This window comes from Desulfocastanea catecholica, from assembly GCF_054657295.1.
The window spans coordinates 1-115,343 of record NZ_BAAHYZ010000008.1 but is presented as its reverse complement, the minus strand read 5'-3'; the positions used below and the strand labels follow the sequence as shown (position 1 = coordinate 115,343).

At 50.9% G+C, this 115,343-nt stretch carries 104 protein-coding genes, 1 tRNA gene, 2 other RNA genes, 2 pseudogenes and 1 riboswitch (1 of these 110 running past the window's edge); of the genes and pseudogenes, 52 read left to right on the top strand and 57 right to left on the bottom strand.

Features of this window, described 5'->3' with window-relative positions; translation table 11 throughout:
- Nucleotides 1-191 carry the beginning of a PEP-CTERM/exosortase system-associated acyltransferase gene (locus ACYQ8U_RS09515; protein WP_459945302.1) on the bottom strand. Its footprint begins 463 nt before the window's first position, so only the first 191 of its 654 coding nucleotides appear in the window; its start codon is at nt 189-191; its stop codon lies off the left edge, out of view.
- 302 nt (nt 192-493) lie between these two features.
- Between ACYQ8U_RS09515 and ACYQ8U_RS09510 the strand changes: the two are divergent.
- The 3 genes and pseudogenes from ACYQ8U_RS09510 to ACYQ8U_RS09500 form a co-directional block, all read left to right on the top strand.
- A pseudogene (locus ACYQ8U_RS09510) lies at nt 494-672 on the top strand (IS630 family transposase); the annotation flags it as partial.
- Between the two features lie 581 nt (nt 673-1,253).
- Nucleotides 1,254-2,366: an alanine dehydrogenase gene (ald, locus tag ACYQ8U_RS09505; protein ID WP_459945301.1), complete on the top strand. Its 1,113-nt coding sequence runs from the start codon at nt 1,254-1,256 to the stop codon at nt 2,364-2,366.
- A gap of 80 nt (nt 2,367-2,446) precedes the next feature.
- A complete protein-coding gene (locus ACYQ8U_RS09500) occupies nt 2,447-3,799 on the top strand; it encodes an alanine/glycine:cation symporter family protein (RefSeq protein WP_459945300.1) in 1,353 nt (450 codons plus the stop codon).
- A 192-nt stretch (nt 3,800-3,991) separates the two neighbouring features.
- Here the strand turns inward: ACYQ8U_RS09500 and ACYQ8U_RS09495 are convergent, their stop codons facing one another.
- The 16 genes from ACYQ8U_RS09495 to ACYQ8U_RS09420 all read right to left on the bottom strand — a co-directional run bounded on the left by ACYQ8U_RS09495 (nt 3,992) and on the right by ACYQ8U_RS09420 (nt 21,022).
- On the bottom strand, nt 3,992-4,432 hold the full coding sequence (locus tag ACYQ8U_RS09495; protein WP_459945299.1) for a CBS domain-containing protein: 441 nt from the start codon (nt 4,430-4,432) through the stop codon (nt 3,992-3,994).
- Nucleotides 4,433-4,543: 111 nt separating this feature from the next.
- Complete coding sequence (locus tag ACYQ8U_RS09490) at nt 4,544-5,953, bottom strand: NADH-quinone oxidoreductase subunit N (RefSeq protein ID WP_459945298.1); 1,410 nt, start codon at nt 5,951-5,953, stop codon at nt 4,544-4,546.
- Nucleotides 5,954-5,968: 15 nt separating this feature from the next.
- Nucleotides 5,969-7,492 carry a complex I subunit 4 family protein gene (locus tag ACYQ8U_RS09485; protein WP_459945297.1) on the bottom strand — a complete coding sequence of 508 codons (1,524 nt, stop codon included), beginning with the start codon at nt 7,490-7,492 and terminating at the stop codon, nt 5,969-5,971.
- 13 nt (nt 7,493-7,505) lie between these two features.
- A complete protein-coding gene (nuoL, locus tag ACYQ8U_RS09480; RefSeq protein ID WP_459945296.1) occupies nt 7,506-9,419 on the bottom strand; it encodes an NADH-quinone oxidoreductase subunit L in 1,914 nt (637 codons plus the stop codon).
- Between the two features lie 4 nt (nt 9,420-9,423).
- Nucleotides 9,424-9,720 carry an NADH-quinone oxidoreductase subunit NuoK gene (gene nuoK, locus ACYQ8U_RS09475; protein WP_459945295.1) on the bottom strand — a complete coding sequence of 99 codons (297 nt, stop codon included), beginning with the start codon at nt 9,718-9,720 and terminating at the stop codon, nt 9,424-9,426.
- Complete coding sequence (locus ACYQ8U_RS09470; RefSeq protein ID WP_459945294.1) at nt 9,717-10,226, bottom strand: NADH-quinone oxidoreductase subunit J family protein; 510 nt, start codon at nt 10,224-10,226, stop codon at nt 9,717-9,719. Before ACYQ8U_RS09470 ends, nuoK begins: the two co-directional genes overlap by 4 nt.
- 4 nt (nt 10,227-10,230) lie before the next feature.
- Entirely contained in the window at nt 10,231-10,755 is a 525-nt protein-coding gene (locus ACYQ8U_RS09465; protein WP_459945293.1) for a NuoI/complex I 23 kDa subunit family protein, read from the bottom strand.
- Between the two features lie 82 nt (nt 10,756-10,837).
- On the bottom strand, nt 10,838-12,127 hold the full coding sequence (locus tag ACYQ8U_RS09460) for a complex I subunit 1/NuoH family protein (protein WP_459945292.1): 1,290 nt from the start codon (nt 12,125-12,127) through the stop codon (nt 10,838-10,840).
- Nucleotides 12,114-13,676: an NADH-quinone oxidoreductase subunit G gene (locus ACYQ8U_RS09455; protein WP_459945291.1), complete on the bottom strand. Its 1,563-nt coding sequence runs from the start codon at nt 13,674-13,676 to the stop codon at nt 12,114-12,116. Before ACYQ8U_RS09455 ends, ACYQ8U_RS09460 begins: the two co-directional genes overlap by 14 nt.
- Before the next feature lie 14 nt (nt 13,677-13,690).
- Complete coding sequence (gene nuoF / locus ACYQ8U_RS09450; protein ID WP_459945290.1) at nt 13,691-14,965, bottom strand: NADH-quinone oxidoreductase subunit NuoF; 1,275 nt, start codon at nt 14,963-14,965, stop codon at nt 13,691-13,693.
- A gap of 14 nt (nt 14,966-14,979) precedes the next feature.
- Nucleotides 14,980-15,486 carry an NADH-quinone oxidoreductase subunit NuoE gene (gene nuoE, locus ACYQ8U_RS09445; RefSeq protein WP_459945289.1) on the bottom strand — a complete coding sequence of 169 codons (507 nt, stop codon included), beginning with the start codon at nt 15,484-15,486 and terminating at the stop codon, nt 14,980-14,982.
- Nucleotides 15,483-17,198 carry an NADH-quinone oxidoreductase subunit D gene (locus ACYQ8U_RS09440; RefSeq protein WP_459945288.1) on the bottom strand — a complete coding sequence of 572 codons (1,716 nt, stop codon included), beginning with the start codon at nt 17,196-17,198 and terminating at the stop codon, nt 15,483-15,485. Before ACYQ8U_RS09440 ends, nuoE begins: the two co-directional genes overlap by 4 nt.
- Before the next feature lies 1 nt (nt 17,199).
- A complete protein-coding gene (locus tag ACYQ8U_RS09435; RefSeq protein WP_459945287.1) occupies nt 17,200-17,712 on the bottom strand; it encodes an NADH-quinone oxidoreductase subunit B in 513 nt (170 codons plus the stop codon).
- Nucleotides 17,703-18,062 carry an NADH-quinone oxidoreductase subunit A gene (gene ndhC, locus ACYQ8U_RS09430; RefSeq protein ID WP_459945286.1) on the bottom strand — a complete coding sequence of 120 codons (360 nt, stop codon included), beginning with the start codon at nt 18,060-18,062 and terminating at the stop codon, nt 17,703-17,705. The genes ACYQ8U_RS09435 and ndhC overlap by 10 nt, the downstream gene beginning before the upstream one ends.
- Before the next feature lie 621 nt (nt 18,063-18,683).
- Nucleotides 18,684-20,096, bottom strand: a complete 1,413-nt coding sequence (gene gltA, locus ACYQ8U_RS09425) for an NADPH-dependent glutamate synthase (protein ID WP_459945285.1) — start codon at nt 20,094-20,096, stop codon at nt 18,684-18,686.
- An 89-nt stretch (nt 20,097-20,185) separates the two neighbouring features.
- A complete protein-coding gene (locus ACYQ8U_RS09420; protein WP_459945284.1) occupies nt 20,186-21,022 on the bottom strand; it encodes a sulfide/dihydroorotate dehydrogenase-like FAD/NAD-binding protein in 837 nt (278 codons plus the stop codon).
- Nucleotides 21,023-21,514: 492 nt separating this feature from the next.
- Here ACYQ8U_RS09420 and ACYQ8U_RS09415 point away from each other — a divergent pair, with 492 nt between their 5' ends.
- The 24 genes from ACYQ8U_RS09415 (at nt 21,515) to ACYQ8U_RS09300 (ending at nt 49,189) form a co-directional block, all read left to right on the top strand.
- On the top strand, nt 21,515-21,715 hold the full coding sequence (locus ACYQ8U_RS09415) for a cold-shock protein (RefSeq protein WP_136813437.1): 201 nt from the start codon (nt 21,515-21,517) through the stop codon (nt 21,713-21,715).
- Between the two features lie 54 nt (nt 21,716-21,769).
- Entirely contained in the window at nt 21,770-22,669 is a 900-nt protein-coding gene (locus ACYQ8U_RS09410; protein WP_459945283.1) for a class I SAM-dependent methyltransferase, read from the top strand.
- A 52-nt stretch (nt 22,670-22,721) separates the two neighbouring features.
- Nucleotides 22,722-24,299 carry an MBL fold metallo-hydrolase RNA specificity domain-containing protein gene (locus ACYQ8U_RS09405; protein WP_459945282.1) on the top strand — a complete coding sequence of 526 codons (1,578 nt, stop codon included), beginning with the start codon at nt 22,722-22,724 and terminating at the stop codon, nt 24,297-24,299.
- 229 nt (nt 24,300-24,528) lie between these two features.
- On the top strand, nt 24,529-24,726 hold the full coding sequence (locus tag ACYQ8U_RS09400; RefSeq protein WP_459945281.1) for a ferredoxin: 198 nt from the start codon (nt 24,529-24,531) through the stop codon (nt 24,724-24,726).
- Nucleotides 24,727-24,743: 17 nt separating this feature from the next.
- A complete protein-coding gene (locus ACYQ8U_RS09395) occupies nt 24,744-25,310 on the top strand; it encodes a DOMON-like domain-containing protein (RefSeq protein WP_459945280.1) in 567 nt (188 codons plus the stop codon).
- Between the two features lie 48 nt (nt 25,311-25,358).
- On the top strand, nt 25,359-27,209 hold the full coding sequence (locus tag ACYQ8U_RS09390; protein WP_459945279.1) for a U32 family peptidase: 1,851 nt from the start codon (nt 25,359-25,361) through the stop codon (nt 27,207-27,209).
- Nucleotides 27,210-27,466: 257 nt separating this feature from the next.
- Nucleotides 27,467-29,449 (top strand): polysaccharide biosynthesis protein, encoded by a 1,983-nt coding sequence (locus ACYQ8U_RS09385; RefSeq protein WP_459945278.1) that lies wholly within the window; start codon nt 27,467-27,469, stop codon nt 29,447-29,449.
- A gap of 320 nt (nt 29,450-29,769) precedes the next feature.
- The gene (locus ACYQ8U_RS09380) at nt 29,770-30,828 is read left to right on the top strand and encodes a Gfo/Idh/MocA family protein (protein WP_459945277.1); all 1,059 of its coding nucleotides are present in this window, start codon (nt 29,770-29,772) and stop codon (nt 30,826-30,828) included.
- Between the two features lie 48 nt (nt 30,829-30,876).
- Nucleotides 30,877-31,458, top strand: coding sequence for an acyltransferase (locus ACYQ8U_RS09375; RefSeq protein WP_459945276.1), 582 nt, complete (start codon nt 30,877-30,879; stop codon nt 31,456-31,458).
- A 132-nt stretch (nt 31,459-31,590) separates the two neighbouring features.
- Complete coding sequence (locus tag ACYQ8U_RS09370; RefSeq protein WP_459945275.1) at nt 31,591-32,736, top strand: DegT/DnrJ/EryC1/StrS family aminotransferase; 1,146 nt, start codon at nt 31,591-31,593, stop codon at nt 32,734-32,736.
- A 204-nt stretch (nt 32,737-32,940) separates the two neighbouring features.
- Nucleotides 32,941-34,818, top strand: coding sequence for an acyltransferase family protein (locus tag ACYQ8U_RS09365; protein WP_459945274.1), 1,878 nt, complete (start codon nt 32,941-32,943; stop codon nt 34,816-34,818).
- A gap of 251 nt (nt 34,819-35,069) precedes the next feature.
- On the top strand, nt 35,070-36,842 hold the full coding sequence (locus tag ACYQ8U_RS09360; RefSeq protein WP_459945273.1) for a D-glucuronyl C5-epimerase family protein: 1,773 nt from the start codon (nt 35,070-35,072) through the stop codon (nt 36,840-36,842).
- Nucleotides 36,843-36,929: 87 nt separating this feature from the next.
- Nucleotides 36,930-38,219: an oligosaccharide flippase family protein gene (locus ACYQ8U_RS09355; RefSeq protein WP_459945272.1), complete on the top strand. Its 1,290-nt coding sequence runs from the start codon at nt 36,930-36,932 to the stop codon at nt 38,217-38,219.
- Nucleotides 38,216-39,328, top strand: a complete 1,113-nt coding sequence (gene wecB / locus ACYQ8U_RS09350) for a non-hydrolyzing UDP-N-acetylglucosamine 2-epimerase (protein ID WP_459945271.1) — start codon at nt 38,216-38,218, stop codon at nt 39,326-39,328. Before ACYQ8U_RS09355 ends, wecB begins: the two co-directional genes overlap by 4 nt.
- A gap of 83 nt (nt 39,329-39,411) precedes the next feature.
- Entirely contained in the window at nt 39,412-40,734 is a 1,323-nt protein-coding gene (locus ACYQ8U_RS09345) for a hypothetical protein (RefSeq protein ID WP_459945270.1), read from the top strand.
- Entirely contained in the window at nt 40,727-41,848 is a 1,122-nt protein-coding gene (locus tag ACYQ8U_RS09340; RefSeq protein ID WP_459945269.1) for a glycosyltransferase family 4 protein, read from the top strand. The genes ACYQ8U_RS09345 and ACYQ8U_RS09340 overlap by 8 nt, the downstream gene beginning before the upstream one ends.
- Before the next feature lie 2 nt (nt 41,849-41,850).
- A complete protein-coding gene (locus ACYQ8U_RS09335) occupies nt 41,851-42,327 on the top strand; it encodes an acyltransferase (RefSeq protein ID WP_459945268.1) in 477 nt (158 codons plus the stop codon).
- Nucleotides 42,317-42,730: a sugar 3,4-ketoisomerase gene (locus tag ACYQ8U_RS09330; RefSeq protein WP_459945267.1), complete on the top strand. Its 414-nt coding sequence runs from the start codon at nt 42,317-42,319 to the stop codon at nt 42,728-42,730. Before ACYQ8U_RS09335 ends, ACYQ8U_RS09330 begins: the two co-directional genes overlap by 11 nt.
- The gene (locus tag ACYQ8U_RS09325; protein ID WP_459945266.1) at nt 42,727-43,836 is read left to right on the top strand and encodes a DegT/DnrJ/EryC1/StrS family aminotransferase; all 1,110 of its coding nucleotides are present in this window, start codon (nt 42,727-42,729) and stop codon (nt 43,834-43,836) included. The genes ACYQ8U_RS09330 and ACYQ8U_RS09325 overlap by 4 nt, the downstream gene beginning before the upstream one ends.
- Before the next feature lie 285 nt (nt 43,837-44,121).
- Nucleotides 44,122-45,363, top strand: a complete 1,242-nt coding sequence (locus tag ACYQ8U_RS09320; RefSeq protein ID WP_459945265.1) for a glycosyltransferase family 4 protein — start codon at nt 44,122-44,124, stop codon at nt 45,361-45,363.
- A 91-nt stretch (nt 45,364-45,454) separates the two neighbouring features.
- Entirely contained in the window at nt 45,455-46,060 is a 606-nt protein-coding gene (locus ACYQ8U_RS09315; RefSeq protein WP_459945264.1) for a GNAT family N-acetyltransferase, read from the top strand.
- Nucleotides 46,053-47,204 (top strand): DegT/DnrJ/EryC1/StrS family aminotransferase, encoded by a 1,152-nt coding sequence (locus ACYQ8U_RS09310; protein WP_459945263.1) that lies wholly within the window; start codon nt 46,053-46,055, stop codon nt 47,202-47,204. The genes ACYQ8U_RS09315 and ACYQ8U_RS09310 overlap by 8 nt, the downstream gene beginning before the upstream one ends.
- A gap of 10 nt (nt 47,205-47,214) precedes the next feature.
- The gene (locus ACYQ8U_RS09305) at nt 47,215-47,814 is read left to right on the top strand and encodes a sugar transferase (RefSeq protein WP_459945262.1); all 600 of its coding nucleotides are present in this window, start codon (nt 47,215-47,217) and stop codon (nt 47,812-47,814) included.
- 316 nt (nt 47,815-48,130) lie between these two features.
- Nucleotides 48,131-49,189 (top strand): LPS O-antigen chain length determinant protein WzzB, encoded by a 1,059-nt coding sequence (locus ACYQ8U_RS09300; RefSeq protein ID WP_459945261.1) that lies wholly within the window; start codon nt 48,131-48,133, stop codon nt 49,187-49,189.
- A 63-nt stretch (nt 49,190-49,252) separates the two neighbouring features.
- Here the strand turns inward: ACYQ8U_RS09300 and ACYQ8U_RS09295 are convergent, their stop codons facing one another.
- Nucleotides 49,253-49,708, bottom strand: a complete 456-nt coding sequence (locus ACYQ8U_RS09295) for a hypothetical protein (protein ID WP_459945260.1) — start codon at nt 49,706-49,708, stop codon at nt 49,253-49,255.
- Nucleotides 49,709-50,590: 882 nt separating this feature from the next.
- On the opposite strand from ACYQ8U_RS09295, the pseudogene ACYQ8U_RS09290 reads away from it, so the two are divergent.
- Together ACYQ8U_RS09290 and ACYQ8U_RS09285 are read left to right on the top strand one after the other, a co-directional pair.
- Nucleotides 50,591-50,878, top strand: a pseudogene (locus ACYQ8U_RS09290) (IS3 family transposase); the annotation flags it as partial.
- A gap of 564 nt (nt 50,879-51,442) precedes the next feature.
- Nucleotides 51,443-52,264, top strand: a complete 822-nt coding sequence (locus ACYQ8U_RS09285) for an STN domain-containing protein (protein ID WP_459945259.1) — start codon at nt 51,443-51,445, stop codon at nt 52,262-52,264.
- 30 nt (nt 52,265-52,294) lie between these two features.
- Here the strand turns inward: ACYQ8U_RS09285 and ACYQ8U_RS09280 are convergent, their stop codons facing one another.
- On the bottom strand, nt 52,295-52,606 hold the full coding sequence (locus tag ACYQ8U_RS09280; RefSeq protein WP_459945258.1) for a hypothetical protein: 312 nt from the start codon (nt 52,604-52,606) through the stop codon (nt 52,295-52,297).
- Between the two features lie 267 nt (nt 52,607-52,873).
- Here ACYQ8U_RS09280 and ACYQ8U_RS09275 point away from each other — a divergent pair, with 267 nt between their 5' ends.
- The 3 genes from ACYQ8U_RS09275 to ACYQ8U_RS09265 all read left to right on the top strand — a co-directional run bounded on the left by ACYQ8U_RS09275 (nt 52,874) and on the right by ACYQ8U_RS09265 (nt 55,727).
- The gene (locus tag ACYQ8U_RS09275; RefSeq protein WP_459945257.1) at nt 52,874-53,950 is read left to right on the top strand and encodes a hypothetical protein; all 1,077 of its coding nucleotides are present in this window, start codon (nt 52,874-52,876) and stop codon (nt 53,948-53,950) included.
- A 173-nt stretch (nt 53,951-54,123) separates the two neighbouring features.
- Nucleotides 54,124-54,753: a hypothetical protein gene (locus ACYQ8U_RS09270; protein WP_459945256.1), complete on the top strand. Its 630-nt coding sequence runs from the start codon at nt 54,124-54,126 to the stop codon at nt 54,751-54,753.
- Nucleotides 54,750-55,727 carry a matrixin family metalloprotease gene (locus ACYQ8U_RS09265; RefSeq protein ID WP_459945255.1) on the top strand — a complete coding sequence of 326 codons (978 nt, stop codon included), beginning with the start codon at nt 54,750-54,752 and terminating at the stop codon, nt 55,725-55,727. Before ACYQ8U_RS09270 ends, ACYQ8U_RS09265 begins: the two co-directional genes overlap by 4 nt.
- Nucleotides 55,728-56,201: 474 nt before the next feature.
- Here the strand turns inward: ACYQ8U_RS09265 and ACYQ8U_RS09260 are convergent, their stop codons facing one another.
- From ACYQ8U_RS09260 to ACYQ8U_RS09235, 6 genes are all read right to left on the bottom strand, one after another.
- Nucleotides 56,202-56,759 (bottom strand): DUF2062 domain-containing protein, encoded by a 558-nt coding sequence (locus tag ACYQ8U_RS09260; protein ID WP_459945254.1) that lies wholly within the window; start codon nt 56,757-56,759, stop codon nt 56,202-56,204.
- Nucleotides 56,760-56,793: 34 nt separating this feature from the next.
- The gene (locus tag ACYQ8U_RS09255; protein ID WP_459945253.1) at nt 56,794-58,215 is read right to left on the bottom strand and encodes a transferase; all 1,422 of its coding nucleotides are present in this window, start codon (nt 58,213-58,215) and stop codon (nt 56,794-56,796) included.
- A gap of 38 nt (nt 58,216-58,253) precedes the next feature.
- On the bottom strand, nt 58,254-58,829 hold the full coding sequence (locus ACYQ8U_RS09250; protein ID WP_459945252.1) for a CBS domain-containing protein: 576 nt from the start codon (nt 58,827-58,829) through the stop codon (nt 58,254-58,256).
- Nucleotides 58,830-58,976: 147 nt separating this feature from the next.
- Nucleotides 58,977-60,470 carry an ArnT family glycosyltransferase gene (locus tag ACYQ8U_RS09245; protein WP_459945251.1) on the bottom strand — a complete coding sequence of 498 codons (1,494 nt, stop codon included), beginning with the start codon at nt 60,468-60,470 and terminating at the stop codon, nt 58,977-58,979.
- A complete protein-coding gene (locus tag ACYQ8U_RS09240; protein WP_459945250.1) occupies nt 60,467-61,111 on the bottom strand; it encodes a lipid-A-disaccharide synthase N-terminal domain-containing protein in 645 nt (214 codons plus the stop codon). The genes ACYQ8U_RS09245 and ACYQ8U_RS09240 overlap by 4 nt, the downstream gene beginning before the upstream one ends.
- Nucleotides 61,108-61,824 carry a glycosyltransferase family 2 protein gene (locus ACYQ8U_RS09235; protein ID WP_459945249.1) on the bottom strand — a complete coding sequence of 239 codons (717 nt, stop codon included), beginning with the start codon at nt 61,822-61,824 and terminating at the stop codon, nt 61,108-61,110. The genes ACYQ8U_RS09240 and ACYQ8U_RS09235 overlap by 4 nt, the downstream gene beginning before the upstream one ends.
- Nucleotides 61,825-62,086: 262 nt before the next feature.
- Here ACYQ8U_RS09235 and ACYQ8U_RS09230 point away from each other — a divergent pair, with 262 nt between their 5' ends.
- Entirely contained in the window at nt 62,087-63,682 is a 1,596-nt protein-coding gene (locus ACYQ8U_RS09230) for an AAA family ATPase (RefSeq protein ID WP_459945248.1), read from the top strand.
- 7 nt (nt 63,683-63,689) lie between these two features.
- Here the strand turns inward: ACYQ8U_RS09230 and ACYQ8U_RS09225 are convergent, their stop codons facing one another.
- Nucleotides 63,690-64,922, bottom strand: coding sequence for a glycosyltransferase family 4 protein (locus ACYQ8U_RS09225; protein WP_459945247.1), 1,233 nt, complete (start codon nt 64,920-64,922; stop codon nt 63,690-63,692).
- A 38-nt stretch (nt 64,923-64,960) separates the two neighbouring features.
- Here ACYQ8U_RS09225 and ACYQ8U_RS09220 point away from each other — a divergent pair, with 38 nt between their 5' ends.
- From ACYQ8U_RS09220 to cydB, 6 genes are all read left to right on the top strand, one after another.
- Entirely contained in the window at nt 64,961-66,136 is a 1,176-nt protein-coding gene (locus tag ACYQ8U_RS09220; RefSeq protein ID WP_459945246.1) for a hypothetical protein, read from the top strand.
- A gap of 451 nt (nt 66,137-66,587) precedes the next feature.
- Nucleotides 66,588-67,847 (top strand): ammonium transporter, encoded by a 1,260-nt coding sequence (locus tag ACYQ8U_RS09215; protein ID WP_459945364.1) that lies wholly within the window; start codon nt 66,588-66,590, stop codon nt 67,845-67,847.
- A 15-nt stretch (nt 67,848-67,862) separates the two neighbouring features.
- Nucleotides 67,863-68,201 (top strand): P-II family nitrogen regulator, encoded by a 339-nt coding sequence (locus ACYQ8U_RS09210; protein ID WP_459945245.1) that lies wholly within the window; start codon nt 67,863-67,865, stop codon nt 68,199-68,201.
- Between the two features lie 347 nt (nt 68,202-68,548).
- Complete coding sequence (locus tag ACYQ8U_RS09205) at nt 68,549-68,776, top strand: DUF4492 domain-containing protein (RefSeq protein ID WP_459945244.1); 228 nt, start codon at nt 68,549-68,551, stop codon at nt 68,774-68,776.
- Between the two features lie 17 nt (nt 68,777-68,793).
- Nucleotides 68,794-70,326 (top strand): cytochrome ubiquinol oxidase subunit I, encoded by a 1,533-nt coding sequence (locus tag ACYQ8U_RS09200; RefSeq protein ID WP_459945243.1) that lies wholly within the window; start codon nt 68,794-68,796, stop codon nt 70,324-70,326.
- 1 nt (nt 70,327) lies between these two features.
- Nucleotides 70,328-71,461, top strand: coding sequence for a cytochrome d ubiquinol oxidase subunit II (gene cydB, locus ACYQ8U_RS09195; RefSeq protein ID WP_459945242.1), 1,134 nt, complete (start codon nt 70,328-70,330; stop codon nt 71,459-71,461).
- A 186-nt stretch (nt 71,462-71,647) separates the two neighbouring features.
- Here cydB and ACYQ8U_RS09190 read toward each other — a convergent pair whose 3' ends face one another.
- The 4 genes from ACYQ8U_RS09190 to def are packed head-to-tail and all read right to left on the bottom strand — an operon-like array spanning nt 71,648 to nt 74,784.
- The gene (locus ACYQ8U_RS09190) at nt 71,648-72,103 is read right to left on the bottom strand and encodes a phosphatidylglycerophosphatase A family protein (protein WP_459945241.1); all 456 of its coding nucleotides are present in this window, start codon (nt 72,101-72,103) and stop codon (nt 71,648-71,650) included.
- A complete protein-coding gene (gene larC / locus ACYQ8U_RS09185) occupies nt 72,100-73,287 on the bottom strand; it encodes a nickel pincer cofactor biosynthesis protein LarC (protein WP_459945240.1) in 1,188 nt (395 codons plus the stop codon). The genes ACYQ8U_RS09190 and larC overlap by 4 nt, the downstream gene beginning before the upstream one ends.
- Nucleotides 73,288-73,303: 16 nt before the next feature.
- On the bottom strand, nt 73,304-74,257 hold the full coding sequence (gene fmt / locus ACYQ8U_RS09180) for a methionyl-tRNA formyltransferase (protein ID WP_459945239.1): 954 nt from the start codon (nt 74,255-74,257) through the stop codon (nt 73,304-73,306).
- Nucleotides 74,258-74,277: 20 nt separating this feature from the next.
- The gene (def, locus tag ACYQ8U_RS09175; protein ID WP_459945238.1) at nt 74,278-74,784 is read right to left on the bottom strand and encodes a peptide deformylase; all 507 of its coding nucleotides are present in this window, start codon (nt 74,782-74,784) and stop codon (nt 74,278-74,280) included.
- A 464-nt stretch (nt 74,785-75,248) separates the two neighbouring features.
- Here def and ACYQ8U_RS09170 point away from each other — a divergent pair, with 464 nt between their 5' ends.
- From ACYQ8U_RS09170 to ACYQ8U_RS09155, 4 genes are all read left to right on the top strand, one after another.
- Nucleotides 75,249-77,825: a TRAP transporter permease gene (locus ACYQ8U_RS09170; protein WP_459945237.1), complete on the top strand. Its 2,577-nt coding sequence runs from the start codon at nt 75,249-75,251 to the stop codon at nt 77,823-77,825.
- A 79-nt stretch (nt 77,826-77,904) separates the two neighbouring features.
- Nucleotides 77,905-78,408 carry a universal stress protein gene (locus tag ACYQ8U_RS09165; protein ID WP_459945236.1) on the top strand — a complete coding sequence of 168 codons (504 nt, stop codon included), beginning with the start codon at nt 77,905-77,907 and terminating at the stop codon, nt 78,406-78,408.
- Nucleotides 78,408-79,031: a glycerol-3-phosphate 1-O-acyltransferase PlsY gene (gene plsY, locus ACYQ8U_RS09160; protein WP_459945235.1), complete on the top strand. Its 624-nt coding sequence runs from the start codon at nt 78,408-78,410 to the stop codon at nt 79,029-79,031. Before ACYQ8U_RS09165 ends, plsY begins: the two co-directional genes overlap by 1 nt.
- Nucleotides 79,012-79,971, top strand: a complete 960-nt coding sequence (locus ACYQ8U_RS09155) for an NADPH:quinone reductase (protein WP_459945234.1) — start codon at nt 79,012-79,014, stop codon at nt 79,969-79,971. The genes plsY and ACYQ8U_RS09155 overlap by 20 nt, the downstream gene beginning before the upstream one ends.
- A gap of 29 nt (nt 79,972-80,000) precedes the next feature.
- Here the strand turns inward: ACYQ8U_RS09155 and ACYQ8U_RS09150 are convergent, their stop codons facing one another.
- From ACYQ8U_RS09150 to ACYQ8U_RS09090, 13 genes are all read right to left on the bottom strand, one after another.
- Nucleotides 80,001-80,714 carry an energy transducer TonB gene (locus tag ACYQ8U_RS09150; protein ID WP_459945233.1) on the bottom strand — a complete coding sequence of 238 codons (714 nt, stop codon included), beginning with the start codon at nt 80,712-80,714 and terminating at the stop codon, nt 80,001-80,003.
- Nucleotides 80,715-80,720: 6 nt separating this feature from the next.
- Nucleotides 80,721-81,176: an ExbD/TolR family protein gene (locus tag ACYQ8U_RS09145; RefSeq protein WP_459945232.1), complete on the bottom strand. Its 456-nt coding sequence runs from the start codon at nt 81,174-81,176 to the stop codon at nt 80,721-80,723.
- Nucleotides 81,177-81,812 (bottom strand): MotA/TolQ/ExbB proton channel family protein, encoded by a 636-nt coding sequence (locus tag ACYQ8U_RS09140; RefSeq protein WP_459945231.1) that lies wholly within the window; start codon nt 81,810-81,812, stop codon nt 81,177-81,179.
- On the bottom strand, nt 81,809-84,613 hold the full coding sequence (locus ACYQ8U_RS09135) for a helical backbone metal receptor (RefSeq protein ID WP_459945230.1): 2,805 nt from the start codon (nt 84,611-84,613) through the stop codon (nt 81,809-81,811). The genes ACYQ8U_RS09140 and ACYQ8U_RS09135 overlap by 4 nt, the downstream gene beginning before the upstream one ends.
- A 151-nt stretch (nt 84,614-84,764) precedes the next feature.
- Nucleotides 84,765-86,744: a TonB-dependent receptor plug domain-containing protein gene (locus tag ACYQ8U_RS09130; RefSeq protein ID WP_459945229.1), complete on the bottom strand. Its 1,980-nt coding sequence runs from the start codon at nt 86,742-86,744 to the stop codon at nt 84,765-84,767.
- A 164-nt stretch (nt 86,745-86,908) separates the two neighbouring features.
- Nucleotides 86,909-87,097, bottom strand: a riboswitch (cobalamin riboswitch).
- 105 nt (nt 87,098-87,202) lie between these two features.
- Nucleotides 87,203-87,460, bottom strand: a complete 258-nt coding sequence (locus tag ACYQ8U_RS09125) for a type II toxin-antitoxin system RelE family toxin (RefSeq protein WP_459945228.1) — start codon at nt 87,458-87,460, stop codon at nt 87,203-87,205.
- The gene (locus tag ACYQ8U_RS09120; RefSeq protein ID WP_459945227.1) at nt 87,447-87,680 is read right to left on the bottom strand and encodes a CopG family transcriptional regulator; all 234 of its coding nucleotides are present in this window, start codon (nt 87,678-87,680) and stop codon (nt 87,447-87,449) included. The genes ACYQ8U_RS09125 and ACYQ8U_RS09120 overlap by 14 nt, the downstream gene beginning before the upstream one ends.
- Before the next feature lie 69 nt (nt 87,681-87,749).
- Entirely contained in the window at nt 87,750-89,054 is a 1,305-nt protein-coding gene (locus ACYQ8U_RS09115) for a TRAP transporter large permease (protein WP_459945226.1), read from the bottom strand.
- Nucleotides 89,051-89,566: a TRAP transporter small permease gene (locus tag ACYQ8U_RS09110; protein ID WP_459945225.1), complete on the bottom strand. Its 516-nt coding sequence runs from the start codon at nt 89,564-89,566 to the stop codon at nt 89,051-89,053. The genes ACYQ8U_RS09115 and ACYQ8U_RS09110 overlap by 4 nt, the downstream gene beginning before the upstream one ends.
- Nucleotides 89,563-90,537: a DctP family TRAP transporter solute-binding subunit gene (locus ACYQ8U_RS09105; RefSeq protein ID WP_459945224.1), complete on the bottom strand. Its 975-nt coding sequence runs from the start codon at nt 90,535-90,537 to the stop codon at nt 89,563-89,565. Before ACYQ8U_RS09105 ends, ACYQ8U_RS09110 begins: the two co-directional genes overlap by 4 nt.
- Nucleotides 90,538-90,564: 27 nt before the next feature.
- Complete coding sequence (locus tag ACYQ8U_RS09100; RefSeq protein WP_459945223.1) at nt 90,565-91,893, bottom strand: pyridoxal phosphate-dependent aminotransferase; 1,329 nt, start codon at nt 91,891-91,893, stop codon at nt 90,565-90,567.
- A gap of 266 nt (nt 91,894-92,159) precedes the next feature.
- Nucleotides 92,160-93,323 (bottom strand): hypothetical protein, encoded by a 1,164-nt coding sequence (locus ACYQ8U_RS09095; RefSeq protein WP_459945222.1) that lies wholly within the window; start codon nt 93,321-93,323, stop codon nt 92,160-92,162.
- A gap of 15 nt (nt 93,324-93,338) precedes the next feature.
- Complete coding sequence (locus tag ACYQ8U_RS09090; protein WP_459945221.1) at nt 93,339-94,391, bottom strand: GNAT family N-acetyltransferase; 1,053 nt, start codon at nt 94,389-94,391, stop codon at nt 93,339-93,341.
- 242 nt (nt 94,392-94,633) lie between these two features.
- Between ACYQ8U_RS09090 and ACYQ8U_RS09085 the strand changes: the two genes are divergently transcribed.
- The gene (locus ACYQ8U_RS09085) at nt 94,634-95,509 is read left to right on the top strand and encodes a protein phosphatase 2C domain-containing protein (RefSeq protein ID WP_459945220.1); all 876 of its coding nucleotides are present in this window, start codon (nt 94,634-94,636) and stop codon (nt 95,507-95,509) included.
- Nucleotides 95,510-95,518: 9 nt separating this feature from the next.
- Here ACYQ8U_RS09085 and ACYQ8U_RS09080 read toward each other — a convergent pair whose 3' ends face one another.
- The 6 genes from ACYQ8U_RS09080 to ACYQ8U_RS09055 are packed head-to-tail and all read right to left on the bottom strand — an operon-like array spanning nt 95,519 to nt 100,381.
- Nucleotides 95,519-96,274, bottom strand: a complete 756-nt coding sequence (locus ACYQ8U_RS09080) for an energy-coupling factor transporter transmembrane component T family protein (protein ID WP_459945219.1) — start codon at nt 96,272-96,274, stop codon at nt 95,519-95,521.
- Nucleotides 96,262-97,011, bottom strand: coding sequence for an energy-coupling factor ABC transporter ATP-binding protein (locus ACYQ8U_RS09075; RefSeq protein WP_459945218.1), 750 nt, complete (start codon nt 97,009-97,011; stop codon nt 96,262-96,264). Before ACYQ8U_RS09075 ends, ACYQ8U_RS09080 begins: the two co-directional genes overlap by 13 nt.
- Nucleotides 97,012-97,026: 15 nt before the next feature.
- Nucleotides 97,027-97,602 carry a biotin transporter BioY gene (locus ACYQ8U_RS09070; protein WP_459945217.1) on the bottom strand — a complete coding sequence of 192 codons (576 nt, stop codon included), beginning with the start codon at nt 97,600-97,602 and terminating at the stop codon, nt 97,027-97,029.
- Between the two features lie 45 nt (nt 97,603-97,647).
- Nucleotides 97,648-98,571: a biotin--[acetyl-CoA-carboxylase] ligase gene (locus ACYQ8U_RS09065; protein WP_459945216.1), complete on the bottom strand. Its 924-nt coding sequence runs from the start codon at nt 98,569-98,571 to the stop codon at nt 97,648-97,650.
- 46 nt (nt 98,572-98,617) lie between these two features.
- Nucleotides 98,618-99,850: a glycosyltransferase family 4 protein gene (locus ACYQ8U_RS09060; RefSeq protein ID WP_459945215.1), complete on the bottom strand. Its 1,233-nt coding sequence runs from the start codon at nt 99,848-99,850 to the stop codon at nt 98,618-98,620.
- Between the two features lie 12 nt (nt 99,851-99,862).
- Entirely contained in the window at nt 99,863-100,381 is a 519-nt protein-coding gene (locus tag ACYQ8U_RS09055) for a hypothetical protein (protein ID WP_459945214.1), read from the bottom strand.
- A gap of 299 nt (nt 100,382-100,680) precedes the next feature.
- Here ACYQ8U_RS09055 and ACYQ8U_RS09050 point away from each other — a divergent pair, with 299 nt between their 5' ends.
- Both ACYQ8U_RS09050 and ACYQ8U_RS09045 read left to right on the top strand, forming a co-directional pair.
- On the top strand, nt 100,681-100,917 hold the full coding sequence (locus ACYQ8U_RS09050; protein ID WP_459945213.1) for a hypothetical protein: 237 nt from the start codon (nt 100,681-100,683) through the stop codon (nt 100,915-100,917).
- 36 nt (nt 100,918-100,953) lie between these two features.
- Complete coding sequence (locus ACYQ8U_RS09045; RefSeq protein WP_459945212.1) at nt 100,954-101,157, top strand: hypothetical protein; 204 nt, start codon at nt 100,954-100,956, stop codon at nt 101,155-101,157.
- Here ACYQ8U_RS09045 and ACYQ8U_RS09040 read toward each other — a convergent pair.
- Complete coding sequence (locus ACYQ8U_RS09040) at nt 101,150-102,046, bottom strand: hypothetical protein (RefSeq protein WP_459945211.1); 897 nt, start codon at nt 102,044-102,046, stop codon at nt 101,150-101,152. The two genes, ACYQ8U_RS09045 and ACYQ8U_RS09040, sit on opposite strands and share 8 nt — an antisense overlap.
- Before the next feature lie 232 nt (nt 102,047-102,278).
- On the opposite strand from ACYQ8U_RS09040, the gene ACYQ8U_RS09035 reads away from it, so the two are divergent.
- The gene (locus ACYQ8U_RS09035; protein WP_459945210.1) at nt 102,279-103,202 is read left to right on the top strand and encodes a GGDEF domain-containing protein; all 924 of its coding nucleotides are present in this window, start codon (nt 102,279-102,281) and stop codon (nt 103,200-103,202) included.
- A gap of 53 nt (nt 103,203-103,255) precedes the next feature.
- Here ACYQ8U_RS09035 and purF read toward each other — a convergent pair whose 3' ends face one another.
- The 7 genes from purF to ACYQ8U_RS09000 form a co-directional block, all read right to left on the bottom strand.
- A complete protein-coding gene (purF, locus tag ACYQ8U_RS09030) occupies nt 103,256-104,692 on the bottom strand; it encodes an amidophosphoribosyltransferase (RefSeq protein ID WP_459945209.1) in 1,437 nt (478 codons plus the stop codon).
- 12 nt (nt 104,693-104,704) lie between these two features.
- A complete protein-coding gene (locus ACYQ8U_RS09025; protein ID WP_459945208.1) occupies nt 104,705-105,850 on the bottom strand; it encodes a M20/M25/M40 family metallo-hydrolase in 1,146 nt (381 codons plus the stop codon).
- Complete coding sequence (gene ispD / locus ACYQ8U_RS09020) at nt 105,850-107,001, bottom strand: 2-C-methyl-D-erythritol 4-phosphate cytidylyltransferase (RefSeq protein ID WP_459945207.1); 1,152 nt, start codon at nt 106,999-107,001, stop codon at nt 105,850-105,852. Before ispD ends, ACYQ8U_RS09025 begins: the two co-directional genes overlap by 1 nt.
- 59 nt (nt 107,002-107,060) lie before the next feature.
- An RNA gene (rnpB, locus tag ACYQ8U_RS09015) (RNase P RNA component class A) lies at nt 107,061-107,416 on the bottom strand.
- A gap of 50 nt (nt 107,417-107,466) precedes the next feature.
- A complete protein-coding gene (locus ACYQ8U_RS09010) occupies nt 107,467-108,201 on the bottom strand; it encodes a zinc ribbon domain-containing protein (protein WP_459945206.1) in 735 nt (244 codons plus the stop codon).
- A gap of 28 nt (nt 108,202-108,229) precedes the next feature.
- Entirely contained in the window at nt 108,230-109,057 is an 828-nt protein-coding gene (locus ACYQ8U_RS09005) for a Nif3-like dinuclear metal center hexameric protein (RefSeq protein WP_459945205.1), read from the bottom strand.
- Nucleotides 109,058-109,260: 203 nt separating this feature from the next.
- Nucleotides 109,261-109,336, bottom strand: a tRNA-Ile gene (locus ACYQ8U_RS09000).
- A 233-nt stretch (nt 109,337-109,569) separates the two neighbouring features.
- Between ACYQ8U_RS09000 and ACYQ8U_RS08995 the strand changes: the two genes are divergently transcribed.
- From ACYQ8U_RS08995 to ssrA, 5 genes are all read left to right on the top strand, one after another.
- Complete coding sequence (locus ACYQ8U_RS08995; protein WP_459945204.1) at nt 109,570-111,447, top strand: M48 family metallopeptidase; 1,878 nt, start codon at nt 109,570-109,572, stop codon at nt 111,445-111,447.
- A complete protein-coding gene (locus ACYQ8U_RS08990; RefSeq protein WP_459945203.1) occupies nt 111,448-112,335 on the top strand; it encodes a deoxyribonuclease IV in 888 nt (295 codons plus the stop codon). It begins immediately after the preceding gene.
- An 87-nt stretch (nt 112,336-112,422) separates the two neighbouring features.
- Nucleotides 112,423-114,225 carry a GspE/PulE family protein gene (locus tag ACYQ8U_RS08985; RefSeq protein ID WP_459945202.1) on the top strand — a complete coding sequence of 601 codons (1,803 nt, stop codon included), beginning with the start codon at nt 112,423-112,425 and terminating at the stop codon, nt 114,223-114,225.
- Nucleotides 114,226-114,264: 39 nt separating this feature from the next.
- The gene (gene smpB, locus ACYQ8U_RS08980; protein ID WP_459945201.1) at nt 114,265-114,723 is read left to right on the top strand and encodes an SsrA-binding protein SmpB; all 459 of its coding nucleotides are present in this window, start codon (nt 114,265-114,267) and stop codon (nt 114,721-114,723) included.
- 37 nt (nt 114,724-114,760) lie between these two features.
- Nucleotides 114,761-115,126: a transfer-messenger RNA gene (gene ssrA / locus ACYQ8U_RS08975) on the top strand.
- Nucleotides 115,127-115,343 lie beyond the last annotated feature (217 nt).

The window sequence follows — 115,343 nt, the reverse complement described above, 5'->3', positions numbered from 1 at the left end:
GACCACTTGACAAGACGTACCGTTCCAACAACATCATCATTATTATTCGGGTCTTTGGCAAGAAAATGTTCTGAGACGGTGTCAAACTCATCATATTCCAGACCGTCAGAATAGTTTTCCGGGTCCAGAAAACATGCTTCATGACAGTAGACCTGATAACGCAGACTATATAACGATTCGAGTTCACTCACATCATCTTCCTCATTAAGTAGAGTTTTGAAGGTAGTTCACCGTTTTTTCCGGCGAAACGGACATTCCAGTTTTGAACCGTTGATTCGATCCAACTGGAAGGGCGGACAATAACGTAACCTCCAAGCCATCGCAAGAAACACGCCACTGTGCATCAAGAAATAATTAATGCAATTACAGCATGATAAAAATAATTAAAATTCTTCATCGGGCATACAATATTTTAATAAGTGTAAAAAATGCGCTCCTGAGGGCAAAGATTTCACGCTCGATGCGCTGTGTTTCGTCAATAAAGAAATGTCGTTTAGGATTACCGGCCGATAAGAGAGTTAAACTTGAATATATAGACAGCATTTCCCATGAGGCTATTCGCCGGATTTTAAGAAAAAAAACTCAAGCCTTGGCAACAAAAAGGGTGGTTGATTCCAGCCGATCGACAATGGCAGTTTTGTCGCGAACATGGAAAAAGTGCTCGATGTTTACAACCCTCTGTGTCAATGTGAGTGAAATAGAGTTGAATGTTCTTGTCTATGTTTACCTAGAAGATTAAGTAAAAGAATAGACAGCATTAAAAAGTCAGAAAAGAAACACGTGCATGGCAAGAAAACAGAAATAACAAAGCTGCAAAAGTAAATTGCCAGTTTACCGACAGACAATGCACGGATAAAACCGCTCCGCCTTTATTTGACATTTGATGATTGACGAGACACTAATGAATCTTTCCTGTGGAACACCTATACCATGTCGACGGATCGTGAAGCTTAAAGAAGTAGTGCGATAACGGCGCATTCAAAGAAAGCTACATATTGTTATTGCAACAATTTATTATTTTTATTCACAAAGGTGGATTAGCGGCAAAACATATGACCTTTATTCCGGATTTTAAAAGATATTATCTCTCACAAGAGATGGCAGTACTCATAATACTTACCAGTGAAAATGACCGGTAGATTGCAATAGGATGGGTAGCGGAACCTGCAGTCTTTGTCGGAATGCATGCGGGTACTTTTCTTCATATCCCCGTGGGTTGGGGAAAATTGCACCTTAACCAGGAGGGTGGGAAAATGAAAGTCGGAATTTTAAAAGAGATTAAAGTAGCGGAAAATCGAGTTGCCATGACGCCGACCGGCGTTGAGATTATGGTGGCCAATGGCCATGAGCTCATGGTAGAGGAGTCGGCTGGTGTAGGCAGTGGTTTTACCGATGACGCCTATCGTACCGCCGGTGCAAAAATTATCACCACCCCGGCGCAAATCTATTCCCATTGCGACATGGTCATGCATGTCAAGGAACCGCAGCCTTCGGAATATGATCTGATCCGCGAAGGTCAGATTGTTTTCACCTATTTTCATTTTGCCCCCGATGAGCAGCTGACCCGTGCCTTCATCAATAATAAATCCATTGCCATTGCCTATGAGACGGTGGAAGGTGCCAAAGGTGATCTGCCTCTGCTGACGCCGATGAGTGAAGTAGCCGGACGAATGTCCATGCAGGAAGGTGCGAAATATCTTGAGCGCTTCTACGGTGGACGAGGAATATTGTTGGGAGGAGTGACCGGTGTCGCTCCTGCGAGTGTTCTGGTCATCGGCGGCGGTGTCGTCGGCACCAATGCAGCCCAGATGGCCTGTGGTCTTGGGGCGAAGGTGTATCTGCTCGATACGAATCTTGACCGGCTGCGATATCTCTCCGAGGTTATGCCGAAAAACTGTTTCCCGATGATGAGCAATCCGACCATTCTTCGCGAACTGGTCCTGGAAGCGGATGTTGTTATCGGTGCAGTTCTGGTTGCCGGCACCAAGGCGCCTAAACTTGTCACGCGCGAGATGCTCAAGTTGATGAAAAAAGGGGCGGTCATCGTCGATGTGGCCATTGATCAAGGTGGATGTTTTGAAACCTCAAAACCAACCACGCATCAGGATCCGGTCTATGTGATTGATGGAGTTATTCATTACTGTGTTGCCAATATGCCCGGAGCGGTTCCGGTCACCTCAACCATGGCGTTGACCAATGCAACTCTTCCTTATGCCGTGCAGATTGCCAATAAAGGCTGGAAAAAGGCGGCTCAGGATAACCATGGGGTAAAGACCGGTCTGAATATAGTCGAGGGGAAGGTTACCTATAAAGGTGTCGCCGATGCCTTTGGCCTCGATTATACGCCGGTAACAGAGGTGTTGTGAAAAAGTGGAAGATGGACAAGTGATCCGATTAGCGACAGGATCTATCTCAATTATGCTGTACAGACGAAAGGAGAGAAGTGATGGATTTTATGAGTACCCTGGATATGGTCGTTGGAAAAATAGGCGCTTTTGCCTGGGGACCGCCGATGCTGATACTGTTGGTTGGAACCGGCTTCTGGCTGACTTTTGCCCTGCGTGGCCTCCAGTTCAGAAAACTTGGCTACGCTCTCTATCTGGCCTTGGTGAAAAGGAAAGAGGACACTGATGAGCCGGGAGATATTACCCATTTTCAGGCGTTGATGACAGCTCTGTCGGCAACCGTTGGTACCGGTAATATTGCCGGGGTAGCAACCGCCATTGCCGTCGGTGGACCGGGGGCCTTATTCTGGATGTGGATTACCGGACTTGTCGGTATGGCCACCAAATATGCCGAAGCGGTTCTGGCGGTGAAATACCGGGTTGTCGATGAGTACGGCGAGATGAGTGGTGGTCCGATGTATTATATCTCGCAAGGTTTGAAAATGCCCTGGCTTGGGACGCTTTTTGCCGTTTTCGCCTCTTTTGCCGCCTTTGGTATCGGCAACATGGTGCAATCCAATTCAGTTGCCGATGCAGTCGCCACAACCTACCATATTCCCCATATGGCCAGCGGCATAGTCCTTATGGTCTGCACGGCGCTCGTGGTGCTTGGCGGTATAAAAAAAATCGGCATGGTCACCGGTGCGCTGGTGCCGATCATGATAGTTTTTTATATATCGGGTTCCATGTATATCATTCTTGCCAACATAAGCGAAGTTCCGGCCGCCCTGGTCTTTATCGTCAAGCAGGCCTTTAATCCCACTGCTGCCGTTGGTGGTTTTGCCGGGGCAAGCATCATGATGGCCATCAGGATGGGCGTTGCCCGCGGCGTGTTCTCCAACGAGTCCGGTCTCGGTAGTGCCCCTATTGCTGCAGCGGCAGCCCAGACGAAAAGCCCGATCACCCAGGCCCTGGTTTCCATGACCCAGACTTTTATCGATACCATCATCGTCTGTACCATGACCGGACTGGTGCTCATACTCAGTGGTCTCTGGTCCAGTGGTGAAACCGGTGCGGCATTGACGACCATGGCCTTTGCCGCCGAAATGCCCGGAGGCGCGCATGTGGTGACGATCGGCATTATTCTCTTTGCCTACTCAACCATTCTCGGCTGGTGTTATTATGGTGAAAAGTCGATTGAATATCTTTTCGGGGTGAAGGCGGTAATGCCCTACCGTATTGTTTTTGTCCTCTTTGTCGGCGTTGGGGCGATGGCTAAACTCAGTCTGGTGTGGAATATTTCCGATACCATGAACGGCTTGATGGCCATTCCGAACCTTATCGGTCTGCTATTCCTGACCCCGGTTGTTGTTTCGGAAACGAAAAAGTATTTTGATAATAAAAATAATAGGTAAAGCGATGATGCATTGGCATGACCTGAACAGGTCATGCCAATGCATCATCGGCCGGATGTCAGTATCTGGAGGTTTGTCGGCTGCAAACAAAAAAGCTTTCTTGCCCTAAACGGGTAAGAAAGCTTTTTTTTGACGATCAAATCCGAGCAATGTTCAGGGAAAAATTTGCTTGGTGTTGCTCAATAGTGCTGCTCAACCGGGATATTTGTCGGCAATATAATCTTTCAAGTACTTATTCTCCACCTTGGTTTCCTTCAGCTGCGCCTTGACCACATCGCCAATGGAAACAAGTCCTTTCAAGTCCTTGCCCTCAAAAATCGGTACGTGGCGTATCCTGTTTTCCGTCATGACGGAGAGAATATAATCCAACTTATCATCCGGGTTTCCGACGATAAGGTTGGTGCTCATGATCTTCTCAACGGTGAGTGTTTTAATCTCCTCGAGATGATTAATGACCGCCATCAGGACATCACGGGCACCAATAATACCGAGGATATTGACGTCATTGTCGACGACCAGCAGTGAACCAACCCGGTTTGCGGAAAAAATCGACATTGCATCGAGGACGGCCGTACTCTTTTCAACGGTGACGACCCGACTTCCTTTTACCGCCAGAATATCTTTTACTTTCATATCTCAGACTCCACGTTTAGATCAGTCAGCACACAAGTCATTTTGCCGTACTGAAGAGTTTGACAGTTTTCACTCCGAATCGTTTTTCACTCACCTGGAAACGCTACTTACTTATATAACAATAGGGTAGAGACCGATAGCGAACACACAGACTGCCAGCGCTAAGGTACCTGCACCGGCAAGAGGCGAACCAATAATCTCAAAGCTGTCCTCAGCGTCATGAAAATACATATTAATTATGAGGCGCAGATAATACCACATGGAAAAGGCACTGCTGATGACAAGAAGGACGGCCAGCGCGGTTTGTCCAGCCGAAATGGCGCTGGTGATTATATAAAATTTCCCCATGAACCCCGCGGTTGGCGGGATACCGGCCATCGAGAGAAGAAAGACCGTAATCGCCGCGGCGGAATAAGGACGAACCTTGGCCAACCCTTTGAAATCATCGAATGTGGCCCGTTTTTCATCCTTCCCGCCCAGGTAGGAAAGGGCGGCAAAGATACCCAGGGTAGAGACGGCATATGCAGCAAGATAATAACCGATAGCACTGCCGGTAAAATGGTCGGCGCTGATGGCCACAAGCGCAATGAGCAGGTAGCCGGAATGCACGATACCTGAGGCTGCGAGCATTCTTTTCAGACTGCTCTGGCCAATGGCGACGAGATTACCACCGAACATGGTCAGAACGGAGACCCAGAAGAGAAAGGTTATCCAGCCGCTGTGCAGGTCAGCACTGAGTGCAAGAAAGTTGGCAAAGACGGCAAAGACTGCAGTTTTCAGAGCAGTTGCCATAAAACCGGTCACCGGTGCGGAAGCACCATCGTAAACATCGATGACCCATGCATGAAAGGGGAAGGCGGCCGCTTTGAAAAGAAAAGCGACAAAGATAAAAAACGCCCCGGCAAGAAGCAGTGGCTGTGACGAAGATCCTGCACTGATAGCGGTGCTGATTTCAACAAATTTTGTCGTACCTGTTCCGCCATAAATAAGCGCTGTGCCCATGGTAAAGAAGGCTCCGGCAAAGGCGCCAAGCATCAGATACTTGAGGATCGCCTCGGTTGCGGTAACATTCGCCCGGTCATAGCCAACGAGGATGTATATGGCAAGAGACATGATTTCCAGGGCGATAAACGCGGTAATGAGTTCTTGCGCCATAGTTAACAGGAGCATGCCGCAGGCGGCAAACATCATAATGCAGTAGAATTCCAGGGTGCAGAAAAGATTGACCTTGAAATAACTGTGGGCACTCACTGCCGTGAAAAATCCGCAGCCAAGGATAATAAGTCCGGCAACCATGGTAAAATTACTGGAAACCAGCATGCCGTTGAAGACGTTGGCAAAGAGGGTGGTCTCCGGGCCGCAGCCGACGAGCAACTGTGCGAAAAAAGCAGCACCAAAGAACCCCATGCTGACAAAGGAGGCGATTTCTACCTGAATCTTCTCAAAAGCAGAGAGAAGCATCAACAGGATGGCACCTGCACCGATGATGAGAAAAGGGAGGAAGGACAAAAAATCATGCATAGTGGTTACCCTGCCTTAATTCTTATGGTTTGTGTGTCCGGGGGTCAGGACGGTGGTTTCGGCAACGTGGCTTTGGGTCGTGGAGAAAATTTTTGCAACCTGGAGCTGAGCGGCCGGTTCGATTTTTGCGATAAAGGCCTGGGGGAAAATTCCCATGGCCATAATGAGCACGATAACGGGGAGAAAGGTCAATACCTCAGAAATCTTCAGATCGGCAAATTCCACCGTACGTTCGTTGGTTTTTTCAAAGAAAACCCTCTGAAACATCCACAACATGTAGCAGACGCCGATGATGAGCGAGGTCCCGGCAAGAAAGCCGATAAAGCCGTTGAATTTAATGGCACCCAGGATGATGAGAAATTCACCGATGAAACCGCTGGTGCCGGGCAGACCGACCGAAGCGAGCATGGCAATGGCAAAAAAGGTCGCGAAAATTGGCGCCCGGTAGGCTATTCCGCCGAGGGCGCCGATGTCCCTGGTGCCCATTCTTTCCTCCATCAGGCCGACAAAGAGAAACAGTACGCCGGTACTGGTGGCGTGGGCGGCAATCTGAAAGAGACTGCCGGTCAGTGCCTGCACATTCATGCAGAAGACGCCGACCGCGATAATACCCATATGGGATGCGGAAGAGAAGGCAAGCATTCTTTTCATGTCCTTCTGGGCAATTGCTGCGAGCCCGCAGTACATCATACCAACAACTCCGGCCAGGGAGAAGAGGATGGCAAACCGGGCAAATTCGATTTCAAACACCGGCACGACAAACCGAATAACGCCGTAGACGCCGATTTTAGCCATGATCGCCGAAAGAACAAAGGTGGTCGCGGTCGGTGCCTCGGTATAGGCATCAGGCAGCCAGGTATGGAATGGAAAAAGCGGAATCTTGATGGCAAAGGCAGCCATGAACATGAAAAAGGCCAGGACGGCAAATCCGCCGCCCAGGTCAAGGGCGCCCAGTTGCACTATATCAAAGGTCCAGACGCCAAATTGGTTGTGATAAGAGACCCCGACATACACCAGGGCGGCAAGCATCAACAGGGAGCCGGCGATGGTATAGATAGTGATCTTCAGGGTGGCCGGCAATCGTTTTGGCCCGCCGTAAATACCGATCATAAAGAAGATCGGCAGCAGCATAATTTCCCAGAAGATATAAAAAAGAACTAAATCGGTGGCACAGATAGCTCCAATCATCGACCCCTGGGCGATGAGCAGATTGGCGTAATAGCCCTTTTTCTGCTCGGTGAATATAGAAAAAACCATGGGAAACAATACCGCGCCGGTCATGAGGACCAACAGGCTGATACCGTCAACCCCAAGGCCGTAGCTGATGCCGAGAGATTCGATCCAGGGGCGATTTTCCAGATACTGCATACCGCCTGCTCCGCTAAAACCAAGGAACAGTTCGATACCCATGAGGAGAACAACCAGGGAAACGATCATTCCCGCGATTCGAGATGCTCCGCGACCGATGGGAAAGAGGAGCATTGCCAGTCCGGCGAGGATGGGCAAAAAGATCATGACTGAAAGGGCATATTCAAACATTCTTACACCTTACCTAGTTGATCGATTGAGAGAGGAAGAGACTCATGAGGCTCAGTCCTATAACCATATAAATTGCATAAATCCGCACATAGCCTACCTGCAGGGCCTTGAAAGCGTTGCCCGCCTTTTGATACAGCCAGCTGGAAAACTTCACATGACTGTCGGTAACGTTGGGTTCGATAAACCGTGTGATAATCGAACCAAAGGCTTTGTACGGCTGGACAAATACCGCATTGTAAATCTCATCGACATAAAACTTGTTATAGCCGACCTTGGCAAAACCCGTGAATACCGGCTCTTCCGCACCCTCGCCAAATTTCCTGTAGGCGATGAAGATACCTACGGCGACGACACCGATGCTGGCCAGCATGGCGAGAAGTTCCAGCCAGACACTGACATGAGGGTGATGCTCGATCACACTTGGCGCGAGCCAGTGTGACACGTTGAGCGAGCCACCGAATATTGCCGGGAGATTCAATACGCCGGCAAATGCCGCACCGACCGCGAGGATGACCAGTGGAATAGTCATGACCGCCGGCGGCTCATGCGCATGATCAAAGGCTTCCTGATCCCGTGGTTTGCCATGGAACACGAGGAATATCATACGGAAGGTATAGTAGGCGGTCATACCGGCAACCAGTACGCCGATGAACCATATTCCGGTATGGCCATTGGCCAGCGCGGAAAAAAGGATTTCATCCTTGCTGAAAAATCCGGAAAACGGCGGGACGCCGGACAGGGCCAGGGCACCGATGAGCATGGTCCAGTAGGTACGTGGCAGTTTATCCTTCAGCCCACCCATTTTCCATACATCCTGCTGATGGTGCAGGGCATAAATGACCGAACCGGCTCCGAGGAACAGCAACGCCTTGAAGAAGGCATGGGTGAAGACGTGGAAGATTCCGGCGGAGTAGGCGGTGACACCGACCGCGGCAAACATGTAGCCGAGCTGACTGACGGTCGAGTAGGCGAGAATCTTTTTGATGTCTTTCTGGAACATGCCAAATATTGCCGCGAGAAGTGCGGTGAGGATACCGACCCAGGCGACAACCATTCCGGCGCTGGGGAAATGTGCATAGATAAAGCTGAACCGGGCCACCATATAGACACCGGCGGTGACCATGGTTGCGGCATGGATGAGGGCAGAGACCGGAGTAGGACCGGCCATCGCGTCCGGCAGCCAGACATACAGGGGGATCTGTGCCGATTTACCGCAGGCGCCGACAAAGAGCAGCAGGCAGACGGCAATGCCTATTGCCGGGGTAAGACTATGTGCATTCGCCTTCAGGGAGAGGTAGTCAAAACCGCCGGCGCCGATAGCCCAGAACAACACCGACATGCCCAGAACGAAACCAAGATCGCCGATACGGTTGACGATAAACGCCTTATTGCCGGCCAGGACATTGTCGGTATCTTCACTGTAGTAGCTGATGAGCAGATAGGAGCACAGCCCGACACCTTCCCAGCCGACAAACATCACTACAGGGCCGCTGCCGAGAACCAGGATGAGCATGGAACCGAGAAACAGGTTCATGTATGCGAAAAATTTGCCGAAATTCTTATCCTTGGCCATGTAGCCGATAGAATATATGTGGATCAGGGAACCGATAAAGGTGACGAACAGCAGCATCAGTGAACTGAGCGGGTCGGCAAGAAAACCCATATTGACATGCAGGTCGCCGACGGCAAACCAGGTATAGGCATTATGTGTGAGAATCCGTTCATCCGCCGGAAGGCCTTTGAGATGGTAAAAAACCACCAGGGCCAGAAAAAACGACAGTACCGGGCCGATACAGGCCAGGGCGCCGTATAGCATTTCCGATAATGGATTCTTTCTGCAGGTGAGCATGTGCAGCAGCCCGATCACCAGCGCTCCAATAAGCGGAAAGAGGGGAATTAATCCGAGATATGTAGCAGTATGTTCCATGAAATCACCCTTTTAACAGGCTGAATACGTCGGTATCCAGTTTACCCTTGTGCTTATGAAGCAGTATGACTACCGCGAGAGCCAGCGCAGCCTCGGCTGCGGCCACAGCCATGACCAGCAAGGCGAGAACCTGCCCATCCATGCTTTCGTGCAGTCGTGAAAAGGCTATAAAGGACAAGTTAGCCGCATTGAGCATGAGTTCTATGGACATGAACACCGTGAAGACATTCCGTCTGGATATCACACCGAGTATGCCCAGGGAAAAGAGAATGACACTGAGAATGAGATAGTTCTGGATCATTTGTTCAACCTCCTCTTCCCTGCAAGTACTACCGCACCAATAAGAGCCACGAGCAGGAGAAGGGAAACAATTTCAAAAGGCAATAACCAGTCCTGAAAGAGCACCAATCCAACCTCCTTGACCCCGCCGAAGCCGGAGCCGACTATCGTCGCTTCACTACCCGGCAGACTCTTCACCACCTTGATGAGGAAAGAGGCGATGGGGAAAATCAGGATTATGCCGCCGATAAGATAATAAAAACGACCTTTTTCCTCAGGCAGATCACTGGTCTGAATATTCAGAAACATGATGATAAAGAGGATAAGGGACATGATTGCCCCGGCATAGACGATAAGCTGCAGGACAAAAATCAAACTGGCGGACAACAGTGCGTACAGTCCCGCCAGGGAAATCATTGTCACTATCAGACTCATCGCCCCGCTCATCGGGTGGCGGAACAGTACCAACCCGGAGGCGCCAAGAACAGACAGCACGGAAAACACATAAAATAGCCACTCTGCAGACATAATATCAAGCGCCCCCTTTCTTATATTCTTCTTCGGAAAAAGCTCCAGGGGTTGTCAGCAACTCCTCGAGCCCAAGAACGAAGGATTCCCTATTGTTGTCAGTAACGGAAAAAATCCCGGTATCCATGCGGATCGCATCCACAGGACAGGCTTCAACGCAATAACCGCAATAAATGCACTCAAGCAGGTCGATGTTGAACTTGACCGGCATTTTTTCCGCCTTGTCGTCGAGTCGTTCCCCCGCCTCAATCATGATGCACTTGGCCGGACAGTTGGTCTGGCACATAAAGCAGGCGACACACTTCACCGTCTGGTCCTCGTGGGTCGTCAGTCGGTGCCGTCCGCGCCAGCGAACCGGGATCTCCGGCTGCACCTCCGGGTAATGCCGGACGTAGAGTTTTCTATTATCGAGTAGATTTCTCCACAAGTGGCCAAAGGTGGTGGCCATTCCTTTGAAAATCTCGGGGAGGTAGAGCCTTTCCTGCAGGCTCGAACCTTTCCGTTCTATTGTTTTGACTTGTGCACCCATGTCATTCTCCTTTAGGAACCGTTACGAAATAATCAGGCTATTTCTCACGATTTCTGATGGCTCCTTCTCCCGTTCGGCGGGGTTAGCTCAACGCCACGACAACTGCGCTTGTTATAAAGATGTTCAGAAGAGCCAGTGGTAGGAGCGTCTGCCATCCAAGTTTCTGTAACTGGTCATATCGAAAACGGGGTATGGTCCAGCGTACCCAGATAAAGACGAATATCATCAGCGTCACTTTCACAAGCAGGGTACATATCTGCAGCAGGGCGACGAAGATACCGGCGGCAGCTCCACCAGAGGTGCTGAACAACAGGATAGCCAGCAGAACCAGCTCCAAGAAAATGGTCAATCCCCAGAAACATTTGATATAGACGTTTGCTTCAAACACGCGTGGATCATTTTCTCGAGGATAATGACTGACGTTGTTCCTTCTAATCCATCCGGTAAAGTAGTACATGATCACCGGCAGAGCGATCATCAGCAGGAAGGCGACCGGTTTGGCAAAATTTATTAGGGTTTCGGTGGCAAGAAAGGGGATCTGATAGCCGCCGAAAAACAGGGTGACGATGATCGCGCTTGAGGCGAACATGGCGACATATTCCCCCATAAAAAACACGGCAAACTTCATGGCACTGTATTCGACATGGAAGCCGGCGACGATCTCACTCTCGCCCTCGGCGAGATCAAAAGGTGTTCTGTTACATTCGGCGAAGGCGGCAATAATGAAAATAACCATGCCGAGCGGCTGCAGAAGGGCACCCCACATGGGGATGAAACCGAACAGCAGCTTGCCTTGAAACTGGGCCATTTCGTTGAGGTTGACGGTACCATAGACAACAAGCAGGCTGATAATTGCCAGCCCCATTGGAATCTCGTAACTGATGACCTGGGCGGCGGAACGCAGGCTGCCAAGGATGCCGTACTTATTCGACGACGACCAGCCGGCGAGAATAATACCGTACACGGCAAAACCGGCCAAAGCGAGAAACCAGAGAATACCCAGATCAATGGGAATGCCCTGCATGATGTAGCTTTTCCCACCCAAAACCAAAGTGTCGGCAAAGGGTACAACGGCAAAAGAGACAATGGCGGTAAAAAAGACGATTAACGGAGCGATAACAAAAAAGAATTTATGTTTGATATGCGCGGATACCACATCTTCCTTGAATGCCAGCTTAAGGCCGTCGGCGAGATTCTGTACCAGGCCGGCCGCTCTGAAGCCAAAGATACCGGCGCGGTTCGGACCGGATCGATCCTGAAAATATCCGGCCCCCCTGCGCTCCATCCACACGCAGACTGCGACAAAGCAGAGCGGGACAAAAGCGCTGAAGAGAACGCGAATGGCAATCATTACATAATCAAGCAGTGACATTGGCAGCCTCGCTATCGTTTAAGTTCAATCCCTTTGCCGGGATCTTGTCAGGTTCAAAGTTTTTCAGCGCGCTAATGGCTTGCTGCAGTACCGCGAATCTTTCCTCGGGGCTGGTAAGCGGCCCACCGAGCTGAACGGCAATGGCGCTGATATCGGCAAGATCGTTGTTTTTGGTCAGGGCTTTGGCAAAGCTCTGGAGAATGTTGTCACAATTTATGACGCTTCCCGCATACTCACTGTACGAGGCTACAGGTAAAGCCAGATCGGCCAGAGCAGTGAATGGGGTGTCATGGCTGCTGACGGCGATGACCTTGGTCCCCTGAAACAGTTTTTTCAGCTCGTTCTCTTTGTAGCTGCGGTTGAGGTCGTTATTGAAGTTGATGAGCAGTTGCGCCTGCTGTACCCCGGCTTCGAAGGCTTCCCGACTGCAGTCGATACCGAGAAGAGTCAGACCGGCCCGGTTGGCTGCTTTATCATCCTGGATAAGATAATCGTCGCCGTCTCCCTGCTTGATGTACCCATCACTGTAACCAAAGAGAGGCGCGCCCAGTTTTTCGGCCAGTGCCTGCACGGCGACCATCTGCTCGAGAGAACAGTTTGGTGAGAGAACGAGGGCGATTTTTTCCGCTCGCTCTATTTCTTTGGTGCAGGCGGCGAGAACATCGTCGATCGGCCGGGCTTTATTGTTGAGCCGTGCCTCGACGAGACGTCCTTCGTTTTCCGCCTTATAGCTCAATCGCCCGGCATCACAGATGAAGTAGCCATTGACCTGTTCGTTGAGCCGTGGACGAAACCGGTAAATGATATCGTCTTTATATTTTTCGCGGTTGTGATCGATGGTGATGTTGCAGCCTTTCGAGCAACCGTGACAGATGCCGGGGGCCTTTTTCAAAAACCAGACCCGCTGTTTAAAGCGGAAATCCTTGCTGGTCATAGCACCAACGGGACAGAGGTCGACGACGTTGCCGGCATAGCGGTTGCTTAGCGGTCTGCCGGGAAAAATATTTACCCGGGCGTCATCGGTTCTGTTGATGATGCCCAGCTCACCGGTCTTGGTGATCTGGCGGCAGAAGCGCACGCATCGGCCACAGACGACGCAGCGTTCCTGATCATGCACCACCCCGGCACCAAAATCCATCTTCTTGCCTTTGACGACCTGGGGGACGTTCATCCGGCTTTCAGCCTGGTCGTAGGCCATGTAGTAGTCCTGCAGCTTACATTCTCCGGCCTGGTCGCAGACGGGGCAGTCGGTGGGATGGTTGATCAATTCAAATTCCATCACATCGTGCTGGATCTTTTTAATGTGCGCCGCGTCGAGTAATACCTTCATGCCTGCCATGGCCGGTGTTTTACACGCCGGGACAAGTGGTGGCCGGCCGTCTTCAATACCGACCAGACACATGCGACAGTTACCGTCGGCACCCAGTGCCGGATGGTAGCATAAATGAGGTATTTCGATGCCGACAGCACCGACGGCGTCGATCAGGTTTTTGCCTGCCTCGACCTCGACTTCGACTCCGTTTACAAAAAGTTTTATCTTGTCAGCCATGGGGTGCCTTATTCCTATTTCGCTTCTGCTGCTGAAGAATCGTTCTTTGCCACATATGCCTCAAATTCGTGCCTGAACTTATCCAGATAGCTGCGCACCGGCATGGTGCAGGCAGCCGATAAAACGCATACTGTTTTCATCTCGATATTATCGCACAGCTCGCGCAGCAGGTTGACATCTGCCATGCTGCCGTCGCCGCGCAGTATTTTTTTGACAATCTTCAACATCCAGCCAAGACCTTCCCGACAGGGAGTGCATTGTCCGCAGGATTCGTGGTGATAAAAGTCAATAAGGTTTTTCACCAGGTGGACGATATCGACCGTCTCATCGAGGATGACGATACCGCCGGAGCCAAACATGGTTTTATGGGCGGCCATGGACTCGTAATCAAGGGTGACCGTTTTCGCTTCCTCGGGCAGCAGTACCGGCGTTGAACTCCCGCCGGGAATGATCCCTTTCAGTTTGCGGCCTTTCCACACGCCGCCGGCGACCTTGTCGATAACCTCGAGCAGAGGCAAGCCCAGCGGCAGCTCGTACATGCCGGGTTTTTCCACGTGACCGGAGATGCCGAACAGATGTGTACCGGGACTCTTTTCCGTACCATAGGCCTTGTAGGCCTCGGCGCCGTTGGCAATGATAAACGGCAGCGAGGCGATAGTCTGCACATTGTTGATGATCGTCGGACAGCCATAAAGACCGGCAACTGCAGGAAACGGCGGCTTGCTGCGCGGCTGGCCTTTTTTGCCCTCGATGGACTCGAGCAGTGCGGTCTCTTCGCCGCAGACATAGGCACCGGCGCCGCGGTGGACCGTGACGTTGAGTTTATAATCATGGCCGGCGACTTTGTCGCCGAGATATCCGGCCTTGTAGGCCTCATCTATTGCCGCCTGGAGTGCTTTCACCTGGGTGGTGTATTCGCCGCGGATATAGATATAGGTATCATGGGAACCGATGGCATAGCTGCAGATGATGATGCCCTCGATCATCATGTGCGGGTCTTTGACCAGGATATATCGATCCTTGAAGGTGGCCGGTTCCGATTCGTCGGAGTTGACGGCGAGATAGACCGGTTTGCCGGTGTCTTTCGGCAAGAAGCTCCATTTCACACCGGCCGGAAAACCTGCCCCGCCTCTGCCGCGCAACCCGCTGCTTTTCACCAGCTCGATGACGTCTTCCGGTGGCATGGAAAAGACCTTGTCGAGGGTGGAATAGGCGCCGTGCTTTTTGGCAACTTTAATCTTGTTGGCGTCTTTTATGTCGAACTTGGCACTGAGAATCTTGACTTGCATCTTCGTCCGCCTCCTTATTTCAATGTGGCCAGTAGCGATTTCAGCTTGTCCACGTCCATGTTCTCGTGGAATTCGCCATTGACCTGAACAACCGGAGCGGTACCGCAGTGACCGAGGCATTCAACCTCTTCCAGACTGAATTTTCCATCGTCACTTATCTGGCCGGGTTGTATGCCGATTTCGTTTTTCAGATAGTCAACAATTTCCTGTTTGCCGCGCAGCCAGCAGGACAGGGTGCGACAGACACAGATATGGTTTCTGCCCATCGGCTGCAGATGATACATGGTGTAGAAGGTGGCTGCCTCGTACATCTTGCTGGCAAAGGTCCCGATGCGGTCGGCGGCGTAGGCCATTGCTTCCTGACTTATCCAGCCCTCTTGTTCCTGTATCAGCCACAGGGCAGGAAGAATCATCGACTCTCTGGTCGGATAACGTTTGATAAGCCTTTCGAATTCAGCATCCCTTTCCTTGTCGAACTGGAATGGTGTCCCTGTCGAAATCAGTTGTGAACGATCGCTCATCTGTCCAGCTCCCCACCGATTATATTGATACAACTCAGGTTGATGACGGCGTCCGCTATCATGTTCCCTTCAACCATTTTATGAAAACCACCCATGATGTAAAAACATGGCGGTCGCACCTTCAGTTTGTAGGGTTTGCCGGATCCGTCGGAGACAAAATGGAAACCCAGTTCGCCGTTGGCCGCTTCCAGGGAGTCATACCATTCCCCTGCCGGGGCCTTGACGCCTTCGAAAACCAGTTTGAAGTGGTTGGCCAATCCTTCAATGTTGCTGTAGACCTGCTGCTTGGGCGGCAGACATACCTGGGAGTCTTTGACGTTGATCGGTCCTTTGGGAATGTGTTTCATCGCCTGGCGAATGATCCGGATGGACTGCACCATCTCATGAAAACGAATCATGAAGCGGTCATAGATATCGCCGTTGGTGCCGACAGGTACCTCAAAGTCGAAGGACTCGTAATTATAGTAGGGGGCGTCTTTGCGCAGGTCAAAGGGTACGCCGCTGGCTCGGAGGGTGGGGCCGGTGAAACCGTAATTCAGGGCGGTTTCCGCCGTGAGTATACAGACACCCTGGGTCCGGTCGTGGACAATGCGGTTGGTCTCGACCAGTTTCAGGGAATCACCGATACCTTTTTCTATGCCACGAAGCTGTGCTTCCAGATCCTCTTCCCAGCCATCATAAAAATCACGATACATGCCGCCGATCCGGGTAAAAGAACTGGTAAGGCGTGCACCGGTGAGGCGACTGATGAGATCATAGGCGGCCTCTTTTTCATTATAGAGGTACCAGTAGTTTGTCAGACCACCCATATCAACCATGGCGGCAGAGAGACAGACCAGATGATCAAGGACCCGGTAGAATTCGGAGAGCACCACGCGCATGAATTGGGCTCGCTCGGTTATCGTCACGCCCAGCCATGATTCAACCGCCTTGGCGTAGGCGATGTTGTTCAGCATCGACGAGCAGTAGTTGAGCCGGTCGGTGAGTGGGATGATCTGATTGTAGGTCCTGTTCTCGGAGGTTTTTTCAAAACCTCGGTGCAGGTAACCAATTTCATTGACGTTGGCCAGAATGGTCTCGCCGTCCAGGGCGGTAAGGATGCGGATGGCCCCATGGGTGGCCGGATGAGAAGGTCCGAGGTTGAGAAACATCACCTGGGTGTTGATGTCCTTCAAGGTCGCATCATCAACACCTTTTTTGGCCAGCCTGGCACGAATTTCCTTCTCCAGGCTGTCCGTCTGGTAACAGACCTGGCCTTTTTCGATAGGATAATCCTTGCGCAGGGGGTGTCCCTCAAACTGCCAGTGGTTGAGTATTCTTCTGAGATCGGGATGGCCCTGGAAGTGAATACCATACTGGTCATAAACCTCCCTTTCGCCAAAGAGTGCCGCGCCCCAGAGATGTGTCGCGCTGGTAATACCGACTTCCGGGTCGAGTATCGGAGTGCGCACCTGCACGAGAATATTTTTTTCCCAGTTGCGCAGGGTATAGACCACATAAAATCTGGTTTCCTGGGCCTGCGGATACTCGAGGTAATCGATTGCCGTGACATCGACCATCAGACCGCAGTTAAAATCCGGTTCATTTTTTAACCGGGAAAGCGTGTTCTCCAGGTTTTCAGGTCGCACATCTATAACCACTGATTCCAGAACAACTTTGCAGATCGCGTCCGGAAACGCGGCTTGGATTTTTTCTAAAGCCGTCGCATTCATATCAGTCGAGAATCCCTTTAAAGTCTTTATGGCGGTCTTTGAGCACACTTTCGCCTTTAATCTGGTCCTGGATTTTGATCAGAGCGTCCAGCACAGCTTCCGGTCGAGGGGGGCAGCCAGAGATGAAAACATCCACAGGAATAATGGTATCGATACCCTGCACGGTGCAGTAGTTATCATATATTCCCCCGGAGCTCGCACAGGCACCCATGGCGACAACCCATTTTGGATCAGGTATCTGCTCATAGATACGCTTCAGAATAGGCGCCTGCTTATAACTGATGGTGCCGCAGACCAGGAGCAGATCTGCCTGGCGAGGAGAAAAACGGACAACCTCTGCTCCAAAGCGGGATACGTCGTGCTGACTCGCCGCTGCGCTCATGAATTCGATGGCGCAACAGGCGGTTCCGAATACGAATGGCCACAGTGAATATTGCCGACCCCAATTGATGACTTCATCAAGTTTGGTGGTTATGACTGTGTCGCCGAGACTTGATTCTAATCCTAACGCCAATTGAGCACCCCTTTCTTAAGAATGTAGATGAGTCCAGTTAGAAGCAGCAGCATGAAGACCACCATCTCTGTAAATCCGAACCAGCCAAGTTCACGGACCGAGACAGCCCATGGATACATGAAGACCGCCTCAATGTCGAATATCAGGAAAAGAATTGCGAGCAGATAGAATTTGACGCTGAACTTCTGGTCAACCGTTCCGATGATCGGGCCTACACCACTCTCGTAGGCTTCATTTTTCATTTTTCCCTTGGATCGCGGCCCCAGAATCGTTGTCGCTATCATAAAGCAGGGAACAAGAGCAGCAATACCGATGAGGGCCACTGCCGAAAGAATCAGTTCCGTTGACATTATTAGTTCCTCTCACTGCTTTTTTCCATACCATGCGGCCGCTGGGCAGCTCACACCTAAACAAAGAAATAATGAACACCCATTCATTAACAGGCCTCTCCATTGCCTGTCAAGAATTTATTTGTTGTAGGCAAACGAAGACTTAAAGGCATTAGTTGTTGTTTAGTCTGGTGTTTGCAAGGCGGTCAAGATGTGCGCTTTGTGCGGCCATGGATTGTTTTGTCTGCCGAAGTACTGGTGTCGGGGCTTGTTTGGTCGGGGCTATGCTGTTGCCGGAGAGTGTTGGGGCACACAATGCACAAAAAGCAATGACGATGACCAGTGCTGTTTTGTTGTTCCTGACATGGTAGAGAAGTCTTTGTCGATTGTTAAGAAATGTCTTTAATTACGATATTACAATGAGTTGGACGGGAAGTGATCTATATTCATTTCAATGAATTGTCTATTCACGAATGATTATGAGGGGTGCTGCAGCTGCGGGGACATCTGATGGAATAACAATCGAGGGCGAAAAAGATCTGTTTCTACAAAAAAACCGGCAATCCTGCGCGTGGTGCGTGCCAGGATTGCCGGTTGGATAAAGAACAACTATCTGCTTTGCCGAGACTAGCAGTCTACGGCCTACCAGCCAAGGGTCAGATAATCGTGGATGGAATTGGCGGCATCGCGTCCGGCACCCATGGCCAGGATGACCGTTGCCGCTCCGGTGACAATGTCGCCACCGGCCCAGACACCTTTTTTGGTGGTTTTACCGGTCCTTGGATCGGCCATTACATTGCCCCATTTATTGAGTTTCATATCCGGGGTTTCGCTGGTGAGAAGCGGGTTGGCGCCCGAGCCGACGGCGACGATGCACAGGTCACAGGCAATCTCGAATTCGGAGCCTTCGACAGCCACCGGTCGGCGCCTGCCGGATGCATCCGGTTCGCCGAGTTCCATGCGCAGACATTCCATGCCGGTCAGCCGACCATTTGCGTCGCCGAGATACTTGGTTGGATTTGTCAGCAGAAAGAGTTCGATACCTTCTTCTTCGGCATGGTGAATTTCTGCCTTACGGGCCGGCATTTCTTCCCTGGAGCGTCGATAGACGATTTTGACACTCTCGGCCCCAAGACGCATGGCGGTCCGGGCGGAGTCCATGGCCACGTTGCCTGCACCAAGGACGACGACATTCTTGCCGATCGGGATGGGTGTATCGACTTCCGGATATTTGTAGGCCTTCATGAGATTGGCCCGGGTAAGATACTCATTGGCGGAAAGGATGCCGACCAGGTTTTCCCCGGGGATGTTCATAAATCTCGGCAAGCCGGCACCGACGCCGACATAGACAGCGTCGTATCCCTGCTCGAAAAGTTCGTCGAGCGATACCGTTCTGCCGACGACCGCATTGCACTGCAGGTCGACGCCAAGCCGTTCAAGAAAGTTTACTTCCTGGGCGACGATGGCCTTTGGCAGGCGAAATTCAGGAATGCCGTAGACCAGAACCCCACCCGGTTTGTGGAAGGCCTCGAAGATGGTCACATCGTGGCCTTTGGTGATGAGATCGCCGGCAACTGTCAGCCCCGATGGGCCGGAGCCGACAACGGCAACCTTTTTGCCGGTGGGACCAGCTTTCGGGGGCAGCTCACCCGTGCCGTGCTCTCTTTCAAAATCGGCGCAGAAGCGCTCAAGGTTACCGATGGCGACGGGTTCGTCTTTCTTGCCGACTATGCAGTTGCCTTCACACTGAACTTCCTGGGGGCAGACGCGGCCGCACACTGCCGGCAGGGCATTTTTCGTCCACAGGTTGCGGATAGCTCCGGTCATATCGCCCTGGTTGATGAGGTCGATAAAGCCGGGAATGTCGACGCCGACCGGACAGCCGGTGACACAGGCGGGTTTTTTGCACTGCAGGCAACGGGCGGCCTCGGCCTGGGCCATTTTCATGGTGTAACCGGTGGGCACCTCAAGGAAATTTCGAGCGCGTATTTTAGGTTCTTGCTCAGGCATGGGTTGCCTGGGGTTTTTCACATTCTTCTCAGCTGTTGCTGCCATAATGTCCTCCGTAGAAAATCGTTATCCACGATAATATGTTGAATCACCAGATTGTTAAACTTCACAAAGAGAGAGCGGAAAGCGTCATCTCAGCCGGCATTGTGCAGTGCACAGTAGGCCTGATGACTTTTTTTCTCGTCTTCCTGATAGGCTCTCAGCCGGAGGATCAACTCATCGTAATCGACTTTATGGCCGTCAAATTCGGGACCGTCCACACAGGCAAATTTTGTCTCGCCGCCAATGGTAACCCTGCAGCCACCGCACATGCCGGTGCCGTCAACCATTATCGGGTTGAGGCTGACCAGGGTCGGAACATTAAATTCCTTGGTCAGATTGCTGACTGCCTTCATCATTGGCACGGGACCAATGGCGACAACCAGGTTGATATCTCCGGCCTGCAGGGCCTCTTTCAGGACGTCGGTGACAAAGCCGTGATGGCCGTAGGAACCGTCATCGGTACAAACGCGAAGGTCGTGGGACGCGGCCTTCATTTGTTCTTCCAGGATGAGCAGGCTTTTGTTGCGTGCACCAATGATGCAGGTGACATCGTTGCCGACTTCTTTTAAGCCGCGGGTGATCGGGTGCAGTACGGCAACGCCGGTACCGCCGCCGACACAGATTACCTTGCCGACCTTTTCAAGGTGGGTGGCCTTGCCTAAGGGGCCGATGACATCCTGGTAGGAGTCGCCGACCTTGAGATCTTTGAAGATTGCCGTTGATTTTCCAACAACCATATAAATGATGGTGATGGTGCCTTTGACCGGATCGGTATCGGCCATGGTCAGCGGGATTCTCTCCCCTTCTTCATTAGCTTTGAGAATGACAAATTGACCGGGCTTGGCCTTCTTGGCAATTAAAGGCGCCTCAATTTCATTGAGGATAACCGTCCCCTCAGCCATTTCTTCGCGTTTTACAATCTTAAACATTTTTTCCTCCTGGTGTAAAAACATTGAATTTTACATGTAAAAAAATATTCTAATTTGAGAAATTTTTCAGGGATAAGTAATCATAAAGTCGCTATAAAATCAACATCTATTGTCGCAGGGCGATAAAAGCCGATGATGTCAGATAGTTGTAATTGCGAAAAAATCAAACAGTCCGCCTGTCTTCGACAGATGGGATGTCCGGCAACATCACTACCTGGACCCGTTTTGCGGTGCAGGCCCAGGAAGTATCTTTTCCGATGGATGGTACATTGAAGGACAAAATTATTCAATCAATGGTTCGTGTAACGCACAGGCCTGTGGCTTATCTGGTCATATAATAGTCTGTTAAACTGGTAAATAAGAGAGATTAAGATTGCCGTGAGATGATTTTTTTATTTGTATTTTACGACGGGGAGGGTATAAGGAAAAAATCGGGTGACTTTTATGTAGTATAAAAAGTCATAATTGCATAATGCGTCAAAGGAGCATGTCATGGCAGAAGGTACAGTGAAGTGGTTCAATAATTCTAAAGGATTCGGTTTTATTGAGCAGGACGGGGGAAAGGATGTTTTTGTTCATCATTCGGCTATCAAGATGGAAGGTTTCAAGTCCCTCGAGGAAGGTGAACGGGTGAAATTTGATATTGTGGACGGAGCTAAAGGTCCCGCTGCAGAGAATGTAGTCAAGATCTGATACATACTCATTCGGTCCACCCCTCGAGGTCTGGACTGTGATTGTCACAGCGTCATGGGAACTGTCGGTTCTCTGACGCTGTTTTTTTTTACAACGCAGCTGACGAGTTTTTATGACGCCATCAAATTAATGAAGCTGAAAAAGAGATTGGCCGACAGTCTGTCCGCCGGCGAGCTGGCCTGTCTGGTAGGCGCCTATGATCTGGTTGGCGATATTGCCATTATTATCATCCCGTCGGAATTGGTGTCAAAAGAACAACTTATTGCCGAGGCAGTCCTTGCCGGCAACAATAAGATCAGAGTCGTTGCCAAAAGAGCCGGGAATTATGGCGGTGAATTCAGAACCATTCCCCTGCAGGTTCTCGCTGGTGAAAACAGAATAGAAACGGAGGTGAAGGAGTCGAGGGTTCGCCTGCTGGTCAATCCGGAAACCGTGTATTATTCTGTCAGAAGCGGCAATGAAAGAAGACGACTCGCCGCGCTGGTGCAGCCGGGGGAGTCGGTTCTGGTGCTTTTTTCCGGGATCGGCCCTTTTCCACTGATCATTGCCAGGTACAGCAAGGCCAAATCCGTCGTCGGCATCGAAAAGAACCCCGAGGCCCACGCCTATGCCCTGGAAAACCTTCGGCGCAATAAAAAGCAAAAAAACATCCGGCTCTATCTTGGCGATGTCCGAGAGGTGGTACCGGCCCTCGCCGCAACCTATGACCGGGTGATCATGCCCCTGCCGGTCGGAGGGGAAGAGTTTTTGCCATGCGCCCTCCAGGCGGTCAAAGCGCGTGGCGTTTTACATTTTTATGACCTGCAGCGTCCGGAACTGTTTACTGCGTCATGTGAGAAAATTGCCGGCGCCTGTGCCGTTGTCAATCGAACGGTACTTTCGACCGCCATCACCAGATGCGGGCACTGCGCGCCACAAATCTACCGGATCTGCATCGATGCGCGGATATCCTGAAATAACCTGCCCGGGCTTACGGGCATAATTGACACACACACAAGGAGCAGCTATGCACGTTTCATTCTACGGCGCGACAGGAGAGGTGACCGGTTCGTTTCACACCCTGGTCACTGACCGGGACACTACTTTACTTGACTGCGGTCTTTTTCAGGGCAGGCGAAAAGAGACCGAAGCAAAGAATCGCGTTCTTCCTGTCGATCCGAAAATTTTCACCAACATGGTGCTGTCCCATGCCCATATCGACCATTCCGGCCGCATCCCCATGCTCACCAGAGATGGCTTCAGCGGGCACATTTTCTGCACCAGGGCAACCGCCCATGCCTGTGAGTATCTGCTCAGGGATTCGGCCAAGATCCAGGAAGGTGATGCCGCCTATCTCAATTATAAGACGGCCAAGGTTTTCCTGGCCAAGTTGAAAACCGGAGGGGAGCAGTCGAAAATTTCCGCCGCCGACCAGCAGGAGATTAAGGCCCTGCTCAAATCGGGAGACCATGATCTGCGCCTCGATGTCGTGGAAAAACTGTTGCGTGAAAATAATCTGGAGCTTATCACCCCGCTGTACACCCTGGCCGAGGCGGAAGAATCGCTGGGCTATTTTCAAGGTGTCCCGCTGCATGAGACCGTGACCATCGGCACGGATCTTTATTGTACATTTTATGGCGCCGGTCATATCCTCGGCTCGGCCATGTCGGTTCTCCAGCACAAGGCGAATGGTCAGACAAAAACCGTGCTCTATTCCGGTGATCTGGGACGTTTTGACAAGCCGATCGTCAAAGATCCAACCCTTGATTTTGCCGAGGAGCACCGAAATATCGATCTGATGATCTTGGAGAGTACCTACGGCAGCAGGGAACATGAGCCGGTTACCGATATGAAACCGATGCTGAAAAAGGTTCTGAACGAAACCTTTGCCCGGGGCGGTTCGGTGATTATCCCGGCCTTTGCCTATGGTCGAACCCAGGAACTGCTCTATTTTATCCACGAACTTTTTCTGGCCAAGGAAATTCCGCCGATGCCGGTCTGGGTTGACAGTCCGCTGGCCACGAATATGACCAATGTTTTTGGTGAGCATCCGGAAACATATGACGAGGAAACCCACGATTCGTTTTTAAGAAAAGGCCTTAATCCGTTTGATTTCGAACACCTGAAGTTTGTCCAGAGCGTGGAAGAATCGATGGCCTTGAACCGTGAAACCAAATCCCATATTGTTCTGGCCGGATCGGGCATGTGTGAGGGCGGGCGGGTCCTGCATCACCTGCGACATAAGATCCATGATGAGCGCAACACGGTACTGATCGTCGGGTATATGGGGCAAAATACCTTTGGCCGGCGGTTGCAGGAATTAGGTGAGAAATACCAGGCTGATGGGCGGCGGGGGGAGCCGCCGATCGTCCGTTTTTACAACAAGGACTATCCCTTGAAGGCACGGGTCGTTACCCTGGGCGGGTTCAGTGCCCACGGAGACCGTCGGGAAATGACCCGGGTGCTGAAGGAGTCAAATCTTGCCATTAAAAAGATTGCCCTGGTGCACGGGGAAGAAGAGCAGACCCAGGGTTTTGCCGAATACCTGCGCAAGGAAGGGTTCAGTGTAGTCATACCGTTTCATGGACAAAGCGTTTTTGTCTAGCCGACTGTCTCTTTTTTATTGATTATGGTGAAAATACCGATATAAACAAAAATGACAACCTCGTAAAAACTTCGATATCCGATGGATAAGTAAAAAGCTTCATATTGGAGGCGTGCAATTTTTCTATTATTTCGGCGTACATAAGGTACGTCGTAATGATAGAAAAATTGTAACAACGAACAAGATGAAGAGTTTTTACGACTCCATCATCATTTTTTGGAGATGACAGATGGTATATACGGTTACAATAGATGAAGATGAGTGTATTGGCTGTCAAAGCTGCGTAGAGCTTTGTCCCGATGTCTTCGGTTTTGACGATGAAACCGAAAAGGCCTTTGTTTATAAAGCCCATTCCGGAGAAGAAGAGTGTATTGAGGACGCCGCTGCGGCCTGTCCCGTTGATTGTATCGAGGTGGAAGAAGAATAGAAAAGTCGGGGGCGCAGGTGAAAGACGATGAACAGCAGCCGGCGGCGTCATTTCAGCTGCGGCCCTTTTCTTTAGGTGTACTGGAGGCGAACCTGTCCCTTGGCGGTTCGCTGACCAGGACATCCGCTGGCCTTGTTATTGAATATAGGCTGCAGGGTTCGCTGCATGACCTAAACCTGTCGTCAAGGTCATCAATTGCCCAGGCCGGTCGCCGCCATGAACTCTGGCGGCATAGTTGTTTTGAGGTATTTTTTGCAACCCCGGGCAAAGCAGCCTACTGGGAGGTCAACCTCTGCCCGAGCGGCTGCTGGAACGTCTATCATTTTGCCGGCTACCGCTCCGGCATGCGAGAAGAAACAACGATCGCCCCGCCGCTCTGCCAGGTCGTCACCGACGCCGATCTCCTGTCAATGACCTGTACCTTGAACCTCAGTGGCCTTGTTGACGAGGCGTGCCAACTGGACATCGGCGTTGCCGCCGTCATCGAGGCTGCCGACGGGACTATCAGCTATTGGGCCCTTGACCACCTTGGAGAGCAGCCGGACTTTCACGATCGTCGTAGTTTTCTCCTGTCACTGCCGTGAGTGGGGGTGAGTTCAGCAGTTTTGCCCATATCATGCTGTCTATAGATTATGCTTGTTAAGAAAATTGAACTGCTGGCCCCGGCCAGAGATCTTGCCTGCGGTATCAGCGCCATCAATCATGGTGCCGATGCCGTCTACATCGGTGGCCCGCAATTTGGCGCCCGATCCGCCGCGTGCAACAGCCTGGCCGATATCGAAAAGCTGGTCGCCCATGCCCATCAGTTCCGGGCAAGGGTCTATGTTGCGCTGAATACCATCTTTGACGATCGCGAGCTCGAGCGTGCCGCAGGGCTCTGTCACCAACTGTACGGCATCGGGGTCGACGCCCTGATCATCCAGGATGTCGGCCTGCTCGAAACGGAGCTGCCACCCATCCCCCTGCACAGTTCAACCCAGATGAATAATCGGACGGTGGACAAGGTCCGTTTCCTGGAAAAGGTCGGCTTTCGTCAGGTCGTGCTGGCCCGGGAGCTGAACCTTGAGCAGATCAGGTACATTCGCGCCGCCACCAGTGTCCCGCTGGAATTTTTCGTGCACGGCGCGCTCTGTGTCTCCTACAGCGGCCAGTGTTATATCAGCGAGGTGATGGCCGGGCGCAGCGCCAACCGGGGCGAGTGCGCCCAGTTCTGTCGCCACAGCTTCACCCTGCGCGATGGACGGGGCGAAATCCTGGCAAAGGATCGTTATCTGCTCAGCCTCAAAGATTTAAATCTTGCCGATCACCTTGGCGCACTCATCGAGGTCGGGATCAGTTCTTTCAAGATTGAAGGACGCCTGAAAGATGACTCGTATGTGAAGAACGTCACCGCCTTTTACCGTCAGGCCCTCGATACCCTCCTTGCCGCGGACACCGGCCTGCAACGGGCGTCTTCCGGCAGCTGCAGCTTTGGCTTTATCCCGGATCCAGTCAAATCGTTTAATCGGGGCAAGACCGATTATTTTTTGACCAACCGGGAAAACAGTCGGCGCAAGAAACCCGGGTCCATATTGAGCCCGAAGGCAACAGGGCAGCAACTGGGTCAGGTGCTGCACGCGGAAAAACGGTTTTTTACCCTGGCGACGACCGAAGTTATCAACAACGGCGACGGCCTGTGTTTTTTCACTCCAGAAGGTGCGCTGGTCGGCATAAAGGTCAACCGGGTAGAGGGCGATAAAATTTACCCGAAAGATCCGGTCAATCCGCCTTGCGGAACGATGGTATATCGTAACGCCGACACCTTTTTCACCAAGCTTCTCACTTTGAGTGAACAGTGCCGGACCATACGACTAGACCTTGAACTGCAGGAAACCGCCGTGGGCCTGCAGCTGCTGATTAAAGATGAGGATGGCATAGAATCGACCACCACCGCCACGGTAGAAAAGGCGGCGGCCAGACAGGCCGGCATGGTCGCCGCCCTGGCGGAAAAACAACTGAGAAAAAGTGGCGGCTCGATTTTTTCGGTTGCGGAGGTACGTGTGCACCTGCGGCCGGAGCTGTTCTTTCCCGCTGCGGTGTTCAACGATCTACGGCGAAAGGGGTTTGCCCGACATCTGGAAAAACGGCTGGAAGAGTACCAGCTTGAACGAGTCGACCTCACGGTCAATGATTTCCCCTGGCCGACCGGGGAGGTGAGTTATCTCGACAATATCGCCAATGAGAAAGCGGCAGCCTTTTACCGGCGGCACGGCGTGACGAGGATCGACCAAAAAACACTTCGCGCCGCAGATGTTGCCGGCTGCGCGCTGATGACCTGCAAATACTGCATCCGGGCGCAGCTGGATATCTGCCCCAAGATGAGCAGCAACGCCGATGGTCTTGCCGGGCCGCTGACCATGAGCGACAAGACCGGCGAGTACGCCCTCAGCTTTGATTGTGCAAAATGTGAAATGACGGTAGAGAGACGGAAAAATAAAGGATAGGGATCAGTTGTACTTTGTATTGAACAAAAAAAGAGGTAATTTAAGAGTGAACGTATTGTCTGGTTGTGGTATATGCTAATCGCACCAGGAAAATCATAACCGAATATCCCCTCAAATATTTCCCTCATACATATATCTCGATGAATGCTCTGTGGGATACTCAAACGAAAATTCTCCACATATATACTGGTGAGAAGGGTCATTGGTGCTTGGCTGTGTTCATCCGCTCAGGACAATTTTCCAAGACGACCTGATATATGAAAAAATATTTTTTCAATATGCTGTTCGAACAGCCGAGACTTCTTCGGACCCTTGCTCTGCGAAAGAATTTCTGGATAGTTCTGCTGCTCGATATACTGCTTATTGCGGGGGCGCATTTCCTTGCCTATCTGGTTCGGTTTGATTGGCATATCTCATGGGCAATGCCCAAGATCATCGGCACCATTCCTTTTCTTCTTCTCGCTAAAATCCCGATATTTTACATGTTCGGGCTCTATCGGGGGATGTGGCGCTATACCAGTACTGCCGATCTGATCAATATAACCAAGGCTGTTTGTGTCTCATCCGGCGTTATTATCATGTCCGTCCTGTTCTTAAATCGATTTACTGGATTTTCCCGGTCGGTTTTTTTTATGGATGGAATTTTTACTTTCCTCTTCCTGTGCATGCATCGAGGCATTATCCGGTATTTCTTTCAGAGCAGGGAGTTGATGTCCTGGTTTGGTCAGGATGAAGCACGACCGGTTAAGGTAAGACTGCTGCTCATCGGTGCCGGTGCGGCCGCTGAAAAAGTTATTCGTGAAATCAGGGATAATGTCAACGTCCCTTACGAGGTTGTTGGTCTCGTCGATGACAATTATAGAAAACATGGCTTAAAAATCCACGGAATACCGGTATTGGGGGGAGTGGACAATCTCCAGGAATGCATCGTCAGAACCAGGGCGGAGGAGCTGTTGATCGCCGTTGCTTCCGCATCCGCCGAACAAATGCAGCGAATTGTCGATCTTTGCCGGAAATCAAAGACCACATTCAAGGTTCTTCCCAGTATGGGCGAGATCATCAGGGGGAAATTAAGTGTCACCTCCAGTCGTGAAATCTCCTATAAGGACCTGCTCGGACGCCCAAGCGTGCATCTCGATCAACAGGAAATCGGCCGGTATCTGACTGGTAAGACGGTACTGGTAACCGGGGCGGGTGGTTCGATCGGCTCTGAGCTCTGCCGGCAGATTATTCGCTTTGAGCCGAAGAAAATCATCCTGCTCGATGCCGGGGAAGAAAATCTCTATAAAATCCAGATGGAACTACACCACGATCGCCGGTTCCTCGACTATGTCCCGGTGCTCTGCAAAATCCAGAACAAAGCCCTGCTTGACGCAATATTTACCGAATACGCCCCCACTGTGGTATTTCATGCGGCGGCCTATAAACATGTGCCGCTGGTTGAAGCAAACCCCTGGGAGGCGGTATTCAATAATGTCTTTGTCACAAAAAACCTGATTGAAGCGACCATTGCCCATAAAGTGGAGCGTTTCGTCCTTGTTTCCACCGACAAGGCGGTACGGCCGACAAATGTTATGGGTGCTACGAAACGGGTGACAGAGCTGCTCATGCTCGCCTATTGTAACGATCAAGTGGCAGATCGCTCTGCCAAACAACATACTACGGCTTTTATGGCCGTAAGATTTGGTAATGTCCTCGGTTCTTCCGGGTCGGTCATTCCTCTTTTTAAACACCAGATTGAAAAAGGCGGGCCCGTTACCGTCACCGACCCTGAAATGACCCGCTACTTTATGTCGATTGAGGAAGCGGCACAGCTTATCCTGCAGGCTGGGGCCATGGGTGGGGGAGGGGAGATTTTTATTCTGAAGATGGGGGCTTCCGTAAAAATTGTCAAATTAGCCCATGACCTTATAAAATTGCTGGGCTATGAGCCGGAAAAAGAGATAAAAATACAATTCACCGGTCTTCGTCCTGGAGAAAAATTGTACGAAGAGCTGATCACCGAAGGGGAAGGTATCGTGCCGACAAGGCATGAAAAGATTATGGTCCTTCAGGGGGACGGTCGATCAAAACAGGAAATGGAAAAACTGCTCAGCCGGTTGGCGAACACTGCTACGGGCCATGATGGTCCTGGAATAAAAGAAGCCTTGCATGACATTATTCCAGAATATACGCCGGATCTGGAAGCAGTTGCTGTTGTTCAGCCAAGCAACACTCTAAGTGAGGAATTTTGCAACTAAGAGGTTGTTGAGATCACAAAAAATCAAGCTCTACCCCATGAGTTTCTTCCTTCAAAAAATATTTCCAGGTTAATACTGTAACTCGGTTCAAACAGGGAAATGGTGCTAATTACCTTGCTTAAAATTACAGAGCGTTTTATAGAAATATGCTTTGCGAGTTGCTTTATTGAACTGGACATCGATGATAAAATTCGTGATCAAGGAAAATATTCATCTTAAAGACCATTGATATTGTGAGACTTGCATTCCTGGGAATTCAAATTCAAGGTGGATATTACAAAAATTGCTTCTCAATACATCCATTTATTTAAAGGTTTATCATGTACAACTATCCCACTATTACTGACCGAAAAATCCGTCTTGCCCTGGTGGGTTGCGGTCGAGTTGCCGCGAATCACTTCGGCGCCATTGAACAGCATGTTGACAGCGTGGAGCTGGTTGATGTCTGCGACGTAAGCAGCGTAGCTCTGGAAAAAGCAGTTGCCCGTACCAAGGCCACAGGCCATAGCAGCCTGACCGAAATGCTGAAAACCACTCGCGCCGATATAGTGATCTTGACGACGCCCAGCGGTCTGCATTCCGAACAGGCTATCCAGATTGCCAAGTCTGGTCTCCACGTGATGACTGAAAAACCGATGGCCACTCGCTGGCGGGATGCAGTGCGCATGGTTAAAGCCTGTGATGATGCCAATGTTCGCCTTTTTGTGGTCAAACAAAATCGTCGTAACGCTACCCTGCAGATGCTCAAGCGTGCTGTTGAACAGCGACGTTTCGGTAAAATTTACTCTGTGGCGATGAATGTTTTCTGGACGCGCCCGCAAGAGTATTACGACAGCGCTAAATGGCGTGGAACATGGGAGTTCGACGGGGGGGCCTTTATGAACCAGGCCAGCCACTATATAGATCTGCTCGACTGGTTGATTGGTCCGGTGGAAAGTGTAATGGCATATACGGCAACATTGGCCCGCAACATTGAAGTAGAAGACAGCGGCGTGGCGGCAGTACGCTGGCGCAGTGGTGCTATGGGTACTGTCAATGTGACTATGCTCACCTACCCCAAGAATATGGAAGGCAGCATCACCATTCTCGGTGAGAAAGGCACCGCTCGTATTGGTGGCGTTGCCGTCAATGAAATCCAGACATGGGAGTTTGCCGATACATTGCCGGAAGACAGCGAAATTTCCAATACCAGCTACCAAACCACTTCGGTCTATGGTTTTGGACATCCGCTCTACTATAGTAACGTAATCAAAACACTCCGCGGCGAAGCCGAACCGGAAACCGACGGCCGGGAAGGACTTAAAACTCTGGAAATTCTGATCGCCATGTATCTTTCTTCCAGGGACGGCAAGCGGGTTGCGTTGCCCCTTGAATACTAGAAGGTTGCTGTTTAAATCGGTGAGACTATAAGGTCTTGGAGAACTGTAATGGGAATAATGGTTCATTCTACTGCCATCGTTGATGAAGGTGCACAAATTGGTGATGGCAGCCGCATATGGCACTGGGTTCACATCAGTGGCGGCGCTCAAATAGGCCGAGATTGTTCTTTCGGGCAAAATGTATTTGTGGGAAACCGTGTGGTGATTGGCAACAACGTCAAGATTCAGAATAACGTCTCGGTCTATGACAACGTCACCTTGGAAGATGACGTATTTTGTGGTCCCAGTATGGTTTTTACCAATGTGTATAACCCCCGCTCGGCTGTCAGTCGCAAGAGTGAATTTCGCGACACTCTGGTGAAAAAGGGTGTAACAATGGGTGCGAATTGCACGGTGATATGTGGCACCGTCATAGGCGAATATGCCTTTATTGCTGCAGGGGCCGTTGTTAATCGTAATGTCAAACCCTATGCGCTGATGGCTGGTGTGCCTGCCAGGCAGATTGGCTGGATGAGCCGGTTTGGTGAGCGTTTGGACTTGCCGCTGCAAGGAAATGGTGCGTTCAAGTGTCCGCATACGGGCAGTACGTATCAACTCGTGGATGGAGATTGTGTATGTCTTACCCCATAACTTCCTTGAAGGCAGATATGACCAAGGCTGTGATATGACCAAGGCTGTGTGATAAACGACGACCTTCAATAAGCCGCCAGTCTCAAACGCATCAGCAAACCATCAACTATCAACCATGAACAGAAAAAATATATGCAATTCGTCGATCTCAAAGCACAGCAGGAGAGAATTCGTCCACAGATAGATGCCGCAATCAAAAAGGTATTGCACCATGGAAATTATATCATGGGTCCGGAGGTTGCAGAACTTGAGGAGAGATTGGCCCGGTTTGCAGGGGTCAAACATTGCATCAGCGTTGCCAGCGGAACCGACGCCCTGCTGATGGCCCTTATGGCCTATGGTGTTGGACCGGGGGATGCAGTCTTTACTACACCATTTACTTTCGTGGCCACGGGAGAAGTCATCTCGTTGTTGGGTGCCACACCCATCTTTGTTGATATCGATCCGCAAACATTCAACATTGACCCGGGTCTTCTAGAAGAAGCAATCATAAATTTCAATCAACGATCAACGATCAATGATCAACCTTTAACTCCCAAAGGAATCATTCCTGTCGATCTGTTCGGTTTATCGGCGGATTATGATGTAATTAATGCTATTGCCCGCAAACACGACCTGTTCGTGCTTGAGGATGCCGCTCAGGGGTTTGGCGGTGTGTATAAGGGTCGTCAAGCGGGCAGCCTTGCCGATGTGGCCGCCACCAGTTTTTTCCCGGCCAAACCTCTGGGTTGCTACGGGGATGGTGGGGCGATTTTTACGGATGATGATGCATTGGCAGACCAGCTGTGTTCCATTCGGATTCATGGCAAAGGGACCGACAAATATAATAATGTGCGCATTGGCATAAATGGCAGAATGGATACGATTCAGGCGGCCATTCTCTTGCCAAAACTGGATATCTTTCCTGATGAGCTAGAGTCCAGGAACCGCATTGCAAAAAAATATACCCACTTGCTCCAGGGTGTTCCTGGTGTAAAGACACCAGGGATTCCTGACGGATATGTAAGCGCATGGGCCCAGTATTCAATTCTTGTCGATAATCGAGATGTTCTGCAAAAACAACTCAGTGCGCAGAAAATCCCCACAGCGGTGTATTACCCTAAACCGCTGCATCTGCAGATGGCATACGCTGACCTTGGCCATAGCGCAGGTGACTTTCCTGTTGCAGAGAATATTTCCGGGCAAATTTTGAGTTTGCCGATGCACCCTTATCTGGATGAAGAAACGTTAAACATCATTGTCAACCATTTGGAAAAAATAGTATCCAAGCAGGGGTGAAGCAAAAGAATTTTCATAAATTGAGTAGACCAGTATGTTATCAAACCTATTAGAAAAACTTAGAAAAAATTTTGATTATCAGCTGATAGGCAGACATGTGCAATTGATTGTTGATACCCGCGGCGTGTTTGATGGTTCGCAGCCTAATGTGGTGAAGGCATAAACAGGGGCGGCTGAGAACAATTGAGACTCAGAAGTAGTATCTTGAATAATCCCTTAAAACCAGCATTCCGCACTGATATTCAAGGTCTCCGGGCGATAGCGATCTTGGCTGTTATCACCTTTCACTATAACGCCGAACTTCTTCCCGGCGGTTTCATAGGTGTTGATCTGTTTTTGGTGATATCCGGCTATCTGATAACATCCATTCTTATCAGCAAAAAACAAGTCGGCCAGAATTTTTCACAAATACTGGGAAATTTCTACTTCAGCAGGCTCAAAAGGATAGCCCCGCTCTACTATTTTCTGTTGGTAGTTGTATCGATTGCTGCGGCGATATTTTTTATCCCTGCTGATTATTCTTACTACCGAGACAGTCTGGAAAAATCTTTATATTTTACCAGTAATACTTATTTCGCCGCATTCGGGGATTATTTTGCACCGGCCACCTCTGAATTGCCGTTATTGCATACCTGGGCACTGGCAGTGGAGATGCAGTTTTATCTCCTCATGCCGCTTATTGTTCTTTTTGTTCCAGCCAAATGGTTAAAACGGCTAACACCCCTCGTAATACTCGGCCTGACGCTTTTCGCCGAATATATGATCCGAGTGGCAGGAGAAGATCAACACACATATTATGCCCTTTATGCCCGGGTACCGGAATTTTTGCTAGGCGGTTGGCTGGCTTTACACAAGTTCGAGACTTACTGGTCTACGCGCCGAGCAACTCTTATGGTAGTTTCAGGGCTTGCCCTGGTCCTGATATCAGCGACTTGTATCACCGCAGACGCACCTTTCCCGGGTCTATTGGCGCTGGTGCCTGCCGTTGGCGCGGCCCTGGTCATCTGTGGCGGCAAAGGGGAGTGCTGGCCGTCGAAATTCTTGTCGTTGCCGATACTGGTCTGGCTGGGTGCCATCTCGTACTCTCTTTACCTTTGGCATTGGCCGGTATTGGCTTTCTTGCGCTATTATGCCGGCGCCTACCAGCTCGACCCGACTCTGTCGGCGATTTTTGTTGTTGCCACCTTGATCTTGTCTTCTTGCACTTACTACTTTGTTGAAGAAGTTTTTCGGAGCAGGCAGACAACGGCGTGGGTTTTGGTGCCGATGGCAGTGGCGCTTGTGATAATCGTGGCCCCGATCAAACAGGTGTCGTCGGCCATAAATAAAAAATTGCTGGAGCCGTTACCGGTTGAATTGACACGATATGCAGACCCGGATGATATTTGTCATGGCAAGATGAATGGCACCTGTCTTCGCGGAATAGACCGGGATGATACAAGCATCTTAGTCTTAGGTGACAGCCATGCCGCCATGCTCAACCACTTTTTTGATGCTGTTGGCGAGGAACTTGGGATCACGGCAAGGGTTATAACAGGCAGTAGCTGTGTGACGATCCCCGGTTTTGATTATCAAAGGATTGCCAAGTGGGCCCAAGACTCTTGTCGAGAGCAAATAGCCACGGGGGTGAACTATTTAGATTCATCTTCAATTATAGTAGTGGCAGCCATGTGGAATTATCACACTCAAAGTGAAAATTTCATGAGTGCTCTCACGGAATTTCTGCAAGCAAGTGCCGCAAGGAATCAAAGAATAGTGATACTGTCCCAAGTGCCCAGTTTTGAGAAGAACCCCCTGCGGGCCCAGCGGTTTGAGTTTTTGGGTATTCCGGCATCTCTGCCAAGGAATGAACTGTATTTAACCGCCAATCATAAGATCAAGGAAGTGGCGGATAAATTTCAGTATGTCGAATACCTAGATTTGACTAAATTACCCCTGTTTGATGCAGCCCCAATGTATCAGGGGCGGCTGATATACCATGACGAACACCATCTTAACGAGATCGGATCGAAAATCTATGGCCAGCAGGCTGCAGCATATCTGCGAGATTTAGGTTTACAGGATTCTGCAAATATATACTGATGTCTAGTGTTATCGAAACCCATCTATTATGCTGAATTTCAAGTTCCAATTTCAAAGCGGATTATACAGGCACCCATGGGGCTTATAGTTACACCTGTTTCTCAGGTGTATTTTTCGCAAATAGAAGAGACTTGGAATTTTTTTTTGACATCAGGATCAACAATAAATTGAGGATACTTTGGTCTAAAGAAATGAGGAAAAAATTTTCAAACACATTATATTCGTGTGTCATTCATTTTAAAGGAAACAATATGATGAGGTTCGGTCTTGTTTGTATTTTTTTTGTGTTTGTCGGACTGTCAACATATGCTAAACTAACCTATGCTAAAAAGTCTATACCATCCCAATCAAGCGAACAGGATGTAAAGTTGGTATCCTCATTATCATTGGTAAGTATGGAGAAGGAACTCCTTGGCCCAATTATCGACATCTCCAAGATGTCACTTCAGAATTTAGAAGCCACTTTACCAGCGAAAACTGGCCGCACCCATCCGCTGTATGCTGGTGCAGCAATTCTTGATTTAGTTAGAAATGCGTATCTCTCTCAGGATTCTCACCAATTAAAGGTTGCGAGAGAATATTTAGATTGGTTGGTCGATTCATATCCAATGATGAAAAATGATGGGAATTCAAAAATATGGCAATACAATTTTTCTCACAATAACCTTCAGCCAGGATGGTGGTCAGGTATGGCCAATTCTGCAATCGCATTGGCCCTGAGAGCTGGTTATGAAGTCTTTCAAGATCCTCGTTACAAAATCAATTATGAACTGGCCATGAATGGAGTTATCCTGCCAGTAGAGGAAAATGGCAGCAGTATCGAACTGTCACCTGACGCTCAATGGTTGTGTGAGTACGTCTGGCCAGGTATGACAAGAAACGACAGTTATTTTGTTTTAAATGGCAAACTAATGGCTTTGTTGGCAGTTAGAGTGATGGCAAATGTGACAGGCTCGGAAAAATATGAACTCGCATATGAAAAATCTTTGGCTGGTTACAAAATCCTTAAGGAACGGTTTTTTCAAAAAAATGATAAGTGGAGTTATTATATGCTTAATCCACTTACTACAGAGGCAACCCATTATGCTATTTATGAATTAACGCTTTTCGATGCACTGTATAAACTTACCAACGATGAATTTTTCCTTGATGATATTTTGCGAAGGAGAAAAATATTTATGGAGGAATACCCTGTTTACCTAAATTTAGACAATAATAGGTTGTTTTTTTCTTTAATCGGTTTACCTAATCCATACTATATAGATATCTTTCCTGTGACCATTGATTTTATCTCCGATAATAAAATCATTCATTCAGAAAAAATTGAGAATATATTTGACAAATCTATTCCTTTATCTCAAAGGGCTTTTCTTACTGGTACTATTCCTGGAAATCGTGATGTCGATAGTTTAATTGTAAAATGCTTTATAGCAGGAAGATACGTGGAACTTTACAGGGGTTCTGTTCTTGATCCGATATTTTCCTGGCCTTCTTCCAAGCCAATGTCAATGGAATTTGATCTTCACTGTCATTATGATGCAGAATGTATAGATGGTCCAGATAGAACCGCTGATCATATAACCATAAAGCCACCGAAGATGTCTAGAGCGGATGTCCCTTCACATTACACAAATACGCAAGGTCGGCTGATATTCGATTTTAAAAATGAAATAAATATAAGAAATAATAAATATATTGCATTCATAGTTAATTCAGAAGAAGAAATTAATAATATTAAGTTTACAATTTTTGACAAGACTGGAAATAACACATCAAGGTATTATCCAGCTTTAGTTTCAAATATTGACAATATAATATTGATCAGTTTTGTTGGATTCAACCAAATTGAAACTGTAGATGAAGTCTTTAGTAAATTTCATATCTCAATATTTACAAACTCGTTGAATAAAGATTCGCAAGACGATTTCAATGTTGTTGTTAAAGATGTTTTTCTGTTAAAGGATAATGCAGCGTTATTCTCCTTGCTTCAAGATGACAATTATTTCTTGGTTGAAAAAGAATAATGAAGTTTGTGATGATCAATGAAATCATGCCTTTTTCCATAAACTGAATACTCTTGCTGGTTATCGAACTATGGGAAGGGGTAAGTATTGAAAACTCAGACTCTTATTAACCGCTTCAGGCAAAATCGCTTCTTTTGTGCCGTCATGACACTTGCTTCCGCCAGCGCGGCGGGTCAGCTTATTATGCTGGTGGCCCTTCCGGTCTTGACGAGGTTATATGCTCCAGAAGCATTTGGAGTGCTGGCAGTTTTCAGCGCATTGATGGGTGTGGTGCTGGTTGTCTCCAGCCTTCGCTACGAATTGGCGATTCCGTTGCCGCGCAATGACCGTAATGCCTCACAATTGCTGATTTTGGCCTTATTCATCAATCTGATTAGTGCAGGGATCACTGCCTTTGCTGTTCTTTTACTGCGTTATAAAATCGCAGAATGGACTGAGACACCCGCCGTAGTCAATATGCTTTGGCTGTTACCTGCTGCAATCATAACGGCCGGCAGCTATAAGGCACTGAACTTTTGGGCTGTGCGCAATCGCGATTATAAACGTATCGCCCGAACAAGGATGGAACAAAGCATTGCCAATGTCCTTGTTCAGATTGCCGGAGGAGTTGCCGGTATTGGGTCCCTTGGTCTCGTGCTCGGGCAGGTGGTTGGGCAGTCTATAGGTGTTAGCCGCCTGTCCAAAGGCATTGGCCTGGGATGGTTTTGGCATCGAACGCGAAGGTCATCCCTCAGGAGCTGCTTGTTATTAAATGAACATAATCGTTTTCCCAAATATGATGTACCTGCAGCTGGCATCAATGCGGTCAGTGCGCAGTTGCCCAATTTCGTGCTGGCTGCTTTATTTAATCCGGCGGTCGCCGGTTTTTATTATTTAGCAGAACGAGTACTGCAAACTCCCATGAGTATGATAGGCCAAGCCGTCGCTCAGGTTCTTTACGGCCAAAGCAGGGAAAATATTCAAAGTGGAGACCTTCATCGAACCGTCCTTCGGGTTGCGTGGGTACTGGCCTTCATTGCCGTGGTTCCGACCATACTTATATTTTTATTCGCCGAACCGGCTTTTGTACTGATTTTTGGTGAAGCATGGCGGGATGCTGGTATTTACTCAGCCTGGCTCATTGTAGGAATGGCAGCACAGTTCATTTACTCACCACTGTCCATGGTCTTGATGGCAACTGAGGGCCAATTTGTGAACCTTGTCATTCACAGCCTTATTTTGGTGCTGAAACTAGGAGCTTTATTAGTGGGATATTTTGCAGAGAATGCTCTGCTGGGTATACAGGCTCTGGCGCTGTCGCTTTTAATCGGTTATGGTATTGGCATTTTTTTGGTGATCCGTAGAACTGGAGCAACAGGCAAAGGAGAGTTTTTGTGAAAATAGTAACTGTTATTGGAGCTCGACCTCAATTTATCAAAGCGGCGGCAGTAAGTCGGGCTATTGCCGCATTCAATTCACTTCGGGATAATACGCAATCGATTATTAATGAGATAATAGTACATACTGGCCAACATTTTGATAGTAATATGTCTGATGTCTTTTTTACTGAATTACAAATTCCTCAACCGAGTTACAATTTACAAATCGGTTCCGTGAATCATGGAGCCATGACGGGAAGGATGCTGGAAAAAATTGAAGAGATTCTCTTCAATGAAAAACCGGACGGCGTGATGGTCTACGGTGACACAAATTCCACCTTGGCAGGCGCTTTGGCTGCAAAAAAAAATCACATCAAGGTTGTGCATGTTGAAGCCGGGTTGCGCAGTTATAATATGGATATGCCTGAAGAGATTAATCGTATTCTAACTGATCGGATCAGTGATATTCTGTGTTGTCCTACTGATAATGCTATTGAAAACCTGGAAAAGGAGGGTTTCAAGCTATTTCCTTGCACCATTGCCAAAACAGGTGATGTCATGCAGGATGCTGCACTTTATTACAGCACGTTTTCTGCAAAAAAGTCTTCAATCATAAAAAACCTGGGTCTTGAAAAAGATGAATTTATACTTTGCACTATACATCGTGCTGAAAACACTGATGATTCTACGCGGCTTAAAGGAATAATAACAGCACTCAACGATATTTCCAAAAAAATTCGCATTGTCTTGCCGATGCATCCCCGAACCCGTAAAAAAATTGCGGAACTCAGCTATCTTCTTGAATTTAAAATAATTGATCCAGTAGGCTACTTTGATATCATCGAATTGCTTAAACATGCGAAGATGGTGATGACCGATAGCGGCGGACTGCAAAAAGAGGCATATTTCTTTAATAAAATTTGCATTACTCTGCGAAATGAAACCGAATGGGTGGAACTAATCGAATTAGGTGTTAACCGGTTGGTAGGTGCTATCCCTGAAAAAATTATCTCCACCCAGGTTGATGTTATGAATATCGAAAAAAATTTCGACAGTAAATTATATGGAAACGGCATGGCAGGCAAGAATATTGTCGAACTGATTGCAAAAACAATTGTTATGGATTGAAAGGTAGTATTCTTTTGATTTTTTTTAATTGAAAATTTAGTAATACTTCAATATGGTAGCCATGAAAGTCTGTTAGGTAGGTAATGTTTCCACTAAAAGCAATTAAGGTAAGATTTCCATGGACATTGTTGTTAATAACTTTAACTTTTTTGTTGTTATCGGTGCTGTATGAGAGACTTGTAGTACCAATATATAACTTTGGAGGGATGACCTCCAATCCACGTGATGACTGGTATATAGACTTAGTATTCCTTCTTTTTGCTTCAATTGTATTGCCGAAAAAAATCAGGCGTCCCAGTGATCTCTACAATTGGTTCTATTTTTGTATTCTGTTGATTCCTGCCTCGGTTTTATCAGCAGAGCAGGGAAGTAGCCGTTTTCATTTGTTTTTGATGTTTACAGCCCTGTTTCTCTTGATGGCATTTCGCAGTGCGCTGGCACTAATCATTTTCCGGAGAACCGTGGCAAGTGAACGAAATATTAAGTATCTCCCGTATTATCCAGTGCTTATCTTTGTTGTTTTGATACTTGTTATGCTGGCGATTTCGGTACATGGAGTATTTAACCTTCATTTTCGAGATGTCTACAGCTTCAGGTTCGACATCTCTGCAAGTATGCCGACTTTTCTTCGATATTTGATGCCGCTTGCCTCGACCACACTAATGGGCTATTTGGTGGCATTGAGTGTTCAGCGTAAAAAAATCATGACTTTTTTTCTGTTATTTTTTATAGGTTTTCTGTTTTTTTCTTTCTCAAGTCACAAAGCAATGGTGTTTTATCCCTTAGTTGCAATGGTTGGCTATTTTCTTTTTAAAATATCTCGATCACATTTGCTCATTCTATGGGGATATTCGATTTTAGCAATCATTGCCTTATTGGCACCAGAAGGAATTGAATTTTTAGGCGCCTTGTTTGCCAATCGGATTGTTTTTATTCCCAGTCAAATAAACTTCTATTATTTTGAATTCTTTTCGGAAAATCCATTTATGTTGTGGGCGGAGAGCAAAATCAGTTTAGGGTTGGTAGATACACAATTGCCTATGGCCTCAATGAAATATATCGGAGGCCTGATGACTAAAAATGATGCAATATCCGCCAATACCGGATGGGTGGCTAACGCTTATATGAATGCTGGAATTATCGGTATTTTTATCTATGCGGCTGTTGTTGGATTTATCTATGTTTTAATTGATGTGTGGGCCGATATTTATGGTAAAGAACTTGTTGGCGCAGCTTTTCTTATCCCCGTAATAACATTTATAATGTCGGCGGATCTATTGATTACTTTGCTTACGACAGGTCTCTTTGTACTTTTATTAATTTTTCAAATAGCGACAATAATGATTCACATACGCAAGTATTTTGTATTTGAAAAGCCACAAGCAACAGTGATGTCCAATGGCTAGGATATATGTAGCTACATCCGTACATGGACGCTATGATGTTCGCATTTTCTTTAAGCAATGTCGTTCTCTTGCGGACGGAGGACATGAAGTGGCACTGGTTGTTCAAGACGGCAAAGGTGACGAAAATTGTGACGGCGTGAAAATCCTTGATCTAGGGATGCCCCCTGTCAGCAGGTTGCGCAGGATCCTCTTTTCACCCTGGCGAATGTATCGTTTTCTCAGTAACGCACAGGCTGACTTAATTCATTTTCACGACCCGGAGCTTTTGCCGGCTGGCTTTCTGCTGAAAAATGGCAAACGGCATGTGATTTATGATTCGCATGAAGATTTTCCACGGCAAGTTTTATCTAAGCACTGGATACGTCCCGCAGTACGCAAGATCATCTCGCTTTTTTTTGAGCAATTTGAAAACTTTATTGCAAAGAGACTGGATGCCGTTGTCTGTGCCACACCATTTATCGCCAAACGCTTCAAACAAATTAATTCGAAAAGTATTGATATAAACAATTATCCGCTTTCGAAAGAATTCCAACCTCTAAGCGATCTTCAGGAACAATCGTTTTGCCGCACGATTTGTTATATCGGTGCCATGACCCGGGAGCGTGGCATTTCTGAGCTTATCGAGGCAATGGATATATTGCAGGATGTCACTTTAATTATGTGTGGTCCTTTTGAAAGCCAAGCTTACGCTGATGAACTCAAGGCAATGGCAGGGTGGAGATTTGTTGACTACAGGGGGATTGTGGGGCGTGACGAAGTAGCGAAGATTATGTCGATTTCCATGGCTGGAGTTGTTACATATCTGCCTGGTCCCAATCACAATGATTCTCAACCGAATAAGATGTTTGAATATATGTCGGCAGGACTTCCATTAATAGCTTCACATTTTCCATTATGGCGCGAGATTGTTGAGGAGAATAACTGTGGTCTTTGTGTCGATCCTTCTTCACCTCAGGAGGTAGCAAGCGCAGTAGCATCATTGTTGTCAGACGAACTGATGTGCCGTCGGATGGGCAGAGCAGGGAGAGAGGCCATTATCAACAAATATAACTGGGAAAATGAATCTTCGAAACTTATCGACCTGTACAACAGACTTCTTGGAAAGGAAATGTAACGATGGATTATTTTGTCCACTCCCACGCACTTGTGGAATCTCAACAAATAGGAAAAAATACCCGTATCTGGGCCTTCGCCCATGTCTTGCCGGGAGCCATCATTGGTGCTGATTGCAATATCTGTGACAATGTTTTTATAGAAAATGATGTGGTTATCGGTGACCGGGTGACGATCAAATGTGGTGTCCAGATCTGGGATGGCATTACAATCGAGAACGATGTCATGGTGGGACCAAATGCGACCTTTACAAATGATCTTTATCCGCGCAGCAAACAACCATTCGAACTGCGCCGGACTCAAGTTAAAAAAGGTGCATCAATCGGGGCTAATGCGACTATACTCTGCGGTATCACTATAGGTGAGAGGGCTATGATAGGTGCCGGATCTGTGGTATTGAAAGATGTCCCTTCTCATGCTGTTGTCGTTGGCAATCCTGCCCTAATAATCCGTTATGTGGAGTCTAAGCATGGCACTTGATGATTGTAAAATTATTGATCTTCCTAAAATATCCGACCCTCGGGGAAACCTGACCTTTATTGAAGGCGGTACTCATATTCCATTTGAGATAAAGCGAGTGTATTATCTTTACGATATTCCAGGCGGAGCAGAACGGGGGGCTCATGGTCATCGCAGGCTGCAGCAATTTATTGTATCAATGTCTGGTTCCTTCGATGTCATTCTTGATGATGGATTCAAAACGCGAACCATTCATATGAATAGATCATATTATGGGCTGTATGTTTCACCCATGATGTGGAGGGACATTACAAACGTTTCATCCGGGGCCGTTCTGATGGTATTGGCGTCGGAGTTCTACGATGAAACGGATTATTTCCGTGATTATGATCAGTTTCTAGGGGCGGTGAGGAGTTTGAGATGAAGAAGGTTCCTTTTTTAGATCTAAGGAAGCCATATGAAGAGCTGAGAGCCGAAATTGACGGCGCGGTTCAGCGCGTCATGAATTCCGGATGGTATATTCAGGGAGAAGAACTGGAGTCATTTGAAACTGAATTTGCAGCATATTGTAACACAAGGCATTGCGTAGGAGTCGGCAATGGACTTGACGCCCTGCACCTTATTCTTATTGGCTACGGCATAGGTTCTGGAGATGAAGTTATTGTGCCTTCCCATACCTTTATCGCGACCTGGCTGGCTGTGAGTTATGCAGGGGCAAAGCCTGTGGCCGTAGAGTCTCCGGACGACGGCACATATACAATTTCACCTGGTTTAATCGAGGGTGCCATTACTTCAAGAACCAAAGCAATCATACCGGTCCACTTGTATGGCCGGCCTGCAGATATGGCACCAATAATGGAGATTGCCGCCAGACATGGTCTCAAGGTCATTGAGGATGCGGCACAATCTCATGGTGCTCGTTACCAGGGCCTCCTTACCGGGGGGATTGGAGATGCTTCCGCCTTCAGTTTTTATCCGGGAAAGAACCTGGGGGCGTTGGGTGACGGTGGTGCAATTACTACGAATGATGATGAACTTGCAAAAAAATTACGTATGTTGCGTAATTATGGTTCTTCAATTAAATATATTCATGAAATGGTCGGTTATAATAGCCGGCTTGATTCTCTTCAGGCCGCTATACTTCGCGTTAAGCTACAGTATTTGGATGAATGGAATGCACGACGCAGAACTCAAGCAGAATACTACCAAAGACTTCTGGGGAAAGCGGATCTTAAGCTTCCTGCCGTTTCTGCGGGATTTGATCAGGTCTACCATCTCTTTGTTGTCCAAACACAACAAAGAGACGCCCTTCAGGCAGAGTTGAAAAAGGCAGGCGTTGAAACATTAATTCATTATCCAATCCCTCCGCACAAGCAGAATGCATATGCAACGATGAAGAACGATACTTACCCAATTGCGGAAAGACTGGCGAATGAAGTAATAAGCCTACCCATGGGACCGCATCTTTCAAAAGAGGAGGTGGAGATTACTGCGCACCATATCATTGAATTCTATCAAAAACAGAATTAACCAAACGAATGCCTAACTATAACCAATTCTGAATATTGAAGTTGTAATTAAAAAATTCGGCTTGGAACAGTACCGGAATGAAATTGAGGAATATGTGCTAAACGATACTTTGCCTGAGTCCGAGGAGATAAGGAAGTAATTAACCACTTCTTGGATAGTCATAAAAATTCCAAAAGAGATTTATAGCATAAACTTGTCTGTGTTTGAGCAAATGTTTTGATAAATGTTGTGACATCCTTGCCAGAAGGTTCAGCTATGCAAGGTTTTTTGAGGAAGCTTTAAACAATGAAAAAAAAGATCTGGCTGATAAATCAATATGCAATGCCTCCAAAGTATGAGGTGCGCATTCAGACTTTAAAAAGAGCTCAATATCTATCAGAGCTTGGTTATGACGTTACAATAATTGGAGGAAGTTTTTTACACAATACGGATATAAATTTAATTACTGACAAAAGGAAATATTATAAAGCCACCTACGATGGGATAAAATTTATTCATATAAGAACAAGTCGGTACAGTACAAATGGTGTAAAAAGAATCTATAATTTACTCGAGTTTCCATTTCGTCTCTTTTTGTTGTCGAAAAAGTTCGATAAGCCTGATGTAATCGCGCAAATAGCTACCGTACCATTTGGTAATATCATTTATTATATAGCAAAAAAATATCAAGCAAAATTTATTGTTGATGTTGTTGATTTATGGCCGGAGACTATGGTGGCATTAGGTATGATCTCCAAGAATAATCCATTGACTAGGCTTGCGTACTGTGCTGAAAAATGGCTATATGAAAAGGCAGACAATATAGTTTTTTCAATGGAAGGTGGCAAGGATTACCTCATTGAAAAAGGGTGGAATAAAGATGCAGGGGGATCTATCGATTTGAACAAAGTTCATTATGTCAATAATGGTGTTGATTTAAAGGACTTTGATAAAAACAAGGAAGATTACAAACTTGATGATGAAGATCTGTTAGATGAAAACACATTTAAGGTAATTTATCTCGGGTCGATACGTTTAGCCAACAATTTAAAGCTATTAATTGATGCAGCAAATATATTAAAGGACAATAAAAAAATAAAGTTTCTTATATACGGGGATGGAAGTGAGAGAGAGTTTCTGGAAAATTATTGCAAGAAAAAGCAATTGAAAAATATTGTATTTAAGCAAAAATGGGTGGAGTTAAAGTACGTTCCTTTCATCTTGTCTTGTAGTTCTTTAAACATCCTGAATTATCAGAACACGCCGATTACGCGTTTTGGGGGCAGCCAAAGCAAGTCATTTCAATATATGGCAAGTGGGAAACCGATTTGTGCAAATGTGCAAATGAACTACTGCCCTATTAAGAAGTATAATATTGGAATTGCAAGGGAATTTAAGGACTCTGAAGATTATGCAAATGCAATTTTATCGATTTTTGATATGAACAAAAACGAATACGCAATGCTTTGTGAAAATGCAAGAAATGCTGCTGCCGATTATGATTATAAAAAGCTCACTAATGAATTTGAAAAAATATTGTTGGATTAGCGATTGTTGCTGTAAATGTCATAATTCTTAAGGAGCTAATCATGAAGTGTTTTTTGGTACATGCAGGATGATATTGAAAGAAGTAAGGCCCATGAACACAAACGATTTAGAGGTGGTTGTCAATATTCATCTTCACAGCTTCCCTAACTTTTTTCTATCCTCTCTCGGTCCTCGCTTCCTTGCTCTCTATTATGCCGGTATATGCGCAGCACCCGAGGGGATAGGCTTTGTTTATATTAACACTTCGGGAATTCCGGCTGGGTTCGTAGCTGGTTCGTCCAATCCTCGTGGGTTCTATTCGAGACTTCTTAAACGAGATTGGCTGAAATTTGCTCTAGCCTCTGTCGGTGCCGTTATCTGTAAACCGTCCGTCATAGGTAGACTCGCTAGAGGATTGTTTCATCCTGGCAGTAATCCTGTTGGAGATGATGTGGCCGGACTGTTCTCCATCGGGGTGCTCCCTGAACTGCAGGGAACCGGGGCTGGCAACCTGCTTGTCCAGGCATTCCTGCATGAAGCGGCAGTGCGCGGATGCAAGAGAGTTTTTTTGACAACAGATCGTGATAATAATGGTGCGGTAAATGCGTTTTACAAGAAACTGAGATTCAGAATTGAACGGCAGTATGAAACGCCGGAGGGACGTCGTATGAACGAATACTGGATAAATCTTCTCGAAAAAGATAACGACCATGTCTAAGTTTCTGCCATTTGCCCTTCCCGATATCGGGGAGGATGAAATTGCTGAGGTAGTCGATAGCTTGCGCTCAGGCTGGGTAACGACCGGTCCAAAGGCCAAGCGCTTTGAACAGGATTTTGTTGATTTTTTAGGAGGTGGCGTTGAGGCAGTTGCTGTTAATTCAGCGACAGCGGGTTTACACCTTGGCTTGGAGGCACTAGGCATCGGCCCAGGCGATGAGGTGATTACCACTACTCATACGTTCACAGCAACCGCCGAGGTGGTTCGTTATATGGGAGCTGACCCGGTGTTTGTCGATGTGTCGGCCGATTCATTGTGTATAGACCCGGATGCAATTGTGCGGGCGATTACTCCGCGTACCAAGGCGATCCTTCCTGTCCATTTTGCAGGTCGGGCGGCGGATATGTCTGCCATTTTGGCCATTGCGCGAAAACATAGGCTGCGCGTAGTTGAAGATGCTGCCCATGCCCTGCCTACCACCTGTGGAGGTAAACTGGTGGGCACGCTGGCGAGTGATGCGACGGTGTTCAGTTTTTACGCCAACAAGACTATTACCACTGGTGAAGGAGGGATGCTTGTATCCCGTGATCCTGCTCTTGCTGCACGGGCTCGGATAATGCGTATACACGGCATCAATCGAGATGCATTTGATCGTTTTAGCGCCACAGTGCCGAGTTGGTACTATGAGATTGTGGCACCCGGCTTTAAGTACAATCTGACTGATATTGCTGCTTCTCTGGGTATACACCAGCTCAGAAAAGCGAATGCTTTTCAGCAACGCCGGGCCGAGGTTGCCGCGCGTTATGATGCTGCGTTGGCTGGATTACCAATCATTCGTCCGCCCCATGCGGATAACGGTGATTGCCATTCCTGGCACTTGTATGCCATCCAATTGGGGGACGAAGTGAAGGTGTCGCGTGATTCCTTCATTGAGCGCATGTTCGCCCAGGGAATTGGTATGAGTGTGCATTATATCCCGCTGCATTTGCATCCTTATTGGAGGGATACCTATAAACTGACTCCTGAAATGTTTCCGGTAAGCCAGCGGGTGTATGAACGGACTTGTTCTTTGCCTTTGTACACTCGGATGACGGATGCCGATGTGGATCGGGTGGTGGACGCAGTTAAGGTGGCATTGGCGTGAGGAATTAGTTTTGAAGCTTAAATGTTTTTTTGATCTGATATGCAGTGGCTTGGGGCTGGTATTACTTACTCCTCTTTTTCTGATTATTGCGGTGCTGATCAAGCTGGAATCGAATGGACCAATTTTTTTCCGGCAAAAGAGAGTGGGGCTGAAGGGTCGGCTTTTCAGGATTCATAAATTTCGTACCATGTTCGTAGATACAGAGCGTAAAGGGTTGCAATTAACCATTGGTCCAGATCTCAGGATTACCCGAGTGGGTGCGATTTTACGAAAATATAAGTTGGATGAATTGGCCCAATTGATCGATGTGTTTGTTGGGGATATGAGCTTGGTCGGGCCTCGACCCGAGGTGCCGAAATATATCGCTTGTTATCCAGAAGCAGTCCGTTCTGAAGTACTTTCCGTTCGGCCAGGTATTACGGATTGGGCTTCGATCCAATTCAAGGATGAAAACGATATTCTCGGTCGCGCTCTCGATCCTGAAAAAGCTTATGTGGAGGAGATTTTACCTGTCAAGCAGCGTTATTACGTGGAATATGTGAGGGAGCGGTCTTTTTTTGGTGATTTGCACATAATCGTTGCGACACTTATGGCCGTTTTCAGGCGTTAGCTGACGTTTGTGGGGGTGGGGTTACCGGTCTCCGAGAAAAGGAGGCTGGTTGCAAAGTATACGTAAAGGAGCCATTTGGGTTTTGATGCGTTATTTTTATAGAGCACCTCTCAATGAGATACTGGCGAAAGATGGAATGTCGCATTGAGGATTCGGCCCATTGTTGCAGGTGTTTAGACGGAAAGACTAACACTGTAATTGTGGCAATTAAAAAATACTGAACAAAGGAAACAATTGTTTCTAATATACATTATGAAATAATTCAATATCCTGTCTGTTGCCTAGATTTGATAACATATACTATCGGAAAAAGCATATGAAAAGTACCCAAGAACAATACCAGGACGATGAAATTGATCTGCGAGAACTGCTCACCTCCTTATGGGCAAACAAGCTTCTGATTATCGCGATTACTGTTATCTTTAGCCTTGCAGGCATTGCTTACGCCTTGCTGGCTCCCCAACTATGGAGCGCTAAGGCTGTTGTCATACCTCCGTTACCCTCGCTATCGGATCAACTCCAGCTGAGACTCGAAAATTTGGTTGCAATCTCTAATCGTTCAAGCATCATCAAAAGCCATGATGAGTTTCTTGCGGGTTTTTCTGATGCAAAACTGTTCACTGATTTTATTCAGGCTTTTGCCTCCTTTGACAATAAAATAGAGTTCTATAAAACTAATGGATATGTTCGACAGGTGGATACACAGGATGTGAGGAGCCAGCAACGATTACTTGCAGAGTGTGCGGAAAAAATTTCAGTCAAACAAAAAAAAGATGAGGAAGATGCAACCCTGTCGTTTGGCAGTGACAACTCTCAGGAAGCAGTGAAACTGCTGAACGAGTACCTCGCCTTTATCCAAAACAAGGAGGTGGAAACTAAGAACAGGTTGTTGACTGAAAAAATTGCAAACCAAACCAGTACACTCAACTTCATTTACCAGGTAAAAAAGGCAGAGACCCTCAAACGATTGCAGGAAGACATCGCCCGTACTGAATATGCCTTACGCATCAGCAAGGCTGCCCAAGTCGAAGCCCCGGTTGAGAACCTCAACAACCAGAGTATCTTTGCCATTGATCTTGGAGCAAAAGCCTTGGACGAAAAACTGAAAATTCTGAAAGAAATAAAAAGTGCCGAACTCATCAATCCGGAACTGGCCGACATTCGCCTGCAACTGGACAGTCTGCAGGCCATACCGCAGGAAAAAGTCGCTTTTACCTCGTATCATTTCCTCCAGTCCCCGTCGGAACCGCTTAGCCGCGACAAACCTAAACGGCCTTTGGTGGTCATATTGGCGACTATGGCCGGGTTGATGGTGGGGGTGATGGCTGCTTTGCTGCGCGCGACTTCACTTTTTCGTGGCGGCAAAATAGATTGACTCCACGGTAGATGGAAAAAATTTCATTTGATCATTCAAAGAAGATATCTATCTGACGTTTAACTAGTACTCATGCGAGACTGTAAAAGAACTCCCAGTTTGGTCAACGAAATAATAAATAAATTTTGTACCTTCAACAGGTACTGGGGCGAAAATAGAGAATACTACATTAACGAACTCACCTGGGGTAAGCAGACCATTACTTAATCTGGCACGGTCAATTGTGAAATCGATTACTGAACTACCATTCCTTAATTCAGCTCTTGTTAGTTTGAAAGTTCTTGTGGAGTTGTTAGTTATCTTGAGAGCGAAACTGGACGGTATCGTATAAAAATTACCAATTATTGTTGTAGATGAGGTAGGTACCTTATCAAGGTAATCACTATCAAGGTAATCACCATAGTCAGTTTTAAGTAATAAAGAAAGCCAAGGCATACCTTGAGCAGTTGCATATGAATTGAAAGAAAAAATAAAGATAACTAACAAAACCAAACCGATAGTGCCACAGTGATTTTTCATTTTTTTTATCCTTACCTGGCTAAATACGTCGTACCTATCATGGATAGCGATTTTTCTGATTTGCAGAGTCGCTCCCCCGCATGATGACCTGACAGCGAAACTAGAACTGGAGCTTTTACCAAAGAATACAATGTTATTAAGGAAAAAAGTGAAAATAAACGAAATCAAACATTAACATTTTTAACAAGATTGTCTTCACAAAGCAACAAGATCTTACTATATATTCAAGAAAAAAATAGCTTCATCCAGTAATGAGTACCTGAGCAAATGATTTCGAAACCAGGCACACTGCAATTGGCTGATAAAATGGGTTTTTGTGCTTTTTCAATAGTACCAATAAAGAACATTGGTTTAACCGTGATACACAGCATCTGCCCTTCTGGCCTTGACATTTAAGGGGCCGGTTTTAAGAGCACTTTTTCTGTGAAGAAACAAAAAAATGACAAGTATCGATCTTTTTTAATCCATATAATATCGAACAGTTACATCTAGGTACTCACTTGCCGGATGAACCAGCATACAACATAGCTGTTCTTAAAATATCTAATTTTTCATCATAAATGAAACAAATGCTAGCAAATAAATATTTTTTGTATTATTCCTAGCAAAAGGTTTTGCCGAATTGGAGTGGGACAATACCAAATTGGCCAAAAAGCACAAACAAGCTGAAACCATAATCGAAGTTCAAAAAAAAATATCGGAAATTCTGGGGATGTTACTGCCCGAGAACAACGAGGAAAGCTCATGATCACTGTTGCCGACCTCAGTCGTCAGCCCAACACCAAGGCTGCCTGCGCTGCTTTTAACATCCCCAGGGCCACCTATTACCGCCATACTGCAAACCTGACGGTGGCCAAACTTACACTCCGTCTGGCGTCAGCACCATTGCCGCTCACTATTGCGGAGGAGCAAAAAGCTTTAGATATTCAGCACGAGCCGAGAATTCGTGATCTTGCGGCTTCCCACATGTACGTTACCTTGTTGGACGAAGGAATATATCATTGCTCCATCCGTACCATGTACCGAATCCTGACAAAACATGACGAGGTTCGTGAACGGCGGCGGCAGGTAACTCGGTCCCATTATGAAAAACCCGAACTTCTAGCCACCGGCCCCAACCAGGTCTGGTCATGGGATATAACCAAGTTGAAAGGACCGGCCAAGTGGACTTTGGACAAAGAAGTCATACAAAAACGTGCCGATGTTCTTAAAGCTGCTTTCAACAAACACCCAAACCGTTTTAAGGGAAGGATCCCACAGCCGCTGCCGGCACTGCAGGAGGTCCGGATTAATCCGCCGCCGGCAACAGTGATCGAGTGAGTCTAATTTACGTGTAAAGGTGTCTCATTTTCATTGACATGTTCCGAGTACAGTGAAATAATTTGGAACAATAACCTCGGTAGGCTAAGATTGGAAGGATTGTAAGCTCGGTGCTTTTAGGGGGCACTACCAGTTATGCATCTCTGGCTGCCTGTGAAGTTTTATATCAATGGGGGCGTGAAACTGATGGGCATGTGGAACGCACAAGCCCGAAAAATTCAATTAATAGCAATACTGATGCTCCGATCATAGTAACAGTATTATGCAATGCAGCTTTTACTACGATTGGCGAAAACCACAAAACGATAAGTTGTGGCAGGAAGTGTCTGGCAAGAATAATCTATGTCCATCAGGATTCAGACTTCCAACATCTACTGGCATTCGTTTATCTTATAAATTAATATGGTTAAACAAATGATAAATCTTAAGAAGCTAGTTCTACCAATCATCTCGGTAGTCTGTCTGTTATTGTCTCAAAGTCAGAATAGTTTCGCTATTGATATGAATTGTTTAGAGCAACATGTTACTATTAGTATCAATAAAACTGAGTTAAGCTCAGTCTTAAAGGAACTCTCGAATAAAACTGGTTTAGAAATTATTTACAGTAAGGAGTTGGCTAATAAGGTCGTTTCTGGGGCTTATTCTAATAAGCCATTGGATACAGTGATTCGACAGATGCTCAGAGGCACGAATTATAGCTTAATATATGACAATAATGGCAGATTGTGGATTAAGAGTTTTGGCGAGACTACCTATGTGAGAACCACTACGAACAATAGGGAAAGGGTCTACGAAGAGACTGGCCTCACAACCCAGGAAATGGAGCAACAATATAGACAGAATATGGCTCTCGTAGACAAAGAGCGTGCAGATGACTCTAAATATGTTGAAATTGCTGGGATGACTCAAGGAGAACTTGTGCGCAGATATGAAGAAAGTGTTAGAATATTTAATGATAAGCTCAATGATGATGCGAACCTATTGCCTGGAGTTGGAATGTCACGTGGGGCATATCAAGATTTTTATGATAATATGATTGAAAAAATAAATCAGAGAGATGATGAAAAAGTACTTCCTGATCTTAATATTACAATAGGTGAATTAACAAAGACACATGAAGAACAAGTCGCCCATATTAATCAGCAAAAAAAGAGTGGAGATCTATATATAGAAGAATTAGGAATGACAGCAGGAGAATACAAAATATTATACGATGAGTATATGAGTGATCTATAAAGAGGTTCCACTAACAACAGAAGTCAAATATTATTTAATTGGAGGACAATTTATGAATTTATCAAGAAAAGCTGTTTGTACATTGGCCAGTTTCGCAATGCTCGTTACCCTAACGGCTAATTCGTCTTTTTCGGCCACTTGTACCCATGCGAAAGTCTTATTAGTTGGCCCCAATGTAGCTTTTCCTGCGAATACTGCAATGCAGGTAACTTGTGTAAGCGGTGCTTCAGCTGACTGGACGGCAGGTTCAGCATCAATTGCACTCTCTGTCCATACAGATGTTACTGACCAGGTATTGGCTACAGCATTGACCGCGATTTCTTTAGGAAGAAATGTATACATTACAGCTACCCCTGGTTCTGGCGGAGGTGTTGTAACCGGTATGTATCTCCGAAACTTCTGAATCTAAACAACCCTCGTCATTAAGACGAGGGGGTCAAAAAGGGGCGATTTGAAATCGACTGTCATCGACTACCAGTTCACCATATCTCAGCGGTTTTTCATCTGCTTACACTGCCAAGGGTAAGTTTTCTTACTTGATCTTCATTCACAGAAATGCTCTCCTGATAAAAGCAAATTCAATTTTACTCTTAAGAATAGGGAGAAAGGGTGAGAAAAATATTATCCGTTCTAACAATATCGATCGTATTGTTGTTCGCTTTGTCTGCTATGGTGTACGCAAAGAGTTTCTATTGGCCGATGTTTGTTCCTGCAACAACAGGTGCAGGTCTACAGTGTGACAGCCAAAACCTGTCGTTTTGCAGGAAGGAATCAGATTGTCTGAATGTAGGAGGTTATTGGTTCAACAATAAATGCAATGATTTTTCTTGTACCGATATTGTCAAATGCTATTCAGGAAGTTTCACAGACAATTGCCCTGGATACAATGTATCGGGAACAATGGGGGTATCTTTAAATGAGAACTGCACCTTTTCAGCAGTCTCTATCTTTGGTGAAAAAATCTCTGGGACGATAACAGGAAGGCAAAACAACACATTTACCGGTACCGGGCAAACTGATGCAAATGGCTGTGGTGCCTTTAGCATTACCTGCACGGATTATGGTTCCTCTCTTTCATGTAATTATCAGTACAGTAATGGCAAGGTCGGTAGCATTTCAAATGCTGTCTCAATCCAATGTGTACCAGCTAACAAGTTTCTAACTCAGAGCCTTTCGGGGAGTTGGAACTATGTTTATTGGATCACCAGTGTCTTTACAAACAACTACTATTTGAACGGAAACGATGTATCTGAATCTTCAATTACTCCAGGGGAATATAACATATTCGGAGTAGATGATTATAACAGTATGATCATAGCTGGTTATAATCCCACAACAAACGACTATATGCTTCTTGATGCAGGCACAATGATAGACCGGGTATTTTTCTTTACATATACAAACGCAAATCAAGTCTCTGGTTGTTATTATCAAATAGACAACTCAACTGGAGAATGGAGTTCATGCTACTCTATGAACGGCGATAGATTTAGCACTAGCTCTGCATCGAGCACTAGCTCTGCCTTGAGCAATGCCAATTCAGAGAGCATGGAAATGTCCTCCGAAGCTGAGCAAGTTCTACTGAATGAAGTGAGGGCAGATCAGACTAACAAGCCTCCAGTTGATCCAGTTATTATTGAACAGTATGAGTCTCTTAAAAACAGGCTGGAAGATAAAATAAAATAACTTTTCACAGACATACGCTGATAATCGAGGTTAGGGGTGGTAACCTGGTGAAAATCAGGTACTGCTGGCTGTGTTCACCTGCGAGAGAATTCCAGATTATTTTGGAACGATCCTCTAACCAAATCCGGTATTTCACCACCCGCCTCACATCATCTATTTTACGACAATTTTCAATGAAAGAAATATGCCATACGTCACATCTTATTGCAATTCTGATGACTATGACTCTCGCTCTGATGTCTTATGGAAATGCTGCAACTGTAAGAGAAGTTACTATGACCGAAATGCTTCAGATGTGTCAGCTTGTATTTGAAGGAAAGGTTATTTCCATCGAAGCAAAGGAAGATGACAGGAATCGTATCCATACTTTTGTGACTTTTAAATTACAAGAAATCATCAAAGGGGAGCACCCTAATAGCACCATTACGTTAAGTTTCTTAGGGGGCACAGTTGGTGATGTGACCATGATGGTTGGTGACATGAAATTTCCTGAAGTCGGGGAGCACGGTATATACTTTGTCGAATCGATGAGAAGACCACAAGTGAATCCGTTATACGGCTGGAGCCAAGGACACTTTCTTGTGGAAACTGACGAAACAGGTACAGAGAGAGTACTGACTAGAAGTAGACAACCTGTCACAGAGGTAAGAAGCAACACAGAAATTACCGCCACTCAAGTTCCTACAGGGCTAAGCACAGGGGTAGCACGTGGTCTTACTCTTGGTCAAGAGCAGAGAAACAAAGGCTTAACGCTGGTTGAATTCAAAAAGGTGTTGCATGAGCGGTTAAGTGAAATCCAATGATTCAGGCGATGAAGTGTAACTTTGTGGCGTGGTTTCAATATATATGCCACTTAGGTGGTCTCTTGTCCCTCTTGGTTGTTATTTGCTCATCAAGAGCTGACGCTTATCAACCATACAGCTATAAATGGCCGCAGCCTTCCACTACCTTTTACGTTGATATACTACCAGGTGCAGAAGGATTATGGAACGAAGCATTTGAATCAGCAATGTATTACTGGGGAGTAGACACCAGCTTCAGTTTCATGATTGCTCGCGAGGTTTTTGAGGATCCTTGTGATGCGACGGAAGGTCAAAACGGAGTAGCTTTTGGAGCAACCAATTGCGGAGATGCTTGGGGGGGAACGACTCTTGCGATAACGCAGTCCTGGCATATTGGCAGTACCACAATTCAGACCGATATTGTTTTTAATAGTAATGAATCATGGAGTGTCTATTCGACTCCTTGGCAGTCTTGGCCGTGGAATGGAGTGAACGACTTTCAGCGTGTAGCTGTTCATGAGTTAGGGCATGCACTAGGTTTGGGACATGAGGATAGCGGTGTTCCAACTATTATGGGAACCTATGCTGGTGACATTATTATTCCACAACAGGATGATATAAATGGTGTTGGAGCGCTGTATGGGTTTCCTATTACTGACATAGATGGAGACGGAGTTCCCAATAGTACTGACAACTGCCCCACGATACCTAATGCAAACCAAGATGATTCTGACTCGGATAGCATCGGCAATGTCTGTGACTCCTGTCCCTCCGATTCTAACAAAGAGGATCCTGGGAATTGTGGCTGTAATATGCCGGAAGTGTCTACAGATGCGGACAGTGATGGGACGTTAGACTGTTTGGACGAAGAGGATTACGATGTGGATGGTTTTAGTGACAAGCAAGAGATTATATGCGGTTCTGACCCTGCTGACCCAAGCTCAAGATGCAGTGGTAGTATAGTGCCAATTATAATGCTTTTGCTTGAAGAATAAAGAATTAGATCAGGACTCAAATCAATACCTGAACTATTGGAATCCTGTCAGGGGCAACCTGAAAATGTTATTCAGGTTGTCCCTGACAGGATTTCCTTGCCCATCTGCAGGACGGCGAGAACCTTTCCTTGATATCCCAGAATTCAACTGGGGCCATGGTCCGGCCGATACCAATAAACAAGTCCGGACACTTCCGACAGAGGTGGGCCATGCCATATTTTTAGACCCAGCCAGTAGTTGAAGGTATAGATTCGGGCCGGGATCACTCCAGTCTGATCAGCAAACTGCTCCCGTCAATGTTGTTGCATTAATTGTGTTGATTCTGTTGGATTCATTGGCATAAAATTATTGCAATTATTGTTTTTAACAGTTTGGGTTTAACGAGGCTGAGATGCGCTATCGTTCAACAGGGTAATGGGGGGGGGGGCAGGCTTCCAAATTGACAAGTTGAAACTCTAAAAATATATATTACTCTTATTTCTCCTTCCGGTTATTCAACAGCCGTTTCTCGCTTCTCCTGGTAAAAAAGATGGACAGGAGCTTGAGTGAAAATACATAGGTAAGTAGTCCTGTCACCAGGCCGATAGCCAGGCTACCGAGAACCAGAGGGATGAGGATTTCCTTGCCCATCTGCAGGACGGCGAGAAACTGTTCCTTGATATCCCAGAATTCAAGCGAGGCCATGGTCCGGCCGATACCGATAAACAGTCCGGAGACTTCCGATAGAGGCGGGCCGTCCCAGAATTTTACCCCCAGCCAGTAGTTAAAGGTATAGATGGGCGCGACGGTGACCGGGTTGGTGATCCATACCGGTATCATGGCCGCTGGCCGGTTCAGGTTGAAAAAGGTGGCGATGACAAAGGCCAGGATGAGCTGTACGCCGATGGTCGGGGTGAAGGCGATAAAGGTGCCCAGGCCGAGACCACCGGCGATGGCCCGGGGGGAGCTGCGCAGCTTGATGACCCAGCGCAGCACCGGCCGCATGCGGATGAGGAGTTGGCGCTTGTTTTTCTTTTGCGGTGATTCTTGCATTATTGTGTTAACCGACTCCAGATCAAAGGAAAACCTACGGCAAGATCCTGATGCTCGGGTACATGCCGGCCTTTTCCCCGAACTGGAACGGTTGGATGGTGTTCAGGGAAAGCTTCTGATTTCGCTGGGCATGGCCGGCATTTTCCCCGTCTGCAAAAAATGCCCCGTTGGCCTCGAGGATATGATGAATACGGTCCTTGAAGGCCTGGACCAGCAGGGCCCCTTTTCCTTCAAAATGCATGCGGCCTTTGGTAAAGGACGATTCAACGCTGGCCAGTTCATCAAGGGAGATGGAGTTTGTCGTCAGCTCCGCCTTGTTTCTAATCAGCCCCCAGACCAGATGCCCGGCCGGAATTTCCAGCGGCTGGTCGATGTCGATGATGGTATGCGGCGCAATGACACATCCCGTACCGATGGATAACCGGCTGTCCTTTTTGCCGTAAAGAAAGCTATTGAAACCGACAAAGACATAGGACCCGAGCTGCGCCTCGATTATTTTCGCCCCATGGGCGGTGACGTTATACCCTTCAAGGCAGGAGTTGATGATAAAACAGTTTTCCTGGGCATTGGCCCCCCTGCCGAGGCTTGAATTCTCCAGGTAAGCCCGCTGGGAGACCAGTACATTCTCAGCGATTTTTATATTGGGCAGGACTACGGCATAGCGATCCAGAGAGGCCGATTCGGGGATGGATTCAATGGCGTCGAGGTTGACAAAATCGAACACCCGCTGGAATTGCTCCTTGCGCTCCTCGATGAAATCAATCAGGACGCCCCAGGGCACATTATCCGGAGAAAGGGAAACATAGTGGGCGAGAATCTCCGGCGGGTATTTATAGAGAAAGTTGAACTGACCAGGCTTATGCATCCAGATGGTGCCGGGATCGACTATCTGGTGGCTGATTTCTCCAGCCTGGATATAGGAGTAGGAACCGATAATGCAGTCGCGCATGGTCGTCAGGTCGACGGTGGCAAACGGACCGAGAAAACTCCCGTTGGTCGGTGAACCATGGATGTTGGCGTAGTCCATGGCCAGGGTATCGGTTATAAAGAATTTTTCCGGGGTTTCCGGGTCATGGGAATAGTTGTGCACCAGCGTTTTGACCAGCGCGCTGTCCTCGATATCAATAATTTCGTCCTTATTCAGGGTCAGGGAAAAATCGCCGAATTGGATGGTGTTGTCTTTGCGTTTCAGTTCATCGCCACGGATATCACTCTTGTAGAGCAGGGAATTGCGGACCCGGCATTTTCCGAGAAAATAGCTGCCGGCAAGGGCGGAATGTTCAAAGTGCAGATCAAGCGGATGGTCCGGGGTTATGCCGTAGAAGGCATAGAACTTGCTCATCTGATCTGGTGGAATAAGGGCATCGGCAAATGGTCCGACATCAAATTTCTGTTCGCGGAGATTGATGTTGACTCTCTGGACAATTCTATTGAAAAGTTTCTCTAGTTCTTTCATAAGTCATCCGAAGCTTTAGTTTTTTAGCCTATGACGGCTCAGGGGGCGTTTACCGGTTCGTTTTCCAATGTTATCATTTTATGAAAAACAGCGGCAAAGACATCTGAGATCCTCAGGATACCGACAATTTTTTCATCCCGGGTGACCAGCAGGGACAGATGCGTTCCGGCAACCAGGCGATGTATCGCCGTGTCCAGGCTGCAATCTTCGGCGACGTATTCCCCGGCCGACGGCGTCTGCATGAATTCCTCAACTTTTTTCACCGAGGCCGCCCGCAACGAATCCTTGCTCATCACCTTGCCTCGGAAGCGATACAGGTCGCGGAGCTGGGTAATGTATTGATCGCTGAATTTGAACCCTTTCAGCTGTTCGATATCGGTGTTGGCGGTAAAATCCGGTTCAATGGCTTTCAGTGCCCGCAGCTGACTGATTTTGCCGACGATGCGACCCTCTTCGTCGAGGACGAGGATGGCGCGGTGCTGGTATTTGCTCGTGGTATAGGTTTCCTGGGCCTGCTCCAGGGCCTTTACCGCATCGATGAGTGATGTGCCGACAACGACGGTTGCATATTCGGAAATCGGCACCATGAGGTCTTTGACAAGATGATTTTCCATATTCCCCCTGATCGGAATGACTGAGTTATGCGTAACAGATTTTGAACAGATTACGCTTTGTTATCTATGATAAAAATTCTATTTTGTCAACAATTCCCAAACGGGACCGCTTGCTGGTAGTGATAGCTCAGCAAGATTATTGGAAGACTATTTTCCAGGGGTGGCCGAAAGAGGGAACTGGATGACGGCGAATTTCACGGTTTCCGTGCGGCCATATTTATATCGATGCTGCAGGTAACTGACGGGATAATCCGTCGGATCAATAGTGTAGGTCCTGGTCAGAAAGGAGACAAGTTCAGCAGGCATTGACGGCGAAGTATCGGCCTGCCATATGACCGCTGCCGAGGAAAAGGTGTGGGATGGGGTGCGGCTTGCAAATTTGTAGCCGGGGATGAGAGCGGTGCTGTTGGGAAACTGCATGTGCATATTGCCGGCGACAAAACGATTGTCACTGATGATCAGGCCGTCGGAAAAACCGGCCTGGCGCAGCGCTTCGGCCATTGTCGTAAAGGGATAATTCATCCGGCAGAAACGCCCCGTGACGGAGGCGCCGACCACCCGTATGGCAAAGGCGCAATAGACGGCAACCGCGGTTACACATACCACGCTGATAAAAACCTTGAATCGCTTCGGGGTGATCTGTGCCGGTGCAAGCCTGGTAAAGAAAAAGAGCGGAGCGGCAAACAGTAACGGCTGCAGCCAGCGATCTTTGACGTAGGTGACTTTAAAGAAAAAGACCACCACCAGGAGGATGACAAAGAGTGTCAGCAGATACCGTTGGATAAACTGCTGCTGTGCATCGGTCCCGGGGTTGTCGTTTCGAGCAAAACCGGACGGAAAGACCAGCAGCCAGACAAGCCACAGCGGTGTGAGAAACAGGAAGCTCTTGACAAAAAGACTGATGATGCCCTGCACCTGATATCCTTCGATAACCCGTTTGAATTTATGGCTCGCCGAAAAGACGATATCCTGATTATTAAACATCCACAGCAGGTACGGCCCGCTGACCGCGGCCATGATCGCCAGAGTCAGGAGGATTTTCGGGGAAAAGAGCGCTTTTCTCCCTGCACCAAAGGTGGCCATGGTCAGCAGAAGTGTCACGATGAACAGCGCGAAGTTGGCCTTGCCGAGGATGCCGATGGACAGCAGCAAACCAAAAAGACCATAATTGAGCAGGTCCTGCTTCTGCAACAGGCGCAGCGCTTGCCAGAGAGAGGCGGCGGCGGCACAGACCACCAGCGTGGTGTGCGTCATATCACGTTGCGATTCCCAGCCGATCTGCGGGATCAGCAGCAGGGAGCAGGTGGCCAGAATCGCCGTCCGGGTGTCCTTGAAAATTTCCCGGCCGCTGAGAAAGACGAAGACATAGGTGAGAAACAGCAGGGCGTTCTTCAGCAGGCTGACGGCAAAGACGTTCTTGCCGAACAGCTGAAAAAGCCCGTACTGTATCCAGGTATAGAGCGGCGGTTGTTCGGTATAGCCGGCCAGCAGCCATTGGCCGAGCAGCGCCTGTTCCGCCTCGTCGTAGTCGAGAGCATCGGAAACCAGTACGCGCAGGACAATGTGCAGGGCAAAATACCCCCCGAGCAGGAGGAGAAATCTGGTCGCCAGGTGCTGCTGGCCTTGTGAAGAAGTGGTCATTGTTCTCGCTCCTGCGTGAAGCGGCTGTGGCGCAGGCCGAGCAGAATGTTTCTGCTGTAGACGACCACGCCGAATAATTGCCCGACAAAGAGCACCGGATCTTTTCTGAAGATGGCGTAGCTGAGCAGCATGATCGAGCCAGTGATGCTGATGATCCAGAAACCGATGGGCAGCAGGGATTGCTGCCGTTTTTCGCTGTAGAGCCACTGGTAGATGAAGCGAAAAGTGAAAACACACTGGCCGATGATACCCCAGATGAGCAGCGACGAGGAAATGTCCTTGTTGGCAAAAAGTGTCTGGATGTTATAGGTCTCGCCGGTGAGCAGCCAGCAGATGGCCAGGCCGGGGAACACAAAAACCAGGATACGCAGCGGGCCCGGGACTTTTGCCCAGAAGCCGAAGTAATAGAGATTACGGATGTACACCCCATAGGTGATAACCTGGCCGAGAATGATGACCAGGTCATTGCGCAGGATCCCGTAGACCATCAACAAAAAGGAGGCAAGGATACTCAACTGCCAGAAGAGCAGGGGCGAGAGAATGCGGCCCGCCTTTTCCGAGGCAATCCACTGGGTGATCTGCCGTGCCGAAAATAGAATCTGGGCGAGAAAACCTATTGAAAAAACGAGGTATTGGTTCATGAATTCCGGTCCGCTATCTTGTAGCGGATATATCGACTGCGCATCCAGCGAAAGGCCAGGGTGTCAAAAAAAGGCCCGATAAGACGGTTGAAGAGATGGTATTTGGCGGTACCGGCATAACGGGGTGAGTGCGATATGGGCAGCTGCTTGACTTTGCCGCCTTGCAGTTGCACAAGGGCGGGAAGAAAACGGTGCATGCCGACGAAAAAAGGCATTTCCCTGACGTAGGAAAGTTTGAGTATTTTCAAGGGACAGCAGGTGTCCTTGATGGCATCATTGATCATCAAGCGCCGGTAGGTATTGGCAATTTTCGAGGAGAGGCGTTTTATCAGGCTGTCCTGTCTTTTTTCGCGGATGCCGTTGACCATGTCATATTCGGGAAAATAAAGGAAATACGACAAAAAGTCGGCGGGATGGGTCTGCAGATCGGCATCGATATAGCCGACCAGTGACGTCGTGCAATGATCAAAACCGGCCTTTATGGCGACGCTCAGACCATAGTTTTTATCGAGGGACAACACGGTGCAGCAGGCGGCCTGCCGGCATTTTTCCGTGAGTATTTTCAGGCTGTTATCTGACGATCCGTCATTGACGAAGAGGACGCGGCTTGGCACGGGGCTTGCAGCGATAAAGGTGTCCATCTCGACAAAGAATGCCGGAAGGCTCTCTTCTTCATTAAATACCGGGACGATGATGGTCAGTTCATCATTCATGGGTGACTCATGCAATTGGATGTATCGGAACTTTGCTCTGGTAGGGTTCTACAGGTCTAGGCGATAACCGCATATGGTTACCAGACATCGTCATGAAACTCAAGTCAATTTCTTGGCGATCCCATGTGTCCTCCTTCCCTCGCGAGTCGTACTATCTTGTCAGCATGTCGATTATAGTTTTACCGCAGCGCTGGAAATATGATAATGTTAAAAAAATGGCGCTGCCATCCCAAGATTGAGTACCCTCTATTACAAGGTCGACATGTATACGTTATTTTATAATTTAAAAACCAAGCCATTTGCCATGAATACCGACCCGTCTTTTACGTGGCTTGGCGAAAAACAGCAGGAAGCCTTGACCAGACTGCGTTGCGGAATAGTGGAGACGACAGGTTTTCAGCTTTTAACGGGAATTGCCGGGTCCGGCAAGACCACCCTGCTGCAGGCCCTGACGGCAAGTCTGGACAAGGATATTGTCTGGGCGGTTATTGACGATCCGAGGATGGAAAGGATCGATTTTTATAATGCCATTGCCGGAAAGTTTGGGGTGCAGGAGTCGTTTACTTCAAAGGTGCAGTTTTTCCTGCAATTCAGTCAATTTTTACATCAGGCCGCCGGCGACAAGAAGAAGGTGCTGCTGCTGATTGATGACTGTCACCTCCTGCCGCAGGAGATGCTTGAAGATCTGCGCCTGCTGGCCAATATTGAACAGGCGGGTGTCAAGCTGATGAATATATTTTTCTTCGGGCAGCCGGAATGCAAGGATCTGCTCATGCAGCCGAACAACCGGGCGGTGATGCAGCGTTTGACCCATGTTGCAGAATTAATGCCCTTAAACGTCACGGAAACCGGCGACTATATCCGCCACAGGCTGAAAATTGCCGGAACGGAGGAACCATTGTTTACCGCCCAGGCGGTGCAGACGGTGCATCGCTTTGCCAAGGGCAATCCGCGCCGCATCAACGCGCTTTGCGACCAGGCTTTGACCGCTGGAGCAGCGCAGGAGGTAAAGATCATTGATGCGAAGAGTATTACCGCCTGTGCCGAGCCATCGACAGCCGGACCTGCCCGGCGACCGAGCTCCTTGAGCGGGGCTGGGCTTACACCTCACCCTTCAGGCAGCTGGGCAAAGTATGGCCTCGGGTTTCTGGTTCTTTGTCTGGTCGGCATCGCTTTCTGGTGGCCAAAGGAGGATACTCTGCAGAGCGTGCAGCAGGTTGCCCCGACGATTGCAGGGATGCCGCAGGTGGAGGTGGTGCAGCAGGCGGACGTATCGCCGATTGAGCCGCTGCCGCCGGTTATTGTCTTTAAAGATATAGCCGGTGAAGTAAAGCCTCTGGAAGCGGCGATTGCCACGACGCCGACCGTTACCGAGACGGCGGGTTTGGCCCCCGAAGCGACAACCGCTGAAGTCGTCACCGCCCCGATAGAAGAGCCGCAGCAGGTTGCCGCCCCGGCTGTGATAATACCAGAGACACCGCTGGAAAGCATGGCGGGCGGGACGACACCGACGGTGCCCAACCTGATACGTCTGTCGATCCATTCGAATTCCCTTGAACTGACGACAGCCGCGCAAAATGAGCTGGACGGTTTTGTCGAAAAGCTCCAGGAGTATCCCCAGGCGAAGCTTGTCGTAAAAGGCTTTGTCTCGGCAAAAGAAAATTCCCCGGAAAACATCAAATTATCCGAAGACCGGGCGATGCATGTGCAGAATATATTACTGGCCAAAGGAATCGACGCCAAGCGAATTGAGGTGGTGGGCATGGGCAACCAGGAACCGCTCGCCTCGAATACGACCAGCGCAGGACGCAAGAAAAATCGGCGGGTGGAAGTGCAGGTTATCCATGACGGCACCTGAGCAGCCGTCACTTGTTCCGATGTAATTTCCGAGAGATGGCGACGAGTTTTTCTTCCAGCCGCTGGTAATTGACATCCAGGTCATGGTTGCGGCGGATATGTTCGCCCGCAGCTCTTGCCAGCCCCTGTCTTTTTTCGGTATCTTCGATCAGGCATTGGATATGACCGGTGAACCGCGAAGGTTCGGCGGCCGGCGAGAGCAGCCCGGTCCGGCCGTGCACAACCGCCTCGCCACCGCCCCAGTCGCCGTAGGCAACCACCGGCAGCCTGCAGGACTGGGCCTCGAGGTAGACCATGCCAAGCGATTCTTCGATGCCGGGAAAGGCGAAAATATCGGCAGCACTGTAGTATCGATACAGTTCGTCGCGGGCTATCTTGCCGGTAAAAACAACCCGGTCGGCCAGAAGGTCGGCGGCTTTTTTTTCAAGGTGCTGCCTGCCGCTGCCGTCCCCGGCAATGATAAGTCGCAGAGACAGGCCGCGCTGCACAAGTTCCCCGCACGACTCGATCACCGCCTCGATGCCCCTGGTCTTCACGCCGGGTCGCATCATGGCGGCGGTCATGACTATTGTTTCATCACTGATCGCCCATTTTTGGCGTAACTTCTCTCTCCAGTCCGCAGAAAACTCGAACAACCGGGGATGAATGCCCGGGGCGGTATAGCTGAGCCGGTCGCCCGGCAACAGCCTCTTCAGGTTGGTCAGATCCCTTTTTTTATTGGTGAAAACATGGTCGGCGGCCTGCAGAACCTTCCGGTTGAGGAGAAAACCCGGCAGGGTCGTCAGGTGCTTGCGTCGTTTTGTCGAGTAGATCCCTTGGAAAATCACATAGGGGATGCCGAGTTTTTTGCTGCACATTGCCCCGAGCAGATCCGGGGCCTTGTAGTAGGAATGGTAGGTGAGCCAGAGATCCGGCGGGGAAAGAGCGGCGGCACGGAGAATGCGGTTTTTCTCCCGCAGCAGTTTAAGCAGGGTCAGCGGCCGATAGTAGATCCAGCGGCAGCGCAGTCTGCTCGCCAGGGCGATGTCGTGGCCCCGGTCGGCCAGATAGCTGTACAATTCGGTGCCGGTGACCAGATCCCCCGACGGGGTGGCGTGGTCCAGAGGCTTAAACGGCATGTAGTAGGCGATCTTCATTATTTTTTCGTCAGGCTGCGGCTGGCCGGGTTTTGGCGAGAATTGAAACAGCTTGAAAAACAGGTTGTATAGAAGCAGAAAACCAAATATTTTGAAATTTTGCATTGATTTTCCGTATCTGTCCTTTTGCCTGGAGGGTTGCTATGCCGGAGACCACACGACTCGATGTGTTAATTTATGCCCATGATGGCCGCGGTCTCGGCCACGCCGGCCGCAGTATCGGCATCGGTATGGCGTTGCGTCGACTCTACCCCGATTTGAAGGTGCTGTTTGTCTCGGGCTGCAGTCTGGCCCAGGAGTTGATCGGCGCGGCGCCTCTCGACTGGCTGAAACTGCCCTCCTACGAAACCAGGGTGGTCGAGGGGAAATCAATCGGCATCCACGGCAAATCGATGTTTTCCGATGCCGAGCTGGGCTGGTTCCGGGCACGGGAACTGGCCCACCTGGTTGCCCTGTACCGACCGCGGCTCGTGCTCGTTGATCATACCCCGCAGGGCAAGCACAGGGAACTCGTACCGGCACTGTCTGCCGACAGCGGCGGCGATACCCGGTGGATCCTCGGTGTGCGCGGCGTGGTCGGGGCGGTACGGCAGGCCCGCTCCGAGCTGGCCAGGGAGCTGTTCAAGGCGCATTACCATGGTCTGCTCTGGTACGGTGATGCCCTGGTGCTCGGCACATCGCACTGCGAGCAGCTGCGCCTGCAGTATCATACCGAGCCGGTGGAGTGCGGCTATGTCCTGCGCTTGGCCGAGCTGGCCCGGTGGGAAGGACGCGTACCGGGACCGGAAGGGACGGTGGCCGGAACTATCTCCATCCCCTGGCTTAGCGAAAAATCCCTCGATTTTCTGGTCCTTCTGGCTGGGGTGTTGCAGAAAATGCCCGAATCCTGTGGCCTCTGGTGGCTTTTTGTCAATATAGACATCTCTTCGGCGGCAGGGCAAAGGGTCAGGGCGCTCTTTACCGAGATGCATAACTGCCGGATCGAACCTCCGGGGCGTACCTATGTCTCTGCCCTGATGCAGGCCAGGACCGCCGTCATCTATGGCGGCTATAATAGCCTTATGGACGTTCTGCATGCCGGGATTCCCGCCGTGGTTGTGCTTCGTGACATGCAGGACGAAGAACAGCAGATTCATCTGCGCAAGCTGCAGCAGGTTGCCGGGGAGGCGCTTATGACGGTTTCTGAAACGGCGGTTACCGCCGAGGAGCTTGAGCGGCTGCTCTTGGCTAACCTGCAGCGGGACGGACTGCCTTCGGTTGTTCTCAAGACTGACGGCGCCGCCTGTGCGGCAAAATATCTGCAGAGCCTGCTTTCCTGATCGAAAGGCGCCGTCATTCACCTTGGTAAGAAAGACGTCCGTCTTTTCTTCCTCCTTTGCCTTGTTTTCCCCTCCCTCCTGTATCTCTGCATTATATTCAAAAAACATACAAAAATGTCATAAATAAAATATGAATATTTCAAAAATGAAATAATAATAAAAATAATTTGCCTGCGTGGACAGGAAAAGTACGTGTAACTAAATAATATCATGCGTGATATTTAGTTTTTAACCGTCTGGCATAAGTCTTGTAGTAAAGAAGGCAGTTACCGCAATGGAGTGAAAGTGAGGTTTTTAGATTGATACCCTGAATGTCTGCTCTGCATTAAACGAAGCGGGAAGAGTAATTAAAAGGAGGAGTAAGGTGAACGAGGTGAACGAAAAACTGAAGTATCGAAAGTATTGGGGCCTGGCTGCTTTTCTGGCAGTAACAGCTGTGGCCGTTCCAGCCTTGGCGGAGGAAGCGAATGTAAAAGATACCGTGGTGCAGCTGGCCTATTCGCTTGATACCTTTTACTTTCTCATGACCGGTGCCCTGGTCATGTGGATGGCCGCCGGTTTTACCATGCTCGAAGCCGGTCTGGTGCGCAGTAAAAACACCGTGGAAATTTTGACGAAAAACGTGGCGCTCTATGCAATCGCCTGCATCATGTACATGCTGGTCGGCTATAATATCATGTACGGCGACAGCATCAATAGTTTCATCCCCGGACTGAGCTTCCTGCTCGGGGCGGATCATACCGTCGATGAAGTCTTGAAGAGCAATGGCGAAGTGTACTATTCCTCGCTTGCCGATTTCTTTTTCCAGGTGGTCTTTGTTGCCACGGCCATGTCAATTGTCTCCGGTGCCGTTGCCGAACGGATGAAGCTCTGGGCATTCCTCGCCTTTGCCGTGGTCATGACCGGCTTTATTTATCCGGTTCAGGGCTTCTGGAAATGGGGCGGTGGTTTTCTTGACGCCCTCGGCTTTTTGGACTTTGCCGGTTCCGGAGTTGTCCATTTATGCGGTGCTTCCGCCGCCATCGCCGGTGTCCTGCTGCTTGGCGCACGAAAGGGAAAATATGTCGGTGGCAGAGTTAAGGCCATTCCCGGGGCCAATCTGCCGCTGGCCACCCTGGGTACGCTGATTCTCTGGCTGGGTTGGTTTGGTTTTAATGGCGGCTCGGAGCTGAAGATAAGTAATGTGACCGAGGCCAACGCGGTGGCCATGGTCTTTGTCAATACCAACACCGCCGCAGCCGGTGGTCTGGTCGCCGCTCTCATGCTGTCCAGAACCTGGTTCGGCAAGGCCGATCTGACCATGGCCCTGAACGGGGCGCTGGCCGGGCTGGTGGCGATTACCGCCGAACCGCTGACGCCGACACCCCTGGTGGCAACGCTGGTCGGCGCTATCGGCGGCCTGCTGGTCGTCACGGCGATCATCTTTATCGACAAGGCGAAAATTGACGATCCGGTCGGGGCTATTTCCGTCCATGGCGTCTGCGGCATCTGGGGTCTGCTGGCTGTCGCCTTTACCAATCCGGAAGGATCGCTCATCGCCCAGTTGACCGGGATCGGGGTGATCTTTGCCTGGGTTTTTGGTACAAGCCTGGTCATATGGTTCATTCTGAAGGCGGTTATGGGCATTCGGGTCAGTGATGAGGAAGAGATGGAAGGCGTCGATGTTGCGGAATGTGGACTGGCTGCATATCCTGAGTTTACCAAAGAATAGATAGGGGGAGTCCTCGTGAAAAAAATAGAAGCAATTATCAAACCTTTTAAGCTTGAGGAGGTAAAGGCCGCACTGACTGACCTCGGCATTACCGGGATGACCGTTTCCGAAGTGAAGGGATACGGCCGGCAGAAGGGACATAAAGAGATGTATCGTGGCGCCGAGTACACTGTGGACTTTAATCCGAAGATCAAAATCGAACTGGTGCTGGCGGCTGAACTGGTCGATAAGGTCGTCAATGCCATACGGGATGCGGCAAACACCGAAAAAATCGGTGACGGCAAGATCTTTGTCCTGCCGGTCGAAGATGTCCTGCGGGTGAGAACGGGAGAAAGAGGAAAAGAGGCGATTTAGGCGGCCATTGAGCGTCAAATGGAGGAGCCATCCTTCTGCAATTTTGCTGCAGAAGGATGGCTCCTTTTTTTTGTGGTAATCTTCGTCCGCTAATGATAATTATTCTTGACAGAGTGACGCCATTTTGGATAAATGAGAAAATCTTGCTGGTCATTCGTGACAAGAAGTGCATTCTCCTGCTTTTTGTTGTTTAGTGCCTTACAGAATATTTTCTTTTTTTGCCAGAAAATATTCTGCGAAAGGCACTTATCCCGGCTTATTTTCCGTTTACCGGGGTTAGTAGAAGTGTTAAACAGCTCTTTAGATAATAATCGAGGCCGGGGTTGCCGGAGTTATTGAGAAATACTATGGTGTTGCCTACTTTTCTGAAAGTATATCGCTTTTATCTGCACGGCTTTAAAAGAATGACCATTGGCAAAACTCTTTGGAAGATTATTTTCATAAAGCTGTTTGTCATGTTTGCCGTTTTGAAGCTGTTCTTTTTTCCTGATTTCTTGCAGACAAACTTTTCGACCGATCAACAAAGGGCCGATCATGTCATCGAGCAGCTGACCGGATCGGAACAAAACAAATAATTACGGAGGACGTTGTAATGGGTGAAATAGATCTGGCCACGGTGAACTGGGCGAGGGCACAGTTTATCCTGACTGCGATGTATCACTGGCTTTTTGTCCCGATCACCTTGGGGCTGTCGTTTCTTTGCGCGTTTTTTGAATCGATATACGTGCGCACGGGAAAGGAAGAGTGGAAGCATCTCACCAAGTTCTGGATGACCCTGTTCGGTATCAATTTTGCCATTGGTGTCGCGACGGGCATCATCCTGGAATTTGAATTCGGCACCAACTGGTCGAACTATTCGTGGATGGTCGGCGATATCTTCGGCGCCCCGCTGGCTATTGAGGGTATTTTTGCCTTTTTCCTCGAAGCCACCTTTTTCGCGGTGATGTTTTTCGGCTGGGAGCGTACTTCCAAGGGCTTCCATCTCTTTTCCACCTGGATGGTCGCCGTTGGTTCCAATCTTTCCGCCCTGTGGATTCTCGTCGCCAACGGCTGGATGCAGTATCCGGTCGGCATGGCCTTTAACCCCGAGAATGCCCGTTTCGAGATGCAGAATTTCTGGGAGGTGCTTTTCTCCCCGGTGGCCATAGCCAAATTTACCCATACAACCAGCTCCAGCTTTATCGTCGGCGCGCTCTTTGTCATCACTATTTCGTCCTATTATCTGCTCAAGGGACGGCATGTGGATATGGCCAAGAAATCGATCATCGTCGCCTCGGTTTTTGGCCTGCTTTCCTCACTCTTCACCGCCTTTACCGGCGATGAATCCGCTTATTCCAATGCCTACACGCAACCGATGAAGCTGGCCGCCTATGAAGGGTTCTATACAGGATCGAAGGGGGCGGATATCGTCGCTCTGGGACTGTTGACCAGCGGCAAGAAAGTTGGCGACGGGCAGGATCCCTTTGCCTTTGAGATCTCCATCCCCAAGGGGCTGTCTTTTTTGGCCAAGCGTGATTTTAATGCGTTTGTTCCGGGCATTGAAGATCTCGTCTATGGCAATGAAGCGGAAGGTATTATGTCCGTGGCCGAGAAGATGGAGAAAGGCAAGGCGGCCATTGCCGATCTGGCGGCCATGAAGCAGGCCGGCAAGGCCGGCGATGAAGCGGCGAAAACTGCGGCCCTGGAGAGATTCCGGGTGAACCAGGACTACCTGGGCTTTGGCTATCTCGATACCCCGGAGGAAACTGTGCCGCCGGTGGCGACCACCTATTATTCTTTTCATATAATGGTCTATCTGGGCACATTTTTCATCCTGCTGATGCTGCTCTATCTCTACTATTCCTATAAAGGCACCCTGGAAGACAAAAAATGGCTGCTGCTGCTTGGGGTCAGCTCTTTTTTCCTGGCATTATTCGCCTCGGAGATGGGCTGGGTGGTCGCCGAAGTGGGTCGTCAGCCCTGGGCTATTCAGGATCTGCTGCCGGTAAAAATGGCCTCGACCAACATTGCCGCCGGGCATGTGCAGGCATCCTTTGCCATCTTCTTTGTGTTGTTTACCACCCTGCTCATCGCTGAGATTAAAATTATGCTGCGGCAGATCAAAATAGGACCGGAGGGCGTGTAACATGATTGGAAAATTAGATATTGTCACCCTGCAGCAGATCTGGTGGATCATCTGTTCGATCGTCGGGGCCCTGTTTCTTTTCCTGAACTTTGTGCAGGGCGGGCAGACCCTGCTCTGGCAGGTGGCGAAAAGTGACCGGGAGAAATCCCTTGTTATTAATTCCCTCGGCAGAAAATGGGAGCTGACCTTCACGACCCTGGTTCTTTTCGGCGGGGCCCTTTTTGCCGCTTTCCCGAAATTTTACGCCACGAGTTTCGGCGGCGCGTACTGGGTGTGGATGCTCATCCTGTTCACCTTCATCGTCCAGGCGGTCAGCTATGAATTTCGGACAAAACCGAACAATTTCCTTGGTGCCAAGACCTTTGAGCTGTTTCTCTTCATCAATGGCTCCGTCGGCATCCTCTTGGTCGGGGCGGCGGTCGGCACCTTTTTCACCGGCTCCAATTTTACCTTGAATGATTTTAACCAGGTGACATGGACCCATCCGCTCAGAGGGGTGGAGGCGGCTTTTTCTCTCTTTAATCTCTCTTTAGGTTTTTTTCTGGTCTTTAATGCCCGGGTACTCGGGGCGATGTATCTGGTGAGTAATGTCGATTTCAACGGGGTTCCTGAATTTGAGGCACGAGTGCGACGGTCGTGTCTGATCAATTTCCTCTGCGCCCTGCCTTTCTTGCTCTATGTGGTGGTCAGTCTGGTGCTGGTCGATGGTTTTGCCACCGATGCCGCCGGCGTCGTCAGTATGGAAGCGCATAAATACCTCAACAACCTGCTGGCCATGCCGATAGTACTTGGCCTGCTGCTGGTTGGCCTGTTCCTGGTAATTCTCGGGGTGACCCGGACCAGTCTTGCCAGATCGACCACCGGCATCTGGTTCGGCGGCCTGGGGACCGTCTTCGTCGGCCTGGCGGTTTTTTTCACTGCAGGCTTTAACGGAACCTCATTTTATCCGTCCAAGGTCGATCTGCAATCGAGCCTGACCATTTATAACGCCTCGTCAAGCCACTACACCCTGACGGCGATGTGTTACGTCGCCTTGTTCATTCCGGTCGTGCTTGCGTATATTGCCTATGTGTGGCGGCAGATGGATTCAAAGAAAATCGGTATGCTGGATATCAGTGATAAAAAAGCATACTAAGAAAAGGAGAATACTATGGCTGCAGTATTACTAATTGGCTGGGTTGCCCTGATTGTTGTTTCGTACAAGGTGGCGGTCGCGGTTCTCGTTAAGACGAATAACCTGTGATATAGCTGCACGTTTCGTTGTAACTGTAAGCCCGACCGTAAGCAGCCGCTTTCGGTCGGGCTTTGTTGTTTTCGGGTGTTACGCGACGAATATCCACCAGATGAACTGCAGGAACAGCAGGGCGTACAGCCCGGCGACGACGTCATCCATCATGATGCCAATGCCGCCATGAATGCGCTGATCGAACCAGGAGACCGGGAAGGGTTTGAAGATATCGAAGATGCGAAACAGGACAAAGCCGAGCAACCAGGCGGCGGGATGCGCCGGTGCCGTGGTCAGGGTAATGAACATGCCGAGTATTTCATCGATGACGATACAGCCGGAATCCGGACTATTGAGGATTTTCTCGGCCGAACCCGAGACAAAAAAACCGACGACAAACAGTGCAACAAGGACCAGGAGGTAGCTTGGCAGGGACATGTCCTTGATCAACAGCCAGGGCAAAAAGGCCGCGATCGAACCCCAGGTGCCCGGAGCTTTGCCTATCTTGCCGACATACAGGCCGGTGGCCAGGGCCATGATCACGTGATTCATCGTATCTTCGCCTTGTCGCTGCGTATCTCATTGTAGACCTGCTGCAGCGGTACCTTGTGCCGGACAGCAATTTTTCGGCATTCTTCGTATTCCGGATAGATGGTCATCCCCGCCGGGGTCTGCACCATTTTGGCCTTCACCTCGCCCCATCTGGTCGGCACTGTTACCTGTTGACGCGGCAGGGTGCGTCGCGACTCCTTTCTGAAACGCAGGCCAATGGCGGTTGTTTCCGAAAGAATGATATCTTTCAGCCGATCGGCACAGGCCGGGGGACTTATCACCTGCAGGGCAAAACCCGGCCGGCCCTTTTTCATGTGGATCGGGGCGATGGTCACGTCGAGCGCACCCTGGTCAAAGAGCAGTTCGGATAGGTAGGGAAAGCCTTCCGGGCTCCAGTCGTCAAGATTGCTTTCAATGACCTCGACTACCTGATGTTCGCTGGCGTCGATGGCCTTGCCGATGATGATGCGCAGCAGATTGGGCTGGCCGTTGGTCAACACGTGGCTGCCGGCGCCATAGCCGGTGGCCGTGGGAGTCATCGGCGGCAGGGGGCCGAAACCGTCGACAAGCGTTGCAATAAGCGCCGCACCGGTCGGGGTGACCAGCTCCTGCTGCAGATCGACGCCATAGGTGGGAATCCCCTGCAGCAGTTCACAGACTGCGGGCGCGGGCAGCGGCAGCAGGCCGTGGGCGCATTTGACAAAGCCGTGACCGGTGGGCAGAAAAGAGCAGAACAGTCGGCTGATGCCGAGGTAGTGCAAACCGGTGATGGTGCCGACGATATCGACGATGGTGTCGAGGGCGCCGACCTCGTGAAAATGTACTTTGTCGATTGGCACATTGTGCACCTTGGCCTCGGCTCGGGCCAAAGACTGGAAAACGTCGGCTGCCCGATCTCTTATCGCCGGCTCGAGTTCACTCGTCTGAAGGAGGTGCAGAATGGCCGGCAGGGTGCGCAGCTCCTGCCGGCCATTGCTGCTGATGGTTACCTTGATGCTGCTGATGGCATTGATACTCTTTTCCTCGATGTCGAACTGAAGATCGTCAAGGTGGAGTTTGCCGAGCTCCCTGGTCAGCAGCTGACGATCAAGGCCGGCATGGAGCAGGGCGCCGAGCAGCATATCCCCGCTGACGCCGGAAAAGCAGTCCAGATACGCTATTCTGGCGGAAGGTGGTTGTGTCACGTTTGCCTTTGATAACTCAGTTATTTTGCAGGAGAAGTGTACCAGCAGCTATTGGATGGCCGCAGAGAAAGGACTCCACCGACATGCGTTTTTTGCCTTGCGGCTGAATCTCTTTTATCAGCAGGCAATTATTGCCGCAGGCGACGAGGATCCCCCGCTTGTCGGCCTGCAGAACCGTTCCCGGCGGGGCATCGCTTTCCTTGTACACCACCTCCGGGCCAAAGAGGCGTAAGCGTCCGCCATCAAGAAAGCAGAAGGCGGTGGGCCAGGGGTCAAGACCGCGGATGAGGCATTCAATCTCTTTGGCGTCTTTCTGCCAGTCGATCAGCCCATCGTCTTTTTTCAGCATCGGGCCAACCGTGGCCAGACTGTCGTCCTGGGGGACGGGGATAAGCGTTTCTTCCTTCAGTCCCTTGATCGCCTTTAACAGCGTGACGCTGCCGAGCTCCGCCAGTCTGGCAAAGAGACTGCCGGCGGTTTCGCCCGGCTCTATTTTTATTGCCGTCTTGAGCAGGATGTCACCGGTATCCATGCCCGCATTCATCTGGATGATCGTCACGCCGGTCTCCTGCTCACCGTTGATTATAGCCCATTGGATCGGTGCGGCGCCGCGATACAAAGGGAGAAGCGATCCGTGCACATTAATGCAGCCTAACGGGGCGAGGTCGAGCAGCGATTGCGGTAGAATTCTGCCGTAGGCGCAGACGACGAACAGGTTCGGCCGATAGGTGAGCAGCCCGTTGCGGAATTCTTCCGTCTTGATCTTTGTCGGCTGCAGGACGGGGATATCCGCCGCTTCGGCCAGCACTTTCACCGGCGGAGGCGTCAGTTTTTTTCCCCTGCCTTTGGCCCGGTCCGGCTGGGTAACCACGGCGACCACCTCATCGGGACCATCAATCAGCGCCTGGAGTGTCGCCGCGGCAAAATCAGGGGTTCCCATAAAAATAATGCGTAGCGGTTGTAACGACATCTTCGCTCCTGTTATCGCTGTTATTTTTCCAGCCACTTCTTTACTTTCTTTTTGTAAAGACCGCGCTTTAAGGGGCTGAGGTGATCAATGAAAAGAATCCCGTTTAAATGGTCGATTTCATGCTGCAGGACGACGGCAAAACGATCCTGGGTCGAAATTTCGTGGGCCTGTCCCTGTAAATCCTGATAGGCGACAGTGATCTTCAGATGTCTTTTCACGTTGGCCGTCAGTTCCGGGACGCTCAGGCAGCCTTCCTCATCGATCTGGCTACCTTCATGGGCGACGATTTCCGGATTGATCATGGGCATGTACTTCTTTTCACCCTCTTTATCCTTGGACATGTCAACGACGATCAGTTTGACGGATCTGCCGATCTGCGGGGCGGCAAGCCCTATGCCCGGGGCATCGTACATGGTTTCGGCCATGTCTTCGACCAGGGCTGCCAGGCTGCTGTCAAAGGTGTCGATCTTTTGTGTTTGCCGGCGTAGAACCGATTCGGGATATTGATAAATTTTTTGGATGCTCATTGTGGTGTCTTTCTCTTATAACGTGATCAGTATTCAGGGCCTTTCCCTGCTTTGGACAATGTACCATAGCAGCCTCGTTTCTGCTACGGAGGCTGTCGGATTATGCACTTTTCCCCCATCTCTTTGTTATTTTCGAAAATTAATGCTCGCAATATTAACTATATGGCTGTGCTTAATTTTCGAAAATGCCTTGATCTGAGAAAAAATTGCTATAACCCGACAGCCTCCTACGCTTACAAAGATAAGCATACCGGCGGTAAATGCGAAGCAGGCTTTTAACGACAGGGAATCTTTTTGTCATCGGGCAGTACATCTCCCGTATCAAGTAGCCTGTCTTGTAAATGGTGCATTAAACACAAGGTTTTATCACTTGTAATGATTTGACATATTAATTAAAGTGTTATCACCTGCCTACTTCCCAAGATAGACTAATGCCCCATAGACGACAAGGAGGACTCTTTGATATGACTCATGCAACAGAGAATCCGGTAGCCAATGAAAAAGTAGAAGATATCGTCGCCGAAGTGGATACCGGCGGTCGACAACCCCAGGGCACAATCTCGCGCAATGTCCTCTTCTTTGTCCCCCTGGCCTGGACCATTTTTCAGCTCTGGTATGCCTCCCCGCTGCCTTTTATGCTGAATTTTTTCGTCATTAATGATACCGAGGCGCGGGCCATTCATCTGGCCTTTGCCCTGTTTCTGGCCTACACCGCCTTCCCGACCTTCAAGACTTCGCCGAGGAGGCATATCCCGATCCAGGACTGGATCATCGCCTTCGTCGCCGCGTCTTGTGCAGCCTATATTTATGTATTTTATACGGAACTGTCTGCCCGACCGGGCAGACCAACGACTCTCGATCTGGTTGTTTCCGTGGCCGGGCTCATTTTTCTTCTCGAAGCGACACGCAGGGCCCTTGGCCCGCCGCTGATGGTCGTTGCCGCCATTTTTATCATCTATACCTTTGCCGGTGCCTATATGCCGTCGGTTATCGCCCACCAGGGGGCAAGCCTGGTGAAGGGGATGTCGCACTACTGGCTGACCACCGAGGGGGTTTTCGGGGTCGCCCTCGGGGTGTCGACCGGCATGGTGTTTATGTTTGTGCTGTTCGGCTCGCTTCTCGACGCGGCGGGGGCCGGCAACTATTTCATCCGCACGGCTTTTGCCGGCCTTGGCCATATGCGCGGCGGTCCGGCCAAGGCGGCGGTTATCTCCTCGGCCATGACCGGGCTGGTCTCCGGTTCTTCCATTGCCAACGTGGTCACCACCGGAACCTTTACCATTCCGCTGATGAAAAAAGTTGGTTTTTCCGCGGAAAAAGCCGGCGCCGTCGAGGTCGCCTCGTCAACCAATGGCCAGTTGACCCCGCCGGTAATGGGCGCCGCCGCCTTTCTTATGGTTGAATATGTCGGCATCTCCTACCTCGAGGTCATTAAACATGCCTTTCTGCCGGCAATTATCTCCTATATAGCCCTGGTCTATATTGTCCATCTGGAAGCATGTAAAATGGGCCTGAAAGGGTTGCCGAAAAGAAAAACAACCAAGACCGTGATGCAGAGCCTGGTGACGTTTGTCTTTGTTGTGCTCAGCCTGATAATTATCGGCGGCCTGACATATTACGGTCTCGGGTGGATTAAGACGATGGCCGGGGACTATGCCATGTGGTTTGTCTGTGCGCTGCTGCTGCTTGCCTATTTCGTGCTGATCTTTCTCGCCTGCAAGGTGCCTGATCTGGAGATTACCACGGAAATAAAGGAGCTTCCCGATCTGGGTTCCACGGCGCAGGCCGGATACTATTACCTCCTGCCCATTGTCGTACTGATGTGGTGTCTGATCGTTGAACGATTGTCTCCGGCTCTTTCGGCCTTCTGGGCGACCGTGCTGCTTATCTTTATCGTTTTGACGCAGCATCCCCTGAAGGGTTTTTTGCGTAAGATGCAGGGGCAAGACTATAGCTTTGGCCGGGGCTGGGGAGAAATGGTCACCGGCATGGTTGCCGGTGGGAGAAACATGATCGGTATCGGCGTGGCAACGGCTGCCGCCGGTATTGTCGTCGGCACGGTGACCCTGACCGGCATCGGCCTGGTCATGACCGAGTTTGTCGAATTTATTTCCGGCGGGAATCTCATGCTGATTCTGCTCTTTACCGCCTTTATCAGTCTCATCCTCGGCATGGGGTTGCCGACCACGGCCAATTATATCGTCGTTTCCACCCTGATGGCCCCGGTTATCGTCAGCCTCGGCGCCCAGAACGGTCTTATCGTGCCGCTCATTGCCGTGCATCTCTTTGTCTTCTATTTCGGTATCCTGGCCGACGATACGCCGCCGGTCGGTCTTGCGGCCTTTGCCGCGGCGGGGATTTCCGGCGGGGATCCGATACGCACCGGTATTCAGGGTTTTACCTATGATATCCGCACAGCGATTTTGCCGTTTATTTTTATCTTCAATACCGAGCTGCTGATGATCGGCATCGGCAGCTGGCTGCACCTGACAATTGTCGTTGTTGGTGCGGTTGTGGCAATGATGGTTTTTGCCGCTGCTACGCAGAGATGGTTTCTGACCAAAAATCGCTGGTGGGAGACCTTCGCCTTGCTGCTGGTTGCCTTTACCCTTTTCAGACCGGGTTATTTCTGGGACAGGGTGTATCCGCCGCTGATTGATAGACCGCCTGTCGAGCTGGTGCAGATCCTCGATGAACTGGCTGGGGGATCGCAGCTCCGTTTGGAGGTCAAGGGCGAAAAAATGACTGGAGCAGAGTATACCATGACGGTCATGCTGCCGGTGGGAAATGAACCAACCGGTGCGGAAAAGCTGGCAGGCCTTGGTATCGAGACGCGGGAGGAAGACGGAAGGGTTTTTATTGACATGGTTGGATTCTCCAGTCCCGCGGAAAGGGCGAATATCGATTTTGACCAGGAGATTCTCAGCATCCAGATGCCGACCGACCGGCCGAACAAGGAATATATGTTTCTGCCGGCGTTCGTTCTGCTCGGCCTCATCATATTCGTGCAGCGCGGACGAATCCGCAAGGCAGCGCATTAAGCAGCGCATTAAGGCAGCTGGTTACAGCAGCTCATGCGGTCAACTACCAAATGGAGTTATTCACTCTCTGGAGTATGTCATGATAAAAAAAATACTGGTGCCAATCGCTTTTTCTAAATATTCCAAGGGCATTCTCACCTATGCCGCCGATCTCGCCCAGGCGACCGGGGCTGAACTTGTCGTCGTCAACGTCATCAATCAGCGTAATCTTGACGCCGTTGACAAGATTACCTCCTTCGGCTACAAGGTGGATATCAGCCATTATATGGAAACCCTGAAAAATGAGCGCCTGGAGGAGTTGGAAAAAATGCTGAGCAGTCTGACGCTGCCGGATGAAAAGGTCAGCTATACCTTTTGTATTGGTGATCCAGCCGGTGAGTTGTTGAAACTGGTCGTCGATCGAGATATCGATGCGGTGGTTATGGGCGTGAAAACCACCGATATCAGCCATATTTTTACCGGCTCGGTGGCGGAGAAGATGTTTCGCAAATGCCCGGCGACGATAATTTCCTATCGTGATGATGATATTGCCGCAAAACTACGTAAAAAATTAGACCGGCACAGGGGCAAAGAAGAGGATTGATGAACATTATTTTTCCGGTAATTGGCTATTTGGTGGGGGCAATCCCTTTTGGTCTGGTCATCAGCAAGATGGTCGGCGTTGACGTACGCACCCAGGGCAGTCGCAACATCGGGGCGACCAATGTCAACAGGGTGCTCGGTAAAAAACTTGGCTTTGTTACCCTGGTCTGCGATTGCCTGAAAGGTTTGCTGCCGATGTATGCTGCAACGCTTTTTCTGCCGGAATCGGCGACAAAGGAACTGCTCGTCGTTCTCACCGGGGTGATGGCGGTAGTCGGCCATATGTTCCCCGTCTACCTGAAATTTCGCGGCGGCAAAGGGGTCGCCACCGGGCTGGGGGTGTTTCTCTTTCTCTCGCCTCCGGCAATAGCGCTCAGCCTGGTGGTTTTTGTATTGACCGTCGCCCTCACCGGCTTTGTCTCCGCCGGCTCGCTTCTTGCCTCCGCCCTTATTCCCCTGTGGTGTTACCTGCTCGGGGCATCGAACACGACCATTGTTGCCGCAGCCGGCGTGGCGCTGCTCATCTGGCTGAAACATCACGAGAATATCAGCAGGCTGGTGCGCGGGCAGGAAAAAAGCTGGAAGAAAGATAAGGAGAAAAGCCATGAAGGTCATCGAGGTTAAACAGTTTGGCGATCCCGAGGTGATGGAACTGGTAGAAAAACCAGCTCCTGCCGCAGGCATTGGCGAAGTGGTCGTGCAGGTCATGGCCATCGGCGTCAATCCGGTCGAGACCTATATTCGGGCCGGAATCTATCCGAAGCTCCCCGATGTACCCTATACGCCCGGCGGCAATGTTGCCGGAATAATCAGCTCCCGCGGCCCGGATGTCAGTCAGTGGCAGCTCGGTGACCGGGTGTACAGTGCGGCGACCATCAGCGGCGCATATGCTGAAATGGCCCTCTGCCGAACCGATCAGGTCTTCCGGCTGCCGGACAATATCTCCTTTGCGCAAGGGGCGGCCATCGGAGTGCCTGCGGCGACAGCGTGGCGGGCCCTGTTTATCCGTGGCCGAGCCAAAGCGGGCGAGCGCGTCCTTATTCACGGGGCGAGCGGCTCGGTTGGCCAGGCGGCGGTACAACTGGCCAGGGACGCCGGGATGGTCGTTTTCGGTACGGCCGGAACTGCCCAGGGCTGTACGTTGGTGCAGGAGCTGGGCGCAGTGGCCGTCAATCATAACCAGGAGGGCTACTCCGAGGCACTTCTCAGCGCAACCTCGGGCGAGGGCTTTGATGTTATTCTGGAGATGCTGGCCAATAAAAATCTGGCCAAAGATCTGCAGCTGCTCGCGCCGCGCGGCAAGGTGGTGGTTATCGGCAGCAGGGGGCCCATCGAGATTGATCCCCGCCTGACCATGGGCAAGGAGACGGACATCCGCGGCCTGGCGGTTTTTAACGCCACCCACGAAGAAACTGTTGCCACGCATACCGCCTTGATTGCCGCCATGGAGCGCGGTGTCCTGCTGCCCACCGTCAGCCGCGAGATGGCCCTGGAGGATGCGCCCCTGGCCCATCAGCTGGTCATGAATGACGGCAATTGCGGGAAAATCGTCCTTATTCCATAAGGCTGGTTGCCGAATAAAGAGCCGCTTTTTTATTGCAGTACGAACCGCACCGGCACCAGTACTTCCATCGGTGCGGCAATATTGTTTTTTGTCCCGGGAAGAAAGTGCCAGTCTTTCACTGTCTGCAAGGCGGTTTTATCAAGCAGTTCGTGGCCGCTGCTGGTATGAATTGCCAGTTGCCCGGGGGAGCCATCCGCTAAGACCATGACCGCGAGAATAACGACACCCTGCCAGCCGCGCCGCCGGGCAAGAGCCGGGTAGACTGGTTTCGGGTTCTGGTCATAGAGAGGTCTGGCCTTAATGATCGACGGTGATGGGCCTGGCGTTACTTCGGGCCTTGCCTGGGGCCTTTCCTTGGTCGTTGCCTGGGCTGCCGGCGGAGCTGCTGCGGCCCTGGTCGGTGTTGTGGTGGCGACAGCGCTGGGTGTGGGCGGGGCGGCTGCCTTTTGTGACATGACTCTTTTTTTGGTTCGTGACTGAAGCCGTTCCGGAGTCTTTTTTTGGGGAATCTGCTGTACCGGTTTCACGACAGGGACAGCACTGCCAGGGATGATTGGCGTCGGTGTCATCATTTGCGGTGGACTGCTTTTTTTGACCACGGCACTGGCCTGGCTCAGATTGACCGTGATCGACCGATTGTCGGCAGGCTGCATAATCGGAGGCTTACCCTGTGGCCATGGCAGCACACTGAGCAGCAGATGAAGCGAAAGTGCCAGGAAAAAGGCAAGGAACAACCTCGACATAACGCCTTACTCCGGGTTTGCCTGCAGGGAAATCTTTGTCATCCCGGCTCGTTTCAGCTCGTCAAGTACCTGAAAAAGCTGTTGGTAGGAAACATTTTCTTCGGCAAAGACGAGAATCTCCTGTGCAGGCCCACCTTGTTCATCCGTTCCCGGTAAATGTTCATGCAGCTCGGCCAGGCTGATCGGCGTTTTATTGAGGAAAATCTCCAGTGCTGGTTCTAACTCCGACTCCAACGCCGTGTCCAGCGCCGATGGTGACACCGATCTGCGAAGAGCAAGGGTAAGCGGTGTCTCCTCGGTCTTTGTCGCCTGGGAGGATTCCGGCAGGTCGAGCTGCATGCCCTGATGCACCGTCATGGACAGCATCGCATAAATGAAAAAGACCAGCAGGAGGAAGACGATATCGATCAGCGGCAGCATCTCGATACGGGCAGGCCGGGTGTTATATCGCGTGATTTTCATTTAATTTTCATATGCGTTCGCTTTATTTATCTTGGCATTTTTGTTGAAGACGACTTCCAGACTGGTGGCGTATTTCTCCATCACATGCATGGCCCTGGTGATACGGCTATTAAAATAGTTATAGGGGATGACGGCAACAATGGCAATTCCCAGCCCGGCGGCGGTGGTGATCAGGGCCTGGGCGATCCCCGAAGTAACCAGTTTCGGATCGGCAATCGAGGCGGCGCCAAGCATTTCAAAAGAGCTGATAATGCCCAAAACCGTGCCGAAGATGCCAAGTAAGGGCGCCACGGTTATCATCGTGTCGAGAACCGGCATGAAGCGCTGCATGTGCTGTACGCTCAGATTGGCCTCCGCCTCCATTGCCCGGCCCATATCATAGTCCCGGTGCAGAATGCCGACGATCAGCAATCGAATGACGTGATCTTTGCATCCGGCTGTCTTGGTTCTGATCTTCTCCCATTCACTCTCTTCGGCCAGGGCAAGAATCTCATCCATCAACGGACGATTTCGCCGGCGTTCCAGAGAAAACCAGAACATCATCCTTTCCAGAATAACGGTGAGGACGATGAGGGAACAGGCGAGGAGCGGCCAGATGATCGGGCCGCCGTTTTGTAAAATTTTATACAGCATCATTGTCGTGCTCGCTGGTTAAGGTCTGGATGGATGAGGCGGGAAATGATCGCCAGGGCTTCGGCAAAGGTGGCCGGGGAGGGACTGCAGACCAGGTCCGGATCGATGATATGCACCCGGCCGTCGCGCACCGCCTTGATGACCGGGATGTCCCGCCAGCGTTCCAGCTCTTTGCCGGCAAGGCCGGTCTCATTACCCATAATGGCGATGATGATGGTATCGGGATTCTCGGCCAGCACCTTTTCATAATTGGTTGTGCCGGACGGTTGGTCATCAATGATATTCACACCGCCGCTCAGCGCGATAAAGTCATCGGTGAAGGTGTTTGGCAAGGCGCCGACCAGCGGCTGGCTGCCGATCTGCAGGAAGACCTTCTCAATGGGCAGACCCGAGACATCCCTGGTAATAGCTGCCACTTTGGCCCGGGCCTCGCTGACTATGGTGTGCGCGCGTTGTTCGAGACCAAGCAGGCGACCCAGGGTGATGAACTGGGTACAGATGTCGTCAAAGGACGTTGCCTGATGAAACTGGACAACGTTAAGGCCGAGGTTGCGCAGTTTCTCCAGCTGCTGCGGCGGGGAGAGATCGGTTGCCAGCACCAGATCGGGCTGCAGGCTGAGGATCTTCTCGATGGATATCTGCATGACCGAACCGATTTTCTCCTTCGTCTTCGCCGCTTCCGGACGAATGCAGTAGCTGGTATTGGCCACCAGTCGATCTTCCGCCCCTATAAGATAGACATTTTCCGTGTTTGTCGGACCGAGGGAGATGATCCGCTCGGGTGGCTTGGTGGCGGGTGTCGCCGGTTGAGCCGCGCCCAGGACAACCGCCAGAGCCTTACGGATCACCAGCGGCAGCTCTTTGGCGGCGGAGTCGGGCGATGTTGCCACAGCCGGCAAGGCTGCCCCTGCAGTCGGTTGGCCGCCCGGCAGCAAAGTCCCGCACCAGTCATCAAAACTTGTCAGATCGCTGACCAGACCCCGTTCATAATCGTCACTTATCGCCAGCGCCGCCGCGAGAAGGGAACTATAGCGCGGCTGCAGCAGCAGCTGTTCGACATCGGATCGCAGTCGCGGATCCCCTTGACAGACTGCGGAGAGATCAATTTTTCTTTCTTCTAATCGCTTGAAAATGGAGCGCTTGGCGGTCAGCCCATTCTGCCGGGCAATGGCCTCCTGCACCCCGTCATAGACGGCGCGGCCGATGAGCTCGCCCATCTTGGTATGGCCGCCGGTCGCATCGATTGCCGGACCGCTCCCCTCCACGACGATGATATTGTCAGTGCCGGTGCCGGTGGCTGCATGGTGCGGCGAGGTGTAGCTGGAGCGGATATCCAGATCCTGCAGGGCGGCCGATTTTGCCTCGGTACTGCTGATTATCGCCCGGGTCATGGCCCTGGGCGAGAGCTGCATATTGGTTAAAAGAAGGATATTGATGGTCCCCGGTTTATCGGTTTTTTTAATTTCGCCGGGTTCGTAGTAGCTGCCGGTGTCGCTGCCCATGCGGACACTGTTGCCCTCCACCCCGGCGGTGACCAGAGCGACCACCTCCATATCCCGAAAGGATTTTCTCACCACCGCCAGGTTGTCCATATCCGCGCCGGTAAAGAGCATTGCCGTGGTATCTGGGGCCAAACCAAGTATGTGACTGGTCGACTTGCGCAGCTCGGCTAATCCCTGGCCCTGATCAAGGCCCCAGGACGGAGGTGGAAAATAATGATTGGCGACGGTGAGGATGCCCTCTTTCTGACCTTCCAGGGTGGAGACCACCCGCATCGGCGCTTTGAAAGAAAGGGCCAGGGTTTTATTGTGAAAATCTTTCATATTGCTGGTGATGATTTCCGCCTGCCGCAGGTAGTCAAGGTCGAGGTGCAGCGATTGTCGGGCGACGACCTCCTCGTTCAGAACATAATTGTCACTGCTGCTGAACGAATTGCTATAGATACCCGAAGACAGTGCGGAGACCAGGGTCCCGCTCTGACCGGCCAGTCGGCAGGTGAGCTCGCATGGAAAAAAGAGCACACGGTTATGCCGCACCGCATCAACATCGCGCCAGCCCGGCTGCTGCAAAGCGGCTAAGGCCTGGTCAGGACTGCCGCAGCCGTAAATGACCTGCGCATTGAATTGTTGCCACTGGGCGAGCGTGATCGGTATACTGTTGCCGTTTGCCCCAAACTTCGGGGCAATGCCGCCCGCCGCGCGGATGTATTCATTCTGGAACGAGTCGTCGCCCGGGACCATAAACGGCTCGTCGCCCATAAGACGAATGACACGCTGCCGCTCTGCCGCAGGAATTTTCGCTACCTTCAGGGCGATGACCTCCAGCTGTCGTTGCTGTTCGGTGATGATCGCAGCACCCTTGGCCTCCTTGTTAAAAATGCGGCCAAGGAGCCGGATCTGCTCGAAACTTTCGGCAATGGTGCGCGGTGTGAGGCGAATAAGAATGGCTTTATCCCGGAAACGGGTGACCTGCTCTTCGTGCAGATCGGCATAAAAAATCACATCCGGCTGCAGCCCCGCCACCCGGTCGAGATCAGGACGGAAAAAACCGCCGATGATCTCCTTGTCCGCCGTTTTGGGCGGCAGCAAAGAATGAGAGGTAATGCCGACCAACGCGTCAGCTCCGCCTAAGCCGAGGACTATTTCGGTGATCGACGGCACGAGCGAGACCACCCGCCGGGGGACCGTGTCGAGGGTGATTTGCGTCCCCGACGAATCGGTAAAGGTAACCGGCCACTGCCCGGATAACAGCTCGACAGGCTGCAGCAGCAATAAGAATATGAGGATAAAAGGAAGTCGTTTCATCTGCTTTTTCGCTCCTGTACTAACCATTTTATCAACCCCGGTAAACGGAAAATAAGCCGGGATAAGTGCCTTGGTGGTTACTTTGAGTTCCTGATTTCAAATGTCTCTCCATTTTTCTTGTTGTTATGGCAGGCTTTCTGCAGAAAAGGCACTAATAATCCCAGCGCAGGTTGACAAAGAAACCGCGGCCGGGCATCGGGTAGCCTTTGACATAGGCGTAGTCTTCATCGAAAAGATTGGTTATTTCGCCCCGGACGGTAAACGTGCCGTAATGCTCCGTTTCAAGAAAACGGTAGGCAGCGGTGAGGTCGGCGACGGTGACACTGTCCAGTTGAACGACCTGGGCCGGGTAGCTGCCGGATTGCCAGTCCTGCACATCCTGGCTGCCGGTATAGGTGACGTTCAGACGGCAGAAAGTGCCTGCCCCATTGCTGGTGACGATGCCGCCGGCAAGGGTGGTGTCGCTGATGTACTGCAGGTCGTCGCCGGTCTCTTCGTCTTCGTATTTGGTCAAGTAGGTCAGATTGATATAGGGGCGCAATTCCCAGTCCCAGTTGAGAGGAACACCGAGATCATAACTCAGTTCGGTTTCCAGGCCGGAGATGATCGCTTCGCCGATATTCTCCCAGCTTTGTGTGCCGTCGGCGAGGTAAAGGGTGGTGATTTTGTCCTTGAAATCGGTCGAGAACCAGGTCAGTCCGGTGCTCAGGCCGTTACGGCTGAAATCAATCCCCCCTTCATAGGTGGTGCTTTTTTCGGCATCAAGAGCACCGTTGCCCACCACCCTTGTGCCGAAACTGGTAAAATCGGCGGCCAGCTGATCGGCCGACGGCATCATAAAGCCCTCGGCATACTGCGCCCTGAGCTTTACTCCCTCCATGACCGTCCAGGCCAGGCCGATTTTCGGCGTCAGCCTGGTCTGGTCCTCATCCCTGCCGACCGGTTCACTGACCTCGACGTTGTACCAGTCATAGCGCAGACCGACATTGGCTGCCAGCTGCTCCTCGAGGAAGGTGATTTTGCCGAGCAGGAAGACAGCCGGGTTGGTGTAACTGGTTTCTCGCGGTGTCCAGCTGTTTTCCACCTCGTAGTCGAGCCAGTCGAAGCCGCCGGTGAGCGTTGTCTTGTCGAATGTGCCGGTCAACTGGGCCTGGGCGCCCTGCTGATCGGTGGTATTCGATGAGACCATGCCGCTGTCCCATCCAGTGGGATCGGACGCAGTCGGCTCCAGCCAGCTGTTTTCATCCTGGCCGAAGAAATAGCGGGTCATCCATTGATATTGTCCACTCTTCGATCCCCCGGTGTAGTTGGTGTCTACCGAGTAGTTCTCTTTGTTGGTGCTGTCGTCAAGATCCACGGCGCTGAAATAGTCGGGATAACCGGCCTCGTCCGTCTTGAAGCTGGTGACGATAATGCCTATGCGGTGATGGTCGGAAAATGAGTAGCCGGTATTGGCGCTGAGGCCGGTTTCATAGTCAATGCCGGTATTGTCGTAGCGCTGGCCGCTGCCGGTATCGTAGTCATCCCTCGTGCCATAGGTGAAAGAAGCGGCAAAGTCAAAACCCTTCTCCTTGATCGTGCCGCCGATACTGCCTTCAGCGGCGCCATAAGAGCCGACACCGGTTTCGATAAAGGCGGAATTATTCTGCCCCTGCCGGGTGATGATGTTCACCACGCCGCCCATTCCCGCCGAGCCGTATTGTACCGCGCCCGGACCACGGATAATTTCCAGCCGCTCGACGTTTTTGGTGAGCAGTTTGGCGACATTACCGGTCCCTGCTCGACGGCCATCGAGGAGGATGAGCACATGACCCTGCAGGTCGTTGCCGTGCGTGTCGCTGCGAAAGCCCCGGATGCCGACGGAGGTGAGATTACCGGGGTATTTCTGGATATGACCGAGACCTTTTTCGGCGAGCAGGTCACCGACATTGCGGCTGGTCGATTGCTGCAGCTCCTCCTGGTCGATAACGGTGATATGGCTGCTGACATCTTTTATGCTCTCCGACGAGCGGCCGGCGGTGACAACGATTGTCTCCATCATGTCAGGCGGCATGCTTTCTGCGGCGAGGCCGGCTCCAGCCAGGGTTCCGGCGAAGAGCTGGCAGAGCAGAATGGGGTACGACGTTTTCATTATTGTTCCTCCTGTTCAGTTTTGCCCGGGGGAATTGCAAAGAAAACGGCAAAAAAAATCCCCGGACCAATTAAAAAATTGATCCGGGGATGCCCTTGTTTATCCACAGATTGCCTATAGAGATCTCTTGTCCACGGAGATTTCCTGGCTGGCATGACAATCACAGTCACGCCGATTTTCAGGCAGGTCTTCTGACTTCCGGCTCAGCCTACTTGTTGCGCCTTCCCGTTTATAAAACAATAAACAGTGACATTTTGCAACGTTCGTCCCCGGTTACAGCGGCGGGCCCGTCCCGGATTTACACCGGGTTCCCTCTTTTTCACTATCGTGAAACCTGAAAATTTATAGGCTTTGTTTACCGCCTTTTGCTTTTCCTGTCAACCGGCAAAGGTGGAGTGTCTGCTCCGGCTCAAACCAGACCATTCTCTTAATTCTTTAGCCGAGTAAGCCTCAATCTTTTAACGATATATTTCTCTTCTATGACCTACTTTGACAACCCAAACGGTGAGCTCATTATCCTGTATCGAGTAGACAACGCGGTAGTTTCCTTGACGAATTCTATATCGTTCCTGGCCTGAGAGTTTTTCGCTTCCTTCGGGACGGGGATTGTGTTGAAGTTGTTCAATTTTTGAGAGAATTCGTCGAAGATCAGATTTGGGAATGCCTTGAAAATCTTTTTCGACCGACTTTTTGAAGAAAATCTTATATTGCCCCATCTTTTTTCAACCTTTTGACCATCTGATCATAGCTGATTAAGGGCTCATCTTGCCTTTCTTCAAATGCGATAAAGTCTTCCGCGTCTTCCGAGAGAGCATTGCGCACAGCTTCATTGACGATGTCCGTGATTGATCGGGACGTCTCTAAGGCTTTTAATTTTAGGGCCTTATGAAGGACAGGATCGAAATAGATGGTTGCTCTTTTTGCTGGTGTGGTCATTTGACACCTCCTTTGATGTCCTTTCACAATAACGTCGTAACGTTATTGTGTCAATTTTCCTTAAACATCTCAAGGATAGAAAATCGACGGCAGCCAGAGGGTGAGCGGCGGCCAGAGGCTGGTCAGCACCAGGACTGACAGGGCGGCCAGGACAAAGGGCAGAACGGCCCTGGATGTCTCGGCCAGGGACGAGCCGGAAATGCCGCAGCTGACAAAGAGGCAGATGCCTATCGGCGGAGTGAGCATGCCAATGGCCAGATTGGTGACAATGAGCACGCCGAACTGGGTGGGATCGACACCCAGCTGCGCGGTCAGGGTAATAAGAACCGGTACCAGCAGAATCAGGGCCGCGGTGGTTTCCATGACACAGCCGACAACAAGCAGGCCGGCCATCACCAGCAGCAGCAGGCCCCAGGGCGGCAGTCCCAGCTGCATCATCATTGTACCGAGCAGTTGGCTGGTCTGTTTCATCGCCACCAGCCAGGTGAAAACCTTGGCCATGGCAATGATCAACAGGATGGTCGCGGCGATGATCTGCGAGCGCAGAATCTGATCGGGCAGATCGGACCACTTCAGTTCACGGTTGATCGCCAGGCTGACAAAAAGCGCATAAAAGACCGCCAGCGCCGCCGCTTCGGTAACGGTGACGATGCCGGTAAGGATGCCGCCAAGAACAATGACCGGAGCCCACAGCGCCCAGAAGGCGTCACGGAAGGCCTTGACAACCGTGGTAAACGAAAAACTTCGGCGGCTGCCGTAGCCCATGCGCCAGGAGATTGCCGCCGCGGTCAGCATGAGGATCAGGCCGAAAATGATGCCGATCATCATGCCGCCCATGAACAGTTTGGCGATGGAGACATTGGTCAGAAAGCCGAAAATAACCATCGGAATCGACGGCGGGATGATAACCCCGAGGGCACCACCGGCCGCCACCACCGCCGCGGCAAAGGGTGGAGGATAGCCCTGGCGGATCATGGCCGGAATGACCACCGCGCCGATGGCCGCGGTATCCGCCGCCGCCGAACCGGAGATGCCGGCAAAAAACATCGAGGCGACGATACTGGCACAGGCCAGGCCACCGGGCATCCAGCCGACCAGGCTGTCGGAGAAATCGATAATCTGCCGGGAGATGCCGCCCGATTCCATGATCGCCCCGGCCAGCATGAACAGCGGCACCGCCAGAAGATCAAAGGAATCGACCCCGGCAAACAGCAGCTGAATAATGGTCTGACCCAGGGCGGCAAACGGTACCGTGGCCGGAAAGACCCCGGGGGTGAGGATCAGGCCGATGGCCGGCACCCCGATAGACAGGGCAATCGGCATGCCCAGCGCAATGAGCAGAAACAGCAGTCCAAAGAGGAGGGCGACAATCACGAATTCTGTCCTCGCACCGTGCGGGTAATATCGGCAGCGGTATGCAGCACGAGGATGGTCATGGCCAGGGGAATAACGGCAAAGGGCACGGCCATGGGGATCTGCAGGGAAGCGGTGCTGTGGTGCCAGGCCTTCAGCGTATACAGCAGCCCGAACCAGGCAAGAAGGGCAAAACAGGTCAGCGTCAGCAATTGCAGCATAACAAGAATCGCCCGTTCCCAGTTCGGTCCAAACCACTGGCCGATCCCACGCAGGCCGATAAAATTGGCGCGTTTATAGGCGGCGGTGCTGCCGAGAAAGGTAATGGTCACCAGCAGATGGCGGCTCACTTCCTCCGACCAGCCGAGCGATGAGCCGAGATAGCGCCAGATAACCTGGGCAAAAAGAATCAGGCAGATGGCGGCCCCGGTACCCACCAGGAGCAGCTCAACCACCCGGTTGACCCCGCCGCTGATCTTCTCGACGAAGGTCGGAGCAGCGGCGGGAGATTGCTTAATTTCTTCTTGGTTCACTGCACCGCCTGTTGAATCTGTTCGACAATTTTTTTCGCCTCCCCGCTCAGATCGGCAAGCACCGGGGCCGTGGCCTGCCGGAAAGCAGCGAGATCCGGCTCTTCTTCGATGACCATGCCGGCGGCTTTCAGTTCCGCCAGCTGTTTGGCCTCATTGTCGCGGATGAACGAGCGTCCCTGCAGCGAGGCATTGCGGGCGGCGTCGAGAAATATCTTGCGGTCCGCTTCGGGCAGGCCGTCGATAAAGGCTTTGTTGCCGATAAAGACCAGCGCCGAATAGACGTGGCGGGAAAGGGTCAGATATTTTTGCCCTGCTTCGATCAGTTTGGCGGCATGGATGACGGCGATCGGGTTTTCCTGCCCGTCGATGACACCCTGCTGCAGGGCGGTAAAAATCGGCCAGGCCATGGGCGTCGGATTAGCACCGATGGCGCGCCAGATGGCCAGATGCGTCGGGGCTTCCATGGTGCGGATCTTCATACCGGCCAGATCCTGCGGTGTTTTGACCGGCTTCTTGGAATTGGTAACGTTACGAAAACCGTTATCGAGAAAATGCAGCATGGTAAAACCCTGACTGGCCAGACGTCCAGCCAGATCCTGGCCTATCGGGCCGTCGAGGACGGTATCGGCTGCCTGGTAGGAGGGGAAGAGAAAAGGCATTTCCAGGGCTTTGATCTCCGGCACAAAAGCTTCGATCGGCCCGGTGGTGCAGACCGACATCTGGGTGGTGCCAAGCTGAATCTGCTGCAGAACCTGGGTTTCAGTACCGAGAGCGCCGGAATGATGCACGACGATGTCATATTTTCCCGGCAGCTTGGTCTCAACTTCTTCCTTGAACCAGTTGGCCGCCTGGGTGTGGACGAAGGTCGGGTTGACGACGATGGCGATGTTGACGGTTGTTTTTGCAAGCGCCGTGCCGGCAGAAAAAGCGAGACAGGCAGCTAAAACCACAAAAGCTGTGCGGATACGCATGGGGCCTCCTTGTAAGAGAGTTGATGATTATAATGCTTTCAGCCAGTCGCATACCCGGGCAATGGCGGTCAGCGGCTCCTGGCAGTGGCGTTGCAGAAATTGCTCGTCAACCGGTTCATCGGCTTTCAATTTGAAAGCCTGATCGAGGACCTCGGTACCGTTGAAATTGACATAGGCCAGGCGGACGGTCAACTCTTCCAGCGGTTGGCCGAAAACGACTCCCGGTAAAACAGCAACTCCGGTATCTTCGAGTAATTGTTCACAGAATTCGACGCTGTCGGTGATGCCTCGGGCCTGTAGTTTTGCCCTGTAGGGTTCGAAATTAGGGAAGAGATAAAATCCCCCCTCCGGCGCCAGCACGTCGACGTCGGCGGCCTGCAGCATGGCGGCCAGATGTTTGCCGAGAGCGGCAAGAATTTTTCGGGTCTGTTCCAGGTATCGGTCGATGTCGGCGTTTTGTTGAAAGGCCTTGACAGCCGCATACTGGATGGGCGCGCTGGTCGAGGTATAGGTCTCACTGGCCACGGCGGTCATCGCCTCGAGCAGCCAGGTAAGGCGTTCGGGAAAGACGAACAATCCCAGCCGCCAGCCGCCGGCGCCGCACCATTTGGAGAGGCCGCTGCTGAAAATAGTCCCCTCCGGATAAAACTGCATGATCGACTCATGGCTTCCGGTATGGTGCAATTTGCCGTAGATTTCGTCGGACAGGACGATAATTTTGTATTTCCTGGCAACTTCGGCAAGATCTTTGAGCTGCTCCAGGGAATAGGTCATGCCGGTCGGATTGGACGGATAATTGAGGATAAGGATTCTTGGCCGGCTCGGGTCTTTCCAGCACAATCTCTCCAGCTGATCCCCTGTCAATCGCCAGCCGTTTTGCGCTTTTGTCGGCAGGAAGTGGATATGACGGCCAATGATCTGGGCCTGCGGGGCATAGGATACCCAGGCCGGAGTCGGAATAAGCAGGTCGCCATAATAGACCAGTTGAAGAATGAACATCAGCTCCTTGGAGCCTGGGCCGATGAGAACATTCTTCGGGGTGCAGGCGACATTCAAGGCGTATTGATGGTGTTCGCAGACCGCCTGACGCAGTTGATACAGACCCTGGACAGCCAGGTAATCCTTTTCATGGGCGTGCAGTTTCAGTTCGTCGACGACGATTTGCGGCACGGGAAACGGGGATTGCCCCAGACCCATCTTGAAAATTTTCCGGCCATTGGCCATGAGCTCGTTTGACCGCTCGTTGATCGCCACGGTTGGTGACGGGGTCAAACCGCGGACATTGAGGTTTAAATGAACTTCGGGGGTCCAGCTGACTGCAACGCCGGGGGGTAAGCGGTTCGGTATATTTTTCATGTCGGTTCAAAAGGTTGTTTTTGTCTTTTCCCCTCACAGGGGGTGTGAAAAAACATCGTTCGTGCTGCACGTAACGGAGATATTCTGCATTAATAACTCCGCTCAACCGATATTGCAACCGAGGTTTAACCGGTGATAAAAAATGAGCGGTTGGTTGGGATTCTGGTCCGGTGAATGAGGATGAGGTTATTTTGAGACGACCCTGTGTTGCGTCCCGTCTCCTCAACCTGAGTGAGAGCCTGATCGGCAAAGTTTTATCATCAGATTCAGCAGAACGACAGGACGATTTCCTTTTGGCCCTGGTCCGGCATAAGACCAAGAGTCTGCAGGTCCGGTCGGTCATGTCTGCGGGAGACAATCTGGGCGCCTCGGCATTGTACCGATAAAGGCGGGCGACCGTGAATCTTGAGAAAGAAGGTGTGACACCGGCAGGCTATGTCAGTCGGTACCCGGTGCAGATCAATGAGCACCTGTTGATTCTTTACCTGCATCACCGCCAGTTGGTAAACCGCCGCCTGTTGCCAGCAGCTGTCGATGTTTTCGGCTAAAAGACAGTCGAGTCGTGTTGTCGCGGTAAGTAAGAAATCTGCCCAGCGATCTATGACTGCATTGTTTCCGGCCGGGTCCGGGTGCAGCAGATTGCTCCAGTGCAAGGGCAGGATTGGATTGTTGAAATGCCAGACCGGACGGGCGGCCGACTGATTCCAGGCAACCGGAGATCTGCCCCTGTCCAGCAGGCCGACGCCGCATTCCCAGGTAATTTTTTCATGCAGGGGTGGAGCATATTGCCTGGCCCGCGAGAAATCAGTGACAACATAGTCAATGCCATACCCATGCAGGAGAGCCTGCATGGAATTTTTGCCGTTGCCGAAACTGTGGTGCAGGGCCGGAGGGATGAACAGGCGCGGCCGAGCGGGCAGATTGTTGTGCGCCAGCAGGGTGCCGAAGGCCTCAAGGTGGCTGCGGATGGTCTCTTCGCTGCGCATGGCGCCACTGCTGTCATGGAACTCGGAGCGTTCCATCCGGCCATCCTGCCAGAATTCGTGGCACAGGCCATGCATGGCTATTTCCAGCGTATCCTGTTGGTCGCAGAGGTACTGCGCCGTTTCATCAAGCCATTTTCCCTGATTGATGTGGTTGTCCCAGCAACCGCCCAGCCAGGTGGCCCCGACAATATCCTTCAGCAGGTTGGTGCGATCCCATTCGCCCAGGACCATGCCGAGGGCGATACGCATGTGCAGTTTTTTGCCGAGTCGGTCAAGGGCGCGGTAGTCGTCGAGGCAATGGCGCCTGATGAAACCGCTACGAAAAGGCTGCTGATCCGCCGAGCCATCCGTTCCCTGCCACCAGCCGACATCTTCGACGACGAGAAAGATCGGCATGGGGATGGAAAGAGTTATGTTATCCAGTGCGACCTGCAAATTATTCACCTTTATGCTTACTTCCTAGAGACTGATCCAGCGCCTTTTGTGCGGCCCATCCCGTCTGGATGTTTCGAGTCCCCTCGTTTTCCAGGCGTTATCCACCAGGGATTCCGCCTGGGGGTTCCAGACTGCCGGTCTGCGGGAGAAAACATGCCAGACCAGGGGTCGCTTTTCCGCCCCCCATTGGCACTTGAAACGATAAGTGGAGGCCGCTAGCGAAGACCTGCCAAAATCAAACAAGCGGCAACCGGTTGCGATACCGTAGTCGAGCATGGTCCAGTACAGGAGCATGTTTGGGCAGGAAGGCCGCCATCGGCGCAGGGACGATGCCCAGGGGTTATACAGGGTGGCATTGTGCCTGAAGACCATGGCTGCGGCGACGGGGAGGGTGCCGATACATATGACCACGACCCTGGCTTGCTGGGCGCTGTCGGCAAGCAGGTTGCGAAAGAGGGCGGGATCGTGTACCGGAGAGCCCAGATCGCGCATGTTTTCCGAGAAGACCGCAAAAAAATCATCAAAAAGTTCGATGCCACCGGTTTTCGCCATACAGCCGCATTTGCGCGCCTTCCGCACCTGATTGCGGACCTTGGCCGAGAGCAGCGACCACAGCATGGCGGAAGACTCGGGCAGGGGACGCAGCAGGCCGGTCTTGAAGGAATGGGCGGTATGCTCCCAGCACGCGTTTATCTCCTGTGCCGGTTCATGCACAGTGCCATTGCTCGCCTGGCGCAGTTCCACATGAACGGCGCCGACCTCGGTGGCAAGTTCAAGGGCCGCGGCGAGTAATTGCTGACGGCTAGCGGCGTCGTCGGCGACCATGCCGGCAGCATCGGTGTAGGGCAGGGAAATAAGGCGTATTTCCTGGTCCGGAGGAGCAAAGAGAATGAGCGGCAGGATGCCGGTTAATTGTCCGTTTTCTTGTCCGTTTTCCGCTCTTCTCGAGGCCAGTCGAAAAATCGGCAAGCGATAGGTTGCCGCGAGAATCTCCCCCCAGCCATAACGATGAGAAAAGATCGCCGTGCTGTTTGTCTTGACGTATGCATCCCATGCAGGTTGGGTTATGTTCTGCAAAATAGCTGTCATTTCAAATAGAAAATTCTTTTTTGAAATATCGAACCGGTACATCCTGCAGCCCGTATAGGAAAAGACTATTGGATGATTGCCGGTCATCGAAACAAGCAATTTGTATTCTCGCCAGTCTCTATTATAGTTGGTTGCATATGAAATTTTTTACTTAGCCATCCAAAGGTTTATGGTGTCATAAAAAGTCTTCCTCTGCCTCAACCAACAACATTATACCACATATCCACATTATGTATCTGACAACCGACCAGCCAGTAGCCTGCCGCAGCGCCCATTTTATGCCTTCTTTTGCGGTGGAAACGCTCCTGGAACAAGGCAGCAGTGAGTTGAATGAGGACGTGCTGCTTGAGGCGGAAGGCCTGTTCGGCGTCTTTGATGGAGCGACCAGCCTCGACACGCGACGCTTCGATGATGGACTTACCGGCGGTTTGCTGGCGGCGCAGACGGCGGCGCGTGTTTTTCAGCAGGAACGGGCCAGCCTGTCCCGGCTGGCAGAGAAAGCAAACAACAATATTCGCAAGGCCCTGCAGCAGCGACAGGTCTCCATCGACGAGCGGCATCGGCTCTGGTCGACGAGTATGGCGGTGGTGCGGATGGGGGCGAATCGTCTGGAATACTGTCAGACCGGTGATGCCCTGATTGTTCTTCTGTACAATGACGGTACTTACAGGGTGGTGACGCCGGATCTTGATATCGACCGGGAAACGCTGCAGCTGTGGCAGGACTGCCGGATAACCCCTTCTGCACCTATTCATGAGCTGTTGGCCGAGCAGATTCAGTGCGTTCGCTTGCAGATGAACATCAGTTACGGCGTGCTGAACGGTGAAGCCGCAGCGCTTGAATTTCTCCGTCACGGCTACGAAGAACTGGACAATGTCAGTGATATCCTTCTCTTTACCGACGGACTTTTCCTGCCCCGCGAAAATCCACTGGAAGATAGCGACTGGCGCTCCTTTGTAAATCTCTATCGCCAGGGCGGCCTGCAGGCTGTGCGTGATCATGTGCGGTGTCTGCAGTGTCAGGACCCGACATTAAAAAAATATCCCCGCTTCAAACTGCACGATGACATAGCTGCCGTGGCTATCAAACTACATCTTCCAAATTAAGCCACACACCTACGGCAGAGCCAGCAGCAGGGAGCAGAATAAGGTAAGAAAGCCCAGAGCCGACCAGTCCCTGGCCGTCACCTGCCACTGATGGGTTGTGCCGTGCAGGCCGTAGCAGCGGGCTTCCATGGCCGAGGCCAGACGGTCGGCGGTCACAAAGGTGCGGCGAAGCAGGGGCATGCCGAGAAAGGTGATGCGGCGCAGCGGATTGCGGCGATTGTCGATACTTCGGGCGCGCAGAGCCAGGTCGAGCTCGGCCGATTGGGTGAGAATGACCGGAATGAAGCGCACCAGCAGGCCGATCATCGTTGCCACCTGCCGATGCGGAATTCCGGGAATCGGCCGCAGAAACCATTCAACGGCGGAGCGGATATGTGACGGTCGGGTGGTAAAGGTGACCAGCAGGGCAAAGAGGGCAATGACCAGGAGCCTGCCGGCGAAAAGCAGACCGATAAAGACACCTTGGCGGGTGGCCGGCAACCAGGAAGATTCGAGAAGCAGATCCCCCGGAGTGGTCAGGGTCCTGGTCAGCAGGACGCAGGCAAGCAGGACCAGATACCACTTCATGCCGAAAAGGCAGCGCAGCGGCGAACATCTGGCCAGGGCTAGTAGAACCAGGGCAGCGAAAAATGCCAGGACCAGGGCTGACATGCCGGCATTTATGGTGACGATACTGACACCAACCAGCCCGGCCAGTTTTATCCGGGCATCAAGGTGATGCAGCAGAGTATCGTTGTGCCGGAAGCCGAAGGCTATCGCAACCATGACTCGACAACCCCTCCCAGTCTGATCGCGGCGGGAAGGCGCACGCCATAGGCCTCGGCCTCGAGCACCACCTGGTGCGGCGGTCCGTCGGCGGCGATCCGGCCGCCCTGCAAAATGATCAGCCGTTCGGCATGGGCCAGAACCTTTTCCAGATCGTGGACACAGACGATAATGGTTGTACCGGCGGTGTGCAGGGCGACGATCTGGGCCAGGATCTGGCGGACACCGTCATAGTCGAGATTGGCAAAGGGTTCATCGAGAACAATCACCTCCGGTTGCATGGCCAGAACCCCGGCGATGGCCAGGCGGCGTTTTTCTCCGCCGGACAACAGATGCGGGCTTCTCTCCGCCATCGCCTCAAGGCCGACGAGGTTCAGGGCGGCGACGACACTCTCGGTAATCTTTTCACGCGGCCAGTTGAGGTTTTCCGGGCCGAAGGCGGCATCGTCGTAGACGGTTTCCCCGACGATCTGACTGTCGGCATCCTGAAAGACCATGCCGACCATCCGCCGGGCACGGAGAAGATCGTCCTCTACCACCACCCCGTCCAGCCGCACCGTCCCGGCCAGGGGCTTGAGCAGGCCGTTGAGATGTTTGAGCAGGGTGCTTTTCCCGGCGCCATTGGCCCCGGCGAGCACAACGAAAGACCCGCGGGCGATGGTCAGGTTGATCTGCTGCAGGCCGATATGGCCATCAGCATAGCTGTGCGACAGTCCGCTGATCTCGATAATGTTCATAAGTCCCTGCCGCGCTTACTTTGCCGACTCAGCCGGCGAAGCAAGCCGACCGCCGCGCCGGGCGATGCCCAGCAGCGGCCGGACACTTTTGACTATGGCGAAGGCGGCGGCTATCTTGATGATATCGCCGATGATAAAGGGATACATGCCGACGGCCAGAGCCTGGCCGAAGCTGATGCCGAGCAGGGTCTTCAGCCAGGTAACGCCGATAACATAGATAAGCAGACCGCCGAGGATCATCGCGACGATTTCCGCCACCGGCTGCTGTCTCGACGATTCGGAGATTTTACCGACCAGCCAGGCAGCGGCAAGGAAACCGAAAAGGTAGCCGCCCCTCGGACCAAACAAATGCCCCAGCCCGCCTCCGCCGCCGGCAAAGACCGGCAATCCGACCGCCCCGGCTAGCAGATAGACGGCAACGGCACCACTGCCCCACCTGCTGCCGAGAAGAAGGGCCGCCACCAGCACAAAGAGATTCTGCAGGACAATGGGCACCGGGCCGATGGGTATCGCCAGATAGCCGCCGACGGCGATCAGTGCGGCCATCAGGGAGGCGATTACCAGTTTATGCAGGTCGAGACTGTCGTTCATGGGATTTTCCTTATGGTACTTTTTTTACTTAGCCAACTGAAGAATTCAGGAGGCGTGAAAACAATCGCCGTAAAAGACGGTTTGGTGTGAACCGTCGGCCAATTCGAGGATCAGGCCGCCGTCCTCGTCCATATCGACGGCCAGCCCTTCACAGCAGTCACGAATGGTGACAATCTTTACCCGTCGCCCCAGGGTGACGGTCTTGGCCTTCCAGTCGGCAATGATTGCCGACCGGGAGAAGACGGCCATCTGTCGTTCAAGACGATCCAGAAAATCGGCGAGCAGCAGGGCGCGATTGACCCGTCGACCGGTCAGCTGCAGCGCGGAAACCGCCGGTTTGTCGACGACCTCCGGCCGGTTGTTCAGGTTGAGACCGATGCCGACGTTGACAAAGGCGATCTGGTCGGCTTCGATCTCCATCTGGGACAAGATACCGGCTATTTTGCAGTCATCGACCAGGACATCGTTTGGCCACTTTACCTGCGCGGCGATGCCGCAGCACTCGGCCAGGGTCTCCACCAGGGCCAGGGCGACGGCGAAATTGACCACCGGGCCCTCCCTTGGGACGAGGGATGGCCGCAGAATGACGGAAAAATACAGGCCCCCCTCCTCCGATTGCCACAGCCGCTGAAGCCGTCCCCGCCCTGTCGTCTGGCGGTCGGCGACAACCACGGTAAATGGTGGACAGCCTTCGCGGGCGAGAAGCGTGGCGCGGTTCATGGTCGAATCCAGTTCCGGGTAATAGTGCATGCGGGACGAACGTTCGCCAAACAACCATGGGAAAGGAACCTCGGGAAGCGATAACAGCCGGTATCCCTTGGGGCCGGCTTCTATCTCGGTGCCGCTCTCTTTCAGCTGACCGATCTGCTTCCAGACCGCCACCCGGGAGACCTGAAGGCGACGACTGATCTCCTCGCCTGACATGGGTTCCGCGGACTCTCGCAGCATGGTCAATATTTTTTCTTTCATCACTCTGTCGGTTTGGTTAACTTTGATCTCGGTGGGAGTTAACCATTTATCCTGACCCCTTGTCAAGAGCAGTTGTGTAGGCGGAAAAAATTCTTTGAAAAACCGATTCCCAGTCAAAAACCGAGGTGATCCTGTTGATTTCTTCTGCAGAAGGGGAGGGTGTTCGGCGGACGCGGTCGGCCATGTTGATAATAGCCCAACCCAGCCTGGTCTGCAATTCTTCCCGATCTGCCGGGTTGGGGCGGTCAATTTCCTGCAGGATGGGCAGTTGGATGAACTCGACCAGATCTTGCGGTGCTCCTCCGAGCAGCTCCCGACACCCGGGCAGGTCGGTGCTTATGATACGACAGCCGGAGGCCAGGGCTTCGAGCAGCACCAGCGGCAGACCCTCAAAAAAGGAAGGCAGGATAAAGATGTGGCTCCGGCCCATCAGTCTGGCCAGTTCGGACTGGCTGATTCTGCCGTGCACGGTTATCGCGGCACCGCCGCTTTTTGCCAGGGCCAAACATTGTGCTGCCTCGCTGCCGGAACCGGATCCGGCAAGGTGCAGATGGAGGTTGTCGCGGGCCAGACCGAGGAAGGTCTGTACCAGCCAGTCCACCCCTTTGGCAAAACTCAGTTTGCCGGCATAGACCAGCTGCACCGGTTCGGGCTTGTCTTTTTTATGGAGAGTGAACATCTTTGCATCATACCCGCCGCCGACAACATCAAGACGATTATCGGCAATGCCGTAGAGCGACTGGATGTTTTCCTTTTGTTCCCGGCTCAGGGCGAGTACCCGGTCGATCTTTTGACAACGGGGCAGCACTTTTTGGCCCAGTTGCGGACATTGTATGAACTGCCGCAGATCCGTGGAATGGCAGGAGGTCACCAGGGGAATATCGGTGATGACCCTGCGGGCAATCGAACTGACCAGCCAGAGATGGTGACTGTGCACGATGTCAGGCGAGAACGCATCGACGGCGCGGTGGATTGTTTCGGCAAAACTCTGTTCATAGCCGGCCAGCTGGTTGACGGTAAGGTCACTGAATCGCGAGCTGGCATAGGGCATGACATCGCTCATGCCGGGGATTTTGAAGGCAAGGTCGCCGACTTCAAAATGGACGAAGCGGCAGAATTGTCGGTCGATGCAGTCCAGTTTGGGCAACCGGTGGCCGGAGATGCCGGCGACAAGAAAATTTTCATGCCCTGCGGCCGCAGCCTGGCGGATGATGTTCTGCACATAAAATCCGCTGCCGGTGCTCTCCGGGTGCTGACTGATTATATGGAGGATTTTCATTTTGCCTAGGTTTTAGCCTGTTGGCGAACTGCTGTTTCTATACAAACCCTGAAACACTGATTTCAAGAGAGGTTCGTCGATTTTTTTCCGAAGTTCTTTTTCGTACTGGTCAGCTGCATCTTCCGGCATTGTAGGTTCTGTCATGTGCTTCCCGTACTTTTCCTGGTCGAAAACGACTTCCTCTGTGTGGTAGCACGAAGCGTCAGGCTGAAAAGTGTCGTACCGATGGCGCAGAAACCACTGGTCAGTTTCGTCATGACTGCCGAGAAAGGTGATGTACAGATGGGTGTCGACCAGAACGGTGACCAGGCGATATCCCCCGCCAAGGTCATATTTGATGCAGTTTTTTATGCGTTGTTCTCCTTTTCTGGTACGCTTGCAGGTGACGGTTTCACTGCGGCAGCCATATTTTCTGATATCGGCTAGGATATCAATATATTTGCCAACAGCCTGTTCCCCTTGTTTACCGGCTTTGCGCAGTCGTTTGATGTCCTTGTCGAGCGTGCGCGAGCTGTGAATATACTGAATCATAAAGAATTCCCTCAGCTGATCGATGGCAGGTTTTCTTGCCGGCCAGGCATGAGATAAACAAGGAAACAATCTGCAAGGTACTAAAATATTCCAGGGTGTCAAATTGATAGATCCTATACCAGAATGCCTAATGATTGTTTTTGACTATAGAGTCGCCGACGAAACCGGTGATGAAACTGGTGATAATAGGCCGGGAAGCACCCGTTCAAAAAAAAATAGACAAAAGAGATCCTTGAACCGGTGGGGTTTTGGCGTTATGTTAAACAGGTAAATTGTTAAACCCTTTGCGAGGTACATCTATGGCCAGGTCAAAATGCCCGACATGTGAATATCATGAGTTTGAAGCTGTTCACGTTACGACAAAAACCGGGCAAAAATTCTGTCTCATCCAGTGTGTTGCCTGTGGGACGGTTGTCGGCGCTCTTGACGATGTGAAAATCACCAATGTCATTAAAAATGCCGAAAAAAAGCTGTCCAAGTTTCTTGAAAATCTCAACCGTAAGGTTGTCACCGTCTGTAACAGAAAAAATACCTGACGTGCAAGGGCATCTTCTTAAGAGAGAGAAAGAGCAGTGGAAGAAGACATTGGTAAGAGACTCGTTCAAGCTATAAAGGACCCCAACAATCTCGACTCACGTGAGAGTATCGCCAAAGCGATGGAACTCACCAAGGCCTATGCGAGCTCAGGGTCGGCGACGCATTTCAGTACGGTGACGAAACTGTTCTATGATCTGTTTGAGATGTTCGAAACAGGTCGCGATCCGCGTGCTAAGTAGGTGGGGGAACGCGTTTCAGGCTTTTTTCAAGACCGTCGAGGCTATCGCACCGGGCAATGATTTTTTTCAGATAGCTGATATTTTTGTCAATGTTTTCCCGGTAGAGGTTTCGATCAACTTTATACCGGTTTCGAAAATGTGTCTGCATTGCTTCGGAGGTGTCGGCAAAGGTGACCGTCAGTCTTTTTAAAATAACATCATGGTAGAATTTTGCCGTATGCGCCATGAGTTCCAGGGCCGAATCGTGTTGGGTTATCCCTCCGGTCTTCTGTTCGTCAAAGAGCAGGGGGAGGCACTCGAGATAGTACCTGTCAGCCATCTGGGCAAGTAAATCGGCTGAACCGATTACCTGCCCGGCCAGGTGAATTTCTGTGCTGTGACAGGCAAAAGTTGTCGGATCACTCTCTAGATCCGTGTAATAAATGATCGTTGCACAGTCCCTGGCAATATCTTCTCCAAAACCCTTGCGGATGACATAGTTCTTTAAAAACAGAACCGATCGTGCTTCGTGATCGGCCATGTAATTGGCAGCGGAAGGCGCCGGATCACCTTTCTCTAGCAACATGCCTGTGTCGTGAAAATAGGCGGCAAGCACTCCCTTGAAAAGTGTTTCGGGTGAGATGTACACATGATTGCCATGCAGCCCGTGGAAGAGACGCATGGCCGCCAAAACGACCATCTGGCTGTGACGCAGGTTGTGGTAGGGCAGGGTGTTCTTCTGGAAATCCGCGGAGGAACCGGAAAACAATGCAATGACGTCGCTGTCCACCTCCTCGATAAGCCCAAGGTCAATAGACGGACAGATTTTTTCTGCAAGAAGGAGAATCTCAGGCAGAGGTGTACCGTTTTGGGTTCCCTCGAATATATCGGTGAGGTTTTTGTTGTCCATGGGGGCTTAATTTGAAATTGTCGTAGAGAAGCAGTTTTGTATATAGTATTGCTGCTTTTCCATAATTACAATACCTTCTGTGAGATTGACAAGTTACCCCGTGACTCTTGTTGACCGGTTTGATGTTATTGCAGGACAAACAACGTGTTACCTAGACTTTATCCATTTTTGTAAGTACAATTCGACTGTGGCCGCAAGAAGAGGCAGGAAAAATCAACCTGACAAAATAATTATGATGCAGACACAATTGCCGGATAAAATCGAAGAAAAGAAGAGTTCTGTTGTCATATTGGTTGTCGATGATGACGAGCTGGTGCGTAAGACACTCAGTATTTTGATCAGCTCTTTCGGCTATCACTGTCTCGTCGCAGGTGACGGTGTCGAGGCGATTGCCGTATTGCAATCGACAGCAGTGGATCTGGTCTTTTCCGATATCGTCATGCCGGGGATGGATGGCCTGGAATTACTGAAGCATATCGCTGAAAATTATAAGGAAACCGATGTCATTATATCTACCGGTTACCATGAAAAAGCAAGTTATTCGGAAGTAATCAAAGCCGGGGCGATTGATTTTATCAAAAAACCTATCGACCAGGCGGAGCTTGAAGCAAAACTGGCCCGAGCCGTTCGCGAACGGTGCATGATGCGCGAGCTGGAACGGTTGTCAATGCAGGATGGCTTGACGTCGATTCTGAACAGACGGGCCTTTGATGAACGTTTTTCTGATGAGGTGGAGCGGGCGCATCGGCAGAATTATCCTTTGATGCTCGCTATTATCGATATTGATAATTTTAAAGAATACAACGATGAGCATGGGCATCAGGAGGGAGATAAGGTTCTTATCAACCTTGCCGAAATTCTCAAAGTATGCACCAGGGAGAGTGTTGATCTGTGCTTCAGGCTTGGCGGAGACGAGTTTGCCGTCCTGCTACCCCAGACTACCGCCACCCAGGGGACGGAGATCGTTCAGCGTATTCTGCTCAGTTTTGTTGAACGGAACTTTGGCACAACCACTCTTTCCATTGGGCTTGTCTCCTGTAAAAGAAATGAGGCGCTGCCCAAAGATCAAGATGAAAGAGCGATTAAAGAGAGGGCGGACCAGGCCATGTATGATGCCAAGAAAAGCGGCAAAAACTGTGTGGTGACCCGGGTCTGACAATAAATGAGTAACCATCATGGCCATGACGGTTACTCATTGATTAGTACAGTTCAGCGCAGTGCATCCTTGTGAAAAGCAAGATCCGGCTGTATCGGATAATTCCCATCAAAACAGGCCAGACAAAAATTCTTTTTCGCCATGCCCGTTGCCTTGACGAGTCCTTCCAGGCTCAGGTAGTGCAGGGAGTCAAGACCGAGATATGCGGCAATATCGTTTATCTGTTTCTGGTTGGCGATCAGCTGTTTGACATCGGGAAAGTCAATGCCGTAGTAACATGCATGCCTGGTCGGAGGACAGCTGACTACCATGTGCACCTCCTGCGCCCCGGCTTCTCGCAGGGCTCGTACTCTGCTCTTGCCGGTTGTGCCCCGAATAATTGAATCTTCGACGATAATTACCCGTTTGCCTTTGAGAAACGACCGGACCGGATTGAGTTTTACCTTGACATTGAAGTCACGCATCGACTGGGTGGGCTGGATAAAGGTCCGGCCGACATAGTGGTTGCGGATCACCCCCATTTCCATTGGGATCCCCGACGCCTGCGAATAGCCGAGAGCCGCATAGTTGCCCGAATCGGGAAAAGGCATAACGAAATCGGCATCAATTTTTGTTTCCTCGGCAAGAATTTCACCCATCCGCTTTCTGGCCTGGTAGACGTTGATGCCGAAAATTTCCGAGTCGGGTCTGGCAAAATAGACCTGTTCAAAAATGCAGAAATGGCTGTCCTGTTTCGGCCATGGAAAAATGGAGGTCATGCCGCTTTCCTGAAAGATAACAATTTCACCAGGCTCGATGTCCCGCACATATTCGGCTTCGATGAGATCAAGGGCGCAGGTCTCCGAGGCGACAACCCAGCCCTTGTTGTCGTCATTACCGCCGTTTTTCAGCTTGCCAAGACACAGCGGCCGAAAACCATCGGGATCACGGACGGCAATCATGGTCTTCTCGGTCATCAGCAGGAGGGAATAGGCGCCTTTAAGGGAGGTAAAGGTGTTTCTCAGGGCAGTCTCGAGACCAAGGTGGGTGGCACGAGCCATAAGATGCAGAACTACCTCGCTGTCCATGGTCGTTTGAAAGATCGATCCCTGTTCTTCGAGGGTGGCACGCAAGGCAATGGAATTGACCAGATTGCCGTTATGGGCAACCGCCAGGGTCGTGCCCTTGTGGGTCACCATCAGGGGTTGGGCGTTGATAATATTCGAGGCCCCGGTGGTCGAATAGCGCACATGGCCAATGGATAGATGACCATCTAATCTCTGCAGGATTTCCTCGGTAAAAATTTCCGGCACAAGGCCCATGTTCTTGTGGATATTGACTTTGTTCCCATCAGATGTGACAATGCCGGCGCTTTCCTGCCCTCGGTGCTGCAGGGCGTAGAGACCGAAATAGGTAAGCTTTGCTGAGTCTTGATGATTAAAAATACCGCATACGCCACATTCGTGGGTAGGGCGGCCGTCGGACGATTTTTTACAATGCTGTTGTGACATTTGGAGAGGCTCCTAAGTTGTGGCCAGGGCGTGGAGAAGCTCGGTCAGACTGACCAGGTCATTGAGGTCGAGCTGTTCGTCCACCGTATGCACCTTATTCATGCCGGTGGCGACGATGGCCGTCGGCAACCCGTAGCCGCAAAAAATATTGGCATCACTGCCGCCGCCGGCGACAATATACTGTACCTTTTTTCCGGCGAGTGCCGTGGCTCTGCGCATCCTTTTGATCACCGGCGTGTCATCGGCGATGGTCAAGGCCGGATAGTCATTGACGATCGTAAAGGTCATCGACGGTCGTTTATCCCCAGTCGCCGGGGTGCTCGGCCAATCGGCCACGGTCCTTTCGAAAGCATCGCGTATTTCTTTGGTATAGACCGCCAGTTTTTCGATGGAATGGCTGCGCACCTCGCCTTGCAAAAGGATCTGTTCCGGCACGATATTGCTGGCTACCCCGCCCTGGATGAGGCCGAAATTGCGGCTCGATTCTTCGTCCAGGCGACCCATGCGCAGCCCGCTCAAGGCGTCTACCGTCAGCGACAGGGCATTTATTCCGGCTTCCGGACAGAGTCCGGCATGGGCGGCCAGGCCCTTTATTTGTATTTCGATTTTGTTGGCGGCCGGGGCTCCGACAATGACATGGTCAATGCCGGAGGAGTCCAGGGCGTAGCCGTATGCGGTCTGCAGTTGCTGGTAATCTAGGTGCTTGGCGCCGAGCAGGCCTACCTCTTCGCAGGTGGTGATAACCACCTCGATCATCGGGTACGGGCTCTTCGTCTCCTGTAAAAGGGCGAGGAGCTCAAGGATGGCGGCAATGCCGCTTTTATCGTCACCGCCGAGGATTGTCTCCCCTTTGCTGGTGAAGATATCGCCGGTTCGCTGCACCTGCACGCCATCGGCTGGGTCAACTGTGTCCATATGACAGGAAAAAAACAGTCCTTCCTGCTCCGGCAGGCTGCCGTTAAAGCGGATGATGAGGTTGCCGCATTCCGAACCGGTTTGGCCGGCGGAACCGTCTTCGATAATGGCATCGGCCCCCAGGGCGGCAAATTTTTCTTTCAGGCAGGCGGCGATTGCCCCTTCTTTTCTTGAGGGACTGCTTGTTTCACACAGTTCGGTAAAGGTAGCGGCGAGGCGCTCCCGGTTTATGGCAATGGTCATTATCGAGCCTCTGGAGTTTTTTCGCTAGGATGTGACTGAAGGAGAACGACGGCGTGACAGCTGATGCCCTCTTTTCTCCCGGTAAAGCCCATCTTTTCGGTGGTGGTTGCTTTGATATTGAGTAATTTTCGATCAATGTGACAGGTTTGTCCAAGCAGATCCCGCATCTGGTCGAGATAGTGCGCTAGGCGGGGGGCCTGGCAGACCAGGGTGATATCGGCGTTGGCGATACGAAAGCCCTGGGCGTCAGCCAGACCAATGACCTGCTCGAGCAGGCAGATGGAATAGATGCCGGCAAATTCCGCCTCGGAATCGGGGAAATGGCGGCCTATATCGCCTAAGCCCAGGGCGCCGAGCAGGGCGTCACAGAGGGCATGGGTGAGTACGTCGGCGTCGGAATGTCCGGCCAGGCCATGACTGTGCGGGACAGTGATACCGCCAAGGACAAGCGCCCGGCCTGCAACAAGGCGGTGAGCATCATAGCCGTGACCGATACGCAGGTCCGGCTGGCGCTGCTGGAGTATTTTTTCAGCCAAGAGCAGGTCCTCCGGACGGGTTATCTTGATATTCGTTTCGGCGCCTGCGACAAGAATGACCGGAATGGCCGCCTTTTCGAGAAGGGATGCCTCATCGGTCACCTCCGCGTCGCCGTTGTGCAGAAAGGCCTGCTCGAGAAGCTCTTTGCGGGCGGCCTGGGGGGTTTGTGCCTGCCAGAGCGAGGTCCTGTCGATGGTGGCGGTGACCCTGCCGGTCGCGTCGCCTCTTTTCAGGGTGTCTTTGACCGGCACGGCGGCGATGGCCGCACCACTTTCCAGGGCGGCAAGATAGCATCGGTCGATGACTTCGCCACTGACCAGCGGCCTGGCGCCATCGTGGACCAGGACGATGTCCGTGTCATCGGCAACTGTCGAAAGGGCCTTGAGCCCGGCCTGGACCGAGTCCTGGCGTCTGCTTCCACCGGCCACGATTATCAGGTGCGGCACATTGACGGCAAAGCGGTCAAACAGGGTGCGGGTCGCTGCTATCCAGTCGGCGGGGACAACCACGACTATGCGCTTGATGTGGCTGTTGTTGAGAAAAGCCCGCACGGTACGGACGAGAATCGGTATTCCGGCCAGCAGGTGATACTGCTTCGGATAGTCGATCTGCATCCTGGTCCCGAAGCCGGCGGCGGGAATTATGGCAGCAGCTGAGGGTGTCATAGGAAAAGAAAAAGGAGCGGGTTATAAGCCGAATTCTGTACCCCTAAAGAGGCCATGATCATTTCACTGGGATGTTGATCACTCAACACCTCTTGCAACCTACCCGGAGATCTCGGACGGGCCGCCCTCAAACATCTCCCTATTTGGTCTTGCTCTGGGTGGGGTTTGCCGTGCCTTCCATGTCACCATGGAAGCGGTGAGCTCTTACCTCGCCGTTTCACCCTTACCTGATCGTATCAGGCGGTCTGTTTTCTGTGGCACTTTCCCCCGGTCACCCGGCGTTCGCGTTACGAACCACCCTGCCCTGTAGAGTTCGGACTTTCCTCTCCGGTCAGAAGACCGGAGCGATCATGCGCCCGCTCCTTTGCAGCTACTGTAGTGGGAAACGCGTAAAAGTCAAAGTGAAAATTGCGGTTAATTTTCTTCTACATTCTCTTCCAGTACCGGTGGCACGTAATAATTCAAGCGTTGACAGGTCGGACAGGCAAAGATCTCTTCGCCTTTCAGCAGCAGATTGAATCGCTGCGGCGGCACGGCCATGAAACATCCCTGACAGACACCATCAACCACATTGATAACCGCCAGGCCGTTGCGGTGTTGACGCAGGGTATCGTATTTACGTAAAAGAGACTTTTTGATCAGACCGGCCTGTTCATTGCGTTTGGCATCTTTTTTCTTTTTGCTCTTGTTGATCGCCTCGATATTGGCCCGCACTTTATCGGTTTCTTCGGTAACCAGCTGCTTTTCGCCTTTGAGCAGATTCTTTTCCTCTTCCATTTGCGCGGTCAGTTTTTCGATGGAATCCATGATGGCCATGATTTTTTCTTCGTTTTCCTTGGCGCTTTTCTTGGCATCCTCGATTTCCTTGAGCAGGGCCGTCTGCTCACGACCGGTCTGCACCTGCATCATTTTCGACTGGCGTTCTCTGACATGATCCATCTTGTCGGCCATCTCAGCTTCGAGCGTGCGGCTTTCTTTTTGTTGCGAGGCGATTTTTTCCTTTAATTCGTTAATTAAGGCCTCTCTCTTCGCCAGAGCGGACATACGTTCGTCAAGTCCGCTCTGTTCCGACTTAATGGCATTGTCGATCTGATCGATTTCCAGGTCAATGGCCTGGAGGGTAACAAGTTGAATTAAGAGTTCGTTCAAAATAGTTCTCCTATGGAAGGTGTTTCTGCTATGGTTGGTATGTATTATCCAGCAAAACGAAGGGGTGATGTTCCTCTGTCGTTTGTAGAATTTTGATTTTCCAGTCTTTTTTGTCACCGGCCTCCTGGAGTTTTTTCACCAGAAGGGTGACGGCGGGTTTTTCCGTGGCGTAGTGCGTGCCGTCGATGATGCAGAAGTTTGTTTCCGCGGCCCAGATAGCCGTACTGTGCTTTATTTCCGCGGACAGGTAGACGTCCGCACCGCGCCGCAGAGCAATCGGCGCCAGCTCGGAACCGCTGCCGCCGCATACGGCGACGCTTTCGATCGTTGTCGGCATTGTTCCGGCCATCTGGACGCTGGGGAGATTCAGCACACGCAAGATCCTGGCCAGAAAATCAGCAGCGGCGAGTGGAGCGGGGTAGGTGCCGATGGTCCCCAGCCCGGTGTCGGTGCCGGCTTCAGCCGATGACGAGACAAGGGGAGAGAGGTTTTCCAGGCCAAGCTGGAGGGCGAGATAATGGCTGACGCCCGCACGGGCACTGTCGAAATTGGTGTGGCAGCCGATGATGGCGATATGGTTGGCAAGGGCTTTTTGCAGCAGTCTGCCGTTCGGTTCGGCAGTATTGATCGTCTGGAGCGGTTTGAAAATGACCGGATGATGGGTAACGATGGTGTTGGCACCCAGGGCTATCGCTTCATCGACCAGGCTGTTGGTCGGGTCGAGTCCGGCGAGTACCGCCGTCACTTGCTGCTCCGGGTCACCGACCAGAAGACCTACATTGTCCCACGCCTCAGCCAGGCTGAAAGGCGCCTCGATATTAAGGCTTTCGAGAATGTCCTTTACTCTTACCGTCATATGGATTGTCTATCGTGCAGCTTTTAAAACAAAAAAGGTACACCCCACTGGGGATGTACCTTTGTATTGATTTCACCCGTTCAGGCGTTTTTAGCCCGAATCGAGATGTATCTTTCAGGGGTGTTATGCTCTCCCCTTTTTCTATGTATGCTCGTGCTTTATTCAAGGAATTCGTTGTTTCTACTCAGAAGCTGCTGTATTAATGGTGGGCGCAGTAGGATTCGAACCTACGACCGATCGGTTATGAGCCGATGGCTCTACCAGCTGAGCTATGCGCCCATAGCTCTCTTTGAGAGATAAAACAATCTATTTAAAATGACCTTGGTGATAATGTCAATGAAAAAACTCAAGCAGGCAAGAAAACTTCTGCAAAAGAAGGGGCATGCCGCACAGAGGAACTCCTGGTCATTTTGTTGCCAAATGTAACAAGATAACTATCCTCTAACGATATGTCGTTGTTTAAACAGATTCAGTGCCGGTGCACGTTTATCAAGAACAGGTGAATGCCTTTGATGTATACTAATCTTCTCCTCTTTCTCGTCGCTATTTTTCTTTTTAGTGTCAGCAGTATCCCCTCCGCCCCGCTTCTGCCTGCATGGCAGGGATTCGTCCTGTTTGTGCTGTTGCTGGCCGGATATGCCAAGCTGGCTGGCAAACTGTTTGGCCGACCGCACGCCAGGCGCTCCGCCGGGTATTTTCAGACGGAAAAGCAGCTGTCGCTTCTTGCCCTGGTTTTTTTCGGCGCAACACTCTATCTCTGCGATTCGAAATACTATCTCTCCCTGCTTTCTTTCGGCAACACCACCCCGGCCCTGGTCAATACGGCCGGGCTTCTGCTGTTTGTCCTCTTTTTAGCGATCATGTGGCGGGCCGGCAAAAAAAATTACGAGGCGATTTTCGGCCGAAAACACAGCACCACCACCTTTATCCTGTCGAATATCAAAGCCAACCTGCCGATTGTCCTGCCCTGGGTCATTCTTTCCGCCCTCTACGATGCGGTGGCCCTGCTGCCCTTCCCTGGGCTGCAGAGAGTGGTCGCTTCGGAGTGGGGCGACCTGTTGTTCTTTGGTTTTTTCCTGCTCTTTGTGCTGCTTTTCTTTCCGCCGCTGGTGCGCCGGCTCTGGGGCTGCGAAAAATTGCCCGATGGCTATCTGAAACAGCATCTGGACGACTTCTGTGCCAAACAGAACTTCAGCGCCGATTTTTATCTCTGGCCGCTTTTCGAGGGACAGATGCTCACCGCCGCGGTAATGGGCATCGTCCCCGGTCTTCGCTATATTCTCCTCACCCCGGCCCTGATCGAGACCATGTCCCTGGCTGAACTCGAAGCGGTCATGGCCCATGAAATAGGTCACGTGAAGAAGTACCATATGCTGCTGTATGTCATGCTTATCGTCGGTTTCAGCCTGCTGGTCGGGCTGCTGGCCGAACCGTTTATCTATCTGTTTCTCTCTTTAGATTTTCTCAACCGACTGATGGCCACGAGCGGTGTCTCGGTGGAGACGGTGCTGGTTCTCGTCGGCGCTGTTCCGCTGCTGGTGTTTATGCTCCTCTATTTCCGGGTTGTCTTCGGCTATTTTATTCGAAACTTTGAAAGGCAGGCCGACCTGTTCAGTCTGCAATCCATCGGCAATGGGCAGGCGCTGGTTTCCGCTTTTGAAAAGATAGCGGCCCTCAGCGGCAATATCCGTGACCAGCCTAACTGGCATCACTTCGGCATAGGCGAACGTATTGACTGTCTCGAACAGGCGGAAAGGGAGCCGGAGCAGATCGAGCGGCATAATCGCAAGGTGCGCTACAGCCTGTTTGCCTATATGGCCATATTGCTTGCGACCATTGTCCTTGTCCGGCAGATCCCCACGGAGGCACTGGCCCAGCGCTACCAGGAAAATTTTGCCGAAGCGGTGCTGCTGCACAAGGTCAAGCAGGAGCCGGAACGGGCACTGTGGCAGCGCCTTATCGGGGATTTGATGCTGACCAGAAAGATGGAAGAAAAAGCCCTGGCGGCCTATGAAAAAGCCTACAGCCTTGAGCCGGTCAACCCGGAAATTATGAACAATCTGGCCTGGCTGCTGCTGACCAGTGAGGATCTCTCGCTGCGAGACCCGATGCAGGCACTGACTCTGGCCAGGGCGGCGGCCACCCTCGAGCCGAAAGGTCACGTACTCGATACCCTGGCGACCGCCTATTGGGCAAACGGCCTAGCTGCAGAGGCGGTGCAGACGGAAAAACAGGCCATTGCCGCCGACCCGGCCCAGAGACGGTTTTATCTGGCACAGATCAATAAATTTCTCAACCAGACCTATGAGCAATCGGTCGAGGAGCAGAAGGCGATGCAACAGGGTGCACAACAGGAATCACAGCAGGAATCTCAACAGGAGTTGAAGTAGATGATGTCTTCACGAACGCGTCCGCCTCTGCATCCACCTCTCCTGGGGGCCCATGAATCGGTTGCCGGCGGTCTGCATCTCGCCTTTGCCCGAATCGAAAGCGTCGGCGGCGAGGCGCTGCAGATATTTACCCGCAACCAGCGCCAGTGGCATCCGGCGGAACTGGCGGCGGAAGAAGTTGAGCTTTTTAAAAGTGCCCATGAAAAGAGCGGTGGCATGCCGGTCGCCTCCCATGCATCGTATCTGGTCAACCTGGCCACCGGTAAAAAGGAGCTGCTGGACAAATCGGTGGACAACCTTGGTCTGGAGCTGACCCGCTGTGCGCAGCTTGGCGTGCCGTATGTCATCCTGCATCCCGGCTCCCATGGCGGTGACGGCGTTGAGCTCGGTCTGAAGAGATTTACCGCAGGATTGGACACAACAATCAAGCACAGCGGCGTTACCACGGTACAGATCCTGGTGGAAACCACTGCCGGGCAGGGTACCGGTCTCGGCAGCAGCTTTGCCGAGCTCGCCTATATCCTCGAGCACTCAAAATTTCCCGAATTGCTCGGGGTCTGTGTCGATACCTGTCATGCGTTTGCTGCAGGATACGAACTGCGCACGGCGGCCGGCTATAAGGAGACAATTGATGCTCTTAACAGTACGGTCGGTCTCGACAAGATCCGTTTTTTTCACCTCAATGATTCAAAAAAAGAGCTGGGCAGCAGGGTCGACCGCCATGAACATATCGGTAAAGGGGCCATCGGCCTGGCCGGTTTCAAGAACCTGCTTAACGATAGGCGTTTTGCCGGCCTGCCGATGACTCTCGAGACTCCGAAAAGTGACAGCCTCGTGGAGGACCGTGAAAACCTTGAGGTCCTCCGTTCGCTTCTGGTTGAGCGCTGAGCTCATTCTCTCAATCTTCTTGCAAAATTATGAACGTCGGGGGACAATGCAGACAAATCTATGTTTTTTGTCTGGAAAGGTATATCAATGAAATTTTTGAACAGTGATGCTCTCCTCGATGTCCTCGTCAAGCTGCAGGTCTTAAGCCCGAAACAGCGGCAGTTTGTCACGCTGGAAAAGGGAAAAATGCGCCAGAAGCTCCTCCGTCAGGCCGGTAAGGAAGGTGAGGTGGACAAGGATTATCCGGATATGGTCGATATCACCGCCGGCTTCAACTTCAAGCTGCCGGGGAGAGAAGGCGGCCTGGTCGATGAAGAACTGATCATGCGGGCGGTGGCGAAAGAGATGAACCTGCCTTTCAAAAAGCTTGATCCTCTTGAACTTGATATGGATGTCGCCACCAAGACCATCCCCCGCAACTTCGCCATCAGGCAGCTTATTCTTCCTTTCAAGATGGTAAATGGCCTGGTCGAGACGGCCATTTACCATCCCGACTGTCAGGCGACGCTTATCGATATCGAACAGGCCAATCAGATCAAGATAAAGCCGTATATCGCCACAAAATCGGATATTAAGCGGATAATCAGTGAGTTTTTTGGATTTCAGAAGTCGATCAGTGCCGCGGAGGATCAGTTTGGCGTTATCCCGGGCGGGAGCAGTTCCATCGACATCGGCAACCTCGAGCGCTACGTCAAGATCTCTTCCTCGAAAGAAATCACCTCCTCCGATCAGCATATCAAGACGGCGGTCAACCACATCTTCCATTACGCCCTGGAACAGCGGGCCAGTGATATCCACATCGAGCCGAAACGCAATGTATCGATGATCCGCTTTCGCATCGATGGCTCGCTGCACACCATCTATAATCTGCCCAAGGCCGTCCATTCGGCCATCGTCGCCCGCATTAAATTTTTATCCCGACTCGATATCGCCGAAAAAAGGCGGCCCCAGGACGGCCGGATTAAAATCGGCGAAAAGAGCGGCAAGGATATCGAGATACGGGTCTCGACCATTCCTGTGTCCTTTGGCGAAAAGGCGGTGCTGCGTATTCTCGATTCCGAATTGATGTTTCAGAAGGTCGAAACCCTGGGATTTTCTAAAAGGGATATGGAGGTGTATAGTTCTTTTATCTCCTCGCCCCACGGCATTATTCTCGTGACGGGGCCGACCGGAAGTGGTAAATCGACGACGCTCTACTCGACGCTGAAGGAAATTTCCACCCCGGAGAAAAATATTGTCACGGTGGAGGATCCGGTGGAGATGGTGCACGAGGAGTTTAATCAGATTGCCGTGCAGCCGCTGATCGATGTGACCTTTACGACGATTTTGCGCAGCATCCTGCGTCAGGATCCGGATATTATCATGATCGGCGAGATCCGTGATCATGAGACGGCGGCCCATGCGGTGCAGGCGGCGATGACCGGGCATCTGGTTTTTTCGACCCTGCATACCAACGATGCGGTGGCCTCCATCGCCAGGCTGAAGGACCTTGGCCTGCAGCCTTTTATGATCGCCACCACCCTGCTCGGCTGTATGGCGCAGCGGCTGGTCAAGACGATCTGTCCCAGCTGTGCCGAAGACTTTGCCATGCCGGGCGAGGAGCTGCTGAAAATGGGCTTTCCCGTGACCGGATCGGGCAATATTGTCCTGCGGCGCGGCAAGGGCTGTCGGGACTGCCGCGGCACCGGATATAAGGGTCGATGTGGTATATTCGAGATATTTCCCATGTCTTCCAAGGTGAAAAAGATGGTCGCCGATGAGGCGCACACCTTAGAAATACGACAGGTTGCAATACGCGAAGGAATGACTACATTACGCGAGGACGCGTGGGATAAGGTTAGGCGCGGGATAACCACCTACGAGGAAGCGCTGCGCGTGACCGCCGCCTGATGGCGGGAAAGAATGAAGAAAAATGAGAGATAACAGCTGATGGCCATCAAGATCGTCGCCAAAAACAAAAAAGCCTTTCACGACTACCATATCGACGCCACCTACGAGGCGGGGATGGTGCTATCCGGGCCGGAAGTGAAATCGCTCCGGGCCGGCAAGGCGAACCTGCGTGACGGCTATGTGAAGATCGATTCCCGTGGCGAGGTGATGCTGCATAATGTGCATATTTCGATGTATTCTTTTGCCACGCAGAACCCGAACGAGCCGCTCCGGGTTCGCAAACTGCTGCTGCATCATCGGGAGATCAAGAAACTAATCGGTAAACTTAATGAGAAAGGCCTTGCCCTGATCCCATTGAAGATATATTTTATAGAGAACGGCAAGGCAAAGGTAGAACTTGGTCTGGCCCGAGGTAAAAGAGAATATGATAAAAGGGCAACCCTCAAAGAACAGCAGAGTAATCGCGAGATTCAGCGAGAGATGCGCCACGACAGGTAAATTAACTTATAAACCAATAGCTTGAATCTGAATAAAAGGGGGCGAAACGGATTCGACGGGGATGTGAAAGCTCATCGTTGCATGCCGAGCTTCTATTTGCTCGTAAAACCGATAGAACATAAATATAATCGCAGACGATTATAACTACGCAGTAGCAGCTTAAACCCTGTCATACTGCCGTTCCACCAGTCTTCGCCCGTAAGGCTGGATTTGGGGCGTCGACTCAACGGGCTGGTCGCCTGAAGGTTGCCTGTCTTTCAGGGGACGAGATCTCACAGACTAGTTCCAGGAAATCTATGTTCCGACTGAGTTCCCGGCACGAAACCTAAAGTACGGAACTAAGCATGTAGATACGGGAGGGGAGCATTTTCGGACGCGGGTTCGACTCCCGCCGCCTCCACCATTTCATAGCCGAAATTATTGAGATTATATCTCTTTGGTTTCGGCTATTTTCTTTCCCTTTTCTTTCCCGGATCGCCACCTTTGCTTTATGATAAATATAGGGCATGGTGGATTTCCTATAGTATCGTAGTCACCGATGGCATGTTAACATTTCGAAACAAAAGAGGATTGGTTGTTACCATCAGCAAACAAGATGTGAAGAGAATAAAGAGACAATG

What these genes read in the sequence shown, in the direction of transcription:
- ald (WP_459945301.1), top strand. Translation starts at nt 1,254, where the DNA reads ATGAAAGTCGGAATTTTAAAAGAGATTAAAGTAGCGGAAAATCGAGTT.
- ACYQ8U_RS09500 (WP_459945300.1), top strand. Translation starts at nt 2,447, where the DNA reads ATGGATTTTATGAGTACCCTGGATATGGTCGTTGGAAAAATAGGCGCT.
- ACYQ8U_RS09495 (WP_459945299.1), bottom strand. Translation starts at nt 4,432, where the DNA reads ATGAAAGTAAAAGATATTCTGGCGGTAAAAGGAAGTCGGGTCGTCACC.
- ACYQ8U_RS09490 (WP_459945298.1), bottom strand. Translation starts at nt 5,953, where the DNA reads ATGCATGATTTTTTGTCCTTCCTCCCTTTTCTCATCATCGGTGCAGGT.
- ACYQ8U_RS09485 (WP_459945297.1), bottom strand. Translation starts at nt 7,492, where the DNA reads ATGTTTGAATATGCCCTTTCAGTCATGATCTTTTTGCCCATCCTCGCC.
- nuoL (WP_459945296.1), bottom strand. Translation starts at nt 9,419, where the DNA reads ATGGAACATACTGCTACATATCTCGGATTAATTCCCCTCTTTCCGCTT.
- nuoK (WP_459945295.1), bottom strand. Translation starts at nt 9,720, where the DNA reads ATGATCCAGAACTATCTCATTCTCAGTGTCATTCTCTTTTCCCTGGGC.
- ACYQ8U_RS09470 (WP_459945294.1), bottom strand. Translation starts at nt 10,226, where the DNA reads ATGTCTGCAGAGTGGCTATTTTATGTGTTTTCCGTGCTGTCTGTTCTT.
- ACYQ8U_RS09465 (WP_459945293.1), bottom strand. Translation starts at nt 10,755, where the DNA reads ATGGGTGCACAAGTCAAAACAATAGAACGGAAAGGTTCGAGCCTGCAG.
- ACYQ8U_RS09460 (WP_459945292.1), bottom strand. Translation starts at nt 12,127, where the DNA reads ATGTCACTGCTTGATTATGTAATGATTGCCATTCGCGTTCTCTTCAGC.
- ACYQ8U_RS09455 (WP_459945291.1), bottom strand. Translation starts at nt 13,676, where the DNA reads ATGGCTGACAAGATAAAACTTTTTGTAAACGGAGTCGAAGTCGAGGTC.
- nuoF (WP_459945290.1), bottom strand. Translation starts at nt 14,965, where the DNA reads ATGCAAGTCAAGATTCTCAGTGCCAAGTTCGACATAAAAGACGCCAAC.
- nuoE (WP_459945289.1), bottom strand. Translation starts at nt 15,486, where the DNA reads ATGAGCGATCGTTCACAACTGATTTCGACAGGGACACCATTCCAGTTC.
- ACYQ8U_RS09440 (WP_459945288.1), bottom strand. Translation starts at nt 17,198, where the DNA reads ATGAATGCGACGGCTTTAGAAAAAATCCAAGCCGCGTTTCCGGACGCG.
- ndhC (WP_459945286.1), bottom strand. Translation starts at nt 18,062, where the DNA reads ATGTCAACGGAACTGATTCTTTCGGCAGTGGCCCTCATCGGTATTGCT.
- gltA (WP_459945285.1), bottom strand. Translation starts at nt 20,096, where the DNA reads ATGGCAGCAACAGCTGAGAAGAATGTGAAAAACCCCAGGCAACCCATG.
- ACYQ8U_RS09420 (WP_459945284.1), bottom strand. Translation starts at nt 21,022, where the DNA reads ATGTTTAAGATTGTAAAACGCGAAGAAATGGCTGAGGGGACGGTTATC.
- ACYQ8U_RS09415 (WP_136813437.1), top strand. Translation starts at nt 21,515, where the DNA reads ATGGCAGAAGGTACAGTGAAGTGGTTCAATAATTCTAAAGGATTCGGT.
- ACYQ8U_RS09410 (WP_459945283.1), top strand. Translation starts at nt 21,770, where the DNA reads ATGGGAACTGTCGGTTCTCTGACGCTGTTTTTTTTTACAACGCAGCTG.
- ACYQ8U_RS09405 (WP_459945282.1), top strand. Translation starts at nt 22,722, where the DNA reads ATGCACGTTTCATTCTACGGCGCGACAGGAGAGGTGACCGGTTCGTTT.
- ACYQ8U_RS09400 (WP_459945281.1), top strand. Translation starts at nt 24,529, where the DNA reads ATGGTATATACGGTTACAATAGATGAAGATGAGTGTATTGGCTGTCAA.
- ACYQ8U_RS09390 (WP_459945279.1), top strand. Translation starts at nt 25,359, where the DNA reads ATGCTTGTTAAGAAAATTGAACTGCTGGCCCCGGCCAGAGATCTTGCC.
- ACYQ8U_RS09385 (WP_459945278.1), top strand. Translation starts at nt 27,467, where the DNA reads ATGAAAAAATATTTTTTCAATATGCTGTTCGAACAGCCGAGACTTCTT.
- ACYQ8U_RS09380 (WP_459945277.1), top strand. Translation starts at nt 29,770, where the DNA reads ATGTACAACTATCCCACTATTACTGACCGAAAAATCCGTCTTGCCCTG.
- ACYQ8U_RS09375 (WP_459945276.1), top strand. Translation starts at nt 30,877, where the DNA reads ATGGGAATAATGGTTCATTCTACTGCCATCGTTGATGAAGGTGCACAA.
- ACYQ8U_RS09370 (WP_459945275.1), top strand. Translation starts at nt 31,591, where the DNA reads ATGCAATTCGTCGATCTCAAAGCACAGCAGGAGAGAATTCGTCCACAG.
- ACYQ8U_RS09360 (WP_459945273.1), top strand. Translation starts at nt 35,070, where the DNA reads ATGATGAGGTTCGGTCTTGTTTGTATTTTTTTTGTGTTTGTCGGACTG.
- ACYQ8U_RS09345 (WP_459945270.1), top strand. Translation starts at nt 39,412, where the DNA reads ATGTTTCCACTAAAAGCAATTAAGGTAAGATTTCCATGGACATTGTTG.
- ACYQ8U_RS09340 (WP_459945269.1), top strand. Translation starts at nt 40,727, where the DNA reads ATGGCTAGGATATATGTAGCTACATCCGTACATGGACGCTATGATGTT.
- ACYQ8U_RS09335 (WP_459945268.1), top strand. Translation starts at nt 41,851, where the DNA reads ATGGATTATTTTGTCCACTCCCACGCACTTGTGGAATCTCAACAAATA.
- ACYQ8U_RS09330 (WP_459945267.1), top strand. Translation starts at nt 42,317, where the DNA reads ATGGCACTTGATGATTGTAAAATTATTGATCTTCCTAAAATATCCGAC.
- ACYQ8U_RS09325 (WP_459945266.1), top strand. Translation starts at nt 42,727, where the DNA reads ATGAAGAAGGTTCCTTTTTTAGATCTAAGGAAGCCATATGAAGAGCTG.
- ACYQ8U_RS09320 (WP_459945265.1), top strand. Translation starts at nt 44,122, where the DNA reads ATGAAAAAAAAGATCTGGCTGATAAATCAATATGCAATGCCTCCAAAG.
- ACYQ8U_RS09315 (WP_459945264.1), top strand. Translation starts at nt 45,455, where the DNA reads ATGAACACAAACGATTTAGAGGTGGTTGTCAATATTCATCTTCACAGC.
- ACYQ8U_RS09310 (WP_459945263.1), top strand. Translation starts at nt 46,053, where the DNA reads ATGTCTAAGTTTCTGCCATTTGCCCTTCCCGATATCGGGGAGGATGAA.
- ACYQ8U_RS09300 (WP_459945261.1), top strand. Translation starts at nt 48,131, where the DNA reads ATGAAAAGTACCCAAGAACAATACCAGGACGATGAAATTGATCTGCGA.
- ACYQ8U_RS09295 (WP_459945260.1), bottom strand. Translation starts at nt 49,708, where the DNA reads ATGAAAAATCACTGTGGCACTATCGGTTTGGTTTTGTTAGTTATCTTT.
- ACYQ8U_RS09285 (WP_459945259.1), top strand. Translation starts at nt 51,443, where the DNA reads ATGATAAATCTTAAGAAGCTAGTTCTACCAATCATCTCGGTAGTCTGT.
- ACYQ8U_RS09280 (WP_459945258.1), bottom strand. Translation starts at nt 52,606, where the DNA reads ATGTATACATTTCTTCCTAAAGAAATCGCGGTCAATGCTGTAGCCAAT.
- ACYQ8U_RS09270 (WP_459945256.1), top strand. Translation starts at nt 54,124, where the DNA reads ATGAAAGAAATATGCCATACGTCACATCTTATTGCAATTCTGATGACT.
- ACYQ8U_RS09265 (WP_459945255.1), top strand. Translation starts at nt 54,750, where the DNA reads ATGATTCAGGCGATGAAGTGTAACTTTGTGGCGTGGTTTCAATATATA.
- ACYQ8U_RS09260 (WP_459945254.1), bottom strand. Translation starts at nt 56,759, where the DNA reads ATGCAAGAATCACCGCAAAAGAAAAACAAGCGCCAACTCCTCATCCGC.
- ACYQ8U_RS09255 (WP_459945253.1), bottom strand. Translation starts at nt 58,215, where the DNA reads ATGAAAGAACTAGAGAAACTTTTCAATAGAATTGTCCAGAGAGTCAAC.
- ACYQ8U_RS09250 (WP_459945252.1), bottom strand. Translation starts at nt 58,829, where the DNA reads ATGGAAAATCATCTTGTCAAAGACCTCATGGTGCCGATTTCCGAATAT.
- ACYQ8U_RS09245 (WP_459945251.1), bottom strand. Translation starts at nt 60,470, where the DNA reads ATGACCACTTCTTCACAAGGCCAGCAGCACCTGGCGACCAGATTTCTC.
- ACYQ8U_RS09240 (WP_459945250.1), bottom strand. Translation starts at nt 61,111, where the DNA reads ATGAACCAATACCTCGTTTTTTCAATAGGTTTTCTCGCCCAGATTCTA.
- ACYQ8U_RS09235 (WP_459945249.1), bottom strand. Translation starts at nt 61,824, where the DNA reads ATGAATGATGAACTGACCATCATCGTCCCGGTATTTAATGAAGAAGAG.
- ACYQ8U_RS09230 (WP_459945248.1), top strand. Translation starts at nt 62,087, where the DNA reads ATGTATACGTTATTTTATAATTTAAAAACCAAGCCATTTGCCATGAAT.
- ACYQ8U_RS09225 (WP_459945247.1), bottom strand. Translation starts at nt 64,922, where the DNA reads ATGCAAAATTTCAAAATATTTGGTTTTCTGCTTCTATACAACCTGTTT.
- ACYQ8U_RS09220 (WP_459945246.1), top strand. Translation starts at nt 64,961, where the DNA reads ATGCCGGAGACCACACGACTCGATGTGTTAATTTATGCCCATGATGGC.
- ACYQ8U_RS09205 (WP_459945244.1), top strand. Translation starts at nt 68,549, where the DNA reads ATGGTGTTGCCTACTTTTCTGAAAGTATATCGCTTTTATCTGCACGGC.
- ACYQ8U_RS09200 (WP_459945243.1), top strand. Translation starts at nt 68,794, where the DNA reads ATGGGTGAAATAGATCTGGCCACGGTGAACTGGGCGAGGGCACAGTTT.
- cydB (WP_459945242.1), top strand. Translation starts at nt 70,328, where the DNA reads ATGATTGGAAAATTAGATATTGTCACCCTGCAGCAGATCTGGTGGATC.
- ACYQ8U_RS09190 (WP_459945241.1), bottom strand. Translation starts at nt 72,103, where the DNA reads ATGAATCACGTGATCATGGCCCTGGCCACCGGCCTGTATGTCGGCAAG.
- fmt (WP_459945239.1), bottom strand. Translation starts at nt 74,257, where the DNA reads ATGTCGTTACAACCGCTACGCATTATTTTTATGGGAACCCCTGATTTT.
- def (WP_459945238.1), bottom strand. Translation starts at nt 74,784, where the DNA reads ATGAGCATCCAAAAAATTTATCAATATCCCGAATCGGTTCTACGCCGG.
- ACYQ8U_RS09170 (WP_459945237.1), top strand. Translation starts at nt 75,249, where the DNA reads ATGACTCATGCAACAGAGAATCCGGTAGCCAATGAAAAAGTAGAAGAT.
- ACYQ8U_RS09165 (WP_459945236.1), top strand. Translation starts at nt 77,905, where the DNA reads ATGATAAAAAAAATACTGGTGCCAATCGCTTTTTCTAAATATTCCAAG.
- plsY (WP_459945235.1), top strand. Translation starts at nt 78,408, where the DNA reads ATGAACATTATTTTTCCGGTAATTGGCTATTTGGTGGGGGCAATCCCT.
- ACYQ8U_RS09155 (WP_459945234.1), top strand. Translation starts at nt 79,012, where the DNA reads ATGAAGGTCATCGAGGTTAAACAGTTTGGCGATCCCGAGGTGATGGAA.
- ACYQ8U_RS09150 (WP_459945233.1), bottom strand. Translation starts at nt 80,714, where the DNA reads ATGTCGAGGTTGTTCCTTGCCTTTTTCCTGGCACTTTCGCTTCATCTG.
- ACYQ8U_RS09145 (WP_459945232.1), bottom strand. Translation starts at nt 81,176, where the DNA reads ATGAAAATCACGCGATATAACACCCGGCCTGCCCGTATCGAGATGCTG.
- ACYQ8U_RS09140 (WP_459945231.1), bottom strand. Translation starts at nt 81,812, where the DNA reads ATGATGCTGTATAAAATTTTACAAAACGGCGGCCCGATCATCTGGCCG.
- ACYQ8U_RS09135 (WP_459945230.1), bottom strand. Translation starts at nt 84,613, where the DNA reads ATGAAACGACTTCCTTTTATCCTCATATTCTTATTGCTGCTGCAGCCT.
- ACYQ8U_RS09130 (WP_459945229.1), bottom strand. Translation starts at nt 86,744, where the DNA reads ATGAAAACGTCGTACCCCATTCTGCTCTGCCAGCTCTTCGCCGGAACC.
- ACYQ8U_RS09125 (WP_459945228.1), bottom strand. Translation starts at nt 87,460, where the DNA reads ATGGGGCAATATAAGATTTTCTTCAAAAAGTCGGTCGAAAAAGATTTT.
- ACYQ8U_RS09120 (WP_459945227.1), bottom strand. Translation starts at nt 87,680, where the DNA reads ATGACCACACCAGCAAAAAGAGCAACCATCTATTTCGATCCTGTCCTT.
- ACYQ8U_RS09105 (WP_459945224.1), bottom strand. Translation starts at nt 90,537, where the DNA reads ATGCGTATCCGCACAGCTTTTGTGGTTTTAGCTGCCTGTCTCGCTTTT.
- ACYQ8U_RS09100 (WP_459945223.1), bottom strand. Translation starts at nt 91,893, where the DNA reads ATGAAAAATATACCGAACCGCTTACCCCCCGGCGTTGCAGTCAGCTGG.
- ACYQ8U_RS09085 (WP_459945220.1), top strand. Translation starts at nt 94,634, where the DNA reads ATGTATCTGACAACCGACCAGCCAGTAGCCTGCCGCAGCGCCCATTTT.
- ACYQ8U_RS09080 (WP_459945219.1), bottom strand. Translation starts at nt 96,274, where the DNA reads ATGGTTGCGATAGCCTTCGGCTTCCGGCACAACGATACTCTGCTGCAT.
- ACYQ8U_RS09075 (WP_459945218.1), bottom strand. Translation starts at nt 97,011, where the DNA reads ATGAACATTATCGAGATCAGCGGACTGTCGCACAGCTATGCTGATGGC.
- ACYQ8U_RS09070 (WP_459945217.1), bottom strand. Translation starts at nt 97,602, where the DNA reads ATGAACGACAGTCTCGACCTGCATAAACTGGTAATCGCCTCCCTGATG.
- ACYQ8U_RS09065 (WP_459945216.1), bottom strand. Translation starts at nt 98,571, where the DNA reads ATGAAAGAAAAAATATTGACCATGCTGCGAGAGTCCGCGGAACCCATG.
- ACYQ8U_RS09060 (WP_459945215.1), bottom strand. Translation starts at nt 99,850, where the DNA reads ATGAAAATCCTCCATATAATCAGTCAGCACCCGGAGAGCACCGGCAGC.
- ACYQ8U_RS09055 (WP_459945214.1), bottom strand. Translation starts at nt 100,381, where the DNA reads ATGATTCAGTATATTCACAGCTCGCGCACGCTCGACAAGGACATCAAA.
- ACYQ8U_RS09050 (WP_459945213.1), top strand. Translation starts at nt 100,681, where the DNA reads ATGGCCAGGTCAAAATGCCCGACATGTGAATATCATGAGTTTGAAGCT.
- ACYQ8U_RS09040 (WP_459945211.1), bottom strand. Translation starts at nt 102,046, where the DNA reads ATGGACAACAAAAACCTCACCGATATATTCGAGGGAACCCAAAACGGT.
- ACYQ8U_RS09035 (WP_459945210.1), top strand. Translation starts at nt 102,279, where the DNA reads ATGATGCAGACACAATTGCCGGATAAAATCGAAGAAAAGAAGAGTTCT.
- purF (WP_459945209.1), bottom strand. Translation starts at nt 104,692, where the DNA reads ATGTCACAACAGCATTGTAAAAAATCGTCCGACGGCCGCCCTACCCAC.
- ACYQ8U_RS09025 (WP_459945208.1), bottom strand. Translation starts at nt 105,850, where the DNA reads ATGACCATTGCCATAAACCGGGAGCGCCTCGCCGCTACCTTTACCGAA.
- ispD (WP_459945207.1), bottom strand. Translation starts at nt 107,001, where the DNA reads ATGCAGATCGACTATCCGAAGCAGTATCACCTGCTGGCCGGAATACCG.
- ACYQ8U_RS09005 (WP_459945205.1), bottom strand. Translation starts at nt 109,057, where the DNA reads ATGACGGTAAGAGTAAAGGACATTCTCGAAAGCCTTAATATCGAGGCG.
- ACYQ8U_RS08995 (WP_459945204.1), top strand. Translation starts at nt 109,570, where the DNA reads ATGTATACTAATCTTCTCCTCTTTCTCGTCGCTATTTTTCTTTTTAGT.
- ACYQ8U_RS08990 (WP_459945203.1), top strand. Translation starts at nt 111,448, where the DNA reads ATGATGTCTTCACGAACGCGTCCGCCTCTGCATCCACCTCTCCTGGGG.
- ACYQ8U_RS08985 (WP_459945202.1), top strand. Translation starts at nt 112,423, where the DNA reads ATGAAATTTTTGAACAGTGATGCTCTCCTCGATGTCCTCGTCAAGCTG.
- smpB (WP_459945201.1), top strand. Translation starts at nt 114,265, where the DNA reads ATGGCCATCAAGATCGTCGCCAAAAACAAAAAAGCCTTTCACGACTAC.